Here is a 99,153-nt window from a genome sequence, read left to right on the forward strand (position 1 = left end):
CGACGAAGTCGTAATAGTCGTCGCGGCAATACGTTTCGGATACTTCGATCGCGCGCTGGTCGGCACCGTAGCCGATGCGCGTGATCACGAGCAGCGCCGAGCCCGGCTTCACCGCCATCCATTTCGCGATCGCGTGCGTCGCGTTCGCCGCGCGAAAGTGCTGCAGCGCGCGTACGACGGTCATCCCGCGCGCTTCGAGGTATTCGTACAACGATGCGCCGAGCGCCTGCGGATCGGGTACCACCGCGGCCGGCAGCGTCGAATGCTCGACCGCCATCACGATGCCGTCCGCGCGGCGCAGCCGTTCGAGCCGCGCCACCGTCGCGCCGGGCGCGAGACCGAGACGCGTGAGCTCGTCGCGGGTGGCGGCGCGCAGCGTGCGCGACAGCCATACCGAATCGGGCACGAAACCGCGCTGCCGCATCTTCGCGGTGAAGCCGACGAGACGCGACAGCGGATCGGCGACGCGCGGCGTGATGAAGCTGCCCGCCCCGCGCGCCCGCTTGATCAGCCCCTGCTCGACCAGCAGCGCGAGTGCGCGGCGTGCCGTGATCCGCGATACGCCGACCGACACCGACAGCAGCCGCTCCGACGGCAGTGCCTCGCCGGCCTGCCACGCGCCGCCGTGTATCGCGCTCGCCAGGTTGCGGGCGATCTGCAGATAAAGCGGCGTGTCGTTGAGCGGATCGGGCGCCAGTTCGGACCAGCTGGTTTCCATGTGTCTCCGGGTGTCGGACGACGACCTCGGGCCGTCGAAAGTGAACGCATTATATAACCACCATAATACCAGTCAACGAACTGGTATTAGCGGTGCAAAAATCGCCGGAAGCCTTGTCCGGCAAGCGTTTTAGTATCGACAAAGCCTTTGTTTACAACGCAGTGCGGGATAGGGATTTACCCGGATTGGTATGCAAGGGGACAGTTCGAGCGGCCGGTTTGCCGGGTTTTCGGGCGTCGAAATCAGACCGGAATAGAACCACTTGGGGCGACTGGTATGCATCACGCGGCGGGGGCATGCGCGAGTGCGCTTCCCGCTACCCGGCCGTCTTTCTCCAGGACCGGAACAACTCCAGCAGCGCGCGGCACGGCGTCGACGTCGCGCCGCCCCGCCGCCACACCGCGCCGACGTCCATCGTCGGCACGGTCACGCTGAGATTGCGGCGGCTGATCCGGTTTCCCTCCAGCGACCACGGCCGATAAACGAGATCCGAGAGGATCGTCACCCCGTGCCCGAGCGCGACGAGGCTTCTCACGGCTTCGATCGATTTGCTCTGCATCCAGACGTTCGGCGCGATGCCGTAGCTCCCCCAGTACTTGCCGACGGTTCGCAGGTGCTCGTCCATGTCGAGCAGCAGATAGTTCTCGCGCGCGACGTCCTCGAGGGTGACGCGATGGGCGTCCTGCAACGGATGCCCCGGATGGGTCCACAGCCGGCGCGGCGAGCGAAGAATCGTCTCGTATTTCAGGTCGCCGACTTCCGCGATATTCGACACCAGCAGCAGCGCGATATCGAGGCGATCGTCGACCAGCATGGTCTCGATGGCTTCGCGTTCGCTTTCGACGATGCTGACGCTCAGGTTGTCGAAGCGCTGGGAAATGGCGGACATCAGCGACGGCATCAGATAGGCCGAGATGGTTTCGGTCACCCCGATCCGGACATGCCCGGCGGTCTGCTCCGGCTGCTCCTGCGCGGCCGCCACGGCGCGATCGATCGACATCGTCGCGTGCTGCACATGACGCAGGAACCGCTCGCCGGCCGGTGTCAGGCGCACGCCTTTCGGATGACGCAGAAGCAGCGTGACGCCGACCGCATCCTCGAGGTTTTTCAACGCGATCGTCATCGACGATTGAGACACCGAACAAAGATTGGCCGACTTCGAAATTTGCCCCGTATCGGCAACGGACACGAAGTATTCGATCTGGCGCAGGGTGACGTGCGTGTTCACGAGAAAGGATCCGAGAAGTCCGGGCAGCTCCGGATCAGCACTGCCTCGAAGGTCCGAACAGTACAACAGGTCGATGGACGCGATATTGATTCTATATATACCGGACCATCGAAAGGATGAATTTGTCATGGCTGCCGCCGCTTCCTAGCATAGTCGCAAACATGAAGCGGACGATGCAAACCGATGGAGACGCAGGAAAAGAAGGGCTACTGCACGTTGTGCCGGTCGCGATGCGGCACGATCAACGTCGTGCGTGGCGACATGATGATCAAGGTCCGACCCGACGATACGCACCCGACCGGCCACGCGATGTGCATGAAGGGGAAAGCAGCCCCCGAACTCGTGCATAACCCGAACCGCGTGCTGTATCCGATGCGCCGCACGCGCCCGAAGGATGCCGTCGATCCCGGCTGGCAACGCATCGGCTGGGACGAAGCGCTGTCCGAGATCGCGGAGCGTCTCGCGTATTTCAAGCGGGAAAACGGCGCCGAGTCGGTCGCCTTCGGCGTCACCACGCCCAGCGGCACGCCGATGAGCGACAGCATCGACTGGGTCGAGCGATTCGTCTGGTTGTTCGAAAGTCCGAATATTTGCTATGCGACCGAGATCTGCAACTGGCACAAGGACAGCGCGCATGCCTTTACGTTCGGCTGCGGCATTCCCGTCGCGGATTACCGGCATGCCGAACTCATCGTGCTGTGGGGAAACAATCCCGCCAATACCTGGCTCGCGCAGGCCGATGCGATCGCAACAGGCCGCCGCAACGGGGCCAGGCTGATCGTCGTCGATCCGCGGCCGACCGCGCTCGCACGGGAGGCCGATCTGTGGCTGCGCGTCAATCCCGGTACCGACGGCGCGCTCGCGATGGCGATCGCGCGGCAGATGATCGCGACCGGCAACGTCGACGATGCATTCGTGCGGGAATGGACGAACGGCCCGTTGCTCGTGCGGGCCGACACCGGGCGGTTTCTGCGCGAGCGGGACCTCGACGGCGATGCGTCGGGCAACCGCTATGTGCTGTGGAACGAGACGCTCGAGCGGCTGGAACTCGCCGAAGAGGAAACCGCGCCCCGGCCTGCCGACCTGTTGATGACCGGCGTGCGCCGCGTGGCGATCCGGGATGCGGCGGGCCGCTGCGTGGACGTGGACTGCACGCCGGCCTTCGACCTCTATTCGAAGGCGCTCGATGCCTATACGCCAGACTATGCGGCCACGATCACCGGCGTCGACGCAGCCGACATCGTGAAGGCCGCTGAAATGCTGCGGCCGCATCAGGCCATTGCCTATCACGCATGGTCGGGCGTCGGCATGCACACCAATGCCACGCAGACCGAGCGATCCATCGCGACGATGTATGCGTTGACGGGTGCATTCGACACGCGCGGCTCGAATCGGGCATGGACGAAGCAGCCGGCCAACGCGGTCAGCAGCTACGCGATGTTGAACCCGCGGCAACGCGCGAAAGCGCTCGGCCTTGCGGAGCGGCCGCTCGGCCCTCCCGCGCAAGGCTGGGTAACGGCACGCGACGTCTATCGCGCCATTCTCGACGGGGAACCCTACCGCGTGCGCGCGCTGTTCGCGTTCGGCACGAACATGGTGCTGTCCCAGGCGGATGGCGGCCTCGCGCACGATGCGCTCTGCGCGCTCGATTTCCATGTTCACTGCGATCTCTTCGAGACGCCGTCGTCACGCTATGCGGACATCCTGCTTCCGGTGAACACGCCGTGGGAACGGGAAGGTCTGCGACTCGGTTTCGAGATCGACGAGCGCGCGGTCGAACTCGTGCAGTTGAGGCAGCGCATGGTGCCGCCGCGAGGCGAGAGCCGGGCCGACTACGACATCGTCTTCGACCTGGCCGTGCGGCTCGGGATGCAGGACGCGTTCTTCGGCGGCAGCATCGAGGCGGGATGGAATCACGTGCTCGAACCGCTCGGGCTGAACGTCGCGTCGCTGCGCGCCCATCCGGAAGGCATCTACAGGCCATTGCCGCAACGCGAGCGGCAATACGCTGCAGCGACGCCCAACGGCATTCGCGGCTTCGACACGGAGACGCGGCGCGTCGAACTGTATTCCGAGAAATTGCATCGTCACGGCTACCCACCCGTTCCGCGGTACGTGCCGCCGCGGCATGGCGAGGATGCGCACGCGGACAATCGCCGGCGCTTTCCCTGCACGTTGACCTCGATGAAGAACGGGTACTACTGCCACAGCCAGCATCGCGGCCTGCCGAGCCTGCGTCGCCGCGCGCCGCATCCGATAGCGGAACTCAACGACGAACTGGCGGCGGAACACGGCATCGTCGACGGCGACTGGTGCCTGATCGAAACGACGAACGGCTCGGCGCGCTTCAAGGCGCGCGTCGTACCGGAACTGGCGCGCAACGTGATCGTGGCCGAATACGGTTGGTGGCAAGCGTGCGACGAGATCGGCCTGGACGCGCTCGCCGTGGGCGGCCGCGACAACAGCAATTTCAACCAGCTCGTGTCGGCGACGCAACTCGATCCGGTCAGCGGATCGTCGCCGCTGCGTTCCGTGCGCTGCCGCATCCGGCGCGACCAGTCGGTCGATCCGGCGCGCCGATCGTGGAAAGGCCTGCGGGACTTTGTGGTGTCCGCCATACGCGAGGAAGCGAGCGGCGTGCGAACCGTCACGTTTCGGGCCGCGGACGGCGGCGCACTGCCGGACTATTTGCCCGGTCAGCATGTGACGCTGCATATCCCGTCGCTCGGCGACGGCGGGACGACGCGCGCCTATTCGCTGACGGGCGCCGCCCGCGAAGACGATCGCCGCACTTACGCCATCTCGGTACGCCACCAGAAAGGCAGGACTGGCGACGGCACGGCGTTCGAAGGCGCGATGTCGTCCTACATTCACGGCGCGCTCGAGGTCGGTGATCCCGTCTTGCTCGGTGCGCCCGGCGGCACGTTCGTCGTGCCGCCGGCATCGCGGCAGCCCGTCGTGATGTTCGCGGGCGGCATCGGCATCACGCCGTTCATCTCGTACCTGGAATCGATCCGGGATCAGGCGGACCGGGCGCCGGAATCGAGACTCTTCTACGCCAACCTGAACAGCAGGACGCACGCGTTCCGCGACCGCATCGAGACCTTGAAGCGGCGACTGCAGAAGCTCGAAGTCGTCAACTGCTACAACCAGCCGCACGACGAGACGCCGGGACGCGACTATCAGATGCACGGCTACCTGTCGGCCGACGTGGTCGCCGACGATCTGATCCGGCGGCGCGCACGGTTTTATCTGTGCGGCCCCGAACCGATGATGGAGGCGATCACGTCGGGGCTGATCGCGCGCGGCGTCCCGCCGTTCGACATCTTCAAGGAAGCGTTCAGATCACCGTCCCGGCCGACGCTCGACCCGTCGAAGCAATACACGGTGCAGTTCACGCGGTCGCGTCGCACGGCCACCTGGACGCCCGGCGACGGCAGCCTGCTGTCGTTCGCGGAGCGTCTCGGCATCGCGTTGCCGAGCGGTTGCCGGGTCGGACAGTGCGAGAGCTGCGCAGTCAAGGTCGTCTCGGGCGAAGTCACGCATCTGAGCGGACCCGGGCCGGACGAAGCCGACATGTGCCTCGCCTGTCAGGCCATTCCGGCAACCGACGTCAGCATCGACGCCTAAACCCCGATTGAGGAAAGGTTCACCATGAAACATTTCGACGCCGTCGCGACACGCGACGCGCTGGATTTCGAATCGCTGGTCGCACGCCTGAAGCAAGCGTTCGTCGACGGCTGCCACGTGCCGCTGCGTCATTCGCACGTACTCAATGCCGGCAGCGAAGACGAAGGCACGGTGCTCATCATGCCCGCGTGGGAAGACCACGGCTATCTGGGCATCAAGACGGTCAACATCTTCCCGGGCAATGCGGAACACGGCATGCCCGGATTGCACTCGACCTACGTGCTCTATGACGGGCGGACGGGCAACCCGCTCGCGCAACTGGACGGGAACGAAATCACGTCGCGCCGCACCGCTGCTGCGTCGGCGCTGGCCGCCACCTATCTGGCCCGCCCCGACGCATCGCGCCTCGTGCTGATGGGTGCCGGCCGGGTCGGCAGCCTGGTGCCGCTCGCGTATCGCAGCCAGTTGCCGATCTCGCACGTCGAGGTCTGGGACAGGGATCCCGACGCAGTGGCCCGACTGGTCGACCGGCTGACCCGCGCCGGGTTCGATGCAGCGGCCGTCACGAATCTCGAGGACAGCGTCCGTCGCGCGGACGTCGTCACCTGCGCGACGCTGGCGACGGAACCGATCGTCTGCGGCAAGTGGCTCGCACCGGGTTCGCATCTGGACCTGATCGGCAGTTTTACGCCGCGCATGCGCGAAGCGGACGACGACTGCTTCCGGCAGGCGGAGATTTATGTCGATACGGACGAGGCCGCGCAAAAATCCGGCGATCTGCTGGGTCCGCTGGCGCGCAACATCATTGCGCCCGACCACCTGAGTCGGACATTGACGGCGCTGTGCCGGGGCGAAGCGCAGGGGCGGACGAACGCTCTTCAGCGCACCGTGTTCAAGGCCGTCGGCACCGCGCTGGAAGATCTGGCCGCGGCCATTCAAATCCATGAAAAAACAACCTGAAGCCGTGACGGGCAAGGAGATCGAGATGAAAGAGCTGATGGGCGTGCAGCGCGGCGACGCGCCGGCGGCCGACCGCGAACGCGTGCTTGAACGGATGGCCGCGGGCATGGCTCGCTGGTCGGAAAAGTGGTTCCCGGACGCCTATATCTTCGCCGCGCTCGCGGTGATGATCGTGGCGGCGGGCGCACTGGCGGCCGGTGCGCCGATCACGCGGGTCGGCGTGGCGTTCGGTGACGGCTTCTGGAGCCTCATCCCGTTCACGATGCAGATGGCGATCGTCGCCATCTCGGGTTATGTCGTCGCGGTGTCGCCGCCCGCGTCGAGGTTGATCGATGCGCTCGCGCGCGTGCCGTCGTCCGGGCGCGCAGCGGTGACGTTCGTCGCGCTCGTCAGCATCGTTGCGTCGTTGTTCAACTGGGCAATCAGCCTGATCTTCAGCGGCCTCCTGGTTCGTGCGCTGGCGCGCCGTACCGAACTGCGCATGGATTACCGCGCAGCAGGCGCGGCCGCTTATCTCGGCATGGGAGCGACGTGGGCGCTGGGTTTGAGTTCGTCCGCGTCGCAACTGCAGGCGAATCCGGACAGCCTGCCCAAGGCGCTGCTGGCGATCTCCGGCGTCATCCCCTTCACCGAGACCATCTTTCTCCCGCAGTCGATGCTGATGGCCGCGGTGCTGACCGTCGCGTCGCTGCTGATCGCGTATCGGTCCGCGCCCAACGACGCGCGGGTGAAAACCGCGACGGAGCTGGGCATTGCGCTCGACGAAAGCCATGCCACGCTCGCCCGCCCCACCCGCCCGGGAGACTGGCTCGAATACAGCCCGCTCGTCACCGTCGTGATCGTGGCGATCGGTGCGATCTGGGCCTGGCACGAGTTCACGACGAAAAATCCGCTGATCGCGATCTCGAACCTGAACACGTACAACTTTCTGTTCCTGCTGCTAGGCATGCTGCTGAACTGGCGACCGCGGCGATTCCTCAATGCCGTCGCGCGTTCGGTGCCGTCGGTTGCGGGTGTGCTGATCCAGTTTCCGCTGTACGGCGGGATCGCCTACATCCTGACCAAAGCGGCGGCGCCCGCCGGGCTGCCGCTCTCCGATCACCTCGCCCACTTCTTCGTCGCGATGTCGTCGCATGCGTCGTTTCCCGCGGTGATGGGCGTGTATTCGGCCGTGCTCGGGTTCTTCGTGCCCTCCGGCGGCGGCAAGTGGATCATCGAGGCGCCGTACGTCATCGAGGCGGCCAAACTGCTGCAGGTTCATCTGGGCTGGGCCGTGACCGTCTACAACGCAGCGGAGGCATTGCCGAACCTGATCAACCCGTTCTGGATGCTGCCGCTCCTCGGTGTGCTCGGCTTGCGGGCCCGCGACATTGTCGGTTTCACGTTCACGCAACTGGTTGTTCACCTGCCGCTCGTGATCTTCATGCTCTGGGCGCTCGCAGGCACGCTCGCCTACCATCCGCCGGTGATGCCGTAACGCGTATCGGAGTCGGCTTCCGGCCTTTGGAGGCGGTGCGGCGCGGCGATGATCGAGCGGTGGCGCGCCCGTCGTGCCGCGTGCATGCCGGCCTTAGTGGAATTCGCGGCTCGACGTGCGCAGGCCGCCGAGCAGCGGCGTCAGATCCTCGAAATGCTGCGCGACGAGGTGCCTCACGTCGCTCGCGACCTGCCACACGCCGGACGCCGCGAGCAGCCGCGAATCGAGCGTTTCGCGGCGCTGCCGCGCGAGCAGCTCGGGCCGGACGATCACGTTCACGCAACCCGTTTCGTCCTCGAGCGTCATGAACATCACGCCTTTCGCGGTGCCCGGCATCTGCCGCGCGGTCACGAGCCCGCATGCGCGGGCGAGCCGGCCGTCGGGACGGTCGTGCAGTTCGGCCGCGGACGACAGCCGCCGCGCGCGCAGCGCGGGCCGCAGCAGCGCGACCGGGTGGCGGTTCAGCGTGAGGCCGGTGGTGTGATAGTCGGCCAGGATGTCGTCGCCCTCCGACGGCGCGCCGAGCACCGGCTTCTCCGTTTCGTCGATCGGCGCGGCGGCGAGCAGGTCGCGCTCCGGCGCCGCGGCGACGGCCTGCCACAGCGCATCGCGACGATGGCCGGCGAGCGTCGCGAGCGCGTTCGCGGCGGCGAGCGCTTCGAGATCGCGGCGTTCGAGCTGCGCGCGGCGCGCCAATGTGTCGACGGTCTCGAAGCGGCCGGCCGCGCGCGCGATTTCGATGCGCCGCGCGGCCGCCTCGCCGAGACCGCGCACGAGCGACAGGCCGAGCCGCACCGCCGGCTGGCCGTGCGGCGGCGGCTGATCGGGCAGCGCGGCGAGCGACGCTTCCCAGTTGCTTTGCGTGACGTCGATCGGCAGGACCTGCACGCCGTGCCGCTTCGCGTCCTGCACGAGTTGCGACGGCGGATAGAAACCCATCGGCTGGCTGTTCAGCAGCGCGGCGAGGAAGATCGCCGGTTCGTGGCATTTGAGCCAGCTGCTGGCGTAGGCGAGCTTCGCGAAACTGGCCGCGTGGCTCTCGGGGAAACCGTAATCGCCGAAGCCCTTGATCTGCTCGAAAATCTGCTCGGCGAACTCGGGCGGATAGTCGCGCTCGCGCATCCCGTCGACGATCCTGCGGTGATACTGCTCCAGATTGCCCTTGCGCTTCCACGCGGCCATCGCGCGACGCAGTTCGTCGGCCTCCCCGGGCGTGAAACCAGCCGCAATCATCGCGATCTGCATCACCTGCTCCTGGAAGATCGGCACACCCTGCGTGCGTTCGAGCGCAGGCTTCAGGTCTTCCTTCGGGTAACTGACCTTTTCGATGCCCTGGCGCCGTTTCAGATAGGGGTGCACCGCGCCACCCTGGATCGGCCCCGGCCGCACGATCGCGACCTCGATCACCAGATCGTAATAGGTGCGCGGCCGCAGGCGCGGCAGCATCGACATCTGCGCGCGCGATTCGATCTGGAACACGCCGACCGTATCGGCGCGGCAGATCATGTCGTAGGTCGCTTTATCGTCCTGCGGAATGTGCTTCAGCGTGAACGGCTCGCCGTCCGGCTCCGGCGGCCCGCGCCACGCGGTGCGCATGTCGAACGCACGATGCAGCGCCGACAGCATGCCGAGCGCGAGCACGTCGACTTTCATCAACCCGAGCGCTTCGAGATCGTCCTTGTCCCACTGGATCACGCGCCGCCCGTCCATCGCCGCGTTCTCGACCGGCACGAGCCGCGTGAGCTTGCCGCGGCTGATCACGAAGCCGCCCGAGTGCTGCGACAGGTGGCGCGGAAAGTTGAGCAATCGCCCCGACAGTTCGGCCCATGCGCGAATCATCGGCGTCGCCGGGTCGAGCCCGGTCGTCGCGAATTGCTGCAGCAGATCGCGGCTGCCATCGAACCAGCGATGCCCCTTCGCGACACGGTCGATCAGCATCGGATCCACACCGAGCGCCTTGCCGGTTTCGCGCAGCACACCACGCGGACGATAGGTCGAAACGGCCGCCGCGATTGCCGCGCGATCCTTGCCGTATTTCCTGTAGATATGCTGAATGACTTCTTCCCGGCGCTGATGCTCGAAGTCGACGTCGATATCGGGCGGCTCGCCGCGCTCCTCGCTGATGAAGCGCTCGAACAGCATCGTGCTCTGTTCGGGATTCACCTCGGTGATGCCGAGGCAGAAACAGACGACCGAGTTCGCTGCCGAGCCTCGGCCCTGGCAAAGAATGTTCTGGCTGCGCGCGTATTTGACGATGTCGTAGACGGTCAGGAAGAACGGTTCGTAACGCAGCTTCTCGATCAACGTCAACTCGTAGTCGATCCGCTCCTGCACGTGCTCGGGTATCTTTCCGGCGTAACGTTGAAGTGCACCGTCCCGAGTCTCCTGCTTGAGGTAACTCGTTGGTGTATGCCCCTTCGGCACGATCTCGTCGGGATACTCGTAGCGAAGCGTGCCGAGGTCGAAATGACACGCATCGAGAATCGTGCAGGTCTCCGCGATCTCCTCCGGCGAAAACAGCTTCGCGATCCGTCCGCGCGAACGCAGATGCTGCTCCGCATTCGGCGCAAGCGCATAACCGCACTCCGAAACCGGCATGCCGACGCGAATCGCCGTCATCACATCCTGCAGCGCCTTGCACGAACGCCGGTGCATCGTCACATCGCCGAGCGCAACGACACGCACGCCACGCCGCTCGCCCGCCGCACGAATCTCCTCGCGCTGCACACCATCCAGCGCGCGCTGCAATTGCACGAGCCCAAGCCGCGCACGCTCGCCGAACGTCGCACGAAACCACGCGACCTGCGCATCGAGCACGTTCGCGCGAACCGGATACGTGGGGACAAGAATCGCGAAGCAATCCGGCATCCCGCGCAGATGTGCAAATTCCTCGGGGGGCGCCGACAGCATCCGCGACGTCAGCTTGTAGGTGCCCTTCGGCGATGCCATCCGCCGCCACGAAATCAGCTCGGACAGGTTGCCGTAACCCTCGCGGTTCTGCGCAAGCAACACAAGCTCGAACGCACCGGGGCCCGGATCGTGGCCGGGCGCGACTTCATCCGGCGTGACGTCGAAATACGAACCGATGACGAGCGGCAGCCCCGGCAGCCCTTTCGCTTTCGCCTTCGCCGCGACATGCATGCGCGGCGCGCCTGCGAGCGAGCATTCGTCGGTGATCGCGATCCCGCGATAGCCGAGTTCGACCGCACGCTCGACCAGTTCTTCCGCATGCGACGCGCCATGCAGGAACGAAAAGTTCGAACGGCAGAACAACTCCGCGTAGTCAGGAAGAAACTTGAATTCCGCAGCCATCACCACTCACCCGAACAGGCCGTGCAGGAACCAGCGCGGCTCGGACTCGCTCCCCGCTCGCTCCCTGAACACCCAGTAGCACGCACCGGCTTCATCCTGCGCAACGTGGTAATCACGCGCGGCAAGCTGACCGTCGAACCACCCGGCCTCGATCCGCTCGGGTGACGACATCATCCTGAGCGGCGTATGGAACACCGGCCGGTTCTCGCGCATCAACAACGGCTGCGGCTCGGCCAGCAGCCACGCGGGACGCGGCGGCACGGCCGGCGGCCCGCCGGCCGGCTTGCCGGCCTGCGCATCGAGCGGCAGCCAGCGGTTCGCGGCCTCGGGCCGGTGATCGGCAACCGGCGCCGCGCGCAGCACGTTCTCCGCGCCGAGCCGCGCGACCAGCAACTCGAACAGCCGCGCACGCGTCTCGCGCGTGCCGCCCGGCTCGGGAAAAAGATCGTCGGCCGGCGGGGCGACCGATTCGACGCGCGTGGCCTTCAGACGCACCGCGATCACCGCGGCCGGCAACTCGACGCGCGCGAGCCGCTCGCCGAGCAGCCGCATGAAGTGCACCTCGTCGCGCACGGGCGCGGCGAACGCGAGTTCGAGCGGCGTCGGCGGCACGGCCTGGCGGCCACGCTCGTGCTCGAGATCGAACGTCATCGCGGCCAGCGACAGTTGCCGCGCGGCCAGCCAGCCGCAGAGCTGCACGACGAGCCGCCGCGCGGCGAACAGCACGGCTTCCGCGTATTCGACCCGCTCCGACAATTCGAGCCGCACGTCGAACACGGGCGGCACCGCCATCCATGCAAGCGGCTCGACCGCATCGCCGTATGCGCGGTCGAGCGCGGCCAGCAGCGCGGGACCGCAGCGGCGCTGCAGCCCCGCGCGCGGCAGCCCGCGCAGATCGGCGAGCGTACGGCAACCGAGGCCGTCGAACCAGCCCGCATACGGACGCGCCTCGGGCAACAGCACACAGGGCAGCCCGTCGAGCGAGCGGACGAGCGAGGCCTGACCGGCAACGCGGCGCCGGATGCGCGCACGGGCCGACGTGCGCGCCAGCAGCCACGCGCCGCGCCCGGTCGGTGCGGCGGACAGGCGCGCCGCGTAGCCGAGCGCCGCGAGCGTCGCGCGCACCTGGCGGCACAGCGACGGCAGGCCGCCGAACAGGCGCAGGCTCGGGCCGACGTCGACGATCAGCGTGGCTTCGTCGTCGAGCGCGACGCACGGCGAGAAGCGCAGCAACGCGAGCGCGACCGCGCGCAGCGCATCGGCCTCGCGCGCGGGATCGCGTTCGACAAGCTGCGTCTCGGGCGCGAGCGTCAGCACGCCGCCGCGCTTCATGCCCGCGCGCACGCCGTGCCGCTGCGCGACCGCATCGGCGATCAGCACGACGCCCTGCTCGAGCACCGCGCAGCCGGCGGCGCCGGCCTCCGCGTCAGACGGCTGCGGGGCGCACACGTCGAGCGGCAGGCGCGGCAGATGGATGCCGAGCAAGACGCGCATAACGACTCTCCACGATGGGCGACGGCAGGTCGAGCGCGAGCGGCTCGCTGCGTGCGGGCCCGCGACGCTTGACGATGTCGAGCGAGACGCCGCCCGGCACGGGATACAGCGCGACGCGCAGCACGGCCGGCGACGGCTGCCGCGCGGCCGACAGCGGGCGCAGCATCACGAACAGCGTGTCGCCCGTGCGCGCGGCCGCGAGATGCAGGCGCCGCAGCGCATCGGGCCGCGCGTCCTGCCAGAGCAGCAGCGCGCCGCAGCAGCCGGTCTTGAGCGCCTGCTCGGCGGCCCACAATGCATCCGTGCGGCTGCCGGCGCGCAGCCACAGCAGCGCGTCGGCCGGCACGCCGAGACTGGCGAGCGCGGTCGCATGCGGCGATTGCGGCGGCGCGACGAGCGCGAGCGGACGCCGGGCGCTGACGGTGCGCGCGAGCGCGGGTGCGAGCAGCCGCATCTCGCCGCAACCCGGCTGCGCGGCCAGCAGTTCGACGAGCCCGCCGACCGGCCAGCCGCCGCCCGGCAGTTCGGCGGTCAGCGACGCGAAGCCGGTATCGATCGTGCGCGGGCCGCCGCGCGCGAGCTGCGAGCCGCGCCAGAGCGACGGATGAAGGGATTCGGGAGAAATGGAGGATGCGAGCATGACGCCACCCACAACTGTATGGATATACAGTATATGGCAATGCGCTCGCGCCGCACAGCACCGGTGCGAAACCGGTGTTTCGTCAGAGGAAAAACAGGGAGGGAAGCCGGCGCGCGCGTCGTGTTACGGCGCGCCGGCCCGCCGGTCAGCTCAGCAACAACGCGTCATCGTCGAGCTGCTCGTGACGCACCTTCTCGAACATCTGCAGCAGGTCCGGCACGTCGAGCCCCTTGCGCGCGTCGCCCGACACGTCGAGCACGACCTGCCCCTGATGCAGCATCACCGTGCGGTCGCCGTAGTCGAGCGCCTGCCGCATGCTGTGCGTGACCATCATCGTCGTCAGCTTGCTCTCGGCGACGATGCGCGCGGTCAGCTCCAGCACGAACGCGGCCGTCTTCGGGTCGAGCGCGGCCGTGTGCTCGTCGAGCAGCAGGATCCGCGACGGCCGCAGCGACGCCATCAGCAGGCTCACGGCCTGCCGCTGGCCGCCCGACAGCAGCCCGATCCGATCGGTCAGCCGGTTCTCGAGGCCGAGATTCAGCAGCCGCAGCTTGTCGCGGAACAGCTCGCGCGACGGCCGGTCGAGCGCGGCCCGGAAGCCGCGCCGCACACCGCGCGCCGTCGCGAGCGCCATGTTCTCCTCGATCGTCAGCGCCTCGCAGGTGCCGGCCATCGGATCCTGGAACACGCGCGCGACGAGGTGCGCGCGGTCCCACGCGGCCTGGCGCGTGACGTCCGTGCCGTCGATCGAGATGCGCCCCGAATCGACGCGCTGGTCGCCGCTGACCGCATTGAGGAAGGTCGACTTGCCGGCGCCGTTCGAGCCGATCACCGCGACGAACTGGCCGTCGGGGATCTCGAGCGACAGCCCGCGCAGCGCGCGCGTCTCGATCGGCGTGCCGGGATTGAACGTGAGTTTCAGGTCTTGTGCGGACAGCATGTCATGCCCCTCCGTTCTTGCGCGCGAACAGCTTCTTGCGCGTCGCCGGCAGCACCAGCGCGATCGTGACGAGCGCGGCCGTCACGAGGTTCAGATCCTGCGCCTTCAGGCCGATGAATTCGCTGTTCAGCGCGAGCGCGATGAAGAAGCGGTAGACGATCGCGCCGAGCACGACGGCGAGCGTCGTCAGCACGAGCCGGCGCGCGGGCAGCAGCGTCTCGCCGATGATCACGGCGGCCAGCCCGATCACGATCGTGCCGATCCCCATCGAGATGTCCGCGCCGCCCTGCGTCTGCGCGAACAGCGCGCCGGCGAGCGCGACGAGCGCGTTCGACAGCGCCATCCCGGCGAGCGTCGCGCGGCCCGTCGCGATGCCTTGCGCACGCGCCATCCGCGGGTTCGCGCCGGTCGCGCGCATCGCGAGGCCGAGCTGCGACGAGAAGAACCAGTCGAGGCCGAGCTTCGCGACCACGACGACGATCGCGAGCAGCGCCGGGCGCAGCACGTAGTCGGGCATCCAGTCGGGTTGCAGCACGGTGAAGAGCGTCGGCTCGGTGATGAGCGGCACGTTCGGCCGGCCCATGATCCGCAGGTTCACCGAATAGAGCGCGATCATCATCAGGATGCTGGCGAGCAGATCCATGATCTTCAGGCGCACGTTGAGCCAGCCCGTGATGAAGCCGGCCACCGCGCCCGCGACGATCGCGAACACTGTTGCGGAGAACGGGTCGTAGCCGGCCGAGATCAGCGTCGCGGCAACGGCGCCGCCGAGCGGAAAGCTGCCGTCGACGGTGAGGTCGGGAAAGTTGAGGATGCGAAACGAGATCAGCACCCCGAGGGCGACGAGACTGAAGATCAGGCCGATCTCCAGGGCGCCCAGTAACGAGAACAGAGACATGATGGGAAATCCTGTTGCTTCCCGGCCGGACGTGTACGGCCGGGCGAAGCGAACGGGCGGCCCCGGGTGGGAGCCGCCCGTCCGGCGGTGTCGTTCAGGCCCGGATCGGGCCTGCCAGCGCGGCGGTCGGGCCGCGGCTTACTTGATGACCGTCTTCGCTTCCTTCACGAGATCCGACGACAGCGTCACGCCCTGCTTCGCGGCCGCGCCCGTGTTGACGAACAGCTCGAGGTTGCTGCTCGTCTCCGACGCGATCGCGCCCGGCTTCTGGCCCTTCAGGATGCGCGCGACGACCTTGCCCGTCTGGCGGCCGAGGTCGCCGTAGTTGATGCCGAGCGCCGCGATGCCGCCACGCTTCACGCTGTCGGTATCGCCGGCGACGAGCGGGATCTTCGCTTCGTTCGCGACCTTCACGAGCGCTTCGTACGCGGACACGACGTTGTTGTCGGTGTTCGTGTAGATCACGTCGACCTTGCCGATCAGGCTCTTCGCGGCCGGCCCGATGTCGACGGTGCGCGGCGCGGCCGCTTCCTTGAGCGTCATCCCCTGCTTGGCGAGGAGCTCCTTGAGCGCCTGAACGACGACGACCGAATTCGCCTCGCCCGGGTTGTAGACCATGCCGACCGTCTTCGCATTCGGCACGACGCGCTTGATCAGCGCGACCTGGCGATCGAGCGGCAGCTTGTCGGACACACCCGTCACGTTGGTGCCCGACGGGCCCCAGCCCTTCACGAGCTGCGCGGCGACCGGATCGGTGACACCCGAATAGACGACGGGCACGCTCTTGGTCGCCGCGACGACCGACTGTGCGGCCGGCGTCGCGATCGCGACGATCACGTCGGGCTGATCGCCGACGAACTTGCGCGCGATCTGCGCGGCCGTGCCCGTGTTGCCCTGCGCGCTCTGGTATTCCCACTTGAGCTTGTCGTCGCCGAAGCCTTCCGCCTTCAGCTCGGCGCGCACGCCGTCGCGGATCGCATCGAGCGCCGGATGGTCGACGATCGACAGGACCTTGACGGTCTGCGCATGCGCGGCGCCTGCCAGCGCGAGTGCGGCCACGCCGGCCGTGATCGAACGGATCGCGAAAGTCTTGAATCGCTTCATGGGTGAGTCTCCCCCGTATTGTGTCGGTTCTGGATGATGGATTCCCGCCGCCGTCATGCGGGCGCGCCGCGCGTGAAACGCAGCCGCGGCCGGCCCGCTCGCGCCCCGGGAAGGCGTGCGGCGGCGAACGCACGAGGATACCATTTCCGCAGACCACCGCCTGACTCCGCGCTTTCGCCCGGCGCACCGGATCGCACCGCCCGCGAGCGCCCCGCGACCCCGCGCGAAGCCCGCCCCGCGGCGGTTTCCGCCGGTGTCCGAGCAACGCGTCAGCCGCGCTTGCGGCTTTACGTTATGCTGTCGGCCGACCCATTCCACTCCATCGGAGGACAGATGAAACGGGGGATCCGTGCAATCGCATTCGCGGCCGTCGCGCTGGCACTACCGGGGGCGGCGTTCGCGCTGACCGACGGCAGCGAGCAATACGACGACTGCATGCTCAACGCGCTGCGCGAAAGCCGCAACGGCGCGGCGGCCCAGTTGATCCAGCGCTCCTGCGACGCGCTGTACCGCAACAACGCGATGCTGCTGCCGCGCGAGCGCCGCTATCACGAGTGCGTCGTGCAGTCGCTGCCGGGCGTGCGCGACAACTACGCGATCCAGCAGATCATGTCGATCTGCTCGCGGCGCGGCGAGATGTGAGCGCGCGCTGAACGCCTGGCGCCGCGCGGCCGTCGATCGGCTGCGCCAATGAAAAAGGGCCTGCGCGATGCAGGCCCTTTTCGTTCAGCGGTCCGACCGGTGTGCGGCGTTCAGAACGACGCGACCATCGAGCCCTTGAACTGCTTCTTGATGAATTCCCTCACTTCCGGCGACTGGTACGCCTTGACCAGCTTCTTCACCCACGGCTGGTCCTTGTCCTTCGCGCGCACGGCGATCAGGTTCGCATACGGGCTCGTCAGCGCTTCGAGCGCGATCGCGTCCTTGGTCGGCTGCAGGTTCGCGGCGAGCGCGTAGTTGGTGTTGATCACGGCCGCGTCGACGTCCGACAGCACGCGCGGCAGTTGCGCGGCGTCGAGTTCGGAGATCTTCAGCTTCTTCGGGTTCTCGGCGATGTCGAGCACCGTCGCGTTGTTGCCGCCGGTGCCGGCGCCCGCCTTCAGCTTGATCACGCCTTGCGTCTGCAGCAGCAGCAGCGCGCGGTTCTCGTTCGACGGATCGTTCGGCACCGCGAGCTTCGCGCCTTGCGGCAGGTCCTTCAGCGCCTTGAACTTCTTCGAGTACACTCCGATCGGCGAGATGTAGGTCAGGCCCGCGCTGACGATCTTGTAGCCGCGCTGCTTCACCTGGCTGTCGAGGTAGGGCTGGTGCTGGAAGCTGTTCGCGTCGAGGTCGCCCGAGTCGAGCGCCGCGTTCGGCTGCACGTAGTCGTTGAACTCGATGACCTTCACGTTCAGGCCTTCCTTCTCCTTCGCGACCTTCTGCACGAGCTGCCACACTTCCGAATCCGGGCCGGCGACCGTGCCGACCTTGATCACCTTGTCTTCGGCGTGCGCGCCCGCCGACAGCGTCAGCGCTGCACCGGTAGCCAGCACGGAAAATACCTTCAGGAGACTGCGACGCTTCATCTGTTTCTCGCTTTCTTGCTTACTGGAAATAGGGCGCGATACGGGTAAGCCCCGACTCGCAGGAAGGCGCAAATGGTGTCACAGGATCGGCGGGAAGTGAAATACATCCCGCTCATATGGGTATGCACCGCAGCGGTGCTGGCGGCGGCTGCATGACCCGGCCGTTAGTTGCGTTTAAACCGCCAACGTCAAGCCACCATCTCGTCGGCCGCCTTCGCGCCGAACGCGGGTTCGGCCGACCGTGCGCCGGCCCGGCGCGGCGACAGGCCGCCGGCGTCGCCGGTCCGGAACGCGCCGACCGTGTCGCGCAGCCGCGCGGCCTGTTCCTGCAGCGACGCGGCGGCCGCGGCGGCCTCCTCGACGAGCGCCGCGTTCTGCTGCGTCACCTGGTCCATCTGCGTGACCGCGCGCCCGACCTGCGTGATGCCGCTCGCCTGCTCCTCGGACGCGGCCGCGATCTCGCCCATGATGTCGGTCACGCGCGCGACCGCCTGCAGGATCTCGCCCATCGTCGTGCCGGCCTGGCCGACCAGCGTCGAACCGTTGCGCACGCGCTCGACCGAGTCGACGATCAGCTCGCGGATTTCCTTCGAGGCGGTCGCGCTGCGCTGCGCGAGCGAGCGCACCTCGCCCGCGACCACCGCGAAGCCACGGCCCTGCTCGCCCGCCCGCGCGGCCTCGACCGCCGCGTTCAGCGCGAGGATGTTGGTCTGGAACGCGATGCCCTCGATCACGCCGATGATGTCGGCGATCTTGCGCGAGCTGTCGTCGATCTCGCCCATCGTGCCGATCACGCGGTTCACGACGTCGCTCCCGGTGCGCGCGATGTCCGACGCATTGTTCGCGAGCCCGCTCGCCTGCCGCGCGTTGTCCGCGTTCTGCTTCACCGTCGCGGTCAGCTGCTCCATGCTCGCCGCCGTTTCTTCCAGCGACGCGGCCTGCTCCTCGGTGCGCTGCGACAGGTCGTCGTTGCCGGCCGAGATCTCGCGGCTCGCCGACGCGATCGCTTCGGCCGACTGGCGAATCCCGCCGATCGTTGCCTGCAGCCGTGCCTGCATGTCGTGCATCGCGGCCATCATGCTCGTCTGGTCGCCCGCGCGCACGGGCACCGGCTGCGTCAGGTCGCCCTGCGCGATGCGTGTCGCGAGCGCGGCCGCTTCGTCGGGCTCGCCGCCGAGACTGCCGCGCACGTTGCGGATGATCACCAGCATCGCCGCGCTGATCACGAAGCCGATCACGAACACGACCGCGAGGTGGCCGAGCAGCGTGCGGTAGTAGATGGTGTCGATGTCCTTCAGGAAGACGCCGCTCGAGATGTTCCAGTCCCACGGCGCGAATCGCGTGACGTAGCTGATCTTCGGCACGGCGGTCTCGCTGTGCGGCAATCGCCCGCGATATTCGGCGAAGCCGCTGCCGGTCGCCTTCGCCGCGTTCAGGATCGTGACGAACAGCGGCTTGCCGTCCGGATCGAGATAGTCGCCGACCTGCGTGCCGACCAGCTTCGGCAGCGTCGGATGCATCAGCACGACCGGCTTCGAGTCCATCACGAACACATAGCCCGAATCGCCGTAGCGCATCGCGGCGAGGCTCGCGAGTGCGTCGCGCTTCGCGTCGGCCTCGGGCAGCGTGCCGCTCTGCGCGAGCGCGTGATACGCCGTCACGATGCCGGCCGCCGAGTCGACCAGGTTCGCGATGCCCGCCTTGCGTTCGGCGAGCATCGTCGCGCGCGTCTCGTAGGCGCTCCATGCGCCGACGCCCAGGAGACCGATCCATACCAGCGCAAGCGCGAGCCACAGCTTGCGGTTCAAACTCATTCTGCTCATCTGCGTGCCTTGTTGTCGAAGTCGATGCGCACGAACGGCCCGCCGCGCGCAAACGGTTGCCCTTTTATTTACGGCAACGAGGCTTACAACTTGAATACACGCCGGTGCCGTGAACAGTCGCCGACACGCGGCAACCGCCCCGCCACGCGCCCGCCGGCGCGACAGCCCGCATCCGCTGTGCTACAAAGACCGGCTGGCCGGCGCGCGCAGCGCCGGCGATATTCCAGGGCCATCCATGTACGTCATCGACATCCACTACACCGCGTCGCTCGAGCGCATCGACGACGCGCTCGAACGCCACCGCGCGTATCTGCAGCCGCTGTTCGACAAGGGCATCTTCATCGCGGCCGGGCCGAAAGTGCCGCGCGAAGGCGGCGTGATCCTCGCGGCCCGCATCGATCGCGACGAGCTGGACGCGATCCTGAAGACCGATCCGTTCGTCACCGAGGGGCTCGCCACGTATCGCGTGACGGAATTCCGGATCACGCGCGCCGCCTCCGGCTTCAACGTGCCGGCGCTGCCGTAACGCGACGCCAGCGCAACGCACGCGCAGGCCGACGGGCCGCCCGACGGGCAGCGCATGCAAACAACGAGAGGGGAAGAGAGAAAGCGTGACGGCGCGTGGCGGCCGTCAACGCGATCGCCGGGCCGCGCGCCCGGCGGATGCCGCTCAGTCGACCAGCAGCTTCAGGTCGTGGACCCACGGGCCGGGACCCTGGCCGTCGCGCACGAACAGGCGCAGCTTGCCGTCGCGGTCGAACACGTAGCTCGCGGCGGTGTGATCCATCGTGTAGCTGTCGGGCGCCTTGCCGGGCACCTTCGCGTAATAGACGCGGAAATCCTTCGTGACCTTCTTCAGCGCCGCTTCGTCGGCCGGCCGCAGGCCGATGAACGACGGATCGAACGCGGGCACGTACTGGCCGAGCAGCGCCGGCGTGTCGCGCTCCGGATCGACGGTGACGAACAGCACCTGCACGCGCTTCGCGGCATCGGGCCCGAGCTGCTTCAGCGCCTCGGACAGCTCGGCCATCGTGGTCGGGCACACGTCCGGGCAGTGCGTATAGCCGAAGAACATCACGACAGCCTTGCCCTTGAAGTCGGCGAGCGTGCGCACCTTGCCGGCCGTATCGGGCAGCGAGAAGTCGTTGCCGAACTGCGTGTTGCCGGTGATGTCGAGATTCTGGAATTTCGGCGCGTTGTCGCATCCGGCGAGCAGCAGCGCTGCCGCGAATGCGCACGCGAGCATCCAGCCTTGGCGCGCGCGGCGCCCGAACCGTGAATGGAGCATTGCGTTCAAACCGTGCGGTTACACGCCGAGCAGCGGGCGTGCGTAGTGATCGACGAGCAGCGCGGCGAACAGCAGCGACAGATAGACGATCGAGTAGCGGAAGGCCTTGCGGGCGAGTTCGTCCGAATAGTCGCGGTAGATCTTCCACGCATACGCGAGGAACACCGCGCCGAGCAGCACCGCGCTCGTCAGGTAGACAGCCCCGCTCATCCCGGAGATGAACGGCATCAGCGTGACCGCGAACAGGATCACCGTGTACAGCAGGATGTGCAGCCGCGTGAATTTCTCGCCGTGCGTGACGGGCAGCATCGGCAGCCCCGCGCTCTCGTAATCCTTGCGGCGATAGAGCGCGAGCACCCAGAAATGCGGCGGCGTCCACACGAAGATGATCAGCACGAGAATCCACGCGTCGCCGGGCACCGCGCCGGTGACCGCGGCCCACCCGAGCGCCGGCGGCATCGCGCCCGACGCGCCGCCGATCACGATGTTCTGCGGCGTCATCGGCTTGAGCAGCAGCGTGTAGATCACCGCGTAGCCGACGAACGTCGCGATCGTCAGCCACATCGTCAGCGGGTTCGTGAACGTATAGAGCGTCCATGCGCCGACGCTGCCGAGCACGGCCGAGAACACCAGGATCTGCGGCGTCGTGATCTCGCCGCGCGCGGACGGGCGCCACGCGGTACGGCGCATCATCGCGTCGATCTTCTGTTCGACGAGGCAATTGATCGCGAACGCGGCGCCGGCCAGCAGCCAGATGCCGACGGTGCCGCCGATCAGCACATGCCACGGCACCATGCCCGGCGTCGCGAGGAACATGCCGATCACCGCGCAGAACACCGCGAGCTGCGTGACACGCGGCTTCGTCAGCGCCATGTACTGGGAAAACCGGCTACCGGGCGATTGGGAGAGGGTGCTTTGCATGGGGGCGGTCACGCCGGGGCGGCGTCGCGCGCAGGCTGCGCGACACGGCCGGGGCGGCTTGAAAGGATGCGAAAGTTTAACATGACGACGAGCAGCAGCAGGATCGCGGCCCCGCCGTTGTGCGCGACGGCGACCGGCAGCGGCCACTGCAGCACGATGTTGGTCAGGCCCGTCACGAACTGCAGCAGGACGACCAGCAGCACGCCGTTCGCGGGCCGCCGCAGCGATTCGAAGCGGCGCATCTTCAGCGCGAACGCGACCAGGTAAGCGACCACGACGAACGCGAACGTGCGGTGCGTCCAGTGGATCGCGACCAGCGCGTCCTGCGTGATCGCGTCGCCGTCCTTCGTCATCCCGAGCGCGCGCCACAGGTGGAAGCCCTGCCCGAAGTCCATCGGCGGAATCCACTGACCATTGCAGGTCGGGAAATCGGTGCACGCGAGCACCGCGTAGTTGGTGCTCACCCAGCCGCCGAGCGCGATCTGCACGACCAGCAGCACGAGCGCCGCGAGCGCGGCCGCGCGATAGCGTCCGGCCTCCGGGTCATGCGACGGCAGCGGCGTCTGCCGCGCCGCGAGCCAGCCGAGCGTGCCGAGCAGCATGAGGCCGAGCAGCAGGTGGGTCGTGACGATCACCGGCTGCAGCTTCATCGTGACCGTCCACGCGCCGAACACGCCCTGCACGACGATCAGCAGCAGCAGGCTCGTCGGCCACCACGGCGACACGTGCAGCGGGCGGCGGCGCAGCCGCGCCGACCATGCGATCACGACCTGCGCGATGATCAGCACGCCGATCGCCATCGCGAAATAGCGGTGGATCATCTCGATCCACGCCTTGGACATGCTGACGGGGCCCGTCGGCATCGCCTGGTGCGCGGCCGTGATCGCGGCGTGCGCGATGAACGGCGACGACGTGCCGTAGCAGCCGGGCCAGTCGGGGCAGCCGAGCCCCGAATCGGTCAGCCGCGTGAAGCCGCCGAACATCACCAGATCGAGGGTGAGGAAGGTGGTGATCCACACGAGCTTGCGGAACTTGTTGTCGTCGGCCTTCACCCACACGTACGACAGCGGCAGCAGCGCGATGCAGAAGCCGATCAGGCCGAGTTGCAGTAGATACGACATCGGAATGGTGCCTCGTTCTCTCGCCTTAGCCGATGCTCGACCACTTCAGCAGCTTCGTGACGTCCGCCTTGATCTTGCTGGGATTCGGATCTTTCGGGAAACGCATCATCAGGTTGCCGTTCGGATCGACCATGTAGATGTGGTCGCTGTCCTTCGTGCCGGTGTCGGCCGGCAGCCACGCGGCAACCGCCGCCGGATCGGCGACGAGCCGGCGCGTGTCGGGATACGCATCCAGCACCTTCTGCGGCGTCGCGCCCGCATCGCCGCGCAGCCACACCATCGTGATCCGGTGCCGTTCGCCCGCCTGCGTGACGCGGATCTGGCGCATGAAATAGAGCTTCTGCGCGCACGCTTCGTCGCACGCGCTGCGGTCGGTCATCACGAACAGCCATACGCCACGCAGCGACGACAGCGGCACGGTCTTGCCGGTTTCGTCGGTGACCTGCAGATCCGCCGGAATCGGCCGCTGCGGCTCGATCAGCGTGCCGTAGTTCGTCGAGCCGCCCTTCGGCTTGATCACGTAATAGGTGAAGTACGACGCGAGCATCGGCGCGGCGCATACGAGCCCGAGCAGCACGAGCATCCAGCGGCCGCGCTTGCGGGCCGCCGGCGAAACCGGCTCGGCGGCCGGACCCTGACGGGAAGATTGCATGGACAAATCAGACCTCTCGAAACGAACCCGCGGCACTTGCGCCGCGTCCTGGCATGGCACTCACGCGCCGGCCGACTTCTTCGCCGCACGCCGCGCGGCGTACAGCCCGAAGCCGAGCGCGGCCGCCCCCATCGCCCACCACTGAAACATGTAACCGTAATTGCGCTCGACGCCGGTCGTTGCCGCCGGCCAGTCGCGCACCAGCTTGTCGCCGTCGTCGCTCGTCTGCTGGATCACGAACGGCTGCAGCGGCAGCCCCGTTTCCTGCGCATACGCGCCGACGTCCAGGTTCTGCCGGATCTTCTGGTGCGCCGCCGACCCGCCTTCGCCGAGTTCGAACGCGCGCGACGCGTCGGCGCGCGCGATGCCCACGATCTCGACGTCGCCCGCGGGCGTCGCGAACGGCTCGATCGCCGTGCGATCGGCGATGCTGCGCGGCAGCCAGCCGCGGTTGACGAGCACGACGCCGCCGCCCGTGAGTTTAAACGGCATCACGACGTAAAAACCCGGCTGGTCGTTATACGGCCGATTGTCGAGGAACACGGCTTGCTCGGGCACGAAACGGCCCTTCGCACGCACGCGATGAAACTCGATCGACGCCAGCGGAATCGGCTGCGCGCCGATGTCGACGGGCACCGCATGCTCGAAGCGCTCGACGCTCGCCTGCAGCGCTTCCTTCTGGTGCGCACGGTCGCGCTGCCAGAAGCCGAGACGGATCGTGACCGCGACGACGACGAGGATCAGCAGCGCAGGCAGCCAGCGAATCTTCATCATGCCGCCCGCCCGGCACATGCGCGAAAGCGAAGTGCGATAATTATCCCCTTCCTTTCGAATTGCCGTCGTCCGGTTCGTGTCATGCACATACTCGTTCCCATCGCCTTCGTCCTCATCATTGCCAGCATGGGCTCGGCGCTCTACTTCATGATGCACGACCGCGGCCACACGAAACGCATGGTCTGGTCACTCGCCACCCGCGTCGGGCTGTCGGTCTCGCTGTTCCTGCTCATCCTGCTCGCGAACTGGATGGGCTGGATCCATCCGACGGGCTTGCCGATCGGGCGTTGATGCATTTGCCGCCACGGCCGCTGCCACCCGCTGTGACATTTCGCCGCACGGCCGCGGCACCAAGCAAAAGCGCCGCCTGACTGAGTCGCGGCGGCGCCAGGGTGGTGTCGGCAGGCAGCCAGCCGCTGCCCGCTCGACACCAATGAAAACGGCCCGCGCATTGCTGCGCGGACCGTTTTTCCATTTACAGCCAGTAGACGACGACGTACAGGCCGAGCCAGACGACGTCGACGAAGTGCCAGTACCACGCGGCGCCTTCGAATGCGAAGTGATGTTCGGGCGTGAAGTGGCCGCGGATCATCCGCACCAGCACCACCGCGAGCATCGTGCCGCCGAGGAACACGTGGAAGCCGTGGAAGCCGGTCAGCAGGAAGAACGTCGAACCGTACACGCCCGAATTCAGCGTCAGGTTCAGTTCGTTGTACGCGTGGTAGTACTCGAAGCCCTGCAGGAACAGGAAGCAGATACCGAACGCGAGCGTCGCGGCCATCCAGGCGATCGCCTTCTTGCGGTGATCGTCACGCAGTGCGTGGTGCGAGATCGTCAGCGTCACGCCGGACGACAGCAGGAATGCCGTGTTCAGCGTCGGGACCGGCCACGGGCCCATCGTCTTGAAGTGACCGGCGAGGGCTGCGGGGCCTTCGTTCGGCCACACGGCGGAGAAATCCGGCCAGATCAGCTTGTAGTCGAGGCTGCCGAGCTGGTGCAGCGCGATTTCACGCGCGTAGAACAGCGCGCCGAAGAACGCGCCGAAGAACATGACTTCCGAGAAGATGAACCAGCTCATGCTCCAGCGGTACGACTTGTCGACGTTCTTGCCGTAATGACCGCCTTCCGATTCGGCGATCGCGTCGCCGAACCAGTGATACAGCGTGAAGAGCAACCACAGCAGGCCGAGCAACGCCGTAAACGGCGCCCAGTCGTGACCGTTGATCCACAGCGCCGCCGATCCGAGCATGACCAGCAGGCCGGTGGCCGCACTGATCGGATGGTGCGACGGATGCGGCACGAAATAGTACGGGGTCTGGTTTTGACCGCTCATGCTTGATTCTCCACTTCAGTCCAATTTGTGTACCGGAAACCGCTCCGGCTTTATTTCTTGCGCGGCGTGACCGCCACCGCGCTTATCCGCACGCGTCGCCGTGGCGCCGCGCACTGCATTCTTTCGTTGCCGCGGGCTTCAGCCCACGACCGCACGCACGATCAGGATCAGCACGCCGATGAACACGCCGGCCGCGATCAACGCGACGATCAGCACGTGCAGCGGATTCAGCTGCGTCGCGTCGGCCTCCAGGTCGCGCCGCTTGCGCACCCCGAAGAACGACCACAGCACGGCCTTCACTGCCTGGCCGAACCCACCGCGCTTGACCTCCGTCATCGCCCCGCCTCCGTCGTCATGCACCCGGCGTCGCCGCGCCCTGCGATGCCGTGCTGCGCGTCGCCGGCGCCGGTGCGGCCGGCGTATTCAGTTCGAAGAACGTGTACGACAGCGTGATCGTCTTCACGTCCTTCGGCAGTTTCGGATCGATCACGAACACCACCGGCATCTTGCGCGACTCGTTCGCGGCCAGCGTCTGCTGCGTGAAGCAAAAGCACTCGATCTTCTTGAAGAACTCCGTCGCCTGCTTCGGCGCGTAGCTCGGAATCGCCTGTGCAACGACCGGCCTGCCCTGCCCGTTCGTCACGTCGTACACGATCGTCGTCAGTTCGCCCGGATGCACGTCGAGACTGTTGTGCTCCGGCTTGAAACCGAGCGGCCCGCGCGCGTTCGCATCGAACTCGACCGACACCGTGCGACTGGTGTCGACCTGCGAGTTCTTCACCTCGCGCTCGCTGACGTCGCGCTGCACCAGGTTGTTGATGCCGGTGATCTGGCAGATCGCCCGATACATCGGGATCAGCGCGAAGCCGAACCCGAACATCAGCCCGGCCACGACGAAGAGCTTCACCAGCATCGAACGATTGAACGCGCGATCGACGGCGCCCTCTTCCGGCTTCGACATACGACAACTTCCTCGCTACTGCGTCAGTTACTGCATCAGTGAGTGGACAGCCACCACTGCTTGATCACGACACCCATAAAAAAAACGGCGGCGATGACGAGCAGGACGAGGCCGAGCCGCTTGTTGCCCGCGCGGATCTGCTCGGGCGTTCGTCTTTCTTGTGGATTCCGGGTCATCTGAAACTTCGGTTCGGCGCCCGCCGCGCCTGCCTGCACGGCAGGCAGCGGCGGAACGCACTGTGAAACTTACTCGACGTGCGGCGGTTGCTCGAACGTGTGGAAGGGAGCCGGGCTCGGCACCGTCCACTCGAGGCCCGTCGCGCCATCCCACGGCTTGTCCGACGCCTTTTCCAGCTCGCCGCCGCCACGGTAGGCCGGCAGCGCGACCGCGAACAGGAAGTACACCTGCGCAAGGCCGAAGCCGAATGCACCGATCGTCGCAACCTGGTTGAAGTCCGTGAACTGCGCCGGGTAGTCCGCATAACGACGCGGCATGCCTGCGAGGCCGACGAAGTGCATCGGGAAGAACGTCAGGTTGAAGAAGATCATCGACGCCCAGAAGTGGATCTTGCCGCGCGTCTCGTTGTACATCCAGCCGGTCCACTTCGGTGCCCAGTAATACCAGCCCGAGAACAGCGCGAACAACGAGCCCGCCACCAGCACGTAGTGGAAGTGCGCCACCACGAAGTAGGTCCCGTGATACTGGATGTCGAGCGGCGCCATCGCGAGCATCAGGCCCGTCAGGCCGCCGAACGTGAACACGAACAGGAAGCCGATCGCGAACAGCATCGGGGTTTCGAAGGTCATCGAGCCGCGCCACATCGTCGCGAGCCAGTTGAACACCTTCACGCCCGTCGGCACGGCGATCAGCATCGTCGCGTACATGAAGAACAGCTGGCCGGTGACCGGCATGCCCGTCGCGAACATGTGGTGCGCCCAGACCATGAACGACAGGATCGCGATCGAAGCCGTCGCGTACACCATCGAGCTATAGCCGAACAGCGTCTTGCGTGCGAACGCCGGGATCACCTGCGACACGATCCCGAACGCCGGCAGAATCATGATGTACACCTCGGGGTGGCCGAAGAACCAGAAGATGTGCTGATACATCACCGGGTCGCCGCCGCCTGCCGCGTTGAAGAACGACGTGCCGAAGTGACGGTCGAACAGCACCATCGTGATCGCGCCTGCCAGAACCGGCATCACCGCGATCAGCAGGTACGCCGTGATCAGCCACGTCCACGCGAACATCGGCATCTTCATCAGCGTCATGCCCGGCGCGCGCATGTTCAGGATCGTCACGACGATGTTGATCCCGCCCATGATCGACGATGCACCCATCAAGTGGACCGCGAAGATCGCGAAGTCCATGCCCGGGCCCATCTGCGTCGACAGCGGTGCGTACAGCGTCCAGCCGGCGGCCGTCGCGCCGCCCGGCGCGAAGAACGAGCCGACCAGCAGCACGGCAGCAACCGGCAGCAGCCAGAAGCTGAAGTTGTTCATCCGCGCGAACGCCATGTCGGATGCGCCGATCTGCAGCGGAATCATCCAGTTCGCGAAGCCGACGAACGCCGGCATGATCGCGCCGAACACCATGATCAGACCGTGCATCGTCGTGAGTTCGTTGAAGAACTCCGGACGCATGATCTGCAGGCCCGGCTCGAACAGCTCGGCACGGATGCCGAGCGCCATCACGCCGCCCGACAGGAACATGATGAACGAGAACAGCAGGTACAGCGTACCGATGTCCTTGTGGTTGGTGGCGAACAACCAGCGCCGCCAGCCATGCGGTGTTTCGTGCGCGTGGTCGTCGTGCGCGTGGTCCGCGGCTACGTCGTGCCCGATGCTAGACATGAGAATCTCCTAATGCGAATACGTCGACTAACTGAGCGACACGTCAAGCCGCCGGACCGATCTCGACCCGCCGGGCTTCCTTAGCGTCAGCCCCGCCCGTGATCGTTTCCGGCTTTTTCATGATGATGTGGTCTTCCGCCACGCCGGCCGCCTTCAGCGCGTCGCGCACGGCTTGTGCGCGGTGCTTGGCCAGTTCGGCGTTCGCGTCGGCCGAGCCCGTCGTGTCGGTGAAACCCGACAGCGCGAGCTTCGCGTCCGGATGTGCCTTCGCATAGTCGGCCGCGGCGGCGATCGCCGCCTTCGCGTCGGCCGGCAGCACGCTCTTGCCCGTTTCGAAGTAGATCGTCGACAGTGCGGCCGATGCCGATGCTGCCGCCGGCTGCTCGGCTGCGGCCGACGCGGCTTGCGCCGGCGCCGCTTCAGCCGGTGGCGCTGCGCCCGCCGTGTCTTCCGGCATCTTGCCGTTGCGCGCGTCAGCCACTTGCTTCGGCTGCAGCAGGTCGTTCTTGTGGTTGCCCCACGAATTGCGCTCGTACGTGATGACCGACGCGATGTCGAGGTCCGACAGCGATGCCCACGACGGCATTGCACCCTTGCCGTGCAGCACGCGCTCGACGTGTCCGGCGATCGGGCCGTTCACGATCGGGCTGCCGTCCATCGCCGGGAACGCGCCGAGGCCCTTGCCGCTCACCTGGTGGCAGGCCGCGCAGTTCGCCTTGTAGACTTCCTCGCCGTGCGCGACGAGTTCGGCCATCGTGTAAACCTTGTTCGGATCGACCGCCGCGCTGGCCATCTTGGCCTTCTGCGCGGTCACCCACTTCGCGTAGTCGTCTTCCGACAGGACTTCGACGACGACCGGCATGAACGCGTGTTCCTTGCCGCACAGCTCGGTACAGAAACCACGGAAGGTACCGACCTTGTCGGCCTTGAACCACGTGTCGCGCACGAAGCCGGGAATCGCATCCTGCTTCACGCCGAACGCGGGCACGTACCACGAGTGGACGACGTCGTTCGCGGTCGTGATGATGCGGATCTTCTTGTTGACCGGCACGACGAGCGGGTTGTCGACTTCCTGCAGATAGGTGTCGGTGATCGGCTTCTTGCCCATCACTTCGTCACGCGGGGTGCTCAGCGTCGACAGGAAGCCGATGCCCTCGCCCGGGCCCTTCACGTAGTCGTAGCCCCACTTCCACTGGTAGCCGGTGACCTTGATCGTGAGATCGGCGTTCGTCGTGTCTTTCATCGCGACGACGGCCTTCGTCGCCGGCAGCGCCATCAGCACGACGATGACGAACGGCACGATCGTCCAGATGATCTCGACGGTCGTGCTTTCATGGAAATTGGCGGCCTTGTGGCCCTTGGATTTGCGGTGCGCGAAGATCGAATAGAACATCACGCCGAACACGCCGACGAAGATCACCGTACACAGGATCAGCATCATCGTGTGGAGATCGTAGAGCTCCTCGGCGATTTTCGTGACCGGCGGCTGAAAGTTGATCTCGTTGACGCGGGGGCCGCCCGGGCTATCACCGACCGCCAGGGCGGCACCGGCAAAGAGCAAACCGCTGCATGCCAGCACGCCCGTGAGGGCTCGCTTGATTGTTTTCATAGCATCCTTACCCAAAATTTCCATTCAAACCCTCCCCCGTCGCAAGCCGCCGGCCTGTTCCCGGCCGGTGCCCGCGCCTCGTCAGCCGCAGCGCCTGAGCGACACGCGCAGTTCGTCGGCAAACTGCGCACGCTTGTACTGCGCGAGATGCTGCCCGATTACGACGGTCTGCCCGCGCGATACCAGTCGAATCGGATCGCGTGGCGTCGCCCCCGGCTCGACCCGCACCCAGCGCGGGTTGAATTCGATCTGCGTGAGCCGCTCCGCATCCATCCGCTCGATCACGAGCCGGTGCGGAAACAGCCTGATGCGTTCGTAATCGACCGCATGGCGAGCATAGATCGCAAATGCGACACCCACCACCAGCAACTCGATTCCGGTGAAGGGCATGACGAGCCAGGCCCCCCTCCACATCAGCAACGTCGCAATCACCAGCGAGAAGCCCGCAAGCGACGCGTAAAACAGCACGAACTGGCGTGGCGACACCGAACAGTTGCGTTTGATCAGCCAGTCTTCGAGGACCGGTTCGCCGTTCGTCGTCTCCGCCGAAACACTCGCTGCTTCCATCGCCGCCTCACGCGAATGGCATGCGATGCATGCCTGCATCGGACTCGTCGCCCCGTATTGCGGGGACCCCGGGACGACAAGCTGACGCATTATAGGCGGGTTCAATGGCATCCACAAGCAAGCGCCTATCGCCCCGCAAGCCAAGCGCGACAAGCTTTCCGGCCGTTTTTGGCGCCAATTCGACCCCGCTTTGCGCCGCTAATTTCAGACATAACAAAACCCCTCTTTACCGCTTTACCGATTCTTCGGACGGCCCTTCCCGATGTCCTCGATGCGCACGATCCCGTGCCCTTCGGCGGTCGTGCGCGGCACGGCCTTCCAGGCGTGGCCGTAGATCACCTCGAAGGTCAGCGGAATCGTGCCGTCCTCGCGCCGGCGCGCCTCCAGCGCGTCGCCGAGCGCCGCGCGAAAGCGCCGCGTCGCGCGCTGCGGCGCCGCGCGCTCGAACGGATAAGCGCCCCAGCGGCGTACGTCGGCCAGCAGGGAATCGGGAGATTTGTAGGTGACGGTCAGCACTTCCTGATCCATCACGGGAATCTCGAAGCCGCTCTCGACGAGCATGTCGCCGAGGTCGTGCATGTCGACAAAATCGATCACGCGCGCGGCGGGCGGCGCGATGCCGAGCGCCGCTTCGGCGTCCGCGCAGGCCGCGCGCAGTTCGCGCAGCGTGTCGGGGCCGAGCGTGCTGAACATCAGCAGGCCGTTGACGCGCAGCACGCGCTGCCATTCGGGCAACACCGCGTCGGGGCGCGAATGCCAGTGGAGGGCGAGATTCGACCAGATCAGGTCGAACGCGCCGCCCGGAAACGGCAGCGCGGCGAAATCGGCCTGCGCGACGCGCGGGCCGCGCTGACCCAGCGCCCGGCCGAGCGAAGCCGGCAGCCAGCGGCGCCAGCTCGTCTGCTCGACCTCGCGCTGACCGGCCCGCGCGAGCATCGCGCCGGACAGGTCGACGCCGAATACGGGCGCTTCCGGAAAGCGCGCGCGCAGCGCCGGCAGGTCGTCGCCGGGGCCGCAGCCCGCGTCGAGCACGGCCGTCGGACTCACCTTGATGTATTCGAGGCGTTCGTTCATCCGCTGCGCGATCTCGCGCGGCAGGAACGCGACCGCGTCGAACGTGGCGGCACGGCGGTCGAAGATCCGCCGCAGGCGCCCGGCGTCATTGGCCGGACGGCTGGTTGAAGTCGAAGCTGGGGACATGTCGGGCACACTGGCGAAGAGCCCGAAGTATACTCGCTCGCCCCGCAGGCTTCATCGAGACGGGGCGGCCAGGAGTGTTCGCGATGATCCGCAGTTCCGCTCCGCGCACGATGCGCGTCGTTTTGTCGCAGGTTCGCGCGCTGGCGGCACGCATCGCCGCGGTCGCGCTGCCGAATCGCTGCGCGCTGTGCGGCAATTTGTCACATGCCGTGATTTGCGGCGCTTGCGACGCCGCGTACTGGAATGAAGCGCGGCTGCGCTGCGACGTCTGCGCGCTGCCGCTGGGCGCCGGGCGGCCGCGTTCGCCCCCGTCCCGTGGCGGGCAAACCAGCGCCGGCCGCGCGGCCGCCTATCGGTGCGACGCGTGCCGCACGGCGCCACCGCCATTCGACGCGACGCTCGCGCTTGCGGATTACCGCGCGCCGCTCGACGGGCTCGCGCGCGGCCTGAAGTTTCATGCGCGACTCGCGATCGGCGCCGAATTCGCGGCGCGGCTCGCCCGGCTGGTCGACGATACGCACGGCACAAGCGGCTTCGACCTGGTCGCGCCGGTGCCGCTGTCGCACCGGCGGCTCGTCGCGCGCGGCTACAACCAGGCATGGGCGATCGCGCGTCCGCTCGCGCGCCGGCTCGGCGTCCGCGCGGATGCGGCGCTGCTCGCGCGCGTGACCGACACCGCGCCGCAGTCGCGGCTCGACCTTCGCGCGCGACGCGACAACGTGATGGCGGCATTCGCGGTGGCCGGCGACGTCACCGGCCGTCACGTCGCGCTCGTCGACGACGTGATGACGTCCGGCGCGACGCTCGCGGCCGCCGCGCACGCGCTGAAGGCGGCGGGCGCCGCGCGCGTGACGAATCTGGTTGCGCTGCGCACCGCCAGGGATTAATTAGATACAGAGGCCGGCCGCCCGAACGCGGCCGTCACGAACCGGCCGGCCGGGAACGAGCACATTGCTCCGCCCCGGCCGGCCCAGCCAAACCGAAACATGTTCAACGTCGTCCTCGTCGCCCCCGAAATTCCGCCGAACACCGGCAACGTGATCCGCCTGTGCGCCAACACGGGCGCGCGCCTCCACCTGATCGAGCCGCTCGGCTTTCCGCTCGACGACGCACGGATGCGCCGCGCCGGCCTCGACTATCACGAATATGCACAGATGCGCGTGCACCGCGACTGGGACGCGTTCGTCGCGGCCGAATCGCCCGATCCCGCGCGGATGTTCGCGTTCACGACGCGCGGCTCGGGCCGCTTCCACGATCACGCGTTCCTGCCCGGCGACTGGTTCGTGTTCGGCTCGGAGACGCGCGGCCTGCCCGCCGAGCTGCTCGAACGCTTCCCGAACGAACAGCGCGTGCGCCTGCCGATGCGGCCGGACAACCGCAGCCTGAACCTGTCGAACACGGTCGCGGTGGTCGTGTTCGAGGCGTGGCGCCAGGCCGGCTTCGAAGGCGGCGCCTGACGCGCGCCGGGCACGGCCCGCGCCGCGCAATGCGTCACGCACGCGCGAGCCGCGCGCGATACAGGTCGTAGATGTCGGAGGAAAAGCACGCGAACACCACGCGTGTGAGGCTCGGTGCCTGCGGCAGCATTTCGGCGACGGTGCCGACCGCGATGTCGACGGCCTCGCCGGCCGGATAGCGGTAGATCCCGCAACTGATCGCCGGAAACGCGATCGACGTCGCGGCAACCTCCTCGGCCAGTTCGATCGCGCGCCGGTAGCACGACGCGAGCAGGTCGGGCTCGCTGCGCCCGCCGCCGTGCCATACGGGCCCGACGGCATGGATCACGTAGCGCGCCGGCAGCCCGTGGCCCCGCGTGAGCTTCGCGTCGCCCGTGTCGCAGCCGCCGAGCGTGCGGCACTCCACGAGCAGGCCGGGGCCGGCGGCGCGATGAATCGCGCCGTCGACGCCGCCCCCGCCGAGCAGCGAACCGTTCGCGGCGTTGACGATCGCGTCGACATCGAGTGTCGTGATGTCGACGAGCTGCGCATCGAGCGTGGTGGAATGGATCTGCAGCATGACAACCTCCCTGAACGCCGGAGACTGTTCAAGCGTAGTGCGCTTTGGCGCCGCGCGCTTGGCGCGGCCGCACCGGGCGGTGCCGGCCCGCGCTACTCGGCGCGCGCGTCGCGCCGCAGCAGGCCGCTGACGGCGTCGCGCGGCGCGATGCCGTCGAACAGCACGCCGCACACGGCTTCGGTGATCGGCATTTCGATCGATTGCGCGCGCGCGATCGCCAGCACGGCTTGCGCGCAACGCACGCCTTCGGCCACGTGGCCGAGCGCGCCGAGGATGTCGTTCAGCGAGCGGCCGGCCGCCAGCTGCAGGCCGACCGTGCGGTTGCGCGACAGGTCGCCCGTCGCGGTGAGGATCAGGTCGCCGAGGCCCGTGAGGCCCGTGAAGGTTTCAGCACGGCCGCCGAGCGCGACGCCGAGGCGCGACATTTCGGCGAGGCCGCGCGTGACCAGCGCGGCGCGTGCGTTCAGCCCGAGGCCGAGGCCGTCGGCGATGCCGGTCGCGATCGCCAGCACGTTCTTCACCGCGCCGCCGACCTCGACGCCGACCACGTCGTCGCCCGTATAGATCCGCATCGCGCCGTGATGGAACGCGGCGAGCGTGCGCTCGCGGCATTCGGCGGATGCACTCGCCACCGTCAGCGCGACGGGCAGCGACTGTCCGACTTCGCGCGCAAAGCTCGGCCCCGACAGCACGCCGTTGCTGTGCTGCTCGGGCAGCTCGGCCGCGATCACCTGATGCGGCAGCAGATGCGTGTCGGCCTCGAAGCCCTTGCAGACCCAGACGATGTGCGCGGGCACGCAGCCCGCGTCGCGCATCGCATGGCACAGCGTCCGCAGCCCGGCCACCGGCGCGGCGATCACGCACAGCGCGTCGTCCGCGGCGCCATGCGCGAGCGCGGCGCCGAGATCGGCGTCGTAGCGCAATGCGTCAGGCAGCGCGATGCCGTCCAGATAACGGGAATTCTCGTGCCGAGCCTGCAGCTCGGCGATGAGCGCGGCGTCGCGCGCCCACAGAAGCGTATCGTGCCGCGCGGCCAGATGGCCCGCGAGCGCGGTGCCCCAGGCACCGGCGCCGAGAACGGCTACTTTCATACCCAGCACCGGTCCGAGTGATACGTCAGTTCAGCGTCGTGCCGTTCGGCGCGCCTTCTGCGCCGGCGTGCTGCTGCTGAAGCTGCGCGAGACGCTGCTCGTACAGCGCCTGGAAGTTGATTTCCGCCAGATGGATCGGCGGGAAGCCCGCGCGCGTGATCGCGTCGGCGATGTTCGAACGCAGGTACGGGAACAGGATCGTCGGGCAAGCGATGCCGACGAGCGGGTCGAGCTGTTCGTCGGGAATGTTGCGAATGTCGAAAATGCCGGCCTGCTTCGCTTCGATCAGGAACGCGACCTTGTCCTTCACCTTCGCGGTGACGGTACCCGACACGACGACTTCGAACACGCTTTCCGCCAGGCGATCAGCCTTCACGTCGACTTCGACTTCAACCGACGGCATGTCCTGCTCGAGGAAGATCGCCGGCGAATTCGGCTGCTCGAGCGACATATCCTTCAGGTAGACGCGCTGGATGTTGAAGAACGGTTGGTTTTCGACGTCGGACATGGTGTTTCCCTAAAAGTGGTGACGGGGCGGCCCGGCTTCTCGCCGGCCGCCGCGGATGAATCCTGCGCGCCCAAGCCGCGGCGCGGCCGGCGGCCATTCTGCCTTAATCAGGCCGCTTGCAGAAGCGGTACGAGCCCGCCTTCACGGTCGAGCTTCGACAGATCGTCGTAGCCGCCGACGTGTGTTTCGCCGATATAGATCTGCGGCACCGTGCGGCGCCCCGTGCGCGACATCATTTCGTCACGGCGGGCCGGATCGCGGTCGATCAGCACCTTTTCGATCTGCTCGACACCGCGCAGCTTCAGCAGGCGCTCGGCCTGCATGCAATACGGACACACCTGCGTGCTGTACATCAAAACCTTGTTCACTTCGCCGCTCCTTGTTTGACGACCGGCATCCCGGCCTGCTGCCAGGCGGCCACGCCGCCCTCGAGCACGTGCACCTCGGCATAACCCGCCGCCTCGACCTCGCGCGCCGCCTTCTGCGACTGCTGGCCGTTCTGGCAGACGAGCAGCACGGGCGTGCTCTTGTTCTTCGCGACCTGCGCGATCTTCGCGCCGATCTCGCCCGCCGCGACCTGACGCGCCGACGGCAGGTGGCCGGCGGCGAAATCGGACGCGGCGCGCACGTCGATCACGACGGCGTTGCGGCGGTTGATGAGTTGCGTCGCCTCTGCGGCCGACAGGCCGCCGCGGCCGCGGCGCAGTGCGGGCCAGGCCAGCAGGCCGCCGGATACCACCAGGATCGCGATAAGGGCCAGGTTCGTGTAATCGGTAAAGAACGTCACGGAATTCCGCCGGAAAAAGAGAAATCGGATAAGGACAATCCCGCCATTATAAAATAACCGTCTTGCGCGATGGCGGGCCCGGGTCGGGTCCCGTGCGATGCGCACCGCTTCCTTCACTACCGACCGCAAGATCCATGTACAAACTCGTTCTCATCCGCCACGGCGAATCGACGTGGAACAAGGAAAACCGCTTCACCGGCTGGGTCGACGTCGACCTGACCGAACAAGGCCGCAATGAGGCCTATCAGGCCGGCGAATTGCTCAAGGAGGCCGGCTACACGTTCGACATCGCGTACACGTCGGTGCTCAAGCGCGCGATCCGCACGCTGTGGCACGTGCAGGACCGGATGGACCTCATGTATTTGCCGGTCGTCCACACGTGGCGCCTGAACGAGCGCCACTACGGCGCGCTGTCGGGCCTGAACAAGGCGGAAACGGCCGCCAAGTTCGGCGACGACCAGGTGCTCGTCTGGCGCCGCAGCTACGACACGCCGCCGCCCGCGCTCGAGCCGACCGACGAGCGCGCGCCGTTCAACGACCCGCGTTATGCGAAGGTGCCGCGCGAGCAGCTGCCGCTCACCGAGTGCCTGAAGGACACGGTCGCGCGCGTGCTGCCGCTGTGGAACGAGTCGATCGCGCCGGCCGTCCGCGCCGGCAAGCAGGTGCTGATCGCCGCGCACGGCAACTCGCTGCGCGCGCTGATCAAGTATCTCGACGGCATCTCGGACAGCGACATCGTCGGCCTGAACATCCCGAACGGCGTGCCGCTCGTGTATGAACTCGACGAGAACCTGAAGCCGATCAAGCACTATTACCTCGGCGACCAGGACGCGATCGCACAGGCGCAGGCCGCCGTCGCGAAGCAGGGCAAGGCGGGCTGACGCCCGTCGGGCCGGGCGGGCCGCGTCCGGCGCGGCGCGGCGTGCCCGGCCCCGGCCCCGCGCGCCGCGCGAACCTTCGCGGCCCCGCTGCTGTCGAACCCGCTTTCGAACCCGCAGCGCGCCCGGCGGTGCCCGCCCGGCCTTCGCCGGGCCCTTTTCGCGCCGTTCCACTGAGTCATCGGACGAACAGTTATACTTGTCCGCTACATCCCCGCTACCGCCACGCGCTTCCCGACCGCACCAGATCTCTATGCGAATGAAATTGAAGAACATCGGCCTGATTGCCGCGGGCCTTGCCACGGGCGTGTTCGCCACGCTGCAGGTTTCCGCATCGGCCGAGCAGACCGCCACGGCGCCGCTTCCCCTCGACCAGCTCCGCCTGTTCGCGGAAGTATTCGGCCAGATCAAGCGCGAGTACGTCGAACCGGTCGACGACAAGAAGCTGCTGACGGCGGCGATCAAGGGCATGGTGTCGAGCCTCGACCCGCACTCGTCGTTCCTCGACAAGACCGACTATGACGAGCTGCAGGAGCAGACCAAGGGCCGCTTCGCGGGTCTCGGCATCGAGATCTCGCAGGAAGACGGCCTCGTGAAGGTGATCTCGCCGATCGAGGACACCCCTGCATTCCGCGCCGGCATCCGTCCGGGCGACCTGATCACGCGCATCAACGACAAGCCGGTGCGCGGCATGACGCTCGACAAGGCCGTCAAGCAGATGCGCGGCGAGCCGGGCACCAAGGTCACGCTGACGATCTTCCGCAAGAGCGACGACCGCACGTTCCCGGTCACGGTCACGCGCGCGATCATCAAGGTCCAGAGCGTCAAGATGAAGATCCTCGATCCGGGCTACGCGTATGTCCGCATCACGAGCTTCCAGGAACGCACGACGCCCGATCTCGCGCAGAAGCTGCAGGACATCGCGCGCCAGCAGCCGAACCTGAAGGGCCTGGTCCTCGACCTGCGCAACAATGGCGGCGGTCTGCTGCAGAGCGCGGTCGGCGTGGCCGGCGCGTTCCTGCCGCCCGACTCCGTCGTCGTGTCGACCAACGGCCAGATCCCCGATTCGAAGCAGGTCTACCGCGATACGTACGACAACTATCGCCTGCCGTCCTTCGACGGCGATCCGCTGAAGAACCTGCCGCCGGTCTTCAAGACCGTGCCGATGATCGTGCTGACGAACGCCTATTCGGCGTCCGCGTCGGAAATCGTCGCCGGCGCGCTGCAGGATTCGAAGCGCGCGCAGATCATGGGCAAGACGACGTTCGGCAAGGGTTCGGTGCAGACGGTTCGCCCGATGACGGCCGACACCGCGCTGCGCCTGACGACCGCGTACTACTACACGCCGAGCGGCCGTTCGATCCAGAACAAGGGCATCACGCCCGACGTGCCGGTCGATCAGTACGCGGACGGCGATCCGGACGACGTGCTCGTGACGCGCGAGGTCGACTACTCGAACCACCTGGCGAACACGCAGGACCCGAACGAGAAGAAGGAACAGGAAGACCGCGAGCAGCGCCGGATGGATCAGCTGCGCATCCTCGAAGAGCAGAACGACAAGAAGACGCCGGAGCAGCGCCAGAAGGACCGCGATCGCAAGCCGATCGAGTTCGGCAGCGCCGACGACTTCATGATGCAGCAGGCGCTCAATAAGCTCGAGGGCAAGCCCGTCCAGCAATCGAAGTCGCTGCTCGCCGACAGCACGACGAAGAGCCCGGCCGGCAAGGCCGCCGCGGCTCCGAAGGCATCGGGCGCAAGCGCGAAGCCGAGCGCCGCACCGAAGCCCGCGTCAGCGCCGCAGTAAGCGCCGGCCGGCATCCGACGGGCCATCGCGGGAAGACCGCGATGGCCCGTTTTTCATGCGCGCCTAAAATAACGCTACGTCCGCCCGCCTCGCCCACGACTCACCATGAACGACGATCAACTCCTTCGCTACTCCCGTCACATCCTCGTCGACGAAATCGGCATCGAGGCGCAGCAGCGCTTTCTCGATGCGCATGCGATCGTCGTCGGCGCGGGCGGCCTCGGCTCGCCCGCCGCGATGTACCTCGCGGCATCGGGCGTCGGCACGATCACGCTCGTCGACGCCGATACGGTCGATCTCACGAACCTGCAGCGGCAAATCCTGCACGTGACGGCATCGGTCGGCCGCAGCAAGGTCGAATCGGGGCGCGACGCGCTCGCGCAACTGAACCCCGGCGTGAACGTGCAGGCGGTCGCGGAACGCGTCGACGACGCATGGCTCGACGCGCACGTGCCGGGTGCGACCGTCGTGCTCGACTGCACCGACAACTTCGCGACGCGGCACGCGATCAACCGCGCGTGCGTCGCGCATGGCGTGCCGCTCGTGTCGGGCGCCGCGCTGCGTTTCGACGGGCAGATCAGCACGTTCGACTTCCGCGATCCGGCCGCGCCCTGTTATGCGTGCGTGTTTCCGGAGGATCAACCGTTCGAGGAAGTCGCGTGCGCGACGATGGGCGTGTTCGCACCGACGGTCGGGATCATCGGCGCGATGCAGGCCGCCGAAGCGCTGCGCGTGATCGGCGCGATCGGCACGACGCTCAACGGACGGCTGATGATGCTCGATTCGCTGCGGATGGAATGGACGACGATGAAGATCGCGCGCCAGGCCGACTGCCCCGTGTGCGGGGGCCGGCACTGACGCGCGACGTGCATGCGCCGGCCGGCGCATGCGTGACGCTTCGCTGCGGTTAGCGGCGCAGCGGGTGCCTAAGCGGCGGCGTCCGCGCGCGGCACGGCAACCGACAGGCGCTGCAGCGCCGCCTGCACTTCCTCCGGCTCGAACGACGCGAGCACGTCGGCCGTCGGCTTCTCGAGCGCCTTCAGGTGCGCGCGCAGGATTTCCTGCTTCACGACGAGCAACTGGCTCGGGTGCATCGAGAACTCGGTGAGCCCCATCCCGAGCAACAGGCGCGTGAGCGCCGGATCGCCCGCCATCTCCCCGCACACCGACACCGGCACGCCCACGCGCTTCGCCTCGCGCAGCGTGTACGAGATCAGATGCAGCACGGCCGGATGCAACGGGTCGTACAGGTGCGCGACCGCGTTGTCCGCGCGGTCGATCGCGAGCGTGTACTGGATCAGGTCGTTGGTGCCGATCGACAGGAAATCGAACCGCTTCAGGAACAGCGGCAGTGCGATCGCCGCGGCCGGAATCTCGATCATCGCGCCGATGCGCACGTTTGGATCGTACGCGAGCCCCGCGTCGTCGAGCTGGCGCTTCGCCTCGCGGATCAGGTCGAGCGACTGGTCGATCTCCTGCGCGTGCGCGAGCATCGGAATCAGGATCTTCACCTGGCCGAACGCGGACGCGCGCAGGATCGCGCGCAACTGCGTGAGGAACATCTGCGGCTCGGACAGGCTCCAGCGGATCGCGCGCAGGCCGAGCGCGGGGTTCGGTGCGGTTTCGTACCCTTCATCGAGCGCCTCGAGCGGCTTGTCCGCGCCGACGTCGATCGTGCGGATCGTCACCGGCATGCCCTTCATCCACTCGACGGCCCGCTTGTATGCGGCGAACTGCTCCTCCTCCTCCGGCATCTCCTTCTGATGCATGAACAGGAACTCGGAGCGGAACAGGCCGACGCCGACCGCGCCGGCCTCGACCGCCGCCTTCGCGTCGTCGGGCAGTTCGATGTTCGCGTACAGGTCGATCTTGGTGCCGCACAACGTTTGCGTCGGCGAGAACTTCAGACGCTGCAGCTTGCGTTGCTCCAGCAACTTCTCGGACTGCCGGTACGAATATTCCTCGAGGACGATCGGCGCGGGATCGACGATCACGATGCCCTGGTCGCCGTCGACGATGATCAGGTCGTCCTGACGGATCAACGCGCTCGCGTGCTGCACGCCGACCGCGGCCGGAATGCCGAGGCTGCGCGCGACGATCGCCGTGTGCGACGTGCGCCCGCCGAGATCGGTGACGAACGCCTGGAACGACTGCGACTTGAACTGCATCATGTCGGCCGGCGCGATGTCGTGCGCGACGACGATCATCTCGTTCGTGCCGTTCGCGGCCGCGCGATCGAGCGCCTGCGACGCGGACGGCGCGCCGGCGAGGGCCTTCAGCACGCGCTCGACCACCTGCTCGATGTCGGCCTTGCGCTCGCGCAGGTATTCGTCCTCGATGTCGTCGAAGTGGCGCGTCAGCAGCTCGAGTTGCTCGGTCAGCGCCCATTCGACGTTGTAGCGGCGCGCGCGGATCAGATCGATGGTTTCCTGCACGAGCATCGCGTCGCTGAGGATCATCGTGTGTACGTCGATGAACGCGGCCACTTCGCTCGGGGTGTCGTCGGTCAGGTCGGCACGCAACGCGGCGAGCTCGTGATGCACGACGTCGAGCGCCGTGCGGAAACGCTCGACCTCGGCGTCGATCTGGTTCGCCTCGATCAGGTAATGGGCGACGTCGAGCGCCGCCGGCGCGATCAGATACGCTCGCCCGATCGCGATACCACGTGAGACGGGAATGCCATGCAGCGTGAAGGACACGCGTACCTCCTCTGTACAAGTAAAGCCGCGGCACACTGCTGCGATGCGCTTATGACCCCGGTTAGTGATTATAAATTCCGCGACTCACTGCTGACTGCATGCACCGCAGCATTGCGCATTCCGCATCAATGCTTCCGACGAAAAAAATGCCGCGAAATCCGCGGCATTCTGACTGGAAACGGCAACGATCCCGCGCGACGATCACTGGCCTTCGCCGAACTTGTCGGCGATCAGCTTCAGCAGCGCGTCCATCGCTTCCCGCTCGTCGGACCCTTCCGTCTCGATCGTCACGGTACTGCCGATGCCCGCCGCCAGCATCATCACGCCCATGATGCTCTTCGCATTGATCTTGCGCCCGTTGCGTGTCATCCAGACTTCCGACTGGAAGTTGCCGGCCAGTTGCGTAAGCTTGGCCGATGCGCGCGCATGGAGCCCCAATTTATTGACGATGGTGGTTTCTTGTTGAAGCATGATTCTCGGTCGGGTCGGTCTAAAACTGAAAACGGATGATCAGTGCGATTCGGTGCGCGGCTGCGGTTCGGGCGGAATCGGCGCGCATTGGCCGCAGCCGGCTTCCGTCGGCGGCGGCGGCGTGCCGGTCGCCACTTCGTGGACGCCCTTCGCGCCGCCGGACAGCGCCTTGTCGACGAGCTTGTCGAGCGGCACGGTGCGGTAGCAGACGGCCCGCACGAGCATCGGCAGGTTCACGCCCGCGAGCACGCGCACGTTGTCGATTTTCGCGAGCTGGCCCGCGATGTTCGCGGGCGTCGCACCGTACATGTCGGTCAGCACGACCACGCCGTTCTCTTCCTTGAGCCGCGCGAGCTCCGCGTGCGCGAATGCCATGACCTGGGTCGGATCGCTGTCCGCCATCACGTCGATACAGCCGATGCGCGCGGGCACGCCGCCGTAGATGTGCGCGATGCAGTCCCGCAGCGCGGTGGCGAGCGGGGCATGCGCGATGATCAGGATCCCGGCCATGTCAGATCGCTCCCGGCCGCCCCTGGCGGGCCGACACCCCGCGGCGGGGCAATGAGCGTAGCGAGTGTGGGAAACGTTTCATGTTCAGCCTTGCGACAGTTGCGGCCCGACCGCCGGGCCTTCGGTGCGCCGATCTCGGCACCTGGCAAGCGGGCATTGTAGCAGGCCGGTCAAGCTGCTCCGGCGACGGGGGACCTGCGCGGCCGCCGCCGGGGTTGCGCGGGAAGCAGCCTACGCGGCCGCACGCTCCAGCGCGTCGATGAACATCGCGGCGACGTCGAAGCCCGTCTGCTCCATGATCTCGCGGAAGCACGTCGGACTCGTGACGTTCACCTCGGTCAGCCAGTCGCCGATCGCATCGAGGCCGACCAGCAGCAGCCCGCGCGCCGCGAGCACGGGCCCGAGCGTCCGGGCGATCTCGCGATCGCGCTCGGTCAGCGGCTGCGCGACACCCAGCCCGCCCGCGGCGAGATTGCCGCGCACCTCGCTGCCCTGCGGAATCCGCGCGAGCGAATACGGCACGGGCTCGCCGCCGATCAGCAGGATGCGCTTGTCGCCGGCCTTGATCTCGGGAATGAACTTCTGCGCCATCACCGAACGCGTGCCGTCGTGGCTCAGCATCTCGACGATCGAGCCGAGGTTCATGCCGTCCGGCTTCACGCGGAACACGCCCATCCCGCCCATGCCGTCGAGCGGCTTCAGGATCACGTCGCCGTGCTCGGCGTGGAATGCGCGCAGCCGTTTCGCGTCGCGCGTGACGAGCGTCGGCGCGACGAACTGCGGAAACTCGCCGATCGCGAGCTTCTCCGAATGATCGCGGATCGACTGCGCCTTGTTGAACACGCGTGCGCCGGCGCGCTCGGCCAGCTCGAGCAGCCACGTCGACGTCACGTATTCCATGTCGAACGGCGGATCCTTGCGCATCAGCACCGCGCCGAACGATTCGAGGCGGCGTGCGTCGACCGGGCCCGCGTCGAACCAGGTCTCGCGATGCAGGTCGTCCAGTTCGCCGACGAACGTGATGCGCCGCACGTCGGCTTCGACGGCCGACCCCGTCCACGCGAGGTGGCCCGGTTCGCACGCGTACACCGCATGCCCGCGCCGCGCGGCCTCGGCCATCATCGCGTAGGTCGAATCCTTGTAGATCTTGAAGCGCTCGAGCGGGTCGGCGATAAAGAGAATGTCCATGCGGGTCCTGTACGTAGCGAAGGTCCGTTACACCTGGATGGCTTCGGGATCGGTCTTTTCCAGTTCGATCGACGACGCGATCAGCGACAGCCGCGCGACGACGCCGTACATGTAGAAACGGTTCGGCGGCGCGGCACCCGGCTTGGCGCCGGCATCCGGCAGCGCGGTGTGCTCGAAGCCGAGCGGCACGTAGTGCATGCCGGGCGCGTTCAGGTTCTGGTCGCGCTCGCGGCCGCCGTGCGTACGGTAGAAGCCGCCGACCACGTAGCGGTCGATCATGTACACGACGGGCTCCGCGACTTCGTCGCCGACGCGCTCGAACGTATAGACGCCTTCCTGCACGATCACGTCGCGCACCGTCAGGCCGGCCTTCGTCTCGGCCATCTGCGCGCGCTCGGCCTTCGACATGCGGCCGATCTCGGCCGCGTCGTGCACGGTCATCACGCCGCGCCCCGCGGTGCCCGCGTCGGCCTTCACGACGACGTACGGCTTCTCGCTGATCCCGTATTCGCGATACTTGCGCGCGATCTTCTTCAGCACGCCGTCGATCGCGTCGGCGAGCGCCTGCTCGCCTTCATGTGCCTGCCAGTCGACGCCCTCGACGTGCGCGAAATACGGATTCACCATCCAAGGATCGACGCCGACCATCTTCGCGAACTTCTTCGCGACGTCGTCGTAGCACGAGAAGTGCGTCGACTTGCGGCGCACGGCCCAGCCCGCGTGCAGCGGCGGCAGCAGGTACTGCTCGTGCAGGTTTTCCAGCACGGCCGGGATGCCGGCCGACAGGTCGTTGTTCAGCAGGATCGAGCATGGATCGAAATTCTTCAGGCCGAGGCGGCGCTGCGAACGCTCGAGCGGTTCGAGCACGATCTTCTGGCCGTCGGCCAGCGTGATCGGCGTCATGTCGGTGATGCTCGGGTCCAGCGAGCCGAAGCGCACGTTCAGTCCGGCCTGGCGCATGATCGTCGCGAGGCGCGCGACGTTTTCCAGGTAGAACGCGTTGCGGGTCGGCAGCTCGGGAATCACGAGCAGGTTCTTCGCATCCGGGCAGATCTTCTCGATCGCGGCCATCGCGGCCTGCACGGCGAGCGGCAGCACTTCGGACGGCAGATTGTTGAACGCGCCGGGAAACAGGTTCGCGTCGACGGGCGCCAGCTTGAAACCGGCGTTGCGCAGGTCCACCGAACAATAGAACGGCGGGGTGTGTTCCTGCCATTCGAGCCTGAACCAGCGTTCGATCGCAGGCGTCGCGTCGAGGATCTTCTGCTCGAGTTCGAGCAGCGGACCGTTCAACGCGGTAACGAGGTGGGGAACCATGAATCACTCGCGAGCGGGAGAATGAAGATTGTAGAGCAATTGCCCTGCCCATTTGGGGATTGTTCCCGGCTTCGCAAGGGTTTGGAGGAAGTTTTCGGCTATTGACCCGATAGCGCGCAGGGTTATGCGCTACGGCAGCCGATGACAGGAGAAAAAAAGCCCGCCGGGTGGGCGGGCCGAAGTCGCTGCGCTCATTCGTGGCGGGCGCCGTCGTCGCGGCGGCCCGCCGTGCATCCTTACGACTTATTCGACGTGCTCGCCGTGCAGGATCACGTCGAGGCCTTCGCGCTCTTCCTCTTCGGACACGCGCAGACCGATCGTCATGTCGATCAGCTTCAGCAGCACGAAGCTCAGCACGCCGCTGTAGACCAGCGTGATCAGCACGCCCTTCGCCTGCAGCAGCAGGCTGCCGTCGGCGCCGCCGATGTCCTTGACCGCGAACACGCCCGTCAGCAGCGCGCCGAGAATCCCGCCCACGCCGTGCACGCCGAACGCGTCGAGCGAATCGTCGTAGCCGAGCTTCGACTTGAGCCACGTCGCCGACCAGAAGCAGACCACGCCCGCCGCGATGCCGATCACCAGCGCACCGGTCACGCCGACGAAGCCGGCAGCCGGCGTGATCGCGACGAGACCCGCGACCGCGCCCGACACGATGCCGAGCACCGACGGCTTGCCCTTCGCGACCCACTCGGCAAACATCCAGCCCAGCGCCGCGCAGGCCGTCGCGACTTGCGTCGTCAGCATCGCGAAGCCGGCACGGCCGTCGGCCGCAACCGCCGAACCCGCGTTGAAGCCGAACCAGCCGACCCACAGCATCGAGCCGCCGATCATCGTCAGCACGAGGTTGTGCGGTGCCATCGATTCACGGCCGTAGCCGACCCGCTTGCCGAGCACGAGGCACGACATCAGGCCCGCGATACCCGCGTTGATGTGCACGACGGTGCCGCCCGCGAAGTCGAGCACGCCGTCCGACGACAGCCAGCCGGTCGGCTCCCACACCATGTGCGCGATCGGCACATAGACGATCAGCGACCAGAGCGTCATGAACACGAGCATCGCCGAGAACTTCATCCGGTCGGCGAACGCGCCGCAGATCAGTGCCGGCGTGATGATCGCGAACGTCATCTGGTAGACGAAGTAGACCGTCTCCGGAATCGTCGGCGCCAGGTGGCTGACGGTCAGCGTGGTCGCCTTGTCGCCGTGGATGTAGTTCATCCCGTGCAGGAACACGCGCGACAGGCCGCCGATGAAGCCGTTGCCCGGCGTGAACGCGAGGCTGTAGCCCACCACCGTCCACAGCACCGTGATCAGCGCGGTGATCGCGAAGCTCTGCATCACGGTCGCGAGCACGTTCTTCTTGCGGACCATGCCCGCGTAGAACAGCGCGAGGCCCGGGACCGTCATGAACAGCACGAGCGCGGTCGAGGTCAGCATCCACGCGGTGTCGCCCGCGCTGATCTTCGACGAATCGACCGAGAACGGCGCGGTCGGCGCGGCGGGTGCGGCCGGCGCGGACGCGGCAGCGGCGGCCGATGCGTCGGCGGCGCCCGAAGCGGGGGCTGCTGCCGCGGCGGCGGGTGCGGATGCGTCAGTGGCGGCCGGCGCGGACGCAGCCGGAGCGGCCGCAGCCGATGCGTCGGAAGCCGTTGCGGCGGGCGCGGACGCAGCCGCGGCGGACGCCGCGTCGTCCGCGAGCGCGGAACCGACGCCGGTCGCGATCAGCGAGCCGGCCATCAGCAGGGACATCAGAAGTTTGCGCATCTTGGGTTTCCTCTTGTCGCTTGTCTTGTCTGTTCTGTTACAGCGCGTCTGCGCCGGTCTCCCCGGTGCGAATCCGGATCACCTGTTCGATTTGCGTGACGAAGATCTTGCCGTCGCCGATCTTGCCGGTACGCGCGGCCCGCTCGATCGCCTCCACCGCCTGGTCGACGAGATCGTCGGACACAGCCGCCTCGATCTTCATCTTCGGCAGGAAATCGACCACATATTCGGCGCCGCGGTACAGCTCGGTATGCCCCTTCTGGCGCCCGAACCCTTTCACCTCCGTCACCGTGATGCCCGAGACACCAAGCGCCGACAGCGCTTCGCGTGTCTCATCGAGCTTGAACGGCTTGATGATTGCGGTAATGAGTTTCATGAAGTCCTCTCGCTGGGTTGTCCCGTCGAATTGGTTGGAATGTTGTAACGGACTCTTCTCAGCAACTCGCGTGCCATGTCTGTCCGAGCACCGTCTCGAACGGCTCATGAACGGGGACGCATCCCGCGATGTAAGGTGCGGAAACCCGGCCGAATGGCCAACGTGGCTCGGTTTGCTGGCGCGGCGAAAGGAACGTTGCTAGAGTGCACGCACGTCCCGGATCGCCGGGGCATTCACCCATGCGGGCGCCGTGCCCGGAATTCGCGCCCCGGGCGCACCATTTCCGGTCATGCGTGCATCATGGGCACGTACGCAACTGAAGATGCACAATTTTTGTGCAAGGAAGGGGAATCACATGAAGCAACCCAGCGACGTTTTCAACGATCTGCAGTCGCGTGTCAGCGATCTGCTGAAAAACTCGCCGGCCAAGGACGTCGAGCGCAACGTGAAGGCCATGCTGTCGCAAGGCTTCTCGAAACTCGATCTCGTCACGCGCGAGGAATTCGACACGCAGGCGCAGGTGCTCGCCCGTACCCGCGTGCGCCTCGAGGAACTCGAAAAGCGCGTCGCGGAACTCGAGCAGAAGCTCGCATCGCCGCAGGCCTGACGCCTCCACCCGGGCCGCAAGGTCCGGGCGCGGGCCGCCTCGCGCGGCCCGCGCCCGCCGCCCCGAAGCCTAAGCCGTTCCACCGTTTTTCGTAGTCCGTTGTTCTTCGCAGCACCCCCGCTCTTCGCAACATTCCCGCTCTTCGCAGTTCATCGCTCTTCGCAGTTCGTCGTTCCGCAGCGCCTCGTTCTTTCCCCGCGCCACGCCGGCAAGCGCGCACCGATTCCTCCGATTCCCGCGGCATGCGGCCCCGAACGGCCGTCGTCCGTCTGCTTACAGGAGCCTCGCCATGTCGCTCGCCGTGGTGCGCAGTCGCGCGCCCGCCTCCGGCCGCGCGCCGGATGTCACCGTCGAAGTCCATCTTGCCAACGGGCTGCCGTCGTTCTCCATCGTCGGCCTGCCCGATCTCGAAGTCCGTGAAAGCCGCGAGCGCGTGCGCGCCGCGCTGCAGAACTGCGGCTTCGAATTCCCCGTGCGCCGCATCACCGTCAACCTCGCGCCGGCCGATCTGCCGAAGGAGTCGGGCCGATTCGACCTGCCGATCGCGCTGGGCATCCTCGCCGCGAACGGCCAGATCCCGGCCGACGCGCTGGCCGGCCGCGAATTCGCGGGCGAGCTGTCGTTGACCGGCGCGCTGCGGCCGATGCGCGGCGCGTTCGCGATGGCGTGCGGCGCGGCGCGGGACTGGCGCGCGGGCGAAACCGGATCGGGCCTTGGATCGAGCCTTGGATCAGGCCCGGATTCCATCGCCCGGTCCGGCTCCGCGGCGACGTCGCGCCCGCCCGAGCTATACCTGCCGCTCGACAGCGCGGCCGAGGCGGCGCTCGTGCCGGGCGTCACGGTATATGGCGCGCGTGACCTGCCCGCGCTGTGCGCGCATCTCGCCGATGCGCCGGACGGACGGCTCGCGCCGGTCGCGGCACCGTGCCTCGACGGCCTGCCGGCGCCGGCCGCCCCCGATCTCGCGGACGTGGTCGGCCAGCGCGGCGCACGACGCGCGCTCGAAGTCGCTGCCGCGGGCGGCCATCACATGCTGATGGTCGGGCCGCCGGGAGCCGGCAAGTCGATGCTGGCCGCGCGGCTGGCCGGCCTCCTGCCGCCGCTGACCGACGACGAGGCGCTGGCGTCGGCCGCGCTCCTGTCTGCGAGCCGCATCGGCTTCTCGCCCGCGCAGTGGCGCCGGCGGCCGTTCCGCTCGCCGCATCACTCGTCGAGCGCCGCCGCGCTGGTCGGCGGTCGCAACCCGCCGCAGCCGGGCGAAATCACGCTTGCGCATCTCGGCGTGCTGTTTCTCGACGAATTGCCGGAATTCGACCGGCACGTGCTGGAAATGCTGCGCGAGCCGCTGGAAGCCGGCCGCATCACTATCTCGCGCGCGGCCCAGCAAGCCGACTTTCCGGCCGCTTGCCAGCTGATCGCCGCGATGAACCCGTGCCCGTGCGGCTGGCATGGCGATCCGTCCGGGCGCTGCCGCTGTACGCCGGACGTCGCCGCGCGCTACCTGCGCAAGCTGTCGGGGCCGCTCCTCGACCGCATCGACATCCAGATCGACCTGCCCGCGCTGTCGCCGGCCGAACTCGCGTCGCGCGCGTCGGCGCCCGGCGAACCGAGCGCCGCGGTGGCCGCGCGGGTCGCGCAGGCGCGCGCGCTGCAGCTCGGCCGGCAGGGCAAGACGAATCACATGCTGAGCGGCCGCGAGACCGACGACCTGTGCCGGCCGACCGACGAGGGCGAGCGGCTGCTGCGCGAGGCCGGCGAGCGCTTCGGCTGGTCGGCGCGCGCGTATTTCCGCGTGCTGAAGGTCGCGCGGACGATCGCCGACCTGGCCGGCGACCCGCTGCCGACGGCCGCGCAGATCGCCGAGGCGATCCGCTACCGACGCGCGCTCACGGGGCTCTGAACGCCCTCGGAGGACAAAAAACGGCTGTCAAGACTTGACTTATGCACAATTTCTCGAATCCGGCCCCGGATCGCACCTCGCCGGGGCCTTTGCCGGACGGAATCCGTATCTCGTTGTTTTGATTGATTTTTCTCAAACCGCGCGCGAGCGACCAAACGGGCCGGAAGGCCGTCCGGCGCGGCTCGGCGGGAATTCCGGCCGACTTTTCAACAAAGTTATCCACATGCGCTGTGGATAGCCGAAAAACCCTCGCAAAATCCGGCCATTAGCGTCGAAAGCTGCGAATGAACTTTCAGTTGTCGCACGGTGTCTGAGCGCCCTCGCCGACCGTCGTCAGTCGAGTTTGAACGAGCCGAAAAACTGGTCGAGCTGCTCCTGCGCGAGCGGCCCGTCAGCGATCACGACCGCCTGGTACGCGTGCCGGCCGCGCGCGGCGAGCCGCGCGACGATCGTCTTGCGCGCGCGATCGCCGCCGGCGGCCGCGCCCGCGATGCGCAGCTCGAGCCCGTTCACCGCGCCGCCGGCCGCGAGCGGCACGGGCACCGCAGCCGTCTGCGGCGCGCCTTCGAGGTTGCGGGACAGCCCGGCGCGCAGGAAGTCGAGCGCCGCGCGGCGCGTGTCGTCGCGGTCGTCGGGCAGCGTCAGCGTGCCGACCGCGAACACCGCGCCATCGACGTGCGCGGCCTGCATCCGCATCGGCATCGACGCGCCGCCGATCGCAACCGGCTGCTCCTCGACGGTCGGCTTCGCCGGCAGGTCAATCGTGTAGCCGGCATCGTTGTGCAGCGTGCGCCAGTCGTACGATGGCGAGCACGCGGCCAGCGCGACGCTCGCGCAGGCGAGCGCGGCGAAGTGTCGCAGAGGACGGAAAAGGGGGCGCAACGAATCGATGACTTCCTTCGGCATGGCGTGGATCGGGCAGGAAAAACGGGCATTATCCGCCGAACGTGAAAACCGGGATGTGCGGCGGCGGCCGGTGCGCGCGCCGCATTCGCGTTAAAATGAGCGTCGAATTTCGACGTCCTTTGCATTGATCCGCGTCATCGACCGACTCCGAGAGCACCGAAGATGAACACCACGCCTCCCGCCCGCCGCAGCACCGGCCCTGTCCGCTACATCGTCGCGGCCGCAGTCGTCGCGGCCATCGCCGTAGCCGGCTTCTTCGCGTTCAACGGCAAGTCCAGCGTGCCTGATGCGACGTTCACGCTGCTGTCGGGCCAGAAGGTCTCGACCGCCGGCGACCTGAAGGGCAAGGTCTATCTCGTGAACTTCTGGGCAACGAGCTGCGCGACCTGCATGCAGGAAATGCCGCAGATGGTCGATACCTATAACCGCTTCAAGGGTCAGGGGCTGGAATTCGTCGCGGTCGCGATGAACTACGATCCGCCGATGTACGTCGCGAACTACGCGCAGACGCGTCAGCTGCCGTTCAAGGTCGCGCTCGACGACGGCAGCGTCGCGAAGCAGTTCGGTAACGTGCAGCTCACGCCGACGACCTTCGTCGTCGACAAGAACGGCAAGATCCTGAAGCGCTACGTCGGCGCACCGCAGTTCGCGGAACTCGACGCGCTGCTCAAGAAGGCGCTCGACAGCAACGCGGCCTGAGCGCCGCCCGATCCGGATCGAAGGGCCGCGCGCCCTTCGCCGACCACGGACCGCACGACCGGCCAGCCCGGTTCCGCGGTCCGTTTGCTTTTCAGCGCTCGGTTTCGCCTTTCGCCGACAGCCCGTAGCGCTTCATCTTCTCGTAGAGCGTCGCCTTGCCGACATGCAGCCGGTCGGCCGTCGCGGCGACCGCCCCGCCCGTCTGGTTCAGCGCCTCGGCGATCACCGCGCGCTCGAACTGCTCGATGCGCTCCTTCAGCGTCTGCTCGTTGTCGGTTTCGTCGCCGCGGGCGCCCGTTTCCTGCGGCATGTCGGCCACGCCGAGCACGAAACGGTCGGCCGCGTTGCGCAGCTCGCGCACGTTGCCGGGCCAGTCGCGCTGCATCAGGCTCGCGCGCTGCCGGTCGGTCAGCACAGGCGCCGGCCGCCCGTAGCGCACGGCCGCATCGAGCATGAAGTGCTCGAACAGCGGCACGATGTCCTCGCGGCGCTCGGCGAGCGGCGGCAGCGCGATCGTCACGACGTTGAGCCGGTACAGCAGGTCGCGCCGGAACGTGCCGGCCGCGACGAGTTCGCTCATGTCGCCCTTCGCGGCCGCGACGACGCGGCAGTTCACGCGGATCGGCTGGTTCGAGCCGAGCCGCTCCAGCACGCCGTCCTGCAGCACGCGCAGCAGCTTCACCTGCAGCGCGAGCGGCATGCTTTCGATTTCGTCGAGGAACAGCGTGCCGCCGGACGCATATTCGAGCTTGCCGACACGCCGCTTCGCGGCGCCGGTGAACGCGCCGGGTTCGTAGCCGAACATCTCGGACTCGAACATCGGCTCGGGCAGCGCGCCGCAGTTCACCGCGATGAACGGCTTGTCGCGGCGCGGCGACAGCTCGTGCAGGCTGCGCGCGATCAACTCCTTGCCGGCGCCCGTATCGCCGTTGATCAGCACCGACGCATCGGTGGGCGCGACGTTCGCGATCAGCTTGCGCACCTGCTCGATCGCGGGGCTGCGGCCGATGATGCGCGGTGCGACGACGTCCTTCCCGGCCAGCTCGCGCCGCAGCGCATGGTTCTCGAGCACGAGCTCGCGCCGCTCGAGCGCGCGGCGCACCGTCTCGATCAGACGCTCGGCCGCGAACGGCTTTTCGATGAAATCGTAGGCGCCGTCGCGCATCGCCTGCACGGCCATCGAGATGTCGCCGTGCCCGGTGACGAGGATCACGGGCACGTCGGGCACGCGCTCGCGGCACTGCGCGAGCACGTCGAGGCCGCTGGCGCCGGGCAGCCGGATGTCGCTGACGATCGCGCCGGCGGTGTCCGCGACGATCGCCTTTTCGGCCGCTTCGGCCGACTCGAAGCCGGCGACGTCGAAGCCCGCCAGCTGAAGGCTCTGCACGCTCGCCCGGCGAACGAGCGCATCGTCTTCGATATAGATCACTTGCAGCCGGTTGGCCATCGTACTCACTTGCTCCTGACGGGCCGCGCGGCGCAGTCGCGCGCGCGGCGGCGTTGATGCCGGTCGTTCGCCGACCGGGTCTGCGGCTGACGTGTGCTCAATGCGAGCCCGCCGGCTCGGACACGGAGTCCGGATGATGCGTGCGTGCGCGCCGCAGCGTCAAGACGAACTGCGCACCGCCCGACGGCGCGTTGCGCGCGGTCAGTGCGCCGCCCGCGTCGCTCGCGATCGACGACGAGATCGCGAGACCGAGGCCGAGCCCGCGCCCCATTTCCTTGGTCGTAAAGAATGGCTCGAACAGGCGCGGCAGCAGGTCGGGCGCGATGCCGGACCCGTTGTCGCGCACCTCGATCGCGAGCGTCGCGGCCGACACCGCGATCGTCACCTCGATGGCAGGCGCCGCGACGCCCGCGACCGCGTCGAGCGCGTTGCCGAGCAGGTTGATCAGCACCTGTTCGAGCCGCAGATCCTCGCAACGCGCGACGAGTTCGGGATAGTCGCAAGCCAGATCGAGCGGCGCGTCGTGCGCGGGCGACACGATCGCGTCCTGCAGCGTCAGCGTGAGCGCGACGCCGCGCAGGCGATCGCCGAGCAGCGACAGCACGCTGCGCAGCGCACGCACGACGAGCGCCCGTTCGTTGCGCGGCTTCGCGCGGCCGACGAACAGCTTCAGCTGGTTCGTGATCTTGCCCATCCGCTCGGTGAGCGCGGCGATCGCCTCGAGGTTCTCGCGTGCGGCCGCCTGCTCGCCGCGATCGAGCAGCACGCGCGTGTTGTCCGAGAAGCTGCGCAGCGCCGCGAGCGGCTGGTTCAGTTCGTGCGTGATGCCGGCCGCCATCTGGCCGAGCGCGGCGAGCTTGCTCGCCTGGATCAGTTCGTCGTGTGCGGCGCGCAGCTCCTGCTCCGCGCGAATCCGGTCGCCGACCTCCTTCTGCAATTGCTCGTTCGCTTCCGACAGGTCGACCGTGCGCTCCTCGACGCGCCGGTTCAGCTCCGCATAGGCCTGTTGCAGCAGCGCACGGCCGCGGATCATTTCGCGCACGCGCGCGCGGCGCATCCGCCAGTAGAACGCGAACAGCGCGACCGACACGAAGCCGAAGCCCGTGACGATCGTCGCGTTGCGCGCATCGGCGTCGACGGGCGCGATCGGCGCGAGCGTGACGAGCAGCCAGTCGGGCTCGCCGATCCGGCGCTTGCTGGCCAGGAAGCGCGGCGCGCGCAGGCCCGCGCCAAGCCGCACGATCTCCGCATCGGCGCCGAGCGTCTGCTCGATGCGCAGCGGCAGCGGCGTGACCGGTTGCTGCGCGTACTGGCGGGTCTCGTAGATCGACGCGGCGACGGGCCCCGTCAACGGGCGCAGCGTGTGGTACTTCCACGCGGGCACCGACGACAGGAACACGACGCCGTGATCGTCCGCGACGACGAGCGGCTCGGACGCGTCGGCGCCCTGGAACCATTCGAGGTTGAGCTTCACGACGACGACGCCCGCGATCTTGCCGTCGCGCCACACGGGCTGCGAGATGTAGTAGCCGGGATCGCGCGAGATCGTGCCGATCCCGAAGAAGCGGCCGACCTGGCCGTGCATCGCGTCGAGGAAATACGGGCGGAAGCGGTATTCGATCCCGACGAAGCTGTCGGGCGCGCGCCAGTTGCTGGCGGCGACGCACAGGCCGTCCGCGCCGATCACGTAGGTGACGGTCGCGTGCGCGTGTTCGTTGAGATCTTCGAGATAGCGGTTGACGCGCGCGCTGTAGTCGGCGCGCTTCGGCTCGGCGAGCAGGTCCTGCACGTACGGATGACTGCCGAGCAGATAAGGCAGCGACTCGTAGCGGTCGAGCGTGCTCTTGAGCGCGCTGGTGGTGCGGTCGACGCGCACGGCAGCATTGCGCTGCAGCTCGGCGACGCCGCGCCGCCAGGTGATGGTCCACGTCAGCGTGCATGCCGCGGCCAGCGCGGCGGCAAGCACGACGAGGATGAGCAGGCGGCGCGTCACGGTCGAGGCTTCCTGGCGATGCGGATCGCCTATTGTGTCATAGGCCTCCGGATTGCCGCCGCGCGCCGCGCCGCCGGCGGGCGGTGCCGCCGCCGCCTGCTCCTTCATGATGTCAGACGCCGGCAGTCTCGGTCGCCGCGACTTCGCCGCCGCCCTTCAGCGCCTGGCGCAGCTTGTTGCGGTCGAGCTCCTTCTCCCATGCGGACACGACGACCGTCGCGACGCCGTTGCCGACGATGTTGGTCAACGCGCGGCATTCGCTCATGAAGCGGTCGATACCGAGGATCAGCACCATGCCCGACAGCGGGATCGTCGGCACCACGGCCAGCGTCGCGGCGAGCGTGATGAAGCCCGCGCCCGTGACGCCGCTCGCGCCCTTCGACGTCAGCATCGCGACCGCCAGCAGCGTGAGCTGCTGCATCCACGTCAGTTCGATGTTGGTCGCCTGCGCGATGAACAGCACGGCCATCGTCATGTAGATGTTGGTGCCGTCGAGGTTGAACGAATAACCGGTCGGCACGACGAGGCCCACGACCGAACGCGAGCAGCCGGCCTTCTCGAGCTTTTCCATCAGCTGCGGCAGCGCGGCTTCCGACGAGCTCGTGCCGAGCACGATCAGCAGCTCTTCCTTGATGTAGGACACGAAGCGGATGATCGAGAAGCCCGTGAAGCGCGCGATCGTGCCGAGCACGACGAGCACGAACACGACCGACGTCAGGTAGAACGTGCCGATCAGCTTGAGCAGCGGCACCAGCGAGCCGACGCCGTACTTGCCGATCGTGAACGCCATCGCGCCGAACGCGCCGATCGGTGCCAGCTTCGTGACGATGTGCACGATGCCGAACAGCACGCGGGTGAGCCCATCGATGAAGTCGGTGACGACCTTGCCGCGCTCGCCGAGGTGCGCGAGCACGCTGCCGAACAGCAGCGCGATCAGCAGGATCTGCAGGATTTCACCCTGCGCGAACGCATCGACCATCGTGTTCGGGATGATGTGCATCAGGAAGTCGACCGTCGACTGCCCGTGCGCCTTCGCCGCGTACGACGCGACGGCCTTGCCGTCGAGCGTCGCCGGATCGATGTTGAAACCGACGCCCGGACGCAGGATGTGCGTGGCCGCGAGGCCGAGCAGCAGCGCGAAGGTCGACACGATCTCGAAGTACAGCAGCGCCTTGCCGCCGACGCGGCCGACCTTCTTCATGTCCTCCATGCCGGCGATGCCGGTGACGACCGTACAGAAGATGATCGGACCGATCACCATCTTGATCAGCTTGATGAACCCGTCGCCGAGCGGCTTCATGTCGGTGGCAATCGACGGGTAGTAGTGGCCGAGGATCACGCCGACGATGATGGCGAAGATCACCTGCACGTAGAGGACTTTGTAGAAGGGTTTCTTCTTCACGATGGTTCCTGCTGAAGTAGATGAGCCGATGGAAACGGCGTCACGCGCGCGGGCGAATGTCAGGGGAAAAGCATTCGCCCGCGCGGCTGCCGTGCCGCAACAAGCGATGCCTCAAGACATCCGGAGGGGGAGGAAGGCAGTGGTCATCGATTGTCTCCTGTCGACCCGAGTTAGCGCTTCAGCGCTTACTCGGGTCCCATGCAACGCTTGGTTTAATAGTCAGGCCGGGGGGGCGGCCATGCGTTTTATATTGCAAGGTCGATGCCAGGTTCCCGGAACCCCTCAAGCCGTTGTTTTCATTGTATTTCTCATAATGCGGCAGGCAAGGAAATCCGGGATTCCGGATTTCCGGAAAATATCCGTCCGGCGATCCGGACGGATGCGCGCATTCATCCGACGAATCAGTGCTGCACGGCCTTGCCGGCCAGCAGGCCCGTCTGCGCGTAGAACTCTTGCTGCGCGAACGCGGCGCGCTCGCGGCGCGCGCGCTCGCCGCGATCCGCGAGCGAGCCGACGACGATCCCGATGAACGCGAGCGGCACCGACACGAGCGCCGGGTTGTCGAGGAACACCGGCGCGTGCGCGTGGTGCAGCACGTCGACCCACACCGACTTCGACAGCACCGTGAGCGCCACCGCCGACACGAGGCCGAGGCTGCCGCCGAGCACCGCGCCGCGTGTCGTCATCCCGCGCCAGAAGATCGACATCGCGAGCACCGGGAAATTCGCGCTCGCGGCCACCGCCGCGACGAGCCCGACCATGAACGCGACGTTCACGTGCTCGAACAGGATCGACAGCCCGATCGCGACGGCCGACAGCACGATCGTCGCCGCACGCGAGATGCGCATTTCAAGGCGCTCGTCCGGCTTGCCGCGCGCCCACATCTGTGCGTACAGGTCGTGCGAGATCGTTGTCGCGCCGGCGAGCGTCAGGCCCGCGACCACCGCGAGGATCGTCGCGAACGTGACGGCCGCGATGAAGCCGTAGAACCAGTTCCCGCCGACCGCCTGCGCCAGCTTCACCGCGACCATGTTCGAGCCGCCGAGCAGGTCGTGGGTCAGGTTGAACGTGCCGTTCGCGGCGAGCCGGAAAAATTCCGGATGCTGCGCGAGCAGCACGATCGCCGAGAAGCCGATCACGAAGGTCAGCAGGTAGAAGTAGCCGATGAAGCCGGTCGCATAGAGCACCGACTTGCGCGCCTCCTTCGCGTTCGGCACCGTGAAGAAGCGCATCAGGATGTGCGGGAAGCCGGCCGTGCCGAACATCAGCGCGATCCCGAGCGACAGTGCGTTGGCCGGATCGCGGATCAGCTTGCCGGGCCCCATGATGCCGAGCGCGCCCGGGTGCACGGCCACCGCGCGGCGGAACATCTCGTCGACGCTGAAGCCGAATTCGCCGAGCGCGAGCAACGCGAGCAGCGTCGCCCCGCACAGCAGCAGCACGGCCTTGATCACCTGCACCCAGGTCGTCGCGGTCATCCCGCCGAAAAACACGTAGACCACCATCAGCACGCCGACGATCAGCTCGGCCGTGCCGTACGACAGCCCGAACAGCAGCTGGATCAACTTGCCCGCGCCGACCATCTGCACGACGAGGTACAGCACGACGATCGTCAGCGCGTTCGCGGAAGTCATCAGCCGGATCGGCCGTTGCGCGAAGCGGTACGCGACGACGTCGACGAACGTGAACTTGCCGAGGTTGCGCAGCGGCTCGGCGATCAGGAACATCACGAACGGCCAGCCGACCAGGAAGCCGATCGAATAGATGAGCCCGTCGAAGCCGAACATGAACACCATCCCGGACAGCCCGAGGAACGACGCGGCCGACATGTAGTCGCCCGCGATCGCGAGGCCGTTCTGCAGCCCGGTGATGCCGCCGCCGGCCGTGTAGAAGTCGCGCGTCGAGCGGGTGCGACGCGCGGCCCAGCGTGTGAGCGCGAGGGTCGCGAACACGAACGCGAAGAACATCCCGATCGCGACCGGGTTCAGTTCGACCTTGTCGGGCATCGGGCCCGCGACGGATACCGCATGGGCGGCAGAGGAAACGAGAGCGGCAAGCGCGCCGAGCGCGATCGATGTGCGTCGCATGTCGGCCTCCATCACGAGCGCTGGAGAATCGCGTCGACCCGGCGGTCGAACACGCGGTTCGCGCGCAGCACGTAGCACGCGGTCAGGCCGATCGCGACCAGGATGATCGCGACGCCCGCGGCGATCCCGACCGTCGTCGTCGCGCCGCGGTACAGCGGCGTCGCGAGCACGTGCGGCGCAAGCGCGACGAACAGGATGAAGCCGTAGTAAGTGGCGATCATCAGCGCCGTCAGCACGAAGCTGAAGCGGCGCCGCGCACGCACGAGCTGCTGGTAGTCGCGGCGCGCCGTGACCGATTCGATGACGGAAAGCTCCATGGTGTCTCCAATGTCTTCTCGTCATGTCGCGAGAAGTGTCTTGTGGATGGCCGGCGCGTGATCCGATCCGCCCGCGCCGCGGCGGCAAATAAACGCGTTACACGATGCGATCCGCACGCAGCCGCGCGACTTCATCAGCCGACATCCCGAGCCAGCCGCCGAGCACCGCCTCCGTATCCGCGCCCAGCACCGGTGGCGCGCCGCGCACCGGCAGCCGTGCGCCGTCGAAGCGGTACGGCGGTGCCAGCAAGTCGACCTCGCCCGCGACCGGATGCGGCTGCCGCGTGACGAGCCCGGCGCGGGTCGCGCGCTCGGACGTCAGCGCTTCGTGCAAGCCGAGCACTTCGCCGCACGGAATGCCTGCGTCGGCGAGCGCCGTGAGCAGCGTCGCGCGCGACCGGCGCGCCAGTTCGCGGCGAATCTCGGGCAGCAGGTCCGCGCGGTTTTCCGAGCGGCCGAGGTTGGTCTTGTAACGCGCGTCGGCCGCGAGGTCGGGCCGCTCGATCGCATCGCAGAAGCGCGCGAACTGCGTGTTGTTGCCGACCGTGATCACGAGCGGGCCGTCGGCCGCGTCGAACACGCCGTACGGCACGATCGACGGATGCGCGTTGCCGTAGCGCGGCGGGTCCTCACCCATCAGCAGCGCATCGAGCCCGTAGTACGCGGTGATCATCAGCCCGCAGTCGAACAGCGCCATCTCGATGCGCCGCCCGCGCCCGGTCGCATGGCGCTCGTACAGAGCGGCGAGGATCGCCTGCGCCGAATACATGCCGGTGAACAGGTCGACCGCCGCGACGCCGAACTTCAGCGGCGGCTGGCCGGCCTCGCCGTTCAGCGCCATCAGCCCGGCCTCGCCCTGCACGACGAGGTCGTAGCCGGGCCGCGCGGCCTCGGCGCCCGAACGGTCGTAGCCCGAGATCGCGCAGTGCACGAGGCGCGGATTCAGCTCGGCCAGCGCGTCGTAGCCGAGGCCGAGCTTTTCCGCGCCGCCGAACTTGAAGTTGTGGATCACCACGTCGGCCTGCACGGCCAGTTCGCGCGCGACGCGCTGCCCGGCTTCCGTCTGCAGGTCGACGCAGATCGACCGCTTGCTGCGGTTCACGCTGTTGAAATACGTGGTCTCGGTGTCGCCGATCCGCAGCCCCCAGTCGCGCGTATCGTCGCCGCGCGCCGGATGCTCGACCTTGATCACTTCCGCGCCGAAATCGGCGAGCACCATCGCGCACCACGGGCCCGCGAGCACGCGCGAGAAATCGAGCACCTTCACGCCGGCCAGCGGCAACGCGCGCGGTTCGTTCGTCATCCTTGTCTCCTCCATTCGCGTTATGCGCTTTTTACTGTTTCGACAGCGCGATGTAGCGTGCGAGATGGTGATCCTCGTCGCCGAGCTGGTGATCGATCATCACGAGGCGTTTCGCGTAATGTGACAGCGGCAGCTCCCACGTCATCCCGATCCCGCCGTGCAACTGGATGCTCTCCTCCGCGACGAGCGTGCCGATCCGGCCGATGCTGACCTTGGCCGCGGCGAGCGCGCGTTCGCGTGTCACGCGCGGCGCATCGAGCTGCGCGGCCGCGTTGATCACGGCCGAACGCGCCTGCTCGACTTCGAGCAGCAGGTCGGCCATCCGGTGCTGCAGCGCCTGGAAACTCCCGATCGGCATGCCGAACTGCTTGCGCGTGCGCAGGTATTCGAGCGTGTGCTCCTTCGCGACGTCCATCGCGCCGAGCGCTTCCGCCGACAGCGCGAGCAACCCGTAGCCGAGCACGCGTTCGAGCAGCGCAGCGCCCGCTTCGCCGTCGTGATCGCCGAGCGCGGCATCGGCCGGCAGCGCGACGCGCTCGAAGCGCACCTCCGCCGCGCGGCCGCCGTCGATCTTCCGGTAGTCGCGCAGCGACACGCCCGGCGCGTCGGCCGGCACGACGAACAGGCCGATGCCGGCCGCATCGTCGTCGCGCCCCGACACGCGCGCGCTGACGACGAAGAACGCCGCCTGCGCGGCCTGGTCGACGACGCCCTTCGCGCCCGTCAGCACCCAGCCGTCGCCCGAGCGTTCGGCGCGTGTGCGCACGGTCGTCAGTTCGTAGTGCGAGCCCGGCTCGTCGTGCGCGAACGCGGCGCTCGCGCTGCCGTCGATCAGCGCCGCGAGCTTGTCGCGATGCGCGTCGCCGCCGGCGAGCGACAGCGCACGGCCGGCCAGCAGCGCGCCGAGGAACGGTTCGACGACGAGCCCGCGGCCGAGGCATTCGAACACCACGGCGATGTCGAAACCCGCGCCGCCGAAGCCGCCGTCGGTTTCGGGAAACAGCGCGCCGACCGTGCCGAGTTCGGCAAGGCGCTGCCACATCGCGCGATCGAAGCCTTCGGCCGACTGCGCGATGCGATCGCGCACCGGGAACGCGTACTGTTCGGCGATGAAGCGGTTCAACGTGTCCGCCAGCATCCGGCGGTCTTCTGTGTGCTGGAAATCCATCGTCGCGTTCCTCGTTACAGCCCGAGCATCATCTTCGCGATGATGTTCTTCTGGATCTCGTTCGAGCCGCCGAAGATCGACAGCTTCCGGTTGTTGAAGTACTGCTGCGCGGCGCTCGCGGCGTCGTCCGGGCCGACCGGTTCGCCGTCGTAGTCCGCATCGAGCGCTTCGTCGACGAACGGCTGCGCGTACGGCCCCATCGCACGCCGCATCAGCGACGTGATCTCCTGGCGGATCTGCGTGCCGCGGATCTTCAGCATCGAGCTTTCCGCGCCCGGCACGCCGCCGCCCGCGACCGCGGCCAGCACGCGCAGGTTGGTCGTGCGCATGTTCTCGAGCTCGATCTCGACGCGCGCGACGCGCGCCGCGAAGAACGGATCGTCCGCGAGCGGCCTGCCGTTCTTCGTCACCTTCGCGGCAACCGCGCGCAGCCGGTCGAGCGCGGCCGTCGAGAAGCCGATCCCGGCGATGTTGGTGCGCTCGTACGTGAGCAGGAATTTCGCGTAGGTCCAGCCGCGGTTCTCTTCGCCAACGAGGTTGTCCGCCGGCACGCGCACGTCGGTGAAGAACACTTCGTTCACCTCGCGCTCGCCGTCGAGCGTGATGATCGGGCGCACGTCGACGCCCGGCGTGTTCATGTCGATCAGCAGGAAGCTGATGCCTTCCTGCTTGCGCACGTCGGTCGCGGTGCGCACGAGGCAGAAGATCATGTTCGCGTAGTGGCCGAGCGTGGTCCACGTCTTCTGGCCGTTCACGATGTAGTGCTCGCCCCGCGCGTCGATCCCGCGCACCGCGCTCGTCTTCACCGCCGCGAGATCGGAACCCGCGCCCGGCTCCGAGTAGCCCTGGCACCACCAGTCGGTGCCGTCGAGGATGCGCGGCAGCCAGTGGCGCTTTTGCGCTTCGTTGCCGTACTTGATCAGCACGGGGCCGAGCATGTTCACGCCGAACGGCACGATGCGCGGCGCACCGGCGAGCGCGCATTCGTTGTCGAACAGGAACTTCTGCGCGACGCTCCAGCCGGGCCCACCGTATTCGCGCGGCCAGTGGCTCGCGAGCCAGCCGCGCGCGTTGAGGATCGCGTGCCATTCGCGCATGTCGTCGCGCGTGAGATGCAGGCCGCCCTTCACCTTGCGCGCGATGCGCTCGGGGAGTTCGGCTTGCAGGAAGCGCTGCACTTCCGTGCGGAACGCTTCCTCTTCGGGAGTGAAATTGAGGTCCATCTTCTGTCCGTTGCGAATGCGGTTGGCGTTCAGTCGACGCGGTTCAGGCTCGCGAAATCCGCGCCGCGCGCGACGAGTTCGACGAGGAGCGGCGAAGGCTTCCAGAACAGCGGATCCTCCTTCGCGAACGCGCGGATATCGGCGAGCACGTTCGCGAGGCCGAGCGTGTCCGCGTAGTGCATCGGGCCGCCGCGATAGCGCGGGAAGCCATAGCCGTACAGGAACACCGCGTCGACATCGAGCGGACGCAGCGCGATCTTCTCGTGCACGACGTTCGCGCCTTCGTTGATCATCGCGGCGAGGTAACGACGCAGGATTTCGTCGTCGCTGAACGTGCGCGGCGTGACGCCCTTCTTCTCGCGCTCCGCCGCGACGATCGCGTCGACTTCCGGGTCCGGCGTGCCGACACGCGCGCCGTCCGGATACAGGTAGTAGCCGCGCGACGTCTTCTGCCCGAACCAGCCCCGCTCGCACAGCCGGTCGGAAATCTCCACGTAGCGGGCCCGCGGATCGCGCGTCGCCGCGCGGCGCTTGCGGGTCGCCCAGCCGATGTCGCCGCCCGCGAGATCGACGACCTGGAACGGCCCCATCGGGAAGCCGAATGCGCGCACCGCGCGATCGATCTGGTACGGCGACGCGCCGTCTTCCATCAGGTAGTCGGCGGCTGTGCGATAGACGGCGAGGATCCGGTTGCCGATGAAGCCGTCGCACACGCCCGCGCGCACCGGTGTCTTCTTCAACTGCTTCGCGAGCGCGAATGCAGTCGCGACGACGTCCGCGCTCACGCGCGCCGGCACGACGATCTCGAGCAGCTTCATCACGTTGGCCGGCGAGAAGAAATGCAGGCCGATCACGTCGGCCGGCCGGTCGATGCTCGCGGCCAGCGCGTCGATGTCGAGATACGACGTGTTGGTCGCGAGCACCGCGCCCGGCTTGCAGACGCGCGCGAGCTCGGCGAACACGGCCTGCTTCACGGCCATGTCCTCGAATACGGCCTCGATCACGACGTCGGCCTGCGCGAGCGCGTCGTACGACGTGCTGCCCTTGAAGCGTGCGAGCCGCGCCGCGTGCGCGGCCGGCGTCATCCGCCCTTTCGCGACGAGGCCGTCGTACACCTTCTCGACGTGCGCACGGCCGCGCGCGAGCGACGCTTCGTCGCGTTCGATCATCGTCACCGGCAATCCGGCGTCGAGCGCCGCGACCGCGATGCCCGCGCCCATCGTGCCGCCGCCGACCACGCCGATCCGCTCGACCGGCCGCGCGCTCGCCCGCCGCGCCTCGGGCGCCTTCGCCGCTTCGCGCTCCGCGAAGAACGCATGCACGAGGCCCGCGCGCTGCGGGCTGTCGATGCACTGCAGGAACAGGCTGCGCTCGAACTTCATCCCCGCGTCGAACGACTGCGTGAGCGCGGCCTCGACCGCGTCGACGATCTTCGCCGGCGAGAACAGCCCGCGCGACTTCTTCGGCAGCTCCGCGCGCGCCGCGTCGATCGCGGCCTGCGCGGCCGCGCGATCGGCGAGCCCCTGCGCATCGCGCGTGCGGCGCACCGGCGCGCCGAGCGACAGGAGTTCCTGCGTGTAGGCGAGGCCTTCGGCGAGCGTGTCGTCGCTGTGCGCGACGCGGTCGACGAGGCCAAGCGTGAGCGCTTCGTCGGCGCTCGCATGACGGCCCGTCAGCATCAGGTCGAGCGCGGCCTTCGCACCGATCAGGCGCGGCGCGCGCTGCGTGCCGCCCGCGCCGGGCAGCAGGCCGAGCGTGACTTCGGGCAGCCCGAGCTTCGCGCCGGGCACCGCGAGCCGGTAATGCGCGGCCAGCGCGACTTCGAGGCCGCCGCCGAGCGTCGCGCCGTGCAGCGCGACCACGACCGGCTTCGTGCCCGATTCGATCCGCTCGCACACGTCGGGCAGCGACGGCGGCACGGGCGGCTTGCCGAATTCGCGGATGTCGGCGCCCGCGATGAAGTTGCGGCCGGCGCCGACGATCAGCACCGCGCGAATCGCGTCGTCGGCCTGCGCGGCGTCGAGCGCGTCGGCGAGGCCGCGCCGCACGTCGGCGGACAGCGCATTGACGGGCGGGTGGTCGATCGTGACGACGAGCACCTTGTCGCGCCGCTCGCGCGTGACGGTGCCGGCCTGGGGTGTGGCGGGCGATGCGGAGGAATTCATGGTGTCTCCTGTGGTGTGTGCACCAAGCATGTCCCGATTCTCGATTGATCGAGATTCATTGACAATTCCCGCACGCCTTTACAAGCTGTCAAGTCTGACTTGACACTGAATGCTTTCCGACCGTTAAACGGGACGGATCAGGAGCACACGCATGGACCTGAACGCGCTGACGCTGCTCGTCGAGATCCTCGACGCCGGCAATCTCAGCAAGGCCGCGCAGCGGCTCAAGATGAGCCGCGCGAACGTCAGCTACCGGCTGAATCAGCTCGAGCGCTCGATCGGCCAGCAGCTCGTGCGGCGCACGACACGGCGCATCGAGCCGACCGAAATCGGGCTGAAGCTGTACGAGCACGGTCGGCGCATCCGCAACGAGCTACTCGCCGCGGAGGAATCGGTGACGACGCTCGGCCAGGACCTGCAGGGCCGCGTGCGGCTGTCGGTGCCGAGCGGCTACGGGCAGATGGTGATGTCCGAATGGCTGCTCGCGTTCAAGCGGCTGCACCCGGGCATCGTGCTCGACGTCGTGTTCGAGAACCGCGTGGAAGACCTGATGCGCGACGAGATCGACATCGCGGTGCGCGTGATGCCCGAACCGCCGCAGAACCTCGTCGCGCGCGACATGGGCGCGGTGCGCTACGTCGCCTGCGCGTCGGCCGCGTTCGCGGCCGCGCACGGGATGCCGTCGAGCCTCGGCGCGCTCGCGGCCGCGCCGGTCGTCACCGCGACGGTGATGGGCCGCCAGCTCAGGATCGCCGCGTATCTCGGCGACGAGCGGCACGAGGTGCTGCTCGAGCCGACGTTGATTTCGGAGAACTTCCTGTTCCTGCGCCAGGCGATCCTCGCGGGGATCGGCGTCGGCATCGTGCCCGACTACGTGGTGCAGGACGACATGCGGCGCGGCGCCGTCGTCACGTCGCTCGACGCATACCGGCTCAGCATCTTCGGCACGCACATGTACATGCTCTACATGCCGAACCGGCACCACACGCGCGCGACGTCGACGTTCATAGAGTTCATCCTCGAACAGGCCGGAAAGACCGGCCGGGGCGGGCCCGGCGGGATGCGTCAGGGTTTCCTGTCGGGTGACAATCCGCCGGCCGCGCGGCGACAATAGCGCGCCGGGGCGCGCACGGCGCGCAGCCTGCGCGGGCAGCCCCGTTGCGCCGGCACCGCCGCCGCCATCGAATTCACTGCTGCCGAGGGTTCAATGTTCGACCGGATTCGTCCGCATTCGCGTCCCTGGACGCTGCTCGCCGCCGTCGCGCTCGTCGCGTTCAACGCCGGCTGCACGTCCCCGTCCACGCCGTCGGGCGCCGTCGTCCCGGTTGCCGCCGCGTCGGGCGCCGCCGTCCCGCTGCCCGGCGTCCATGCGCCCGAGCAGTCGTCCGGCTGGACCGACAAGCCGGGCTGGACCTCGCAGCACTTCATGATCGCGGCCGCGAACCCGCTCGCGACGCAGGCCGGCTACGACATGCTGAAAGCCGGCGGCACCGCGATCGACGCCGCGATCGCGACGCAGATGGTGCTCGCGCTCGTCGAGCCGCAATCGTCGGGGATCGGCGGCGGCGCGTTCATGCTGTACTTCGACGGCAAGGCGACGCAGGCATACGACGGCCGCGAAACCGCACCGGCCGCCGCGACCGACCGCCTGTTCTACGGCCCGACCGGCCAGCCGATGGGCTTCTACGAAGGCGTCGTCGGCGGGCGCTCGGTCGGCGCGCCGGGCGTGCTGCGCATGCTCGACGCCGCGCACCGCGCGCACGGCAAGCTGCCGTGGCGCCGGCTGTTCCAGCCGGCGATCCGGCTCGCCGAGCACGGCTTCACGATCAGCCCGCGGCTCGCGATGCTGATCGCGAACGACAAGTACCTGAAGAACGACCCGGCCGCGCGCGCGTACTTCTACAACCCGGACGGCACGCCGAAGGCGGCCGGCACGGTGCTGAAGAACCCGGCGCTCGCGACCGTGCTGCGCCAGGTCGCCGACCGCGGCGCGAACGCGTTCTACACCGGCGCGATCGCGCGCGACATCGTCACGAAGGTGCGCAAGCACCCGACCAATCCGGGCCTGCTGTCGCTCCAGGATCTCGCGCGCTACAAGGCGAAGGTGCGCACGCCGCTGTGCGCCGACTACCGGCGCTCGGTCGTCTGCGGGATGCCGCCGCCGTCGTCGGGCGGCCTCGCGATCGCGCAGATGCTCGGGATCCTCGAGGCGATGCCCGACTGGCAGCAGATCGGCGCGCAGAAACCGGTGCGCAACGACGTCGGCTACGAGCCGACGCCGTTCGCCGCGCACCTGTTCAGCGAAGCCGGACGCCTCGCGTATGCGGACCGCGCGCGTTATGTCGCCGATCCCGATTTCGTGCCGCTGCCGGGCGGCAACTGGGCCAGCCTTACCGACAAGACCTATCTCGCGCAGCGCGCGCGCCTGATCGGCGACAACAGCATGGGCATCGCGCAGGCCGGCACGCCGCAGGGCACAACGCTCGCGATGGCCGACGATCGCAGCCCCGAACTGCCGTCGACGTCCGACATCGCGATCGTCGACCGCTACGGGCAGGCGCTGTCGATGACGACCAGCGTCGAGGATGCGTTCGGCTCGCGGCTGATGGTGCGCGGCTTCATGCTGAACAACCAGCTCACCGATTTCTCGTTCGTGGCGAACGACAACGGCCGGCCGGTCGCGAACCGCGTGCAGCCCGGCAAGCGGCCGCGCTCGGCGATGTCGCCGGAGCTCGTGTTCGACAAGAAGACGAAGCAGGTGACGATGATCGTCGGCTCGGCCGGCGGCCCCGCGATCATCAATCACGTCGCGAAGACGCTGGTCGGCGTGCTCGACTGGGGCATGACGATGCAGCAGGCGATCGCGCTGCCGAACTTCGGGTCGATGAACGGGCCGACGCAGCTCGAACGCGGCCGCGTGTCGGACGCGCTCGCCGAAGGACTCAAGGGCCGCGGGCACGACGTGCAGGTCGTCGAGATGAACTCGGGACTGCAGGGCATCCAGCGGCTGAACGTGCAGGGGCAGACGGTGTGGTTCGGCGGCGCGGATCCGCGCCGCGAGGGAGTCGCGATGGGCGAATGAGCGCGGCAGGCCGGGGCGGCGTGTGTGCGGCGCCCGCGTCACCTGCGCCGCGTCAGCCCCTGCCCTTCCACGGCACGATCCGCCGCTCGACCCATCGCATCGCGAGGTCGAACAGCCACGCGATCGCGCCGATGATCAGGATGCCCATCACGACGATATCCGTGCGCAGGAAGCTCGATGCGTTCAGCACCATCTGCCCGAGCCCGGCCGTCGCGGCGACCATCTCGGCCGCGACCAGCGTCGTCCAGCCGAACCCGATCGCGATCCGCAGCCCGGTGAGAATCTCCGGCAGCGCGGCCGGCAGCACGACATGGCGCACGATCTGCGCGAAGCTGCCGCCGAGCGAATACGCGGCGTTGATCTGCTCGACCGTTGCCGCACGCACGCCGGCGCGCGCGGCCATCGCGATCGGCGCGAAGCACGCGAGGAAGATCACGACGAGCTTCGCCGTTTCGTCGATGCCGAACCAGATCACGACGAGCGGCAGATACGCGAGCGGCGGCAGCGGCCGGTAGAACTCCAGCAGCGGATCGAGCACGCCGCGCGCGATGCGGCTCACGCCCATCAGGATGCCGGCCGGCACGCCGAGCGCGGTCGCGAACAGGAACGCACCGAACACGCGCGCGGCACTCCACAGCAGATGCTCGGACAGCGGCAGGCCGCCCTGGATGCGGCCGTGCCATGCGTCGACGAAGGCCGTCCATACGGCTTCAGGTGCCGGCAGGAACAGCGGCGGCAGCCACTGCCGATGCGTCGCGACCCACCACAGTACGGCCAACGCCGCGACCGTCGCCGCGCTCAGCCCGGCCGTCTTGCCCTGCCCCGGCAACCGGTAACGGTGCGACGCGCGCACGGCGCGCGCCGCCGCAGGACGCCGCGTCGTGCGCTCGTCCTGCTCGAAACCTGTGGCCGCGCGATCGGCCGCCCACGAATCCTGCGTGCTCATGTTGTCCTGCCTGGTCAAAGTGCTGTTCCGGCCGCGCCCGACGGCCACGCCCTGCCGCGCGAGCTCGCGCATCACGCGGGCTCCGCGACCGCCTCGTCGCGATGCAGGTACGCGATCAGCCGCTCGCGCCACGCGATGAAATCCGGCGACGACTTCACCGCGCGCGCATCGCGCGATTCGACGTAACGACGCGCGAACGGCAGTTCGAAGGTTTCCGCGATCCGGCCGGGGCCCGGCGTCATCACGACGAGACGCGTCGCGAGGAACAGCGCCTCCTCGACATCGTGCGTGATGAAGAACACCGTCTTGCCGGTGCGCGCCCACACGTCGAGCACGAGCGCCTGCATCGTGCCGCGCGTCATCGCATCGAGCGCGCCCATCGGCTCGTCCATCAGCAGCACGCGCGGATCGCTCGCGAGTGCGCGCGCGATGCCGACCCGCTGCTGCATCCCGCCCGACAGTTCGTACACGCGCGCATGCGCATGGCCGTCGAGCCCGACGAGCGCGAGCATCTCGCGCGCCCGCGCCTCGCGTTCGGCCTTCGATACGCGCGCGAAGCGCAGCCCGAGCGCGACGTTGTCGAGCACGTCGAGCCAGGGCAGCAGCGCGTATTTCTGGAACACGACGCCGCGATCGGCACCGGGGCCCGTGACCGGCACGCCGTCGACGCGCACGTCGCCGGTCGTCGGCGCGACGAACCCGGCCATGCAGTTCAGCAGCGTCGTCTTTCCGCACCCGGACGCGCCGAGCGCGACGACGAATTCACCGGCGTCGATGCGCAGGTCGACGCGCGCGAGCGCCTGCGTCGTCGGCCGCCCGCGCTCGCCCGGATAGGCAACCGATACCTGACGGACTTCCAGCGTGCTCATGGTCGATGGCTCCGCGATGGGTCGCCGCGCTCAGCGCGCGGCCTTCTGCACGAACTGCGGATCGACGCCGGCCGAATAGTCGGACAGCACCGTCTGGATCGTGCCCTGCGATTTCAGGAACGTGGCCGTGGCCGCGAGCGACTTCGCGGCGCCCGATTGCGCACCGCCGCCGAGCCACGTCGGCGACGCCTGCTCGGCCGCCGTCGGGAACGCGTAGAGCGCGAGACTGGCCGGCACGTCCTGCGCATTCGCGCCCGACACCTTCGCCACCGCCGCGACCTGCGGCGAGCCGACCTTCCACGCGGCCGCATGCGCACGGTAGTCGGCATCGGCGGCCGCGAGCACCTTCACGAAACGCGCGACGAACTCGGGGTTCTCGCGCGCGAACTTGCGGCTCACGACGAAGCCGTCGAAGGTCGCCTTGCCACTTTCTTTCGCAACCTGGCCCGACGTCGTCAGCACGGTGCCCGATTGCTTGACCTTCGCGAGCACGGGATCCCAGATATAGGTCGCGTCGATGTCGCCGCGCGCCCAGGCGGCCGCGACTTCCGGCGGACGCAGGTTGACGATCTTCACGTCGTTCGGATTGACGCCCGCGGCCTGCAGCGCGACGAGCGTATGGAAATGCGACGTCGACACGAACGGCACGCCGATCTTCTTGCCCTTCAACGCCGCGATGCTCGTGACGCCCGAGCCGTTGCGCGCGACGAGCGCCTCGGCGTCGTTGATGTTGTCGAGCACCCAGAACAGCGAGATGTCGAGCCCCTGCGACAGGCCGGCCGCGATCGGGCTCGAACCGGCTTCGCCGAGCTGCACGGAGCCCGACGCGAGCGCGCGGATCACGTCGGCGCCGCTGTCGAGCTTGCGGAACGTCACCTTGTAGCCGGTCGCCTTTTCGACTTCACCGCTCGCCTGCGCGTAGCGCCACGGCACGACCATGTCCTGGTACGCGATCACGACTTCGCGCGATTCGGCGTGTGCCGCGCCGAACGCGGCCAGGGCGGTCAGCGCGACGACGGCGCGGCGGATGAAGCTGAAACGGGACATGCGGCTCTCCTTCGGAATGCGGGCATTGCTGCGGGAGAGCCGACTATAGGAGCTTTGCGCGCGGCGGGAGCGAACTTATCCTGCGAAGCTATCGATGCTGTTTCAGCTTTGCTTTCCACGCTCGACCGGATCGCGCGTCCGGTCGGGTGGCGGTTGCGGTGCGAGGGCGCGGGTGGCCGCCGCCCCAACAAAAAAGCCCGCATCGCTGCGGGCTTTTTCGACTGCGTGAATGCAGCGGGAACGCGACGCTCAGACCACGCCGGCCCCATGCGCCTGCAGATCGGCGTGATAGCTCGAACGCACCATCGCGCCGACGGCCGCGTGCGTGAAGCCCATCTTGTACGCCTCTTCCTCGTACATCTTGAACGTATCCGGATGCACGTACGCACGCACCGGCAGGTGGTGCTCGGACGGCTGCAGGTACTGGCCGATCGTCAGCATGTCGACGTCGTGCGCGCGCAGGTCGCGCATCACCTGCAGGATTTCCTCTTCGGTCTCGCCGAGGCCGACCATCAGGCCCGACTTCGTCGCGACGTGCGGATGCAGCGCCTTGAAATCCTTCAGCAGCTTCAGCGAGTGCGCGTAGTCCGAACCCGGGCGCGCTTCCTTGTACAGGCGCGGCACCGTTTCGAGGTTGTGGTTCATCACGTCGGGCGGCGCGGCGTTCAGGATCGAGATCGCGCGGTCGAGACGGCCGCGGAAGTCCGGCGTCAGGATCTCGATGCGCGTGTCCGGCGACTGCTCGCGCGTTTCGCGGATGCACTCGACAAAGTGGGCGGCACCGCCGTCGCGCAGGTCGTCGCGGTCGACGCTCGTGATCACCACGTACTTGAGCTTCAGCGCGGCGATCGTGCGCGCGAGGTTCTTCGGTTCATCGGTGTCGAGCGGATCGGGACGGCCGTGGCCGACGTCGCAGAACGGGCAGCGGCGCGTGCACTTGTCGCCCATGATCATGAACGTCGCGGTGCCCTTGCCGAAGCATTCGCCGATGTTCGGGCAGCTCGCTTCCTCGCACACGGTATGCAGGTTGTGCTCGCGCAGGATCGTCTTGATCTCGTTGAAACGCGAGCTGCCGGTGGCCGCCTTCACGCGGATCCACTCGGGCTTCTTCAGCTTCTCGATCGGAATGACCTTGATCGGGATGCGCGCCGTCTTCGCCTGCGCCTTCTGCTTGGCGGTCGGATCGTAGGCCGGGGTCGCGGCCGAATCGGCCGGTGCGGGAGAAGCGGTAACGTCAGTCATTCGATTGTTCCAGTGCCTGCGGCTTGTCGGCGGCCGCGGATGCGCCGTCGAGGTTGGCGATCAGACGGCGCACCAGCGTGTGGGCGACGTCGTTCCAGTCGGCGGCAACCTCGAGGCTCGCCATGTCGACAGTTTCCAGTCCGGCATAGCCGCACGGGTTGATCGCAAGAAACGGGCGCAGATCCATCTTCACGTTCAGGCTCAGCCCGTGATAGCTGCAGCCGTTGCGGATCTTCAGGCCGAGGGCCGCGATTTTCGCGCCTTCGTGCGCGCCGGATGCCACGTAGATCCCGGGCGCGCCCGCCTTGCGGACCGAAGCGAGATTATACGCCGCGAGGGTTTCGATCACGGCCTCCTCGATCTTCGTCACGAGCGTGCGCACCATCAGCTTGCGCCGGCGCAGGTCCAGCAGCAGGTAGACGACGATCTGGCCGGGGCCGTGGTAGGTGATTTGTCCGCCGCGGTCGACCTTCACGAGCGGCACGCCGCTGTCGGCCACCAGCAGGTGGGCCGGGTCGCCGGCCTGGCCGAGCGTGTAGACGGGCGGATGCTCGACCACCCAGATCTCGTCGCCGGTGTCGGCCGTGCGCGTGTCGGTGAACGCGCGCATCGCGTCGAAGCTCGTTTCGTAGGGCTCGACGCCCCGCCAGCGCACGGTGACCGGGTGAACCGGCGATTCGGCGGGCGTTGCGGAAACGGCGACAGGCGTGGACACGATGGAAACCGGCGAAACGGACATGGGCGGTAGTTTACCGAAAACCCATGGGTCTCGCCGGCCCTGGAAAGGGACGGATAACGGGTATCCGTCAGAGGAAATGCCGGTCAGACGGTACGCCATCCGTCATGGAACAGCGCGGTGACGCGTTCGCGCAGCCGTGCCAGCCCGCCGAGCGCGACCTCCCGGGTCGGCCGCGACACCGAGAACGCGACGCACGCGCCCTCCCGGCCTTCCGCGCTGAGCCACAGCCGCTCGCCGCGACGCAGCTTCAGCGTCTCGCCGTCGACCAGGAAGTAGTCGTCGACGTCGTTGCTGCGCGTGGCCCACACCGGCCCGCACTGGACCACCAGCCGCGTGCTGCGTTGCACCTTCATCGGCACGGTTTCGCCCGCGGGGATTTCGAACGTGATGCTTGAAGAAATTTCTTGCATGATCGACTCCGCCAATAAATGCTTCGATGGCTACAATCGTAGTCACTTCAAGGCGTCCGACCAAACGACCAATTTTCACGTCGATGTGAGGAAAATTAGCAAATGGACCTCCGACAGCTACCTGCGCTGAATGCGATTCGCGCGTTCGAAGCCGCCGCCCGTCACGAGAATTTCTCGCGCGCCGCCGACGAACTGTTCGTCACGCACGGCGCGGTCAGTCACCAGGTGCGCGCGCTCGAGGAAGAGCTCGGCGTGCAGCTTTTCACGCGCAACGGCAAGCGGCTGTGCCTGACCGACGCCGGCATGCGCTACGCGCAGCAGGTGCGCGGCGCGCTGATGGTGATCGCCGACGCGACCCGCGACGTGCGCGCGAGCGACCGCGACCGGCGCCTTGTGGTGTCGATGTTGTCGTCGTTCGCCGCGCGCTTCATCACGCCGCGCATCGGCAGGTTCATCGAGCGGCATCCGGAAATCGACGTCGAGCTGCAATCGACCAACTCGCTCACCGATTTCGCGCGCGACGACGTCGATCTCGCGATCCGCTTCGGCTTCGGTACCTATCCGGGGCTGCATGTCGAGCCGTTGTTCGAGGAAGTGTTCTTTCCGGCGTGCGCACCGACGCTGAACGGCGGCAAGCTGCCGCAGACGCCCGCCGATCTCGTGCACTACAACCTGCTGCGCTCGGACGACGAGCTGTGGCGGCCATGGTTCGACGCGGCCGGGCTCGATACGCTGACCGAGCCGAAGCGGGGGATTCTGTACCAGGATTCGTCGAACCTGCTGCTGGCCGCGATCGACGGCCAGGGCATCGCGCTCGTGCGCCGCTCGCTCGCGGTGCACGACCTGCTGGACGGGCGCATCGTGCGCCTGTTCGACATCGACGGGCCGAGCCCGTGGCACTATTTTTTCGTATGTCCGCCGCCGCTGCTGAACACGCCGCGCGTGCAGGCGTTCAGGACCTGGCTGCTCGAGGAAGTCGCCGAATACAAGCGGTTGTGCGACGAGCTGGACGCGCGGCGCGCGGCGGGGAAGACCCCCGCCGAGTACGCGCAGGAAGGAGGAGCTTAGAGTACGACCTTGACCATCGGATGGCCGGTCAGTGCGCGGTAGATGTTGTCGAGCTGTTCCTGGCTCGTCGCGCGCACGGTGATCGTGAGGCCCGTGTAATTGCCGCCGCTCGACGCGCGCTCCTCGATCTTCTCGACATCGATCTCGTTGTCGTGCACGGCGACGACCTTGAAGATCGTGTCCCTGAACTCGGGGTGCGCCTTGCCCATGATCTTGATCGGGAAATCGCACGGAAACTCCAGCAGCGACTCCTTCCGGGTCTCGATCGCGCCGGTGACCTCGACGGTTTTGGTCGGTTCGCTCATCATTTTCTCCGGGTTAGGTCAAACTGTTCAAACTCGCGTGCCTTCGCACGCTGGTACGCGTCGTACAACGCCGCGAACACGGGGCCCGGCTTGCCGCCCTGCACGGGCAGATCGTCGAGCGACGTGACGGGCAGCACTTCCTTCGTGGCCGACGTGATCATGATCTCGTCCGCGGCACGCAGCTCGACCTCGCTGATCTCGCGTGCGACGAACCGGATGCCGCATTCGTCGGCCAGTTGCTCGACCAGCGCATAACGGATCCCTTCGAGGATCTTGTTGCTGCGCGGCGGCGCGAGCAGCTCGCCGTTCTTCACGATCCACACATTCGACGACGAGCCTTCGGTCAGGTAGCCGTCGCGCAACTGCAGCGTCTCGAACGCGTCGCGTTCGGCCGCGTGTTGCGCCATCAGCACGTTGCCGAGCAGCGAGATCGACTTGATGTCGCAATGCAGCCAGCGGCGATCCTCGGCCGTCACGCAGCGCACGCCCTTCGCGCGCTCCTCTTCCGGCGGCAGACGCAGCGGGCTCGTCATCGCGAACACCGTCGGCACCGTGTTCGCCGGGAACGCGTGGCCGCGCTTCGCGACGCCGCGCGTCACCTGCAGGTAGACAAGCGCGTTGCCGTCGCCGAGGCCTTCGGCATTCGCCGCGACGACGCGCTCGATCAGCGCGCGCCAGCCGGCCGCGTCGTGCGGGTTCTCGATGCCGATCTTCTTCAGGCTGCGCGCGAGCCGCTCCAGATGCTGCTCGATCCGGAACGGCACGTGCGCGCCGTCGTGCGCATAAACGGGGACGACTTCATACACGCCGTCGCCGAAGATGAACCCGCGGTCGAGCACCGGGACTCGGGCTTCCGACAGCGGCACCAGTTCCTCCTGCGACGAGACGCTGAGGTAGACGATCGGTTCGAATTCGGCTTGGCTCATGGCTATGACAGATGGGGATGAAGTCGTGAAAACAAAGGCCCGTCGTGCTTACTTCTTCTTGCTGAACATCAGCAGGATCGAGTCCCAGATACGCCCGAAGATACCCGCTTCCGGCACCGCCTGCAGCGCAACGACCGGGAATTCGGACAGCGTCTTGCCGTCGGCGACGATCTTCACGGTGCCGACCTGCTGGCCTTCCGCGAGCGGCGCGATCAGCGGCGCATTGACGTCGACTTCCGTCTTGACCTTGTCGCCGAGGCCGCGCGGCACGGTCGCCCACTGGTCGCTCTTCACGCCGACCTGCACGGTGTTTTCCTTGCCCTTGTAGATGCGCGGCGTCGAGATCGCCTGGCCGCCCTTGAACAGGCGCACCGAATCGAACGCGCTGTAGCCGTAGTTCAGCATCTTCATGCTGTCCTGCGTGCGCTCGCCTTCCTTCTGCTCACCCATCATCACCGACACCAGGCGGCGCTGGCCGTCCACGCCCGGAATCGCGCGCTTGGCCGATGCGATCAGGCAGTAGCCGGCCGCTTGCGTATGGCCCGTCTTCAGGCCGTCGACCGTCGGGTCGAGCCACAGCAGACGGTTGCGGTTGCCCTGGCGGATGTTGTTGTACTTGAATTCCTTCTCCGAGAAGATGCTGTAGTACTGCGGAAAATCGCGGATCAGGTGGGCCGACAGGTTCGCGAGGTCGCCGGCCGTCGTGTAGTGGTTCGGGTCGGGCATGCCGTTCACGTCGGCGAAATGCGTGCCCTTCATGCCGAGGCGCTTGACCTCGTCGTTCATCATGTTGACGAACTGCCCTTCGCTGCCGCCGACGAGTTCGGCCAGCGCGATCGCGGCGTCGTTGCCCGACTGGATGATCATCCCGTACACGAGGTCGTGCACCGACACCGGCTTGTTCGCCTCGATGAACATGCGCGACTCGTCGCGGCCGACGCGGCGCACCGCGTCGCTCGGCGTGACGATCTGCTCCATCGAGATCTTCTTCTTGTCGAGCGCCTCGAACACGAGGTAGGCCGTCATCAGCTTGGTCAGCGACGCGGGTTCGACACGCTCGTCCGCATTACCCGACGCGAGCACCGTGTTGCTCGTCGCGTCGACGAGCACCCACGAGCGCGCGTTCACGCCCGGCGGCGGCACCGCGCCCGGCATGTAGGTCGCGGGCGCGCCGGTGAACTGCTCGGCGGCGGCGGCCGGCGCCGCATGCGCGGCCTTGGCCTTGGCGGCCGGCTTCGCCTCGGCGACGACGATCGTCGACGCGAGCGCGACAGGCAGCATCACGCCGAGCGCGACGTTACGCGCGGCGGTGCCGAAGGCGATGGAGGAAGCGAGGGACTTGAGGCCTTGGGGAGACAGACGCATGATCGATTCAGGCTGATGGCAGAAAGTGCGGTGCGAAACGCGCAGGGTTGAACGGCAAGGCGGCGGGCGTTTCGGGCACTCGCCCGACATCGTCGGGCGACGCGAAACGCGCCGGTTGGACTCGTGCGGACGCGTTCGGTTCGCGGCCGTCGCGAGCGGGCGGACAGGCGGCGAAACGAGCGCCGCATGGGCCCAGCCGGGCCGCGGGCGACGCGGAATGCGGCCATTATACGTGGCCGCGAAGGGCGTTTTCGCGAACCGGGTGTCGTGCCCGCTGCCAGGCGGTGCCGATGTGCCGGCGGATTCACGCTCGCGGCAACGCGCAAACCGCGGCGATGCGCGGCGGCATCGCGAGGAATTGCCACGCCGCCACGGGCGCGAAGGTGCAGCACATCGGTACGGATTGGCGTCGGACACGGCACGGTCGCCGGACGGCCGCATGCCGGCTTCGAGAGCATGGCGCGGGTGCGCCGCGGGTCATCACGCTCGAAGCCGCGCGAAAGGCGCGCGCAGGCGGTGTGCAAGTCGGGTTGCGCCGCACGCTGCGGCGCGATGTCGCGCGGGTGGAGCGCGCATCCCCGGGTGCCGGGGGCGGTCAGCCGGTCAGCGCCACGCGTCGACGATGATGCGCTTCAACACGTGCAGCTTGCGATGGAGGAAATGCTCGGCGCCGGGGATCACGACGACCGGCAGCTCCTGCGGCCGCGCCCAGTCGTACACCGATGCGATCGGCACCGTGTCGTCGGTTTCGCCGTGAATCACGAGCGTGTTCTCGGGCACGTCGGCCACCTGCCAGCGGCTCGCGGCCGTGCCGACGAACACCATCCGCTCGATCGTCTCGCCCGCGTCGCGCAGCCGCTTCGCGACGTGCGACAGCACGAAGGTGCCGAACGAGAAACCCGCGAGCACGAGCGGCAGGTCCGCATACGCGGGCTGCGCGCGCATGTGCGCGAGCACCGCGAGCAGGTCGTCGGCTTCGCCGGTGCCGTTGTCGTGCACGCCTTCGGTCGCGCCGACGCCGCGGAAGTTCGACCGGTAGACGACGTAGTCGAGCTGGACCAGCGTGCGCGCCAGCGTTTGCGCGACCTTGTTGTCCATCGTGCCGCCGAACAGCGGATGCGGATGCGCGACGAGCGCGATGCCGCGCGGCGCGGCACCGCCTTCGCGCACGGCATCGGGCAGGTCGACCGCGATTTCGATCTGCCCGACCGGGCCCGCGATCAGCGACTTCTGCGTATGAACGTTCATTCGGCCGACCCGCTCAGATCTTCAGACGGTCGACGACCTTGCCGTCGCGCAGGTGCGATTCGACGATCTCGTCGATGTCGGCCTGGTCGACGTACGTGTACCACGTGCCTTCCGGATACACGACCATCACGGGCCCTTCCTCGCAGCGGTCGAGGCAGCCGGCCTTGTTGATGCGAACCTTGCCGGGCCCCGCGAGGCCGAGTTCCTTCACGCGCTTTTTCGCGTATTCCTGCATGGTCTGTGCGTCGCATTGCGCGCAGCTCGGGCGCTCGGCGCCCGGGTCGCGCTGGTTCAGGCAGAAGAAGACGTGGTGCTGGTAGTAGGAATCCATGATGGTGGCGAGCGGCCCGGCGCGATGCCGTGCGGAAAGAGGAGCGATTGCCGTTGCACGGAGCAACGGATGATGGTCCGGACGATTATAGCGACCGGCGCGCACCGCTGCCCGCGACGAAGCAGCGGCCGCCCCGCCCGAAGCGCCGCGTCAGCGGCGCAACGCGGCCGGCAGCCACGCGTGCTCGACGCGCTGGCCGAGCCAGATCAGCGCCGCGTAGGGCCAGATCCACGCGAGCCAGCGCGCGATGCTGTTGAAGTGCACGTAGCGGCCCTGCCGCCAGCCCGACAGCGTGAAATCGAAGAACGGATTGACGGGCAGCAGGTTGACGAGCGCCACGCCGGCCAGCAGCGCGAGCACCGCGAGCGTTGCGCGCCACGTCGCCGGCACGCGCAGCGCGACGAGCGCGGCCGCGAAACCGAGCTCGATCCCGAGCCGCGCGCCGGGCGTCGCCCACACGACGACGAGGCCGGTGGCGGACTGCATGAACGTCGCGGCCGCCTTCAGCACGAGCGTCGCGGCGACGAACGCGATCAGGAGCCGGATGCGCGGCGCGCGCGGCCGCATCGCGAGCGACGCGATCGCCAGCACGGCGAACAGCATCAGCCCGCCGAGCGCGGCTTCCCACGCGGAGTCGGACAGCCAGCCGTCGACGCGCTCGGGCCATTCGCTCACGCGCCACGCGGCCGGCAGCCACGCGAGCAGCGTGTCCTGCATCGACGCGTCGGCGCGCTCCCACAGCGCGGCCGGCCAGTCGCCGATGCCGAACAGGAACGGTGACGGAAACAGGATCGCGAACGGCCACAGCGCGGCGAGCAGCAGCGGCGTCGCGCCGTCGACCTCGAACCACGCGAAGCGCAGCCGGCGCAGCGCGCCGCGGTCGAGTAGCGCGCCCGTGGCCGGCGCGACGAGCGCCGCGCCCAGCAGCGCGCCGAGCGCATTGGCCGCGAGATCGAGATTCGACGCGACGCGCGTCGGCAGGTAGGTCTGCAGCGCCTCCATCGAGCCCGACAGCAGCACGCCGAGCCCGCCCGCGATCAGCGTCGCGGCAACGCCGCGCCAGCGCGGGTGCAGCGCGAGCACGCAGAGCGCGCCGAGCGGCAAATAGCCGAGCACGTTCGTGACCACGTCGAATGCGGTCACATAGCGCTGCATCGGCGCGAACAGGTAGTCGAACGGCCCGATGCCGAGCGATACCCAGCCTTCGAACGGATACAGCGATGCGTAGACGATGAGCGCCGCGTAAGCGGCAAAGGCCTGCCGCGCGAGCGACGACGCGCGAGGCGTGCCGGGCGCGTTCATCGCGGCTGCGCGGCACGCGTCACGGCGTGCCCGCGTACGCCTGCATGCCGACCCACGCGGCGATCTGCGACACGAGCTCGTCGCTCGCCGCCGCGAGCGCGCGCGCACCGCCGGCCGCATCGGGCGTGCTCGACGGCGCGCGCGCGACGAACGTGCGCTGGCCGAGCACCTTGCCGTCCAGCGTCAGCGTCGCACGCGCGGTGACGGCGCCGTGGCTCTGCGACTGGCCGTCGAACACCTGCTCGAATTCGTTCAGGTCGACCTTCAGGGTCGGCGCGCGCACGCCGTCGGAGCCTTCGAGCACCGCGCCGCGCGCCGACAGCGCGCCGCGCAGCCGCTGCGTGAGCAGTTGCGCGGGCGGTGCCGTCCAGCGGCTGTCGCGATAGACGGCCACGTGCTGCGCATCCGCGTACGCGAGGCGATACGCGAACTTGTCCGAATCGAGCGCATCGGGCGCGGCGACGTCGAGCACCTTCAGCGCGGGGCCCGCGCCGGCCGTCACGACCGAAGAGGCCGGCCCGAGGTCGTAGCGGACATTCGACAGCGCCGCGCTGTTGCCGGCGCAGCCGGCCGCTAGCGAGAGCGTCAGCACGGCGAGCGCGGCCGCGGCCGGACGCAGCGCGCGGTCAAGGATTCGTGGCATGGCGTGTTCCTGCATGATGTTTCCGGTTTCGATGGGCGTCACTGCCCGGCCGTCGCACCCGGCCACACGAAGCCCGCTTCACCGGGCCCGGGCGCGGAGCCAGGCGTACCGAACAACAGACTGCGCGGGTTGCGGCCGAGTTCACCGGCGACATCCTTCAATTGCCGCGACGCTTCGCCGACACTGCCGGCCAGCGCATTGAAGCGCGGCAGCGTGTCGTACTGCACGCGCGCGTTGAGATCGTTCAGCGCGACGCCGACCTGCTCCGCGGCCGTGCCGGCCTTGTTCAGGTTCGACACGAGCGGCCCGTTCGGCTGCAGCAGCGTGTTCGCCGACGCCATCGTGCGGTTCACCTGGTGCATCGTCTCCGGCAGCGCGGCGACGGCCGGGGCGAGCTGCTTCGACAGCGTCGTCGCGCCGTCGGCCGCGTGCTGCAGGCTTTCGGCGGTCGCGCGCAACTGCTCGCGCATCTCGGGCGACATCAGCGCGTTCGCGCTCTTCGCGGCCAGTTCGAGCTGCCGCAGCAGCACGTCGCCGCGCTCCTGGATCTGGTCGAACAGGCTCGGCCGCATCGGGATCTGCGCGATCGCCTTGGGCGACGACGGCAGCGGCGCCAGGTCGCGGCCCGTATCCTCGAGCTGCACGAACGCGATGCCCGTCACGCCCTGGAAACCGAGACTGCCGTAGGTCGACTGCGTGATCGGCGCGTCGTGGTCGACGAGAATCCGGATCCGGATCTGGCCCGGATGCGTGCGATCGAAGCCGATCGACTGCACCTTGCCGACGTCGAGGCCGCGAAAACGCACGGCCGCGTCCGGGAACAGCCCCGTCACGTTGGTGCGCGCGAGCAGGTCGTAGGGCACGCGCACGGTGCGGTCGACGTTGAACCAGAACACGGTGCCCGCGATCGCGAGCGTCAGCGCGATCGTGAACAGGCCGGCCCAGAACGCATGTGATTTGTTTTCCATTCGCGGATTCCTTGCTCCTTGCCTTGCCTACAGCTCGACGCTCGACAGCGCCGGTTCGAGGGCCGCCTTCGGCAGCTTCGCGCGCCGCTCGGGCGGCAGCGCCTGCAATGCGCGGCGCCCGCGCAGCCCCAGGAAATATTCGTGGATGAACGGATGGTCGACGTTCGCGACCTCCTCGACCGGCGCGGCGACCAGCACCTTGCGGTCGGCCAGCACCGCGACGCGCGTCGACAGCGCGACCATCGTGTCGAGATCGTGCGTCACCATCACGACGGTCAGCCCGAGCGTGCGGTGCAGCGTCGCGATCAGCTCGACGAATTCGTCCGATGCCTGCGGGTCCAGGCCGGCCGTCGGCTCGTCGAGGAACAGCAGCTCGGGCTCGAGCGCGATCGCGCGCGCGATGCCGACCCGCTTCACCATCCCGCCCGACAGCGCGGCCGGCATCTTCGACGCGTGCTTGCACGGCAGCCCGACCATCTCGAGCTTCAGCATCACGATGTCGTGCAGCAGGTCCGGCGGCACGCGGCCGAGTTCGCGCAGCGGCTGCGCGATGTTGTCGAATACCGTCATCGACGAGAACAGCGCACCCTGCTGGAACAGCATCCCCGAGCGCGTGCGCATCATCCGCGCGCTCGCGTCGTCGATCGTCGCCGTATCCTCGCCGAACACCTTGATCGTGCCCGACGTCGGCCGCTCGAGGCCGAGGATCTGCCGCACGAGCGTGGTCTTGCCCGAGCCCGAACCGCCGACGACCGACACGATCTCGCCGCGCCGCACGTCGAAGTCGAGCTTCTGGTGAATGATGTTGCGCCCGTAGCGCTTCGTCAGGTTGCGCACCTCGATCACGAGGTCGCCGGTATCGGCCGTGGCACCGGCCGCCGCGGCACCGGCCGCCGATTCGTTCGACGCGTTCATCCGAGCCCCACGTTCTGGAACAGGATCGCGAACACCGCGTCGGCGAGGATCACGACCGTGATCGACGACACGACCGACGTGGTCGTGCCTTCGCCGAGGCTCTGCGAGTTCGCCTTGATCCGGAAGCCGAAATGGCAGGCGACCAGCGCGATCAGCATACCGAACACGACGCCCTTGCCGACGCCGATGTACAGGTTGGCAATCGGCACGACGCCCGGCAGCGAGCGCACGAAGTAGTTGACGTCGATCCCGAGCACGAGCTTCGCGGCGAGCGCGCCGCCAGTCAGCGCGATGATGTTGGTCCACATCACGAGCAGCGGCATCGCGACGCCGAGCGCGAGCACGCGCGGCAGGATCAGCCGCAGCCCGTGCGGGATGCCCATCACGCGCATCGCGTCGAGCTCCTCGGTCACGCGCATCACGCCGATCTGCGCGGTGATCGCCGAGCCCGAGCGGCCCGCGACGAGGATCGCCGACAGCACCGGCCCGAGCTCGCGGATCACCGACAGCCCGAGGATGTTCACGATGTAGCGGTTCGCGCCGAACATCTGCAGCTGCTGCGCGGACAGGTAGCTGAGCACGATGCCGATCAGGAACGCGACGAGCGCCGTGATCGGCAGCGCCTGCGCGCCGGCGCTGTAGATGTTCGCCGAGGTTTCCTTCCACGGCATGGTCCGCGGGCGGCGCAGCACCGACAGCGCATCGAGGATCACGAGGCCGAACATCGCGATGCCGCCCTGCAGGTGTTCGCCGAACGAGAAGATCGCCTGGCCGAGCCGCGTGACGGGATCGAAGCGCACGACGCGCTCGGGCGCCTCGCGCGCGCTGTCGAGCCGCTCGATGCGCTCGAAGATCGTGCGCTGCGTGGCGCTCAGCGCGATACCGGCCGGCAGCTTGCGGCCCCACACGCGCCACAGTGCCTGGCCGCCGACGTGATCGAGCCGCTCGATGCCGGACAGGTCCCATTCGCTCACGCGCCCGGAGCCGATGCTCGCCACGCGGCGCGCGACCGCGCCGCGATTGCGCGCGAGCGCGAGCGCGGTCCACTGGCCGGTCAGGCGCACCGTCCGGCCCTGGCCGCCGGCGTCGACCGACAGGCCGGGAGGAGTCTCGAAGTCCAAGGGCAGGTTGTTTGCAAAAGGATGACAGCGGCCATTGTAGCGAACCGCCCGGCGCCGCGACGCGAGGATTTCCGTGGGGGCGCGTAGCTGGGGGCGTGTCGCCGGGGGCGCCCGGTCCGGGTCTGTCCGCAGGCCGCCGTACACCGCGGCCCGCGGCCGGCGTCATCACCTTTCATTCTTCCGTCACGTTTCCTTTCGATACTCTCACGCGCCGCACCTCAGGCCGTCGGCGCCCCGCGCCGCCATTGTGTTGCGCACCTCGCCAAAACAGAACAGAACACCGAACAGGACAACCGATGCGTTTCCCCCCGCTTTCCCGCCGCCGCGTACCGGCCGCCACCGCGCTCGCCAGCCTTGCCTTCGCCCTCGCCGGCTGCGGCGGCGACGACATCTCCGCCCCGCCGCCGTCGCAGCCGCAGGCCCAGACGCCGGTCGGCACGAAGGCCACGCTCGCGCTGCTCGAGACGACCGACCTGCACACCAACGTGCTGTCGTATGACTATTTCAAGCTCGCCGCCGACAACTCGCTCGGCTTCGAGCGCGTGTCGACGCTGATCGCGCAGGCGCGCGCGCAGTATCCGAACACGCTGCTGCTCGACAACGGCGACACGATCCAGGGCACCGCGCTGTCGGACTACCAGGCGCTCGTGAAGCCGGTCGGCTGCGACCAGACGCTCGCGATCTACAAGGTGATGAACGCCGCGAAATTCGACGGCGGCGGGATCGGCAACCACGAATTCAACTACGGGCTGCCGTACCTGTCGCAGGTGACCGGCAACACGTTCGAGGTCGACGGCCTGCCGGCCCCGGCCCAGCAGAAGAAGTGCGCGGGCCCGAACTTCCCGCAGGTGCTCGCGAACGTGATCAGCGCGAAGACCAACGCGCCGCTGTTCACGCCATACACGATCCTGACCCGCACGGTGACGGCGACGACGCCGGACGGCAAGACGGTCAGCGCGCCCGTGAAGATCGGCATCATCGGCTTCACGCCGCCCGCGATCATGAACTGGGACAAGCGCTGGCTCGACGGCAAGGTCTACACGACCGGCCTGAAGGAAGCCGCCGAGAAGTACATTCCCGAGATGCGCGCGAAGGGCGCCGATCTCGTCGTCGCGATCTCGCACGGCGGCCTCGACAATTCCGCGTATTCGCCGACGATGGAGAACGGCAGCTGGTGGCTGTCGACCGTGTCCGGCATCGACGCGATGCTGATCGGCCACTCGCACCAGGTGTTCCCGGACGCGAACAGCACCGTGTCGCAGTTCAACCTGCCGGGCGTCGACAAGGTCAAGGGCACCGTCAACGGCGTGCCGACCGTGATGGCCAACTACTGGGGCAAGCATCTCGGCGTGATCAAGCTCGGCCTGAAGTTCGACGGCAAGGCGTGGAGCGTCGACAAGTCGCAGACGACCGTCGAGGCGCGGCCGATCCAGAACGCCGACAAGACCTACGTCGCGGCCGATCCGTCGGTATCCGCGGCGATCGCCGCCGAGCATCAGGCGACGATCGATTACGTGAAGACGCCGATCGGCTCGACCGACTACCGGATGAACTCGTACTTCGCGGATGTCGGCGATCCGGGCGCGATCCAGATCGTCAACGAGGCGCAGGCCGACTACGTGAAGACCTACGTGCAGGCGAACCTGCCGCAATACGCGTCGCTGCCGGTGCTGTCGGTCAGCGCGCCGTTCAAGAGCGGCTTCGGCGGCGGCAGCGACTACACCGACGTCGCACCGGGCGCGCTCGCGATCAACAACGCGGCCGACCTGTACCTGTATCCGAACACCGTGTACGCGGTGAAGGTCAGCGGCGCCGACGTGAAGAACTGGCTCGAGACGGCCGCGAAGCGCTTCAACCGGATCGACCCGACCAAGGCGACCGTGCAGCCGCTCGTCAGCACCTTCCCCGGCTACAACTTCGACATGTTCACGTCCGCCGATCTCGCGTACGAAATCGACGTCACGCAACCGCTCGGCAGCCGGATCAAGAACTTGACGTACAAGGGCGCGCCGATCGACCCGAACGCGCAGTTCATCGTCGCGACCAACAACTACCGCGCGAGCGGCGGCGGCAACTTCCCGGGCCTCGACGGCAGCAAGACGATCTTCGCGTCGCCGGATGCGAACCGCGACGTGCTGATCGCGTTCGTGAAACAGCGCGGCAAGATCACACGCACGGCCGACGGCGCGCAGCGCAGCTGGCGCTTCACGAAGCTCGCGAGCTCGGTCGCGCACGTGCAGTTCGCGTCCGCGCCGAACCGCCTCGGCGACGCGGCGGCGGCCGGCCTGGCCGGCATCACGCAGGTCGCGGCCGACGACGGCTCGGGCAAGAACCTCGCCATCTACGAGATCGACCTGACGCAATGAGACACGCGATGCAACCGATCCGGACGATGCGGCCGGCCGAAACCGGCTTCGCCGCCGCCGCGCGGCGCCTGCTGCGCGCAAAACTCCCGCCGGCCGCGCTGCTCGCGACGGCGGCCGTGACCGTCGCGGCCGTCGTCGCGGCGACCGGCCTGCGCGGGGCCGGCCCCGCGCCGAGCGCCGCGCAGCTCGACGAGTGGCAGGCGATGGTCACGCAGGCCACCGAGCCGCACGCGCTCGCGCAATTGCGCACCCTTGCACGCCGCGGGTCGGGCGCCGCGCAGGCGGCACTCGGCATCGCGCTCGTCGACGCGCGCGAACCGGGGCTGCGCGACGAGGGGCGCGGCTGGCTGGAAACCGCCGCGCAGGCGAACGGCAAGGCCGACGCACCGGCCGCGCGGCGCGCGCAGCTCGCGCTCGGCAAGGCACTGCTGCTCGGCAGCGGCGACATCCCGAAGGACTACGCACGCGCACGCGCGCTGCTCGGCGAAGCCGCCGAACAGGGCGACCCGGCCGCCGCGTATTACCTAGGGCTGATCTATCGCAGCGGCTACGGCATCGCCGCCGATCCCGTGCAGGCCGCGCACTGGTTCGGGATCGCGTCGCGCGCGGAGATCCCGGCCGCGGACTTCATGCTCGCGAACGCGTACCGCGACGGCAGCGGCGTGCCGCGCGACGACGCGCACGCACTGGCGCTGTATCGCCGGGCCGCCGAACACGAGTTGCCGGAAGCCGTGCAGACGCTCGCGATGGCCTATCGCAACGGCGAGCTGGGACTCCGGCCCGACGCGGACGAATTCCACGCGCAGTGGATCGAAACCGCGCATGCGCTGAAGCACCCGGTCGTCGCACCGTGACGGCTCGCCTGCCCGCACCAACGCCAACGCCCGCCAGCAGGACCGCGGCTGCCTGACGCGCATGACCCGCGCCCCGCGATCGTCCGGAACCGGAACCGGTCGCGGGGCGCGGGCGTGCGCGCCGGTCGATCGGCACGCGGCAATGCCTTAACATGCAGCCTCACAATAAAACCTGAGAGAACTGCACCCATGTCCGATCGCCTGTCCCGGCTTCGCGCCGCCGTCGGCGCCGCCGCCATTTCCGTCGCCGCCGCCCCGCTCGTTGCGCTCGCCGCGCCGCCCACCCATCCCGACATCTTCAACGCCGCGCTCTGCAAGCCGCCGTTCACGTCGGACATGATGGATTCGATCTACAACACCGCGAAGGCAACCGATCCGAAGCCGGACGAGTCGATGCTCGGCGCCGCGGTCTTTCGTCTGCCGGAGCCGATCCACCGGGACGGCTTCACGACCCAGCATGTCGTGTTCGTCAGTACCGGGATCGGCGTGCTCATCGACGGCGAAGTCGCCGATCGCCTCGCCGCGCGCTACCAGCTCACGCCCGAGAAGGGCCATCTGCTGGGCGCGTCGTCGGTCGGCTATTCGCGCCGGCTGACGGTCCGCGGGCCGGGGGGCGCGCTGATCCTCGTGTCGGCCCGCCAGGGCCCGGCGCTGAAGGGCAAGACGCTGCTTGCCTGCGAAATGACGTCCGAAGAAGACATCAAGGCGCTCGAGCAGATGGAAAAGCAGTAAGGCGTGTGGCGGGGCGCCGGTAATCGAGCGCCCCGTCATTGCGAGCGGCGCTAAAGCAAACGGGACACGTAAGGTTCAAGATAAAGCAGACCCGCGAATAGGGTCCCGATTCCGAATCGCTGCACTCCATCTTTTGCATGACCAACGCCGATACGCTATTGCATTGACGACGCTGAAGAACACCGCTGGCGCAAACAAGTACGTGAAGAAAAGCAGCCCTTGCCACCATGAGATCGGGCATTTGTCGATCTCATAGCACCCCCGCGTCGGTGTGCCTGGGGTTTCCGGCCATCTTATAAGGCTGTATGCATCAAGGTAGAGCCAGGTCAATAGCAAGCCACCGATGGTTCCAGAAAGCGTAATCCAGAATCGCTTCACGCAATCTCCCAAAACCAGATTGAATTCGATCTCCCGAAATCGGAATACCTGAGGCTTGGCAGAACGCTCGCACCCTGCCGAAATGATGCTATCCCGATATATCGCCCTAGCATGATTGTGCCGCAAGGATTGTTGCAGCCGCCAGGCGAACAGGCGGGAATAAACTCGATCTCGATCTGGTTACGCTGGCTCGGGAGAATGAGCGAATCGTTTCGCCACATCTTTGTATCGATGTTGATTCGACTCCGCGAAATCCCAAGATTCTGAAGATACACCTCAACAGATTCCGCTCGGCGACGCGCAACGGTCAGCGCATCTTGTTCGCTTCCGTCCGCGAACCCGTAAATTACAACGGGACCGTCCTTCGCCGCACCATCACGGACGGTGATCAACAGATCGGCAAGCTCGACTCGGTCCGCGTTCGAAAGAGATGTAACACCGCGCTCGATCTTTCCACCGTACTGCAACGGGAAACTACACGCGAAAGCCATTCCACAAACACTTGGCACTGAAAAACCGATCAACGCACGGAACGTACCAAGCACTATCGTCCGCACTTCTGTTTATCGCGATAAAGTTGATTCATATCATTTGGAGACGGGCATGATGAACCAATGCACCTCAATCTCCTTTCCGTTTTTTTCTTTCCCGGTTTCGCCCGCATACATACCCACGCCAGCCGCCGATTACCGAGGCCACAACCAGCGACACAAACCAACCAACAAAAAACAGGTTGGCGACATGTGGGTTCGTATCGAACAAACTGCCTCTCCCGTGAAGAATCAACACGCCGAACAGATACAACCCGCCCCAACAAACAATCGTGGCCATGACCGAGCCAGAAATTGCACCGACGATGGGCTTCAACAGTTTCATTTTATCGGGAAGAACATGATTTTTTTAGACATACGAAAATCAGACCACAATCCTGGAATCACGATATTCCAGCGGGTTCGAAGCCCAGTACCGAATCCCGTGAGTTTTTCGCCGTTCCATAGATCAATGTGCCCGCCGCTTGCGTTTCCCTCTGCTTCCCCGTCGCGAGTCCAGTAACCGTCAAACATAATGATGCCAGTTCGCCCTTTGACTCTATCCCTCCAATCATCTCCGGTGACGTTTTCCGCCCTCCCCAGGCCCGCAAAAGGCTGCAGCTTCAACCATTCCCCGAGTTCATTGGCGCGCGTAGCGGTTGCTTTTCCATTCAGCAGGATTCGCCCGATGCTCGACTGACCAGCAAGCGGCTTGACCAGTTTCGATGAAAATGACTTCATTTCAACGCCGACACGATGAAAGGCGACGCTCATGCGGATGGCGCATTGATTCGTATAAGCCGGATTGTCATAGGGATTGCCCGACGGGTAGGCGTCCCACAGCTCCTTGAATGTTACCGCCCTCAGTTGCACACCCTTGATGGAATCGGGCGTCGTGTTCGTTCTTACCGTTGTCGGGCTGTTTGGCATGGCGTCCAGTCCTTGTGTACAAGAGCGTCTTCGCCCCAATAGATCGTGTAACTGTCGGCGGTCTCGGAATGGATACGTGGCAACACGCCATCACCATTCACGTACCCTGCGAAGGTGCGCCCGTTACTCATTTCGATCAGATATGGATAGTTCTGCGGTAACGTGGTGCCTATGCCGACACGCACCTGTTCGTCGTAGCAGGGCGCGACGTCCGCTCGTGTCGCTACGACTTCCCCTTTGTCATCGGCTGTTTGAGCTAGCTTGTCTTTCTTGGACGCCCTCGCCTCTTCGGAGGTCACGATCATTTTCATGCCCCGCTCCGCATAGAACACAGGAGGCGGGTTGCATCCGCATACATTGATATCGCCGCTCAATGCCCATGATTTGCCATTGGGGCCCGTGCCCGGCAAACGCGGACCTTCCGGCGCGATGAATCCTTCCTGTTTGCAAGCTGCGCAGTAGGTCTTCATGTAGAGCGTTGCGATCTGTACGCGTGGGGGTGGATTAGAACATGTGACGGACTCCAGCCCTTCCGTAATCACGGCGTTACCGCCCCGGTCACCTTTGGCGAGGAAATAACGAATCATGCTGACTCACCTCGAAACGTCGCGCCCGAACGCTTCGCATCCGCATAAGGACGAACCGGTCCCGATTCGATGACTGCCTTATTGCCGGCCCGGATACTCCCGCTGCTTTCTGCAGCAAGCCGGCGGATAACCGTAGAAGAAGATGCTGGCGACTCTTGCCCGTTGCTCATCTGGATTCTCCGTCGTCAATGGCTGGCATCCAAAATGCCAAAACAGCAAAATGGAATCAATCAGACGAATTCGAAATCCTAATCAATTTATATGGGTCGACGATGTTTTCCTCATCACCCGACAAGAACGGGCCAGACTTCATTTTGCTGGACGATGCACTTCCGCTTGATTGCACGACATCTTCGCCTGACGGCAACGAAATTCGAGCCAACGCGTCGCGACGATCCAGGCAAGCGCCCCGACAAACACCTCCCCGCATCCCGACGCGCCCCCAGCCCCCTGTCGCTACAATAGCCACCATGAACGCCCCCACCTCCTCCGACACGCCCGATTCCGGCGACGCGCACATCGCGCGCAACCGGCTCGAGGCGCACCTGGACGCCGCGCCGCGTGCGTGGCCGCTCGACATCGTCGCCGCCACCGGCTCGACCAACGCCGACGTCGCGACGCGGCTCAAGGCGCTCCCGCGCAACGCGAACGCGTTGCCCGCGCCGCTCGTGCGCGTCGCGTTCGAGCAGACGGCCGGCCGCGGCCGGCAGGGCCGCCCGTGGTTCGCGCAGCCCGGCAATGCGCTGCTCTGCTCGGTCGGCTGCATCGTGCCGCGCCCCGTCGATGCGCTCGCCGGCCTCAGCATCGCGATCGGCGTCGCGCTCGCCGAAGGGCTGGCCGCGCTGCCGCTCGATGCCGGCATGCGCGTCGCGCTCAAATGGCCGAACGACCTGCTGCTGACGGCCCTCGGCGACGACACGCCGCGCATCGTCGGCAAGCTCGCCGGGATCCTGATCGAAACCGTCTGGACCACCGCCGACGCGACCGCCGTCGTGATCGGCTTCGGCATCAACGTGCGCGGCGCGGAAGCCGTCGCCGCGCAGGTCGACGCGCTGCGCGCGCGCGAAGCGACGCTCGCGAGCGGGCTGCCGCCCGCCGCGCTGTCGATCGCGTGCGCATCGGCCAACCTCACCGATACGCTCGCCGCGTCGCTGAACGCGCTCACACCCGCACTCGCGCAGTACGGGGCCGACGGGCTCGCGCCGTTCCTGCCGCGCTGGCACGCGCTGCACGCGTTCGCCGGCCGCGAAGTCGTCCTGCTGGAACAGGGCGTCGAACGCGTGCGCGGCATCGCGACGGGGATCGATGCGACCGGCCAGTTGCTGCTCGACACGCCGAACGGCGTGCAGGCGATCGCGGCCGGCGACGTGTCGCTGCGCGAAGCGCAATGAGCGAACCGCACCTGCTGATCGACGCCGGCAACAGCCGGATCAAGTGGGCGCTCGCCGACGCGCGGCGCACGCTCGTCGATACGGGCGCGTTCGGCCACACGCGCGACGGCGGCGCCGATCCCGATTGGTCGAACCTGCCGCGTCCGCGCGGTGCATGGATCTCGAACGTCGCGGGCGCCGACGTGGCCGCACGGCTCGACGCGCTGCTCGACGCCCGCTGGCCGGGCCTGCCGCGCACGACGATCCGCTCGCGCCCCGCACAATGCGGCGTGACGAACGGCTATACGACGCCCGAACAGCTCGGCAGCGACCGCTGGGCCGGCCTGATCGGCGCGCGTGCGGCATTTCCGGGCGAGCATCTGCTGATCGCGACGTTCGGCACCGCGACGACGCTCGAGGCGCTGCGCGCGGACGGCCGCTTCACGGGCGGGCTGATCGCACCGGGCTGGGCGCTGATGATGCGCGCGCTCGGCACGCACACCGCGCAGTTGCCGACGCTGACCACCGACATCGCGAGCGGGCTGCTGGCGGGCGCGCAAGCCGAACCGTTCCAGGTCGACACACCGCGCTCGCTGTCGGCCGGCTGCCTGTACGCGCAGGCCGGGCTGATCGAACGCGCATGGCGCGATCTCGCCGACGCGTGGCAGGCGCCCGTGCGGCTCGTGCTGGCCGGCGGTGCGGCGGACGACGTCGCGCGCGCGCTGACGGTCCCGCATACGCGGCACGACGCGCTGATCCTGTCCGGGCTCGCGCTGATCGCCGAGGACGCGACCGCGCAGGATTGACGGAAATTCGCCGGCTTCGCCGCCGCGGCGGCGGATTCGACGAACGCCCATGCAGGGCTTCGTCGCGGTGACGATGGGGAAGTGTGCGCCGCGGCGATACAGGCAGCAGGCCGTTCGCGCGGCGAGGGTCGAGGGTGTGTTGCCTGACTGTTGCGAACCGTCACGGAAGCAACGAAAAGGCCGGCCGTGCGGCCGATCGGACTGAACGACGAAACGACTGAACGAAGAACCGACGAAAAGGAGTGTCGACGATGTTGCGCTGGCTGATCGCTGTTCTCTTTCTCGCCAACATGCTTGCGTTCGTGGTGGCGCGCGGCGTGTTCGGGCCGCTGCCGGCGGCCGGCCCGCGCGAACCCGGCGTGCTGTCGCGGCAGGTGCAGCCCGACGCGCTGCGCGTGACGCCGCTGGCGCAGGCGACCGACCAACCCGTCGTCGGCGGCCCGATCGTGCCGCCGGCCGTCACGGCCGCGCCGCTCGCGGCGTCCGCGCCCTGAACTCGTCAGGCCGCGTTCAGGACTGCTGCGCGCGCACCTTCTTGAGCAATGCGGTGGTCGAGCGGTCGTGCTCGAACGGAATCGCCAGCGCGCGGCCGCCCCAACCGCGCACGAGCGCCGATTCCGGCAGCGCATCCATGTCGTAGTCGCCGCCCTTCACGAGGATGTCCGGACGGACGGCCTCGATCAGCGACACCGGCGTCTTTTCCTCGAACTTCACGACCCAGTCGACGCTTTCCAGCGCCGCGAGCAGCGCCGCGCGGTCGTCCTCGCGGTTGATCGGCCGGTCGTCGCCCTTGCCGAGCGTGCGCACCGATGCGTCGCTGTTCACGCCGACGATCAGGCATGCGCCGAGCGCTTTCGCATCGGCGAGATACGTGACGTGGCCACGGTGCAGGATGTCGAATACGCCGTTGGTGAACACGACGGGCGACGACAGCGACGCGCGCAGGGCGACGAGGGCATCACGGGTGATCAGCTTGCGTTCGAAAGTGGCGGACATGATGGCGATCGGACGGAATGAGCAACGGCGCGCGCGGCGGCCCTGACGGCAGGACGCGGCGGCGGCGCCAGATAAAAAGCCCGCCGGACCGGCCGGGCGGGCTTCATGCAACGGATGCGAAACGGCGCAACGCGGCGCCGTGCGGCCTCAGGCCGGCTGCGCGGCCGACGACGGGCCGCTTTCGGCCTGCAGGCGGCCGGTGACTTCCTTGCGATACCGGTTCAGTTCCTGCGCGGTCGCGAACGTGCGCTCGAACAGGATCGACAGGTTGTGCAGGATGCGCTCGACGACCTTCTTTTCCCACTCGCCGTCGAAGCGGATCTGTTCGTCGAGCCAGCGCTCGAGCCATTCCGGATCGGGCAGGCGCGACTGCACGGTGTCGCGCGGGAACAGCGCCTGGTTCACGTGCAGGTTGGTCGGGTGCAGCGGCTTCTCGGTGCGGCGCGCCGATGCCATCAGCACGCCGATCTTCGCGAACGCGGCACGCGCGACGTCGCCGCAGTTGTTCAGCGCCTTCTTCATGTAGCGCAGGTACGCGCCGCCGTGGCGCGCTTCATCGCGCGAGATCGTTTCGTAGATCTGCTTGATGACGGGCTCGGTGTGCCAGTCGGCCGCGCAGCGATACCAGTGGTTCAGGCGGATCTCGCCGCAGAAGTGCAGCATCAGCGTCTCGAGCGGCGGCGCCGGATCGAACTGGAAGCGCACCGCGTGCAGTTCCTCTTCGGTCGGCACCATTTCCGGCTTGAAGCGGCGCAGGTATTCCATCAGCACGAGCGAATGCTTCTGCTCCTCGAAGAACCACACGCTCATGAATGCGGAAAAGTCGCTGTCGTGCTGGTTGTCGCGCAGGAACATCTCCGTCGCGGGCAGCGCCGACCATTCGGTGATCGCGTTCATCTTGATCGTCTTCGCCTGCTCGTCGGTGAGCAGCGAAGCGTCGAACTTGTCCCACGGAATGTCCTTCTCCATGTCCCAGCGGACGGCTTCGAGCGACCTGTAAAGTTCCGGATAAAGCATCGTGTTCATGATGGTCCCACCCCTGTTCTGCGCAATGCGACTTCGCTAAACGTGACTGTTGCCGCGAAAGCGCACCGAGCGCGCTTTTTGCAGCCAAGACTGTAATTTTACGCGTGAAACCGACCCGCCGGACGCTGATTCCACGTCCGGCAGCCGGGCGGCCGCGCCGCCGCCGTTGGGCATCCCGCCGCCCCGCCCCGTTCGAACGGAACCGGCCGCGCTTGCCTGAGTTGGGGGCCGGCGCTGGCCGGCTCGTTGGCGCGCCCGTCCCCTGCCCCAGGCGGGTTCCCGGTAGGGTTCCCGTGCGGATGCCGGATCGGCGGGCTGCTCGATATGGTGTATACGGCGGCGGCCATGATATCACGCGTACATGTCGGTTCCGAGACGCCTGCCGGGCCGCGCGCCGCCCATCACAGTGCGGCGATCGGTCGCGGCCGACCGTCGCAAAAACACAACCTCGCGCCATCCGCGCGCGTCAGACCCGTATTTCGCCCGTCGCGCGGCCGTCTTCCGGCGGCGTACCGGCCGCCGGCGCGCTGCCGCCGTCCGCCAGCGCGATCCAGCCGGCGAGCGTGTCGCGCTGCGCGCGCCCGTCGAGGTAGCCGAGCTCGATCAGTTCACGCGTGAACGCCTCCTCGAACAGCAAGTAGCTCGCGAACGACGCGCCGGCCGGCTGGCTGCCGCCGATCGCACCGAGCAGCCCGCGCATCGTCGCCGGCATCTGCTTCAGGTGCTTCGCGGCGATCAGCTCGATGCGCTCGGAGGGCGCGATCGCGAGCACGTCGACGTGCCGCCAGCCGCTGTCGACCTCGACTTGGTGCGGCAGGTGCTCGATCATCCGGTTGATGTGCTCGATCCGCTCGATGTCCGAGCCGATCGAGTCGAGGAACACGCTCGCGAGCACCTGCTGGCCGATCTGCGCAAGCGTCGGGTAGCCGCGCACCAGGCCCGCGCCGTTCGCGGCCGGAATCTCGGGCCGCGGGTCGGCCGCGCCGACCACGACGATGCGGTCCGCGCCGAAGTGGATCGCCGGCGACAGCGGCGCGATCTGCCGGATCGAACCGTCGCCGAAGTACTCGATCTGCCCGTCGAGCACGAGCGGCACGGCCGGGAACACGAACGGAATGGCCGACGACGCGAGCAAGTGCGACGCCGACAGGTCGACGAGCCGCGCGGTGCGCTGCGCGCGCCGCCACGCCTGGATCGGCTCGGCCGCCTGGTAGAACGTGAGGTGCCGGCCGCTCGAATAGCTGAGCGCCGTCACCGCGAGCGCGTGCAGCAGGCGTGCCTCGAGCATCTGCTCGATCCGGTGGAAGCTCAGTTCGCGGTGCAGCAGGTGCGCGAGCGGCGTGTTGTCGAGCAGCCCGCGCGGCGAGCGGCGGGACGCCCAGCCGAACGTCATCGCCGCGAGCCAGCGGGCGCCGGCGGCCGCGACGCCGAGCCAGTCGGTGCGATACACGTAGTCGGCGCGCAGCGGCTCCCAGAATTCGAGCAGGCGCCGCACGCCGTGCGAAAAGTCGTCCGCGTGGCTCGCGATCGACGTCGCGTTGATCGCGCCGGCCGACGAGCCGCACACGACCGCGAACGGCAGCGTGTGCCGTTGCGGATCGGCCTCGCGCGCGATCTCGGCCAGCGCCTTCAGCACGCCGACCTGGTAGGCGGCACGCGCGCCGCCTCCCATCAGAACGAGCGCGAGCCGCATGATCGACCTGCTACCTGCGCCGCGTCACGTCGAGCGCTTCGGCGGACGGGTTGCGGGCGACGACGCGGCTGCCGCGCGTGCCGCGGCCGAATCGGCCGGCTTCGCGCGCTTCGCCGCGGGCTTGCGCGGTGCGGCGGCAGCCGGCGCGGGCTTCGCGGCCGGCTCCGGCGGTGCGGCGGCCGCATCCGGCGGCGCGTCGCCCGGCGCCGCGGGCTGCATGCCCGGCTGCGCCATCGCGAGGCTCGCGAGCTGGTTGAACTGCGACTGCAGCAGGTTCCACCAGCCGGACGGGTCGAAGGCCTGCTGCGCGGCGTCCCCTTCCGGCGGCGCATCCGCGGCGGACGCGGAAGCCGCGGCGTCCGGCGATGCCGATGCGGTTTTCGCCGCCTGCGCCGCCGCGACGGCCGCTTCCTCGGCCGCCGACATCGAGCTTTGCGCAAACGCGCCGAACGCCCGCAGCGTCGCGAGCGTCGCGCGCTGCACTTCGAGCGCCTGGATCGCGGATTGCAGCATCCCGAGATTGAGCTTCAGCCACTGCTCGACCGCGCGCAGATCGGTGATCCGCTTGTCGAGTTCCTCGACGCTCGTGAGCGGCGCCATCATGTCGGACATGCTCGACAGCGACGGCGGCAGCCCGTGCGCGGCGCCCGGAAACGACGCCATCCCGCCGAACGGCGACATCCGCATCATGTCCCACATCCGGTCCATCATGTCGGCGGGCTTGAAACCGGCAAAGCCGGCGAAAGGGTTGGAGCCGGAGGCATCGGTCGTCATACGGGCGTCCTGGTTGACTGGGGGAGCGAGGCGGCCGCCATGCGTCGCGCGGCCGCGCGTGGTTCGATCATAGCGCGTCAGAACGGCGCGTCGCCGGGGAAGTCGGGCGGGCGCCGCTCGCGCAGCGAACGGATGCCTTCCTGCACGTCGGGCCCCGAGAAGCCCATGAATTCGAGCGCGAGCGACGTATCGAAGGTCGGCCCGGCCATGCGCAGCCAGTTGTTCAGCGCGTACTTGGTCCAGCGGATCGCCGATTGCGAACCGTGCGCGAGCCGCTCGGCCACTTCGTACGCCTTGGGCAGCAGGTCGGCCGGCTCGACCGCGAGCGACACCAGGCCGATCCGCTCGGCCTCCGCGCCGCTCACGGGCTCGCACAGCAGCAGGTAATACTTCGCCTTCGCCATCCCGCACAGCAGCGGCCACACGATCGCCGCGTGGTCGCCGGCCGCGACGCCGAGCCGCGTATGGCCGTCGATGATGCGTGCATCCTTCGCGGCGATCGAGATGTCGGCGAGCAGCCCGGCGACGAGCCCCGCGCCGACGGCCGGGCCATGCATCGCCGACACGATCGGCTTGCTGCAGTTGATCACGTTGTAGACGAGGTCGCGCGCCTCGCGCCACACGCGGGCGCGCACGTCGAAGTCGTTCGCCATGTCCTCGACGAGCGCGAGATCGCCGCCCGCCGAAAAGCCCTTGCCTTCGCCGCGGATCACCACGACGCGCGTGTCGGGATCGCGGTCGACGTCGCGCCAGATGTCGGCCAGCTCGCGATGCATGCGCGCGTTCGCGGTCGCGAGACCGCTGCGGTTCGCGCCCTCGCCGCTCATCACGATGTCGAGCACGCCGTGGTCGCGGCGCGTCACCTTCAGTGCTTCGTAACCGCTGTACGCGGCGAGATCTGACATGGGCTGCTCCTATGCTTGATCGAGTGTAGCCAAGCCTGCGCGAGCAAACATCAGGCGAAACCCGGCGCGCGGGCCGGGATCGGGTTTCGCGCGGGCGTCGCGTGGCTTAAGCCGCGCCGTCGGGCGGTGCGACCGACTGCTCGATCGCGCCGAAGATCGACTTGCCGGCCGCATCGAACATCTCGATGCGCACAGTGTCGCCGTAGCGCATGAACTCCGTCTGCGGCGCGCCGTGCTCGATCGTCTCGAGGCAGCGCTTCTCGGCGATGCAGCAGTAGCCGCGCTTCGCGTCCTTGTTCGACACCGTACCCGAACCGACGATCGAGCCCGCGCGCAGGTTGCGCGTCTTCGCCGCGTGCGCGACCAGCTGGCCGAAGTGGAACACCATGTCGGTGCCCGCATCGGGCTGGCCGACCTTCTTGCCGTTCCAGTGAACGATCATCGGCCGGTGCACGCGGCCTTCGCGCCATTCGTCGCCGAGCTCGTCGGGCGTCACGGCAACCGGCGCGAACGCGGTGGCCGGCTTGCTCTGGAAGAAGCCGAAGCCCTTCGCGAGCTCGGCCGGAATCAGGTTGCGCAGCGACACGTCGTTCACCAGCGTGACGAGCCGCACGGCCTTCAGCGCATCGTCGGGCGAAACGCTCATCGGCACGTCGCCGGTGATCACCGCGACTTCCGCCTCGAAATCGATGCCCCACTCCTCGGACGGGCACACGACGTCGTCGCGCGCGCCGAGGAAATCGTCGCTGCCGCCCTGGTACATCAGCGGGTCGGTCCAGAACTCGGGCGGCATCTCCGCGCCGCGCGCGCGGCGCACGAGCTCGACGTGGTTCACGTACGCGGAGCCGTCCGCCCACTGGAACGCGCGCGGCAGCGGCGCCATGCAGTTGGCCGGATCGAACGCGAACGCATTGCGCGCGCGGCCGTGGTTCAGTGCGTCGTACAGGTCGCGCAGCTGCGGCGCGTAGAACGCCCAGTCGTCGAGGACGCGCTGCAGCGTCGGCGCGATCGCGTCGGCGATCGCCGCGGTGTGCAGGTCGCGCGACACGACGATCAGCTGGCCGTCGCGTGTGCCGTCCTTCAGCGAAGCAAGTTTCATAGGGAGTTCTGCCGTTGTAGTGACGATGGAAGGAATCTATTTTACGATGGTGAATCCATGCGGCGCGCCACGATCGCGCACGCCGTCTTCGCTCCGATCCTTGCCGCATTTTCGCGCACCCGCTGCCCATGCCCGCCAACCCGCTTCCCGACGACGATCTCGCCGACTCCGACACCGATGACGCCGGCTCCGGCGAGCACGGCGAGAAGGTCCGTTCCGGCATCCAGTCGATCGAGGTCGGCTTCCGCCTGCTCGACGTGCTGACGAGCGAGCCGCGCGCGATGATGCTGCGCGACCTCGCGCAGCGCGCGGGCATGAGCCCTGCGAAGGCGCACCGCTATCTGGTCAGCTTCTCGCGGCTCGGTGTCGTGTCGCAGGATCCTGTCTCGGGCCGCTACGAGCTCGGCGGCTTCGCACTGCAGATGGGGCTCGCGCGGCTCGCGCGCGTCGACGGCGTGAAGCTCGCGCGGATCGCGCTGACCGAATTCCGCGACCGCCTCGACCAGACGGTCGGCATCGCGGTGTGGGGCAACCAGGGGCCGACGATCGTGCACTGGATGGAGTCGAGCCATCCGGCGAAGGCGTCGCTGAAGCTCGGCGACGTGATGCCGCTGCTCGGCTCCGCGACGGGGCTGCTGTTCGCCGCGTACCTGCCGCGCGGCAAGACCGCCGCGATGCTCGAGCGCGAACTCGCCGATACGCGCCGCTCGCCGCACCACGGCGGCCCGCGCACGCTCGACGAGGTCGACGCGGTGCTCGCCGACGTGCGCGAGCACGAGGCCGCGCGCGTCGAGGGGATGCTGCTGCCGACGATCCACGCGTTCTGCATGCCCGTGTTCGATGCGGTCGGCGAACTCGCGCTCGCGATCGTCGCGCTCGGCCAGGA

At 67.7% G+C, this 99,153-nt stretch carries 95 protein-coding genes (1 of these 95 running past the window's edge); 24 read left to right on the plus strand and 71 right to left on the minus strand.

Annotated features, from left to right (window positions below; genetic code table 11):
* Together VL15_RS17040 and VL15_RS17045 are read right to left on the minus strand one after the other, a co-directional pair.
* Positions 1-718, minus strand: partial view of a GntR family transcriptional regulator gene (locus VL15_RS17040; RefSeq protein WP_048247013.1) — the 5' portion only. 17 nt of this gene lie to the left of the window's left edge; the window shows 718 of its 735 coding nt (coding positions 1-718); it begins with the start codon at positions 716-718; its stop codon lies off the left edge, out of view.
* A gap of 316 nt (positions 719-1,034) precedes the next feature.
* A complete protein-coding gene (locus VL15_RS17045) occupies positions 1,035-1,946 on the minus strand; it encodes a LysR family transcriptional regulator (RefSeq protein ID WP_048247015.1) in 912 nt (303 codons plus the stop codon).
* A 183-nt stretch (positions 1,947-2,129) separates the two neighbouring features.
* Between VL15_RS17045 and VL15_RS17050 the strand changes: the two genes are divergently transcribed.
* Genes VL15_RS17050 through VL15_RS17060 form a run of 3 tightly spaced genes read left to right on the plus strand, consistent with a single transcriptional unit; the run spans position 2,130 to position 8,013 of the window.
* Positions 2,130-5,576 carry a molybdopterin-dependent oxidoreductase gene (locus VL15_RS17050; protein WP_048247016.1) on the plus strand — a complete coding sequence of 1,149 codons (3,447 nt, stop codon included), beginning with the start codon at positions 2,130-2,132 and terminating at the stop codon, positions 5,574-5,576.
* Positions 5,577-5,600: 24 nt separating this feature from the next.
* Entirely contained in the window at positions 5,601-6,536 is a 936-nt protein-coding gene (locus tag VL15_RS17055) for an ornithine cyclodeaminase family protein (RefSeq protein WP_048247018.1), read from the plus strand.
* Between the two features lie 25 nt (positions 6,537-6,561).
* Positions 6,562-8,013 (plus strand): short-chain fatty acid transporter, encoded by a 1,452-nt coding sequence (locus tag VL15_RS17060; RefSeq protein WP_048247157.1) that lies wholly within the window; start codon positions 6,562-6,564, stop codon positions 8,011-8,013.
* Positions 8,014-8,106: 93 nt separating this feature from the next.
* Here VL15_RS17060 and VL15_RS17065 read toward each other — a convergent pair whose 3' ends face one another.
* From VL15_RS17065 to VL15_RS17090, 6 genes are all read right to left on the minus strand, one after another.
* Positions 8,107-11,325: an error-prone DNA polymerase gene (locus VL15_RS17065; protein ID WP_048247159.1), complete on the minus strand. Its 3,219-nt coding sequence runs from the start codon at positions 11,323-11,325 to the stop codon at positions 8,107-8,109.
* A gap of 6 nt (positions 11,326-11,331) precedes the next feature.
* On the minus strand, positions 11,332-12,819 hold the full coding sequence (locus VL15_RS17070) for a Y-family DNA polymerase (protein ID WP_048247019.1): 1,488 nt from the start codon (positions 12,817-12,819) through the stop codon (positions 11,332-11,334).
* Complete coding sequence (imuA, locus tag VL15_RS17075) at positions 12,752-13,459, minus strand: translesion DNA synthesis-associated protein ImuA (RefSeq protein ID WP_048247021.1); 708 nt, start codon at positions 13,457-13,459, stop codon at positions 12,752-12,754. Before imuA ends, VL15_RS17070 begins: the two co-directional genes overlap by 68 nt.
* A gap of 145 nt (positions 13,460-13,604) precedes the next feature.
* Positions 13,605-14,399 carry an ABC transporter ATP-binding protein gene (locus VL15_RS17080; RefSeq protein WP_048247023.1) on the minus strand — a complete coding sequence of 265 codons (795 nt, stop codon included), beginning with the start codon at positions 14,397-14,399 and terminating at the stop codon, positions 13,605-13,607.
* Between the two features lies 1 nt (position 14,400).
* Positions 14,401-15,297, minus strand: coding sequence for an ABC transporter permease (locus VL15_RS17085; protein ID WP_048247024.1), 897 nt, complete (start codon positions 15,295-15,297; stop codon positions 14,401-14,403).
* 138 nt (positions 15,298-15,435) lie between these two features.
* Entirely contained in the window at positions 15,436-16,401 is a 966-nt protein-coding gene (locus VL15_RS17090) for an ABC transporter substrate-binding protein (protein WP_048247026.1), read from the minus strand.
* 333 nt (positions 16,402-16,734) lie between these two features.
* On the opposite strand from VL15_RS17090, the gene VL15_RS17095 reads away from it, so the two are divergent.
* Positions 16,735-17,043 (plus strand): VF_A0006 family four-cysteine protein, encoded by a 309-nt coding sequence (locus VL15_RS17095; RefSeq protein ID WP_048247028.1) that lies wholly within the window; start codon positions 16,735-16,737, stop codon positions 17,041-17,043.
* A 110-nt stretch (positions 17,044-17,153) separates the two neighbouring features.
* Here VL15_RS17095 and VL15_RS17100 read toward each other — a convergent pair whose 3' ends face one another.
* Positions 17,154-17,969, minus strand: coding sequence for a MetQ/NlpA family ABC transporter substrate-binding protein (locus VL15_RS17100; protein ID WP_048247030.1), 816 nt, complete (start codon positions 17,967-17,969; stop codon positions 17,154-17,156).
* Positions 17,970-18,157: 188 nt separating this feature from the next.
* A complete protein-coding gene (locus tag VL15_RS17105; RefSeq protein ID WP_048247032.1) occupies positions 18,158-19,792 on the minus strand; it encodes a methyl-accepting chemotaxis protein in 1,635 nt (544 codons plus the stop codon).
* 235 nt (positions 19,793-20,027) lie between these two features.
* Here VL15_RS17105 and VL15_RS17110 point away from each other — a divergent pair, with 235 nt between their 5' ends.
* On the plus strand, positions 20,028-20,318 hold the full coding sequence (locus VL15_RS17110; protein WP_034179097.1) for a YciI family protein: 291 nt from the start codon (positions 20,028-20,030) through the stop codon (positions 20,316-20,318).
* Positions 20,319-20,462: 144 nt separating this feature from the next.
* Here VL15_RS17110 and VL15_RS17115 read toward each other — a convergent pair whose 3' ends face one another.
* Genes VL15_RS17115 through VL15_RS17135 form a run of 5 tightly spaced genes read right to left on the minus strand, consistent with a single transcriptional unit; the run spans position 20,463 to position 24,545 of the window.
* Positions 20,463-21,080: an SCO family protein gene (locus tag VL15_RS17115; RefSeq protein ID WP_048247034.1), complete on the minus strand. Its 618-nt coding sequence runs from the start codon at positions 21,078-21,080 to the stop codon at positions 20,463-20,465.
* A gap of 18 nt (positions 21,081-21,098) precedes the next feature.
* Positions 21,099-22,001 (minus strand): heme o synthase, encoded by a 903-nt coding sequence (gene cyoE / locus VL15_RS17120; protein WP_048247036.1) that lies wholly within the window; start codon positions 21,999-22,001, stop codon positions 21,099-21,101.
* Between the two features lie 8 nt (positions 22,002-22,009).
* Positions 22,010-23,122 (minus strand): COX15/CtaA family protein, encoded by a 1,113-nt coding sequence (locus VL15_RS17125; protein WP_048247038.1) that lies wholly within the window; start codon positions 23,120-23,122, stop codon positions 22,010-22,012.
* Between the two features lie 25 nt (positions 23,123-23,147).
* Entirely contained in the window at positions 23,148-23,774 is a 627-nt protein-coding gene (locus VL15_RS17130; RefSeq protein ID WP_048247040.1) for an SCO family protein, read from the minus strand.
* A 60-nt stretch (positions 23,775-23,834) separates the two neighbouring features.
* The gene (locus VL15_RS17135) at positions 23,835-24,545 is read right to left on the minus strand and encodes an SURF1 family protein (protein WP_048247161.1); all 711 of its coding nucleotides are present in this window, start codon (positions 24,543-24,545) and stop codon (positions 23,835-23,837) included.
* Between the two features lie 84 nt (positions 24,546-24,629).
* On the opposite strand from VL15_RS17135, the gene VL15_RS17140 reads away from it, so the two are divergent.
* On the plus strand, positions 24,630-24,839 hold the full coding sequence (locus tag VL15_RS17140; RefSeq protein ID WP_048247042.1) for a twin transmembrane helix small protein: 210 nt from the start codon (positions 24,630-24,632) through the stop codon (positions 24,837-24,839).
* Between the two features lie 184 nt (positions 24,840-25,023).
* On the opposite strand, the gene VL15_RS17145 is transcribed toward VL15_RS17140, so the two are convergent.
* The 8 genes from VL15_RS17145 to VL15_RS17180 form a co-directional block, all read right to left on the minus strand.
* Positions 25,024-25,881 carry a cytochrome c oxidase subunit 3 gene (locus VL15_RS17145; protein WP_048247044.1) on the minus strand — a complete coding sequence of 286 codons (858 nt, stop codon included), beginning with the start codon at positions 25,879-25,881 and terminating at the stop codon, positions 25,024-25,026.
* Between the two features lie 138 nt (positions 25,882-26,019).
* Positions 26,020-26,217 carry a DUF2970 domain-containing protein gene (locus VL15_RS17150; protein WP_048247046.1) on the minus strand — a complete coding sequence of 66 codons (198 nt, stop codon included), beginning with the start codon at positions 26,215-26,217 and terminating at the stop codon, positions 26,020-26,022.
* 16 nt (positions 26,218-26,233) lie between these two features.
* Complete coding sequence (locus VL15_RS17155; RefSeq protein ID WP_048247048.1) at positions 26,234-26,842, minus strand: cytochrome c oxidase assembly protein; 609 nt, start codon at positions 26,840-26,842, stop codon at positions 26,234-26,236.
* A gap of 35 nt (positions 26,843-26,877) precedes the next feature.
* The gene (locus VL15_RS42735) at positions 26,878-27,018 is read right to left on the minus strand and encodes a cytochrome oxidase small assembly protein (RefSeq protein ID WP_048247049.1); all 141 of its coding nucleotides are present in this window, start codon (positions 27,016-27,018) and stop codon (positions 26,878-26,880) included.
* A 69-nt stretch (positions 27,019-27,087) separates the two neighbouring features.
* On the minus strand, positions 27,088-28,695 hold the full coding sequence (gene ctaD / locus VL15_RS17165; RefSeq protein WP_048247050.1) for a cytochrome c oxidase subunit I: 1,608 nt from the start codon (positions 28,693-28,695) through the stop codon (positions 27,088-27,090).
* A gap of 43 nt (positions 28,696-28,738) precedes the next feature.
* Positions 28,739-30,328 carry a cytochrome c oxidase subunit II gene (gene coxB, locus VL15_RS17170; protein ID WP_048247052.1) on the minus strand — a complete coding sequence of 530 codons (1,590 nt, stop codon included), beginning with the start codon at positions 30,326-30,328 and terminating at the stop codon, positions 28,739-28,741.
* Between the two features lie 57 nt (positions 30,329-30,385).
* Positions 30,386-30,910, minus strand: coding sequence for a DUF2244 domain-containing protein (locus tag VL15_RS17175; protein WP_048247054.1), 525 nt, complete (start codon positions 30,908-30,910; stop codon positions 30,386-30,388).
* Positions 30,911-31,105: 195 nt separating this feature from the next.
* The gene (locus VL15_RS17180) at positions 31,106-32,071 is read right to left on the minus strand and encodes a methyltransferase domain-containing protein (RefSeq protein ID WP_048247056.1); all 966 of its coding nucleotides are present in this window, start codon (positions 32,069-32,071) and stop codon (positions 31,106-31,108) included.
* A gap of 83 nt (positions 32,072-32,154) precedes the next feature.
* On the opposite strand from VL15_RS17180, the gene VL15_RS17185 reads away from it, so the two are divergent.
* Together VL15_RS17185 and trmL are read left to right on the plus strand one after the other, a co-directional pair.
* Positions 32,155-32,958: a ComF family protein gene (locus tag VL15_RS17185; RefSeq protein ID WP_048247163.1), complete on the plus strand. Its 804-nt coding sequence runs from the start codon at positions 32,155-32,157 to the stop codon at positions 32,956-32,958.
* Between the two features lie 99 nt (positions 32,959-33,057).
* Complete coding sequence (gene trmL, locus VL15_RS17190) at positions 33,058-33,528, plus strand: tRNA (uridine(34)/cytosine(34)/5-carboxymethylaminomethyluridine(34)-2'-O)-methyltransferase TrmL (RefSeq protein ID WP_048247058.1); 471 nt, start codon at positions 33,058-33,060, stop codon at positions 33,526-33,528.
* Positions 33,529-33,562: 34 nt separating this feature from the next.
* Here the strand turns inward: trmL and VL15_RS17195 are convergent, their stop codons facing one another.
* From VL15_RS17195 to VL15_RS17215, 5 genes are all read right to left on the minus strand, one after another.
* A complete protein-coding gene (locus VL15_RS17195) occupies positions 33,563-34,087 on the minus strand; it encodes an O-acetyl-ADP-ribose deacetylase (protein ID WP_048247060.1) in 525 nt (174 codons plus the stop codon).
* A gap of 92 nt (positions 34,088-34,179) precedes the next feature.
* Entirely contained in the window at positions 34,180-35,178 is a 999-nt protein-coding gene (locus VL15_RS17200; RefSeq protein WP_048247062.1) for an NAD(P)H-dependent glycerol-3-phosphate dehydrogenase, read from the minus strand.
* A gap of 25 nt (positions 35,179-35,203) precedes the next feature.
* Entirely contained in the window at positions 35,204-35,686 is a 483-nt protein-coding gene (gene secB, locus VL15_RS17205; protein WP_047899099.1) for a protein-export chaperone SecB, read from the minus strand.
* 107 nt (positions 35,687-35,793) lie between these two features.
* Positions 35,794-36,054, minus strand: a complete 261-nt coding sequence (grxC, locus tag VL15_RS17210; protein WP_048247064.1) for a glutaredoxin 3 — start codon at positions 36,052-36,054, stop codon at positions 35,794-35,796.
* Positions 36,051-36,473: a rhodanese-like domain-containing protein gene (locus tag VL15_RS17215; RefSeq protein ID WP_048247066.1), complete on the minus strand. Its 423-nt coding sequence runs from the start codon at positions 36,471-36,473 to the stop codon at positions 36,051-36,053. The genes grxC and VL15_RS17215 overlap by 4 nt, the downstream gene beginning before the upstream one ends.
* Before the next feature lie 134 nt (positions 36,474-36,607).
* Between VL15_RS17215 and gpmA the strand changes: the two genes are divergently transcribed.
* The 3 genes from gpmA (at position 36,608) to VL15_RS17230 (ending at position 40,013) form a co-directional block, all read left to right on the plus strand.
* Positions 36,608-37,354 carry a 2,3-diphosphoglycerate-dependent phosphoglycerate mutase gene (gene gpmA / locus VL15_RS17220; RefSeq protein WP_048247068.1) on the plus strand — a complete coding sequence of 249 codons (747 nt, stop codon included), beginning with the start codon at positions 36,608-36,610 and terminating at the stop codon, positions 37,352-37,354.
* 250 nt (positions 37,355-37,604) lie between these two features.
* Positions 37,605-39,155: a S41 family peptidase gene (locus VL15_RS17225; RefSeq protein ID WP_048247070.1), complete on the plus strand. Its 1,551-nt coding sequence runs from the start codon at positions 37,605-37,607 to the stop codon at positions 39,153-39,155.
* Between the two features lie 105 nt (positions 39,156-39,260).
* Positions 39,261-40,013, plus strand: a complete 753-nt coding sequence (locus tag VL15_RS17230) for a HesA/MoeB/ThiF family protein (RefSeq protein ID WP_048247072.1) — start codon at positions 39,261-39,263, stop codon at positions 40,011-40,013.
* A 68-nt stretch (positions 40,014-40,081) separates the two neighbouring features.
* Here VL15_RS17230 and ptsP read toward each other — a convergent pair whose 3' ends face one another.
* The 7 genes from ptsP to VL15_RS17265 form a co-directional block, all read right to left on the minus strand.
* Positions 40,082-41,854: a phosphoenolpyruvate--protein phosphotransferase gene (ptsP, locus tag VL15_RS17235; protein WP_048247074.1), complete on the minus strand. Its 1,773-nt coding sequence runs from the start codon at positions 41,852-41,854 to the stop codon at positions 40,082-40,084.
* Between the two features lie 201 nt (positions 41,855-42,055).
* Complete coding sequence (locus tag VL15_RS17240) at positions 42,056-42,325, minus strand: HPr family phosphocarrier protein (protein ID WP_031401331.1); 270 nt, start codon at positions 42,323-42,325, stop codon at positions 42,056-42,058.
* Between the two features lie 39 nt (positions 42,326-42,364).
* Positions 42,365-42,835 carry a PTS sugar transporter subunit IIA gene (locus tag VL15_RS17245; protein ID WP_048247076.1) on the minus strand — a complete coding sequence of 157 codons (471 nt, stop codon included), beginning with the start codon at positions 42,833-42,835 and terminating at the stop codon, positions 42,365-42,367.
* A gap of 231 nt (positions 42,836-43,066) precedes the next feature.
* A complete protein-coding gene (gene gshB / locus VL15_RS17250; protein WP_048247077.1) occupies positions 43,067-44,023 on the minus strand; it encodes a glutathione synthase in 957 nt (318 codons plus the stop codon).
* Between the two features lie 27 nt (positions 44,024-44,050).
* Positions 44,051-45,340: a glutamate--cysteine ligase gene (gene gshA, locus VL15_RS17255; RefSeq protein ID WP_048247079.1), complete on the minus strand. Its 1,290-nt coding sequence runs from the start codon at positions 45,338-45,340 to the stop codon at positions 44,051-44,053.
* Between the two features lie 243 nt (positions 45,341-45,583).
* Complete coding sequence (locus VL15_RS17260; RefSeq protein ID WP_048247081.1) at positions 45,584-47,101, minus strand: ammonium transporter; 1,518 nt, start codon at positions 47,099-47,101, stop codon at positions 45,584-45,586.
* 37 nt (positions 47,102-47,138) lie between these two features.
* On the minus strand, positions 47,139-47,477 hold the full coding sequence (locus VL15_RS17265; protein ID WP_038711752.1) for a P-II family nitrogen regulator: 339 nt from the start codon (positions 47,475-47,477) through the stop codon (positions 47,139-47,141).
* A gap of 355 nt (positions 47,478-47,832) precedes the next feature.
* Here VL15_RS17265 and VL15_RS17270 point away from each other — a divergent pair, with 355 nt between their 5' ends.
* Both VL15_RS17270 and VL15_RS17275 read left to right on the plus strand, forming a co-directional pair.
* Positions 47,833-48,084, plus strand: coding sequence for an accessory factor UbiK family protein (locus VL15_RS17270; RefSeq protein WP_048247083.1), 252 nt, complete (start codon positions 47,833-47,835; stop codon positions 48,082-48,084).
* A 289-nt stretch (positions 48,085-48,373) separates the two neighbouring features.
* Complete coding sequence (locus tag VL15_RS17275; protein ID WP_048247086.1) at positions 48,374-49,984, plus strand: YifB family Mg chelatase-like AAA ATPase; 1,611 nt, start codon at positions 48,374-48,376, stop codon at positions 49,982-49,984.
* Positions 49,985-50,317: 333 nt separating this feature from the next.
* On the opposite strand, the gene VL15_RS17280 is transcribed toward VL15_RS17275, so the two are convergent.
* Complete coding sequence (locus tag VL15_RS17280; RefSeq protein WP_048247088.1) at positions 50,318-50,890, minus strand: hypothetical protein; 573 nt, start codon at positions 50,888-50,890, stop codon at positions 50,318-50,320.
* 162 nt (positions 50,891-51,052) lie between these two features.
* Here VL15_RS17280 and VL15_RS17285 point away from each other — a divergent pair, with 162 nt between their 5' ends.
* Positions 51,053-51,589, plus strand: a complete 537-nt coding sequence (locus tag VL15_RS17285; RefSeq protein ID WP_048247089.1) for a TlpA disulfide reductase family protein — start codon at positions 51,053-51,055, stop codon at positions 51,587-51,589.
* A 91-nt stretch (positions 51,590-51,680) separates the two neighbouring features.
* Here the strand turns inward: VL15_RS17285 and VL15_RS17290 are convergent, their stop codons facing one another.
* The 9 genes from VL15_RS17290 to VL15_RS17330 all read right to left on the minus strand — a co-directional run bounded on the left by VL15_RS17290 (position 51,681) and on the right by VL15_RS17330 (position 64,694).
* The gene (locus VL15_RS17290; RefSeq protein ID WP_048247091.1) at positions 51,681-53,036 is read right to left on the minus strand and encodes a sigma-54-dependent transcriptional regulator; all 1,356 of its coding nucleotides are present in this window, start codon (positions 53,034-53,036) and stop codon (positions 51,681-51,683) included.
* 97 nt (positions 53,037-53,133) lie between these two features.
* Complete coding sequence (locus tag VL15_RS17295; protein WP_048247092.1) at positions 53,134-55,137, minus strand: sensor histidine kinase; 2,004 nt, start codon at positions 55,135-55,137, stop codon at positions 53,134-53,136.
* A gap of 4 nt (positions 55,138-55,141) precedes the next feature.
* On the minus strand, positions 55,142-56,431 hold the full coding sequence (locus VL15_RS17300; RefSeq protein WP_048247097.1) for a dicarboxylate/amino acid:cation symporter: 1,290 nt from the start codon (positions 56,429-56,431) through the stop codon (positions 55,142-55,144).
* 401 nt (positions 56,432-56,832) lie between these two features.
* On the minus strand, positions 56,833-58,518 hold the full coding sequence (locus VL15_RS17305; RefSeq protein ID WP_048247101.1) for a cation acetate symporter: 1,686 nt from the start codon (positions 58,516-58,518) through the stop codon (positions 56,833-56,835).
* Positions 58,519-58,529: 11 nt separating this feature from the next.
* A complete protein-coding gene (locus VL15_RS17310) occupies positions 58,530-58,835 on the minus strand; it encodes a DUF485 domain-containing protein (protein ID WP_048247102.1) in 306 nt (101 codons plus the stop codon).
* A 97-nt stretch (positions 58,836-58,932) separates the two neighbouring features.
* The gene (locus VL15_RS17315) at positions 58,933-60,138 is read right to left on the minus strand and encodes a CaiB/BaiF CoA transferase family protein (protein ID WP_048247103.1); all 1,206 of its coding nucleotides are present in this window, start codon (positions 60,136-60,138) and stop codon (positions 58,933-58,935) included.
* A 31-nt stretch (positions 60,139-60,169) separates the two neighbouring features.
* Positions 60,170-61,306, minus strand: coding sequence for an acyl-CoA dehydrogenase family protein (locus VL15_RS17320; protein WP_048247107.1), 1,137 nt, complete (start codon positions 61,304-61,306; stop codon positions 60,170-60,172).
* A gap of 14 nt (positions 61,307-61,320) precedes the next feature.
* Positions 61,321-62,529 (minus strand): acyl-CoA dehydrogenase family protein, encoded by a 1,209-nt coding sequence (locus VL15_RS17325; RefSeq protein WP_048247109.1) that lies wholly within the window; start codon positions 62,527-62,529, stop codon positions 61,321-61,323.
* A gap of 29 nt (positions 62,530-62,558) precedes the next feature.
* Complete coding sequence (locus VL15_RS17330) at positions 62,559-64,694, minus strand: 3-hydroxyacyl-CoA dehydrogenase NAD-binding domain-containing protein (protein WP_048247111.1); 2,136 nt, start codon at positions 64,692-64,694, stop codon at positions 62,559-62,561.
* 151 nt (positions 64,695-64,845) lie between these two features.
* Here VL15_RS17330 and VL15_RS17335 point away from each other — a divergent pair, with 151 nt between their 5' ends.
* Positions 64,846-65,808 (plus strand): LysR family transcriptional regulator, encoded by a 963-nt coding sequence (locus tag VL15_RS17335; protein ID WP_048247113.1) that lies wholly within the window; start codon positions 64,846-64,848, stop codon positions 65,806-65,808.
* A 93-nt stretch (positions 65,809-65,901) separates the two neighbouring features.
* Positions 65,902-67,776: a gamma-glutamyltransferase gene (gene ggt, locus VL15_RS17340; protein ID WP_048247114.1), complete on the plus strand. Its 1,875-nt coding sequence runs from the start codon at positions 65,902-65,904 to the stop codon at positions 67,774-67,776.
* Positions 67,777-67,828: 52 nt separating this feature from the next.
* Here ggt and VL15_RS17345 read toward each other — a convergent pair whose 3' ends face one another.
* From VL15_RS17345 to VL15_RS17370, 6 genes are all read right to left on the minus strand, one after another.
* Positions 67,829-68,794, minus strand: a complete 966-nt coding sequence (locus VL15_RS17345; RefSeq protein ID WP_048247116.1) for an ABC transporter permease subunit — start codon at positions 68,792-68,794, stop codon at positions 67,829-67,831.
* Complete coding sequence (locus VL15_RS17350) at positions 68,794-69,591, minus strand: taurine ABC transporter ATP-binding protein (RefSeq protein ID WP_048247118.1); 798 nt, start codon at positions 69,589-69,591, stop codon at positions 68,794-68,796. Before VL15_RS17350 ends, VL15_RS17345 begins: the two co-directional genes overlap by 1 nt.
* 30 nt (positions 69,592-69,621) lie before the next feature.
* Positions 69,622-70,638 carry a taurine ABC transporter substrate-binding protein gene (gene tauA / locus VL15_RS17355; protein WP_048247120.1) on the minus strand — a complete coding sequence of 339 codons (1,017 nt, stop codon included), beginning with the start codon at positions 70,636-70,638 and terminating at the stop codon, positions 69,622-69,624.
* A gap of 249 nt (positions 70,639-70,887) precedes the next feature.
* Entirely contained in the window at positions 70,888-71,880 is a 993-nt protein-coding gene (gene lipA, locus VL15_RS17360; RefSeq protein ID WP_048247121.1) for a lipoyl synthase, read from the minus strand.
* Complete coding sequence (lipB, locus tag VL15_RS17365) at positions 71,873-72,619, minus strand: lipoyl(octanoyl) transferase LipB (RefSeq protein ID WP_048247122.1); 747 nt, start codon at positions 72,617-72,619, stop codon at positions 71,873-71,875. Before lipB ends, lipA begins: the two co-directional genes overlap by 8 nt.
* 83 nt (positions 72,620-72,702) lie before the next feature.
* Complete coding sequence (locus VL15_RS17370; protein ID WP_048247164.1) at positions 72,703-73,029, minus strand: DUF2917 domain-containing protein; 327 nt, start codon at positions 73,027-73,029, stop codon at positions 72,703-72,705.
* A 102-nt stretch (positions 73,030-73,131) separates the two neighbouring features.
* On the opposite strand from VL15_RS17370, the gene VL15_RS17375 reads away from it, so the two are divergent.
* A complete protein-coding gene (locus tag VL15_RS17375; RefSeq protein WP_048247123.1) occupies positions 73,132-74,097 on the plus strand; it encodes a transcriptional regulator GcvA in 966 nt (321 codons plus the stop codon).
* Here VL15_RS17375 and VL15_RS17380 read toward each other — a convergent pair.
* From VL15_RS17380 to VL15_RS17425, 10 genes are all read right to left on the minus strand, one after another.
* Positions 74,094-74,402: a YbeD family protein gene (locus VL15_RS17380; protein WP_048247125.1), complete on the minus strand. Its 309-nt coding sequence runs from the start codon at positions 74,400-74,402 to the stop codon at positions 74,094-74,096. The two genes, VL15_RS17375 and VL15_RS17380, sit on opposite strands and share 4 nt — an antisense overlap.
* Complete coding sequence (locus tag VL15_RS17385; RefSeq protein ID WP_048247127.1) at positions 74,402-75,328, minus strand: D-amino acid aminotransferase; 927 nt, start codon at positions 75,326-75,328, stop codon at positions 74,402-74,404. The genes VL15_RS17380 and VL15_RS17385 overlap by 1 nt, the downstream gene beginning before the upstream one ends.
* A gap of 48 nt (positions 75,329-75,376) precedes the next feature.
* Positions 75,377-76,693: a D-alanyl-D-alanine carboxypeptidase family protein gene (locus VL15_RS17390; RefSeq protein WP_048247128.1), complete on the minus strand. Its 1,317-nt coding sequence runs from the start codon at positions 76,691-76,693 to the stop codon at positions 75,377-75,379.
* A 603-nt stretch (positions 76,694-77,296) separates the two neighbouring features.
* Positions 77,297-77,941, minus strand: coding sequence for an alpha/beta hydrolase (locus VL15_RS17395; RefSeq protein WP_048247130.1), 645 nt, complete (start codon positions 77,939-77,941; stop codon positions 77,297-77,299).
* A gap of 13 nt (positions 77,942-77,954) precedes the next feature.
* Positions 77,955-78,272, minus strand: coding sequence for a (2Fe-2S) ferredoxin domain-containing protein (locus VL15_RS17400; protein ID WP_006485233.1), 318 nt, complete (start codon positions 78,270-78,272; stop codon positions 77,955-77,957).
* Between the two features lie 150 nt (positions 78,273-78,422).
* A complete protein-coding gene (locus VL15_RS17405) occupies positions 78,423-79,574 on the minus strand; it encodes a VanZ family protein (protein WP_048247132.1) in 1,152 nt (383 codons plus the stop codon).
* A 19-nt stretch (positions 79,575-79,593) separates the two neighbouring features.
* The gene (locus tag VL15_RS17410; RefSeq protein WP_419188674.1) at positions 79,594-80,232 is read right to left on the minus strand and encodes an ABC-type transport auxiliary lipoprotein family protein; all 639 of its coding nucleotides are present in this window, start codon (positions 80,230-80,232) and stop codon (positions 79,594-79,596) included.
* 23 nt (positions 80,233-80,255) lie between these two features.
* A complete protein-coding gene (locus VL15_RS17415) occupies positions 80,256-81,185 on the minus strand; it encodes an MlaD family protein (protein WP_048247134.1) in 930 nt (309 codons plus the stop codon).
* 27 nt (positions 81,186-81,212) lie between these two features.
* Entirely contained in the window at positions 81,213-82,100 is an 888-nt protein-coding gene (locus tag VL15_RS17420; RefSeq protein ID WP_048247136.1) for an ABC transporter ATP-binding protein, read from the minus strand.
* Positions 82,097-83,221, minus strand: coding sequence for an MlaE family ABC transporter permease (locus VL15_RS17425; RefSeq protein ID WP_048247137.1), 1,125 nt, complete (start codon positions 83,219-83,221; stop codon positions 82,097-82,099). Before VL15_RS17425 ends, VL15_RS17420 begins: the two co-directional genes overlap by 4 nt.
* Positions 83,222-83,517: 296 nt before the next feature.
* Here VL15_RS17425 and VL15_RS17430 point away from each other — a divergent pair, with 296 nt between their 5' ends.
* The 3 genes from VL15_RS17430 (at position 83,518) to VL15_RS17440 (ending at position 87,173) form a co-directional block, all read left to right on the plus strand.
* A complete protein-coding gene (locus VL15_RS17430; protein ID WP_048247138.1) occupies positions 83,518-85,587 on the plus strand; it encodes a bifunctional 2',3'-cyclic-nucleotide 2'-phosphodiesterase/3'-nucleotidase in 2,070 nt (689 codons plus the stop codon).
* An 8-nt stretch (positions 85,588-85,595) separates the two neighbouring features.
* Complete coding sequence (locus VL15_RS17435) at positions 85,596-86,441, plus strand: tetratricopeptide repeat protein (RefSeq protein ID WP_048247140.1); 846 nt, start codon at positions 85,596-85,598, stop codon at positions 86,439-86,441.
* Positions 86,442-86,630: 189 nt separating this feature from the next.
* On the plus strand, positions 86,631-87,173 hold the full coding sequence (locus VL15_RS17440; RefSeq protein ID WP_048247141.1) for a hypothetical protein: 543 nt from the start codon (positions 86,631-86,633) through the stop codon (positions 87,171-87,173).
* A 374-nt stretch (positions 87,174-87,547) separates the two neighbouring features.
* Here VL15_RS17440 and VL15_RS43820 read toward each other — a convergent pair whose 3' ends face one another.
* The 4 genes from VL15_RS43820 to VL15_RS43205 form a co-directional block, all read right to left on the minus strand.
* The gene (locus VL15_RS43820) at positions 87,548-88,042 is read right to left on the minus strand and encodes an OmpA family protein (RefSeq protein WP_080970863.1); all 495 of its coding nucleotides are present in this window, start codon (positions 88,040-88,042) and stop codon (positions 87,548-87,550) included.
* Positions 88,043-88,172: 130 nt separating this feature from the next.
* Positions 88,173-88,427, minus strand: coding sequence for a hypothetical protein (locus tag VL15_RS42040; RefSeq protein ID WP_155420244.1), 255 nt, complete (start codon positions 88,425-88,427; stop codon positions 88,173-88,175).
* The gene (locus tag VL15_RS40240; RefSeq protein ID WP_080970864.1) at positions 88,424-89,011 is read right to left on the minus strand and encodes a type VI secretion system amidase effector protein Tae4; all 588 of its coding nucleotides are present in this window, start codon (positions 89,009-89,011) and stop codon (positions 88,424-88,426) included. The genes VL15_RS42040 and VL15_RS40240 overlap by 4 nt, the downstream gene beginning before the upstream one ends.
* Entirely contained in the window at positions 88,987-89,598 is a 612-nt protein-coding gene (locus VL15_RS43205; RefSeq protein ID WP_230684475.1) for a hypothetical protein, read from the minus strand. The genes VL15_RS40240 and VL15_RS43205 overlap by 25 nt, the downstream gene beginning before the upstream one ends.
* Before the next feature lie 470 nt (positions 89,599-90,068).
* Between VL15_RS43205 and VL15_RS17450 the strand changes: the two genes are divergently transcribed.
* The 3 genes from VL15_RS17450 to VL15_RS17460 all read left to right on the plus strand — a co-directional run bounded on the left by VL15_RS17450 (position 90,069) and on the right by VL15_RS17460 (position 92,268).
* Entirely contained in the window at positions 90,069-90,989 is a 921-nt protein-coding gene (locus VL15_RS17450; RefSeq protein WP_048247142.1) for a biotin--[acetyl-CoA-carboxylase] ligase, read from the plus strand.
* On the plus strand, positions 90,986-91,774 hold the full coding sequence (locus VL15_RS17455) for a type III pantothenate kinase (RefSeq protein ID WP_048247143.1): 789 nt from the start codon (positions 90,986-90,988) through the stop codon (positions 91,772-91,774). The genes VL15_RS17450 and VL15_RS17455 overlap by 4 nt, the downstream gene beginning before the upstream one ends.
* 251 nt (positions 91,775-92,025) lie before the next feature.
* On the plus strand, positions 92,026-92,268 hold the full coding sequence (locus VL15_RS17460) for a hypothetical protein (RefSeq protein WP_048247171.1): 243 nt from the start codon (positions 92,026-92,028) through the stop codon (positions 92,266-92,268).
* A gap of 16 nt (positions 92,269-92,284) precedes the next feature.
* On the opposite strand, the gene rfaE2 is transcribed toward VL15_RS17460, so the two are convergent.
* The 6 genes from rfaE2 to VL15_RS17490 form a co-directional block, all read right to left on the minus strand.
* The gene (gene rfaE2, locus VL15_RS17465) at positions 92,285-92,770 is read right to left on the minus strand and encodes a D-glycero-beta-D-manno-heptose 1-phosphate adenylyltransferase (RefSeq protein ID WP_048247145.1); all 486 of its coding nucleotides are present in this window, start codon (positions 92,768-92,770) and stop codon (positions 92,285-92,287) included.
* A 147-nt stretch (positions 92,771-92,917) separates the two neighbouring features.
* Complete coding sequence (locus tag VL15_RS17470) at positions 92,918-93,796, minus strand: diiron oxygenase (RefSeq protein WP_011353352.1); 879 nt, start codon at positions 93,794-93,796, stop codon at positions 92,918-92,920.
* A gap of 466 nt (positions 93,797-94,262) precedes the next feature.
* Positions 94,263-95,489, minus strand: coding sequence for a patatin-like phospholipase family protein (locus VL15_RS17475; protein ID WP_048247147.1), 1,227 nt, complete (start codon positions 95,487-95,489; stop codon positions 94,263-94,265).
* A gap of 24 nt (positions 95,490-95,513) precedes the next feature.
* Positions 95,514-96,263, minus strand: coding sequence for a PhaM family polyhydroxyalkanoate granule multifunctional regulatory protein (locus VL15_RS17480; protein ID WP_048247148.1), 750 nt, complete (start codon positions 96,261-96,263; stop codon positions 95,514-95,516).
* 77 nt (positions 96,264-96,340) lie between these two features.
* On the minus strand, positions 96,341-97,168 hold the full coding sequence (locus VL15_RS17485) for an enoyl-CoA hydratase/isomerase family protein (protein ID WP_048247150.1): 828 nt from the start codon (positions 97,166-97,168) through the stop codon (positions 96,341-96,343).
* A 106-nt stretch (positions 97,169-97,274) separates the two neighbouring features.
* Positions 97,275-98,267, minus strand: a complete 993-nt coding sequence (locus tag VL15_RS17490; protein WP_048247151.1) for a fumarylacetoacetate hydrolase family protein — start codon at positions 98,265-98,267, stop codon at positions 97,275-97,277.
* 128 nt (positions 98,268-98,395) lie between these two features.
* On the opposite strand from VL15_RS17490, the gene VL15_RS17495 reads away from it, so the two are divergent.
* The coding region (locus VL15_RS17495; RefSeq protein WP_048247153.1) for an IclR family transcriptional regulator at positions 98,396-99,153 on the plus strand (758 nt) is incomplete at its 3' end.

The sequence above is a fragment of the Burkholderia cepacia genome, from assembly GCF_001039005.1.
GTDB classification, from domain to species: domain Bacteria; phylum Pseudomonadota; class Gammaproteobacteria; order Burkholderiales; family Burkholderiaceae; genus Burkholderia; species Burkholderia theae.

Coding starts and splice junctions, on each gene's coding strand:
- secB (WP_047899099.1), bottom strand. CDS start 35,686: ATGTCCGACGTCGAAAACCAACCGTTCTTCAACATCCAGCGCGTCTAC.
- VL15_RS17050 (WP_048247016.1), top strand. CDS start 2,130: ATGGAGACGCAGGAAAAGAAGGGCTACTGCACGTTGTGCCGGTCGCGA.
- VL15_RS17380 (WP_048247125.1), bottom strand. CDS start 74,402: ATGAGCGAACCGACCAAAACCGTCGAGGTCACCGGCGCGATCGAGACC.
- VL15_RS17420 (WP_048247136.1), bottom strand. CDS start 82,100: ATGAACGCGTCGAACGAATCGGCGGCCGGTGCCGCGGCGGCCGGTGCC.
- VL15_RS17370 (WP_048247164.1), bottom strand. CDS start 73,029: ATGCAAGAAATTTCTTCAAGCATCACGTTCGAAATCCCCGCGGGCGAA.
- VL15_RS17085 (WP_048247024.1), bottom strand. CDS start 15,297: ATGTCTCTGTTCTCGTTACTGGGCGCCCTGGAGATCGGCCTGATCTTC.
- VL15_RS17065 (WP_048247159.1), bottom strand. CDS start 11,325: ATGGCTGCGGAATTCAAGTTTCTTCCTGACTACGCGGAGTTGTTCTGC.
- VL15_RS17280 (WP_048247088.1), bottom strand. CDS start 50,890: ATGCCGAAGGAAGTCATCGATTCGTTGCGCCCCCTTTTCCGTCCTCTG.
- VL15_RS17410 (WP_419188674.1), bottom strand. CDS start 80,232: ATGCAGGAACACGCCATGCCACGAATCCTTGACCGCGCGCTGCGTCCG.
- VL15_RS40240 (WP_080970864.1), bottom strand. CDS start 89,011: ATGCCAAACAGCCCGACAACGGTAAGAACGAACACGACGCCCGATTCC.
- VL15_RS17240 (WP_031401331.1), bottom strand. CDS start 42,325: ATGCTTCAACAAGAAACCACCATCGTCAATAAATTGGGGCTCCATGCG.
- VL15_RS17480 (WP_048247148.1), bottom strand. CDS start 96,263: ATGACGACCGATGCCTCCGGCTCCAACCCTTTCGCCGGCTTTGCCGGT.
- VL15_RS17375 (WP_048247123.1), top strand. CDS start 73,132: ATGGACCTCCGACAGCTACCTGCGCTGAATGCGATTCGCGCGTTCGAA.
- VL15_RS17335 (WP_048247113.1), top strand. CDS start 64,846: ATGGACCTGAACGCGCTGACGCTGCTCGTCGAGATCCTCGACGCCGGC.
- rfaE2 (WP_048247145.1), bottom strand. CDS start 92,770: ATGTCCGCCACTTTCGAACGCAAGCTGATCACCCGTGATGCCCTCGTC.
- VL15_RS17285 (WP_048247089.1), top strand. CDS start 51,053: ATGAACACCACGCCTCCCGCCCGCCGCAGCACCGGCCCTGTCCGCTAC.
- VL15_RS17060 (WP_048247157.1), top strand. CDS start 6,562: ATGAAAGAGCTGATGGGCGTGCAGCGCGGCGACGCGCCGGCGGCCGAC.
- VL15_RS17225 (WP_048247070.1), top strand. CDS start 37,605: ATGCGAATGAAATTGAAGAACATCGGCCTGATTGCCGCGGGCCTTGCC.
- VL15_RS17110 (WP_034179097.1), top strand. CDS start 20,028: ATGTACGTCATCGACATCCACTACACCGCGTCGCTCGAGCGCATCGAC.
- VL15_RS42735 (WP_048247049.1), bottom strand. CDS start 27,018: ATGACCCGGAATCCACAAGAAAGACGAACGCCCGAGCAGATCCGCGCG.
- VL15_RS17090 (WP_048247026.1), bottom strand. CDS start 16,401: ATGAAGCGATTCAAGACTTTCGCGATCCGTTCGATCACGGCCGGCGTG.
- VL15_RS17395 (WP_048247130.1), bottom strand. CDS start 77,941: ATGAACGTTCATACGCAGAAGTCGCTGATCGCGGGCCCGGTCGGGCAG.
- VL15_RS17470 (WP_011353352.1), bottom strand. CDS start 93,796: ATGAACACGATGCTTTATCCGGAACTTTACAGGTCGCTCGAAGCCGTC.
- VL15_RS17275 (WP_048247086.1), top strand. CDS start 48,374: ATGTCGCTCGCCGTGGTGCGCAGTCGCGCGCCCGCCTCCGGCCGCGCG.
- VL15_RS17350 (WP_048247118.1), bottom strand. CDS start 69,591: ATGAGCACGCTGGAAGTCCGTCAGGTATCGGTTGCCTATCCGGGCGAG.
- VL15_RS17080 (WP_048247023.1), bottom strand. CDS start 14,399: ATGCTGTCCGCACAAGACCTGAAACTCACGTTCAATCCCGGCACGCCG.
- VL15_RS17265 (WP_038711752.1), bottom strand. CDS start 47,477: ATGAAACTCATTACCGCAATCATCAAGCCGTTCAAGCTCGATGAGACA.
- trmL (WP_048247058.1), top strand. CDS start 33,058: ATGTTCAACGTCGTCCTCGTCGCCCCCGAAATTCCGCCGAACACCGGC.
- VL15_RS17295 (WP_048247092.1), bottom strand. CDS start 55,137: ATGAAGGAGCAGGCGGCGGCGGCACCGCCCGCCGGCGGCGCGGCGCGC.
- VL15_RS17145 (WP_048247044.1), bottom strand. CDS start 25,881: ATGAGCGGTCAAAACCAGACCCCGTACTATTTCGTGCCGCATCCGTCG.
- VL15_RS17230 (WP_048247072.1), top strand. CDS start 39,261: ATGAACGACGATCAACTCCTTCGCTACTCCCGTCACATCCTCGTCGAC.
- VL15_RS17490 (WP_048247151.1), bottom strand. CDS start 98,267: ATGAAACTTGCTTCGCTGAAGGACGGCACACGCGACGGCCAGCTGATC.
- VL15_RS17305 (WP_048247101.1), bottom strand. CDS start 58,518: ATGCGACGCACATCGATCGCGCTCGGCGCGCTTGCCGCTCTCGTTTCC.
- VL15_RS17325 (WP_048247109.1), bottom strand. CDS start 62,529: ATGGACCTCAATTTCACTCCCGAAGAGGAAGCGTTCCGCACGGAAGTG.
- VL15_RS17390 (WP_048247128.1), bottom strand. CDS start 76,693: ATGCGTCTGTCTCCCCAAGGCCTCAAGTCCCTCGCTTCCTCCATCGCC.
- VL15_RS17440 (WP_048247141.1), top strand. CDS start 86,631: ATGTCCGATCGCCTGTCCCGGCTTCGCGCCGCCGTCGGCGCCGCCGCC.
- VL15_RS17435 (WP_048247140.1), top strand. CDS start 85,596: ATGCAACCGATCCGGACGATGCGGCCGGCCGAAACCGGCTTCGCCGCC.
- VL15_RS17135 (WP_048247161.1), bottom strand. CDS start 24,545: ATGAAGATTCGCTGGCTGCCTGCGCTGCTGATCCTCGTCGTCGTCGCG.
- VL15_RS17400 (WP_006485233.1), bottom strand. CDS start 78,272: ATGGATTCCTACTACCAGCACCACGTCTTCTTCTGCCTGAACCAGCGC.
- VL15_RS17140 (WP_048247042.1), top strand. CDS start 24,630: ATGCACATACTCGTTCCCATCGCCTTCGTCCTCATCATTGCCAGCATG.
- VL15_RS17260 (WP_048247081.1), bottom strand. CDS start 47,101: ATGCGCAAACTTCTGATGTCCCTGCTGATGGCCGGCTCGCTGATCGCG.
- VL15_RS17100 (WP_048247030.1), bottom strand. CDS start 17,969: ATGAAGCGTCGCAGTCTCCTGAAGGTATTTTCCGTGCTGGCTACCGGT.
- VL15_RS17415 (WP_048247134.1), bottom strand. CDS start 81,185: ATGGAAAACAAATCACATGCGTTCTGGGCCGGCCTGTTCACGATCGCG.
- VL15_RS17450 (WP_048247142.1), top strand. CDS start 90,069: ATGAACGCCCCCACCTCCTCCGACACGCCCGATTCCGGCGACGCGCAC.
- VL15_RS17455 (WP_048247143.1), top strand. CDS start 90,986: ATGAGCGAACCGCACCTGCTGATCGACGCCGGCAACAGCCGGATCAAG.
- VL15_RS17475 (WP_048247147.1), bottom strand. CDS start 95,489: ATGCGGCTCGCGCTCGTTCTGATGGGAGGCGGCGCGCGTGCCGCCTAC.
- coxB (WP_048247052.1), bottom strand. CDS start 30,328: ATGGAAATTTTGGGTAAGGATGCTATGAAAACAATCAAGCGAGCCCTC.
- VL15_RS17270 (WP_048247083.1), top strand. CDS start 47,833: ATGAAGCAACCCAGCGACGTTTTCAACGATCTGCAGTCGCGTGTCAGC.
- lipB (WP_048247122.1), bottom strand. CDS start 72,619: ATGTCCGTTTCGCCGGTTTCCATCGTGTCCACGCCTGTCGCCGTTTCC.
- VL15_RS17095 (WP_048247028.1), top strand. CDS start 16,735: ATGAAACGGGGGATCCGTGCAATCGCATTCGCGGCCGTCGCGCTGGCA.
- VL15_RS17130 (WP_048247040.1), bottom strand. CDS start 23,774: ATGCAATCTTCCCGTCAGGGTCCGGCCGCCGAGCCGGTTTCGCCGGCG.
- gshB (WP_048247077.1), bottom strand. CDS start 44,023: ATGGACATTCTCTTTATCGCCGACCCGCTCGAGCGCTTCAAGATCTAC.
- VL15_RS17195 (WP_048247060.1), bottom strand. CDS start 34,087: ATGCTGCAGATCCATTCCACCACGCTCGATGCGCAGCTCGTCGACATC.
- VL15_RS17290 (WP_048247091.1), bottom strand. CDS start 53,036: ATGGCCAACCGGCTGCAAGTGATCTATATCGAAGACGATGCGCTCGTT.
- VL15_RS17175 (WP_048247054.1), bottom strand. CDS start 30,910: ATGCAGGCATGCATCGCATGCCATTCGCGTGAGGCGGCGATGGAAGCA.
- VL15_RS17155 (WP_048247048.1), bottom strand. CDS start 26,842: ATGTCGAAGCCGGAAGAGGGCGCCGTCGATCGCGCGTTCAATCGTTCG.
- VL15_RS17315 (WP_048247103.1), bottom strand. CDS start 60,138: ATGACGAACGAACCGCGCGCGTTGCCGCTGGCCGGCGTGAAGGTGCTC.
- VL15_RS17180 (WP_048247056.1), bottom strand. CDS start 32,071: ATGTCCCCAGCTTCGACTTCAACCAGCCGTCCGGCCAATGACGCCGGG.
- VL15_RS17330 (WP_048247111.1), bottom strand. CDS start 64,694: ATGAATTCCTCCGCATCGCCCGCCACACCCCAGGCCGGCACCGTCACG.
- cyoE (WP_048247036.1), bottom strand. CDS start 22,001: ATGCAAAGCACCCTCTCCCAATCGCCCGGTAGCCGGTTTTCCCAGTAC.
- VL15_RS17070 (WP_048247019.1), bottom strand. CDS start 12,819: ATGCGCGTCTTGCTCGGCATCCATCTGCCGCGCCTGCCGCTCGACGTG.
- tauA (WP_048247120.1), bottom strand. CDS start 70,638: ATGTCCCGTTTCAGCTTCATCCGCCGCGCCGTCGTCGCGCTGACCGCC.
- VL15_RS17150 (WP_048247046.1), bottom strand. CDS start 26,217: ATGACGGAGGTCAAGCGCGGTGGGTTCGGCCAGGCAGTGAAGGCCGTG.
- VL15_RS43205 (WP_230684475.1), bottom strand. CDS start 89,598: ATGATTCGTTATTTCCTCGCCAAAGGTGACCGGGGCGGTAACGCCGTG.
- ctaD (WP_048247050.1), bottom strand. CDS start 28,695: ATGTCTAGCATCGGGCACGACGTAGCCGCGGACCACGCGCACGACGAC.
- VL15_RS17310 (WP_048247102.1), bottom strand. CDS start 58,835: ATGGAGCTTTCCGTCATCGAATCGGTCACGGCGCGCCGCGACTACCAG.
- lipA (WP_048247121.1), bottom strand. CDS start 71,880: ATGACTGACGTTACCGCTTCTCCCGCACCGGCCGATTCGGCCGCGACC.
- VL15_RS17430 (WP_048247138.1), top strand. CDS start 83,518: ATGCGTTTCCCCCCGCTTTCCCGCCGCCGCGTACCGGCCGCCACCGCG.
- imuA (WP_048247021.1), bottom strand. CDS start 13,459: ATGCTCGCATCCTCCATTTCTCCCGAATCCCTTCATCCGTCGCTCTGG.
- VL15_RS17405 (WP_048247132.1), bottom strand. CDS start 79,574: ATGAACGCGCCCGGCACGCCTCGCGCGTCGTCGCTCGCGCGGCAGGCC.
- VL15_RS17385 (WP_048247127.1), bottom strand. CDS start 75,328: ATGAGCCAAGCCGAATTCGAACCGATCGTCTACCTCAGCGTCTCGTCG.
- VL15_RS17485 (WP_048247150.1), bottom strand. CDS start 97,168: ATGTCAGATCTCGCCGCGTACAGCGGTTACGAAGCACTGAAGGTGACG.
- VL15_RS43820 (WP_080970863.1), bottom strand. CDS start 88,042: ATGGCTTTCGCGTGTAGTTTCCCGTTGCAGTACGGTGGAAAGATCGAG.
- gshA (WP_048247079.1), bottom strand. CDS start 45,340: ATGGTTCCCCACCTCGTTACCGCGTTGAACGGTCCGCTGCTCGAACTC.
- VL15_RS17200 (WP_048247062.1), bottom strand. CDS start 35,178: ATGAAAGTAGCCGTTCTCGGCGCCGGTGCCTGGGGCACCGCGCTCGCG.
- VL15_RS42040 (WP_155420244.1), bottom strand. CDS start 88,427: ATGAAACTGTTGAAGCCCATCGTCGGTGCAATTTCTGGCTCGGTCATG.
- VL15_RS17320 (WP_048247107.1), bottom strand. CDS start 61,306: ATGGATTTCCAGCACACAGAAGACCGCCGGATGCTGGCGGACACGTTG.
- VL15_RS17345 (WP_048247116.1), bottom strand. CDS start 68,794: ATGCGCGAGCTCGCGCGGCAGGGCGTGGCCGTCGGGCGCGGCCGGAAC.
- VL15_RS17185 (WP_048247163.1), top strand. CDS start 32,155: ATGATCCGCAGTTCCGCTCCGCGCACGATGCGCGTCGTTTTGTCGCAG.
- VL15_RS17105 (WP_048247032.1), bottom strand. CDS start 19,792: ATGAGCAGAATGAGTTTGAACCGCAAGCTGTGGCTCGCGCTTGCGCTG.
- ggt (WP_048247114.1), top strand. CDS start 65,902: ATGTTCGACCGGATTCGTCCGCATTCGCGTCCCTGGACGCTGCTCGCC.
- VL15_RS17055 (WP_048247018.1), top strand. CDS start 5,601: ATGAAACATTTCGACGCCGTCGCGACACGCGACGCGCTGGATTTCGAA.
- VL15_RS17125 (WP_048247038.1), bottom strand. CDS start 23,122: ATGTCGTATCTACTGCAACTCGGCCTGATCGGCTTCTGCATCGCGCTG.
- VL15_RS17460 (WP_048247171.1), top strand. CDS start 92,026: ATGTTGCGCTGGCTGATCGCTGTTCTCTTTCTCGCCAACATGCTTGCG.
- VL15_RS17245 (WP_048247076.1), bottom strand. CDS start 42,835: ATGGCCGGGATCCTGATCATCGCGCATGCCCCGCTCGCCACCGCGCTG.
- gpmA (WP_048247068.1), top strand. CDS start 36,608: ATGTACAAACTCGTTCTCATCCGCCACGGCGAATCGACGTGGAACAAG.
- VL15_RS17115 (WP_048247034.1), bottom strand. CDS start 21,080: ATGCTCCATTCACGGTTCGGGCGCCGCGCGCGCCAAGGCTGGATGCTC.